Genomic DNA, 111,699 nt, shown 5'->3' with positions numbered 1-111,699 from the left:
GACGGCTCCCCTCTGCCGGTCACCCTCCAGGACCGGGCCGTTTTGGAGCCCGAAGCCTATGATCTGCGCTATGTGCGCGGCTTCCGCAGCGCGGTCGGCCGCACGGCCTCTGGCCTGGAGGTCAGTCTGACGCCCCATGCCGGCGTCGGCCTGGGCAGCGAGGGCGGATCGGCCGAGGCCGGCGCCACTTTGAAGATCGGCGAGGGGCTAGACCGCCTGGCGCCCGACGGCGACGCCCGGTTCGGCCAGCGTCCGCGCTGGTACCTGTATGCCGCCGGCTCGGGCCGCGCCGTCGGCTATAATTTCGCCCGCACTCGCGACGGCGACTACGCTCGATCCGGCTACACTCAGGACCGCGGATCCTTCCTGGGCGACGCCTCCGTGGGGGTGGCCTATCGCCGTGGCGCGGTCCAGACCTCGGTCGGTCTGGTCTATCGCGAAATCGACGCCGGCAAGGGGCTGCGCGGCATGAACGGGCTGGACACCGACGTGGATGAGGGGCTGATCGCCTTCCAGCTCTCGATCAAGCCTCGCCGCTGATCGCGTCCGGATCGGGGCCTCAAGGCGCTTCCGACACCGCGACCCCCTCCCGTCGAGGATCGGCCCCGCCGTCCCAGCGGCCGTCGCGCCACATCGCGCCATGCAGGCCCGAGGTCTCCGTGGCGTTGGGCCTCAGCCCCATGCCGGCCGCTCCCAGGGCTTGGGCGATGTCCGGCGGGATCTGCGCCGTATCAGCGCCGACCGAACCGCCCCGCACCACCAGATTCGGCAGGGCGATCGCCTCCTGGACCGGCAGGTTCCAGTCGATCATCCCGACCAGGGCCTTGGCCACATAGGCCAGGATGCTGGACCCGCCGGACGACCCGATCGCCCCGACCAGACGCCCCTGTCGATCCAGGATCAGAACGGGGGTCATGGACGAGCGCGGCCGCTTGCCCGCCGCTACGGCGTTGGCCGCCGGATGGCCGTCTTCGGACGGGGTGAAGGAAAAGTCGGTCAGCTGATTGTTCAGGAAGAAGCCCTCGACCACCCGCCCGTCGCCGAAGATGCTTTCGACCGTGGTGGTCATGCTGACCGCATTCCCGTCCGCATCGACGATGACCATGTGCGAAGTGCCTCCGGGCTCGGCCGTGGCGTCCGCGCTGCGCGGTGCAGAGCCGGGCGGCGCGCCCGCCGGAACCGGCCCGTCGATTTCCGGGACCAGGGCCGCGCGCTGGGTCACATAGGCCGGGTCCAGCAGCCCGGCGACCGGCACCCCGACGAAATCGGCGTCGCCGACATAGCGGTCGCGGTCCGCATACATCAGTCGTTGCAGGCGCCCGAAGGCCACCCAGGCTTCGGGGCTGTCGGCCCCCTTCTGGATGTCGGGCGTGTGTTCCGCCATGGCCAGAAACTGCAACAGGGCCACCCCGCTGGACGGCGGGGGCGGAACGCAAATCAGATAGATCCGATAGGGCCGGCACAGGGCGTCCCGGCGCAGCGGACGATAGGCGGCGATGTCCGCCTCGGTCAGGCCGCCCGGCCGCGGACCCTCGGCGACGGTGCGGGCGATCTCCTGGCCGATGCGTCCCCCGTAGAAGACGCCGGGCCCCTCGGTCGCCAGGGCTTGAACCGTCCGGGCGTAGGCCGGATTGCGCATCACGTCCCCGGTCCGGTAGCGGCGGCCGTCTGGGCCGGTGAACAGGGCGGTCGCCCAACGGGTCTTGGCCTGGGGCGATGACCCATTGATCATGCCCGCCAGGCGCGGACTGACCACAAAACCGTCGCGCGCCAGCCGTTCTGCGTCGTCGAACAGATCGCGCCAGGCCAGCCGTCCCTGATCCTGATGGGCCATGGCCAGCATGGCCACCGCCCCCGGCGCTCCGGCCGATCGGCCCGACAGTATGGCGTCGATGAAGGGCAGGGGCTCGCCGTCTTCATAGAACAGTTCGGGCGTGGCCGAGGCGGGGGCCGTCTCGCGCCCGTCATAGGCGGTGATCCGGCCGGTCTTGGCCTCATAGCTCATCAGAAAGGCCCCGCCCCCCAGGCCCGACGATTGGGGTTCCACCAGCCCCAGCACCGCCTGGACGGCGACCGCCGCATCCACCGCCGAGCCGCCCCGGCGCAGCACCGTCATCCCGGCCTCGACCGCCAGCGGGTTGGCGGCGGCGACGAACGGCCCCCGCGCGATCGACGGGGCCCCGGCCGGGTCCGACCGCGCCTCCAGCGAAGGCGCCGCGGCCGGGGTCTGGCATCCGGCCAAAAGCGTCGGAACGGAAACCGCCGCGACCAACAGGGACACGAGACGACGACGCAAAAACAACATTCAGGCGGTCCGACAGGGGGAGAGGTCCGGGCGACGTGGCCCGCCAGGGGACCACGCCGATCAACCCCGCTACAGAAACTGCATTCCCCCGCTTGCGTCCACCCCGTTCAGCGGCTAAAGACCCGCCCTCGCCGCAAGGCAGACGCACCCGTAGCTCAGCTGGATAGAGCACCAGACTACGAATCTGGGGGTCAGGAGTTCGAATCTCTTCGGGTGCGCCATTTCGGTTTAAAAAACCGAGAACTCCGCCAGCGGCGACGTAACCCCCAATTTCACTGGACGCTAAGGCCCTTAGAAGCTCGGCTCCCGAACCGATTGCTGATGACGTCGCGCGAGAGCGCTTAGGTGACGCCGCCAATGTCGCAGGGGGCGCTCTGATCTGTCATGTGCTGGTTTCCTGTCGAGATATTCGATAGCAAGACCGAAGTCTTTTTGATCAGAATGGGAGCGTTGCCGTCGAATGTCGTGCTTGCCACCCGTCGGCTTGACCCTGCTTCGCACGCCGCGCCTCGGCGATGCGCGAGGGTGGTTTATGGAGACCTATTCTGAAATCTGGGCGGAAGCCGCCGGCGTTCGCGTACGCTTCGTCCAGGATAACCAGTCCTTTTCGGCGGCTGAAGGCACGATCCGGGGGCTGCATTATCAGCGACCGCCGCACCCCCAGGCTAAGCTGGTGCGGTGTGTGCGCGGCTCCATCATGGACTATGCGGTGGATGTCCGGCGTGGATCGCCGACCTATGGCCGCCACGTGGCGGTGCGGTTGACCGCGGATGGGGGCGAGCAGCTGTTTGTGCCGGTCGGTTTCGCACACGGCTTCATCACGCTCGAGCCGGATGTAGAAGTCGCCTACAAGGTCAGCGACGTCTATGCGCCCGACTGTGACGGCGGTCTTGTCTGGAACGACCCCCAGATCGGCATAGATTGGCCCTTGCCGCCCTCGGGCGCCGTTCTTTCGGACAGGGACAGGGCCTTACCCGCCTTGGCGGATTTCCACAGTCCGTTCGAGTATGACGGTCGTCCGATGGAGCTCTTGCCTCCACTGTGATCCGGGAGAGACAATCGATGCGTATCCTGGTCACCGGCGGCGCCGGTTTTATCGGCTCGGCCCTGGTGCGGCGGCTGATCGCGCATACGGACCATGAGGTCCTGGTCTATGACAAGCTTACCTATGCGGGCGTACTGAGTTCTCTGGAGCCGGTGGCGTCCAGCAACCGCTATTCCTTCGTCCAAGCCGACATCTGCGACGCCGAGGCCGTGGCCAAGGCCATGCGGGACTTCAAGCCTGACGTCGTCGCCCATCTGGCGGCCGAGAGCCATGTGGATCGTTCGATCGACGGGCCGGGCGCCTTCATCCAGACCAATATGGTCGGGACTTTCGTCATGCTGAACCAGGCCCTGGGCTATTGGCGCGGCCTGGACGAGGCCGCCAAGGCGCGCTTCCGCTTCCACCACATCTCGACCGACGAGGTGTTCGGCTCGCTGGGCGACGAGGGCTTCTTCACCGAGACCACCCCCTATGATCCCCGCTCGCCCTATTCTGCGTCCAAGGCCGGGTCGGACCATCTGGTGCGGGCCTGGGGCCACACCTACGGCCTGCCGGTGCTGGTGACCAACTGCTCCAACAACTACGGCCCCTATCACTTCCCTGAGAAGCTGATCCCGCTGATCATCATCCGGGCCCTGAACGGCGAGCCCCTGCCGGTCTATGGCGACGGGTCGAACGTGCGCGACTGGCTGTTCGTCGACGATCACGCCCGCGCCCTCCAGGCCGTGTTCGAGACCGGCACGCCCGGCGAGACCTACAACGTCGGGGCCAATGCCGAGCGGAAGAATATCGAGGTGGTCACCGCCATCTGTTCGATCCTGGACCGCTTGCGGCCTAAGGCCGAGGGTCAATACGCCGACCAGATCACCTATGTGACCGACCGTCCGGGCCATGATCATCGCTACGCCATCGATGCGTCGAAGATCCGGTCCGACCTGGACTGGACTCCGTCTGTGACCTTCGAGGAAGGGATCGAGCGGACCGTGACCTGGTATCTGGAGAACCAGACCTGGTGGCAGGACATTCTCGACGCCCGCTATTCGACCCAGCGCCTCGGTGTCGCCAATGGCTGATCCGGTCCACATCCTGATCACGGGCGGGGCCGGTCAGGTGGGACTGGAGCTTCAGGCCGCCGCCTGGCCGGAGGGCGTCGTGCTGCACGCCCCGACGCGGGCCGAACTGGACTTGGGCGACGCCGCTTCGGTGCGGGCCGCCTTCGCCGCCACGCCTTTCGCGGCCGTGATCAACTCCGGCGCCCATACGGCCGTGGACAAGGCCGAGACAGAGGTCGCCGCCGCCTTCGCCGCCAACGCCATGGGACCGGCGGTTCTGGCCGACGCGACGCGCGAGGCGGGGATCCCGCTGATCCAGGTCTCGACCGACTATGTGTTCGACGGGTCCAAGGATGGTCTCTATGTCGAAACCGATCCGGTCGGGCCTCTGGGCGTCTATGGCGCCTCGAAACTGGCCGGTGAACTGGCGGTGCGGGCCGGCAATCCCCGCTCTGTCGTGTTGCGCACCGCCTGGGTGCTCAGCGTCCACCGCGCCAACTTCCTCAAGACCATGCTGCGCCTCGCCGCCGACCGACCGGCGCTGCGGGTGGTGGGCGACCAGCACGGCTGCCCGACATCGGCGCGCGACATCGCCGACGCCTTGAAGACCATCGTCCTGAGAATGATCGCTGACGCCGACGCCCCGACCGGCGTCTATCAGTTCGTCAACGTCGGCGAGACCACCTGGGCCGGACTGGCCCAAGAGATCTTCGCCCTCAGCGCCGCGGCCGGCGGCCCGTCCGCCACCGTCGACGCCATCCCTTCGTCCGAATACCCGACCCCGGCCCGGCGCCCGTCGAACTCGCGCCTGTCGACCGAGAAACTGACCCGTGACTACGGGATCGCGCCCCGCCCCTGGCAGGTCGCCGTCGCCGAGATCGTCCACGAACTGCACGCCGAAAGGACCGCGCCATGAAGGGCATCATCCTGGCCGGAGGAACCGGCACCCGCCTGCATCCGATGACCCTGGTCACCTCCAAACAGCTGATGCCGGTCTACGACAAGCCGATGATCTATTATCCGCTGTCGACCCTGATGCTGGCCGGCATCCGCGAGGTGCTGATCATCTCCACCCCGCGCGACACGCCTAGTTTCCAGGCCCTGCTGGGCGACGGCTCGCAGTGGGGCATGGAAATCCAGTACGCGGTCCAGCCCTCCCCCGACGGTCTGGCCCAAGCCTACATCATCGGCGCGGACTTCGTCGGCGACAGCCCCTCGGCCCTGATCCTGGGCGACAACATCTTCTACGGCCACGGCGTCACCGACCTGTTCACCAGCGCCATGAGCCGACCGGACGGCGCGACCGTCTTCGCCTATCATGTTAACGACCCGGAACGGTACGGCGTAGTCGAGTTTGACGAACGCATGCGCGCCCTGTCGATCGAGGAAAAGCCCAAGGCGCCCAAATCCAACTGGGCTGTTACAGGTCTTTATTTCTACGATAACGACGTGGTCGAGATCGCCCGCAGCCTGACGCCGTCAGCCCGGGGCGAGCTGGAGATCACCGACGTCAACCGCATCTATCTGGAGCGCGGGAAACTGTCTGTGGAGATCATGGGGCGGGGCTACGCCTGGCTGGATACGGGCACCCCGGACGCCATGCTCGACGCGGCCCAGTTCGTGCGCGTGCTGGAGCAGCGCCAGGGGTTCAAGATCGCCTGTCTTGAGGAAATCGCCTATCAGCAGGGTTTGATCGAGGCGGCTCAGCTTGAACGACTGGCCAATCGAATCGGCGCCGGCGCCTACGGGGAATATCTGCGCAGTCTGCTTAAGGTCAGGCCTTAGAGCCTGATCGGCGTCAGATTAGGCCGAGAGCCTGATTCTTCAGCCCGAATCCGGCCCGCGATGAAGTCGGATGCAAGGCGTCCTGAGAGTCAGACGTCGCGCCATTCCCTATAACCGCTTCACCAGCCGGCCGAGATTATCCCTGGGCGGCGCGCAGGCCGTCGGCGGAGGCTTGCTGGAGAGCGGGCCGTTTTTGGCCGCCGGAGGCGATGATGCGGTCGATCCGGGCTTTTTCGGCGCGGAAGGCGGCCAGGTCGGCGCCGGACAGTTCGGTGCCTTCCTGAGTTTTGACGCCGGCCGGATTGATCCGCTGACCGTTGCGCCAAATTTCGTAGTGAAGGTGCGGACCGGTGGAGGCGCCGGTCGAGCCGACATAGGCGACGATCTGGCCCTGGCTGACCCGCTGGCCGGCGCGGATGCCGGCGCCGTAGCGGGACAGGTGGCCGTAGCCGCTTTCCAGACCGTTGTTGTGGCGAATGCGCAGCCAGTTGCCGTAGCCGCCCCAGCGGCGCGCCTCGACCACCACGCCGTCGGCGGGGGCGACGACCGGCGTCCCGGTGCCGGCGGCGAAGTCGATGCCCTGGTGCATCTTGCGATAGCCGGAAATCGGATGGGTCCGGAAGCCGAAGCCCGACGACACGCGCCGGAAGTTCTGCAGCGGGGTGCGCATCATGGCCGAACGCAGGTTCTTGCCCGAGGCGTCGAAGAACTGCGCCTCTTTGGCGCCGGCCGGCTTGAAGCGATAGAAGGTCACGCCGCGCAGTTCGGCATAGACCAGATCGCCCACGGCGACGGTGCGGCCGGCCTCGGTCACGTCCCGGTCGAAGACCATGGTGAACTCGTCCGAGGCGCGGATGTCGCGTTGCATGTCGAACTTGGTGGCGAACAGTCGGCTGGCGGCGCGGACGATGGAGGCGGTGGCGCCCAGTTCGCGGGCGCTGGCGGACAGGGAGCGTTCGACGTCCCCCTTCAGCACTACGGTCTCGTGGGTGACCTTTTCCTCAAGCGAGCGCAGGCGCAGGGCGCCGTCGAAGCTGCGCGACACCGTCAGCTGGCTGGCCGGGCCGGTTCGCATGGTCAGGCCGATCAGGCGGGCGTCGCCTCGGCCGTCGCGCGGCTTGGCGATGGCGGTCTCGAAACGAAGGCCGGCGCGCAGATCGGACAGGTCGAAGGCGTTGGCGACGGTGGCGGCGACGGCGCTGGCCTCTTCCGGGGCGACGCCGGTGCGGCGCACGGCCTCTTCAAAGGTTTCGCCGCGACGGATCTGGACGGGAACGGCCTCCGGGGCGGTCATGCCGGCCGGAGCATTGGCGGCGGCGAAGGCCTGAACCTCCATGGCGGCCATCTGGGCCGAGGAGGGGACGGGAACTTCTTCAGCCTTGGCGGGTTGATAGACTCTGCCGGCCAGAAGCGCCACCGAGACCGCGGCGGCGGCGGTCAGAGCGTGCGGGGCGAGGCGCATCGGCTGTCGGCGAGGGTCGAACTGAGCCATCGGTCTCGTCGTGCTGCAACGCCAAAGGCGTCAAACCATAGTCACCAAACTGCGCCGCATTCCTGAAAATGCGAAGGCTAGGCCTATACCTCGCCTGTTCCACTTTGGGAAGGCGGTTGCTTACAAGGCGTTAAGAGACGGCTCAAGCCCGTAAGGGTGCGTAGTCGTCCTGCCCCCGTTCTATAGGTCGCCCTCTTATCGCCCCGCTTGGCTGCAACGGAAGATGAGAACGGACGTTGCGGATGCGCGTCTTCAAGGCGACGCTTGGGGCGTAAATCTTCATCGGGGGCAGCGATGGCGGTCTGGAAAATGGTTCTTTCGCTTTCCGGTCTGGACGCTTGACCGATACGACGACGCCATCCGACCGGTCGCGTCCGCCGTCCCGGCGGAACGATCCGCTGCGTCGGCTCGGCCGCGTCGCCGGCGTTGTGGTGCTGGTCGTCGCCCTCCTGCTGGCGGCGCTTTATCTGAATCGTCGAGCGGCGGCGCGCGAGGTCCTGGTGGGTTGGCTGGACCGGCGCGGGGTCCAGGCGGAGGTCGAGGTCGAGCGGATCGAGCTGGACGGCTTCGTCGGGCGTGTCCGCATCGGCGATCCCAAAAATCCGGACGTGACGGTCGAGCGGGTCGAGGTGGACTACGCCGTGGCCTGGCCCTGGTCGAAGACGGGGCTGGGAGTGACGCCCAGCCGCGTTCGACTGGTCAGGCCGGTGATGCGCGCCAGTTGGAAGGACGGGAAGCTGGCGTTCGGATCTCTGGACCCGGTGATCAAATCCTTCACGGGCGGCCCGCCGCGTCCGGATGCGCGCGCGCCCCTGATCATCGTCGAAGACGGCCGGGCGCTGTTGGAGACGGACTACGGCGCCGTGCGGATTCTGGGCGATGCGCGGGTGGACGACGGCAAGCTGACGCGGCTGAAGGCGGCGGTTCCGGCGACCGTGCTTCAAAGCGGCGAGGTTCAGGCCCAGGGGTTCGCCGCTGCGATCGATCTGACGACGACCGGCGACCGGGTGAAATTGAGGTTGCGGGGTGAGGCCGAGCGTTTCGTCGGCGCCGGCCTGAGCGGGCGTCGCGCCCTGCTGAGCCTGGACGGAGACCTGCCTTATCCGGATTTGAAGACGCGACGCGGCGATGGTCGCGCGCGCCTCCATGCGCGTTTGACGGGCGAGGTTCTCGGCCTGGGGGCGACCCAGGCGCGTGATACAGAGATCCAGGCCCGGTTCGACGGCCGAACCGCCGGATGGATCGAAGACTTCCAGCTGGACGGCGAGACCGGCCTGGCCTTGACGGCGGCGGCCGTGGACGGCCCCGGCCTGAAGGCGACGCAGGCGCGGGTCCGAGCCGAAGGCGGACGCCTTGAGGTCAAGCGCGCAGACGCCCTGGGCTGGGGGCTGGAGACGCCGCTGGTCCTGACCGCGGAGGCCGGCGCGGCGGGCGGGGTCGAGACGCGCGGTCTTTCGATCCGTTCCGGAGCCTTGACGTTGGGCGGGCGCGACGCGGCTTTCGAGGCGACCGGGCCGGTCAAGGCCGGTTTCGACCGTATCGGCTGGGGCGACCTGACGTTAAGGCGTGGGACCGCCGATCTGAGCCTGGACGTCGTCAAGGACGAGGCGGTCCGCATCGTCGCCCAGGGCGCGATCCGGTCGGCGGACGGCGCCTGGCCCCTGTTCGGGCCGGTTGGGCCCGACGACATCGCCGAACTGGCCGAGATGAAGCGGGCGTTGGGCGGTTTCGCCCTGAACGCCCCGGCGGTTCGCCTGGTCACAGGGTCGGCCGGGACGGAGGCCAGCGTCCTGCGACCGGTCACGGCCAAGCCCGCCAACGGCGGCGTGTTGACCCTGTCGCAGCCGGCGGGCCAGACCGCCTACGCCGCCGAGCCGGGACGGCTGGGCGGCGGCGCGCTGAGGCTGGTGGCGACGCGGGGACGGGGACTGCCGGAAATGGCGGTGGACGTGCCGCAGTGGCGGCTGACCGACGCCGGCTTCGAGGCTCAGCTGGACGGCCGTGCGCGACTGGATTTCGACGTGGCGCGCGGGATCGACGCCAGGACGCGGGGGCTTCTGGCCCTTGCGGACGGACGGATCACCTACACCACCCCCGAATGTGTGGACCTGACGGTCGAACGGCTGGAGCTGGACGAGAACGACGTCCATGAAGTCGCCGGCGCCCTCTGTCCCACGGACGCGCCCTTGCTCAGCGCCAAGGAGGGGGTCTGGCGCGTCGTCGGCGGCTTTGATCGCCTTTCGGCCCAGGCGCCCTTCCTGGGCATGCGGTTCGAAGGGGCCGCCGGTCGGGTGACGGTGGACGGCGCATCCTCCGGCGTGGGGCTGACGGCGACGGTGACCCAGGCGCGGGCGGTGGACGCCCTGACCCCGAAGCGGTTCGAACCGCTCGCCGCCGTCGGACAGGTGCGGCTGGCCGAGGAGGTGTGGCGCGGCGGTTTCGACCTGGAAGGGACCGGCAAGGCGGCGGGGGCCGCCATGGGGCGCTTGACCCTGACCCACGACGGCCGCAGCGGCGCCGGCGGCCTCCAGATTTCGGTTCCCCAGGTGACCTTCGTCGAGGGCGGCCTGCAACCAGCCATGCTGACGCCCCTGGTTGCAGACCTGGTGCAGTCGCCCGTGACCGGTTCGGTCGCCTTCGAGGGCCGGTTCGACTGGACCAAGACCGCCGAACCCACGTCGAGCGGGCGTCTGAGCGTGCCGGGGCTGGACTTCGTCAGCCCGGCCGGGGCGGTCAAGGGCGTCAAGGGCGACATCGTCTTCACCAGCCTGACGCCGCTGATCACCGCGCCGGATCAGAAGCTGACGGTGGACAGTCTGGCCGTGGGGACGGAGGCGACGGATCTGGACCTGACCTTCGCCGTCGACGCAGCCGGGATCAAGATCTCCGCAGGCTCGGTTCAAGCCGGCGGCGGCGTCGTCTCGGTGGAGCCGTTCGTCGTGCCGCTGGACGCCGCCCAGCCCTATGACGGGGTGGTGGTGCTGGACCGGGTCCAACTGGGCGATGTGGTGGCCGACACCGGTTTCGACGACAAGGTGGTGCTGGATGCGGTGGTCTCGGGCCGTCTGCCCTTCACCATGGACCCCAAGACAGGACTGACGATCCGCAACGGGAGCCTGGCGGCGGTTCAGCCCGGGCGGCTGTCGATCAAGCGCGAGGTTCTGACCGATGTGGACGCCGGCGGAGGCGGGGCGGAGGTGCCGCCGAACATGGTCGAGGATCTGGCCTATCAGGCGATGGAGAACCTGGCCTTCGACGTGCTTAGCGCCGATGTGAACAGTCTGGACGGCGGGCGGCTGTCGGTCCTGTTCCGTATTCGCGGCCGGCACGCGCCGCCCCAGCGTCAGGAACTGCGTCTGACCCTGGCGGAGCTGATCAGTCGCGAATTCCTCAAGCGGGAACTGCCCCTGCCGTCCGGCACCCAGATCGACCTGACGCTGGATACGACCCTGAACGCCAATCAGCTGTTCTCGGATCTGCTGGCGGTGAATCGCGCCCGCCAAGGGCAGCAGGAAGAGGCGGCGCCGTGAGCCCGGCCATTCAGAGACCGTTCACGCGCAGCCGTGCTATTGCATCTTCAAACCTGATCGAGCCGGAGTCTAAGCCATGATCACCAAGCGCCAGTTGGCCGGACTGGGCCTCGGAGCCGCCGCCGCCGCCGTCGTCGGCTGCGCCCCGACGGTCCGTCTGGAGGTTGCGCCCATCCAGATCTACGCCAAATTGGACGCAGACGTGCGTGTCCGGCTGGATCAAGAGTTGCAGCAACTGCTGCAACAGAACCCCAACCTCTTCTGATCGCCTCGCTTTTTCCTGAAAGGACAGGCTGACATGAGCTTTCGCAGATTTATCGCCGTCGGCGCCGTCGCCGCCGCCGTCTCCATGGCCGGCGCCGCCCTGGCTCAGACCAGCGCCCAAAAGGCCATGATCGATCAGGCCAAGGCCGCCGGGGTCGTGGGCGAACAGGCGGACGGCTATCTGGGCTTTCGCACCTCAAGCGCCGACGCCGATCTGCGCGCGGCCGTCGAAGCGACCAACGCCGGCCGCCGCGCCGCCTACGCCCGCAGCGCCGCCGAGGCGGGCGCCACCCCCGACGTGGCCGGGGCCCGGATGTTCCAGAGCCAGCTTCTGCCCCGGATTCCGGCCGGCCAATGGTATCGAAACGCCCAGGGCCAGTGGGTCCAGCGCTGAGGTCTTGAGCGGCCTGACGCCTCAGGCCGCCGCTCGCCGCGCCGAAAGCGCGGGCTTCAGCAGTCCCTCCGCCAGGGCGCGCACCACCGGCACGGCGACGGCGTCGCCCATCAGCTTCAGGGCCGCGCTCTGGCTGGGCGGCAACAGATAGTCGTCCGACACGCCCATCAGGCGCGCCGCCTCGCGGCCGGTCAGCCGCCGCACCCGGGCGCGTCCCTCGTCGCAGACGACGACATATTGGCGCGACGAACCGCCGGCGGGCGTTCTGAGGCAGCCCGCCAGGCCGTCGAACCGGATTTCGAGCCGCTGGACCTTGCGGCCGTTTTCTCGGCGAACCCGGCGATAGGCCGCGCCGACCGTGCGCCGGCCCGAGGCGATCGCCGCCTCCAGCCGGGCGCGGTGCAGCGGAGCGGCCAGGGCCAGGATCGCCTCGCCGTCGTCGAGCCAGACGGCGGTCTCGTCCGGTTCGAGCAGGGCGTCGAGATCAAGATTGCGGCGCGAGGGGACCGGCAGGCTCCACCAGGTCCAGGCGTCACGCGCCGCCTGCGGCAGACGGGCCTCAGCCGCGATCAGCCGGGACGAGTGGAAAGGCCCGTTCGGCGCGCGCGTCTGCGGCGCCGCCGCAGCAATCTCTTCGGCCATGGCGACGACGAACAGACGCGGGCGCGACTGGGGCAGCCAGTGGGCGGCGTCCATCTCCAAGGCCCCGATCCGCCAGCCGCCGGCCGCCATGGCCGTGCAGACGGCGGCGAAGTCCTCGCCCTGCGCTGCGCCCGAGGTCAACAGACCGATTACATTCTCCAGAACGATGATCCCGGGCGCGCGTCCCTCGCGCGACAAGCCCTCGATCAGACGCCAGAAACCCCAGAAGGCGCCGGACCGCCCCGCCGTCAGCCCGCCGCGCCCACCCGCCAGGCTGACGTCCTGGCAGGGGGACGAAGCCCAGGCCAGGTCCGGCGCGCCGGGCAGGTCCGCCGTCGTCAGGTCCCAGACGTCGCCCAGATGAAACGGGATCCGTGGATGATTGGCCGTGAAGGCGGCCGCCTTGGCCCGGTCCATGTCATTGGCGAAGACGGTCTCTATTCCCGAGACGCCGCCGGGATTCGCCCCGTTCAGGCCGAGGCCGGCCAAACCGCCGCCGGCGAAGAACTCGTATGCGGTCAGGCGAATCGACATTCCCGCACCATAACTCAGCCGCCGCCCTTGACCGAAGAGGATGTCGCCCACACTTGCTGGCCAATCGAGAGAGGTCTCCGCATGCGCCCGATCCCCGCCGCCCTGACGGCGATCATTCTGGTCCTGCCCCTGCTGGCGGGCTGCTATGATCGCAAGGATCAAGCGCCGGAGGCGGCGCCGCCGCCCGAGCCCGCCCCCGTGCTGGCGGGCGTCGATCTGGGCAAGCCGGTGCGCGCTCTCGGAACCGAACCCTTCTGGAGCGTCGAAATCACGCCGGACGGCCTGACCTATACCCGTGTAGATCAGCCGGCGCAGCATGCGCCGAACCGGGGCGCCACGGTGCAGGGCACGGTCGCCACCTACGCCACCTCTACCGATCTGAACGAAGCGCTAAACGTCGTCCTGATCGCCACCGAATGTTCGGACGGCATGAGCGATCGCACCTATCCGCTGACGGCCAAGGTCGAGATCGGCGACGACACCCTGACCGGCTGCGCCGCCTCGGTGGCGGCGTTGGAGGCGGCGCCGGCCCCCTGAAGCGTCCCAGCCGCAGGCGTCAGGCGGCGGGTCTCACCACCAGTCGGCTTCGCGCAGGGTGCGGGCGTAGCGGCGGCTGACCGGGACGTTCAGCCCGCCCTCCAAGGTCAGGGTGGCGCGGCCGTCGCCCCGGTCCACGGCGCGCACGGCCGAACGGGCCACCCACCAGCTGCGGTGGGTGCGGGCGCCCTCCAGCCCCTCCAACTCTTCGACCGCGTCGGACAGGCGCATCAGGATCAGGTCCGAGCCGCGATCGGTGTGAAGGCGCAGATAGTGGTCCTCGGCCTGAACGGCGTAGAGGGTCGCGCCCTTCAGCCTGGGCGGCAGGCGATCCAGAAAGCGCGCCGGACGGGTCGGCTGGCTGGGCGGCGCGGCGTGGGTCTGGACCGGCTGGGCGCGCCCCAGGAAGACGTTGACCGTCGTCACCGCCAAGGTGACGATCAGCACCGGGCCGAACAGCTGGGGCAGGGCGGCCAGCGGATAAAGGCGCTGGACGAAGAAGAGGCCCGTCGCGGCCCAGATGATCAGGCTCAGCGGGCCGGTGATCACCGCCGTCATCAGGCCGACCGTCAGCCACGGCCGGTCGTCCACCTCGATGAAGCGGGTGACCAAACCGCTGCACAGATGGCCCCAAAGACCGCCCAGGATCATCATCAGAACCCAATAGGCCAGCCGTTCCAGATAGGGCGCGCCGGCGCTGCCGAAGGCGCCGGTCGAGGCCAGGAAGACGCCGACCAGGACAGCCACGACAAGCCCGCGCAGAAAGGTTCGACGGCGGTCGGCGGCGGGTGACGTCATGAGGGCCTTCTGTCTTCCAAGGCCGATCTGAAACCATGATTTCCTTCAGGGCGGAAGGGGGCGGACGTTCGCGAAGTCGATGTGGTCGTTCGCGCAGAGGCGGGTGCGCGGCGATCGCAGCCCCGTCAGGAAGGGGGCGAGTTTTCCCGGAGCCTTCGTCCCATGTCCCGTCTCGCCCGTCATCTGCCGTCCGCCGCCGGTCTCTTCCTGCTGGGCGTTCCGATCCTCATCTATCTGACCCGAGACAATGGTCAGATCGCACGGCTGGATTTCCGTCCGCACGCGCCGAAGCTGGACCTCTTGGCCGCCGCGCCGACGGCGATCCAGGTCCATGTGGCGGCCGCCCTGACGGCCCTGGCGATCGGGATCGTGCTGCTGATCGGGGTGAAGGGCACGCGGCTGCACCGGACGCTGGGCTGGGCCTGGGTGGCGGCGATGGGAACGACGGCGATCAGCTCCTTCTTCATTCACGCCATCAATCCCGGCGGACCTGCGGGCCTGTCCTTGATCCATCTGCTCAGCGGTTGGACGGTGGTCGGCCTGCCCATGGCGGTCTACGCCGCCCGTCGCCATAGGGTGCAGGCCCATCGGCGGGCCATGACGTCGATGTTCGTCGGAGGACTGATCGTGGCGGGCCTTCTGACCTTCCTGCCCGGCCGGCTGATGTGGGCGGTCTTCTTCAGCTAGAAGGCGACAGCCCCGCCACGGCGCGAAAGCCGGCCGCCGCGAACCGGACCATATAGTCGCCGGCCGTCTGAAGATCCCCGGATCGGGCGCGACCGCCCGACAGTCGGTCCAGACGTCCGGTCTCGCCCAGGGTCAGGGTCAGGGCGCCCGACAGATTATGATAGCCCCAGTAGAGATCGACCTCGCTGGCCTCGGGCAGGACTTGGGCAATCAGTTCGATCAGCCGCCGGATGGCCGGGTCGAAATACCGGGCCATGGTTTCACCGCCGAAGGTCGGGTTGGCGTTGGTCTGGGCCACCAGGGCGGAATAGTGTTTCCAACCCGGCCCGCCCTTGAGCGACCATTCGAACGGCGGTCGCAGAAAGGCTTCCAGCAGCCCCTCCAGCGTCATGGGCCGACCGGTCTCCTCAGCCTGGGCGGCGTAACGGTTGATGGCGGCGACCCGTTCATTGTTCCAGACCTCGGCGCGACGCAGAAAGACCGCGTCGAACAGGTCTCGCTTGGCCCCGAAATAATAGTGGACCAGGGCGGTGTCGACGCCGGCCTCGCGCGCCACCTCGCGGATGGTGACGCCGTAGAAGCCGTGTTTGGAAAACAGATCCTCGGCCGCATCCAGGATCAGCTCGCGGGTTTCACCCGCCGCCTTGGCCTGGGCCTTGGGCGGACGGCCGCGCCGCGCAGGCGTCGCATCCGGCGCGGCCGTCTTGCGCCGGGCGGCGGCGACGGGACGGGGCGCGGCGGGGATCTGGCTCATGCGGCGACGCTAGAGCATGATCGTTTCGGACGGAACCGCTTTGCGGTTCCGACAGAAGCGTGAATCATGCTCTCGCTTTAATCTGGAGCCTGATTCACCGTTTCAGCGGAACCGCGAAGCGGTTCCTCCTCAACGGATCAGGCTCTAGGCCAGGGCCGGCGCCGGTGCAACGGCGCCACGCTGCACGGTCCGTGTGGGCGGATGACGACGTTGCGGCAGCCCCGGGGTTTGACAGACGGTCGAAACCGGGTCAGGTTCAAGAAAATCATTGAACGCTGAATAAAAGCGTCAACCAGGCTGGAAACGACAAAGGGGTTAAGGATCATGAATCGTCATGTGAAGTGCGCGCTGCTGGCCGGCGCGGCGTGGGGCGTGCTGGCGGGGGCCACGGTCGCCCAGGACGCGGAGGCGACCGCTCAGGCCGCGAATGCTCAGGACGCCGCCACCGTCGACGACATCGTCGTCACCGCGCGCCGCCGCGCGGAAAGCCTGCAGGATGTGCCTGTCGCCGTGACCGCCGTCACCGGCGAACAGCTTGAGGCGCGCGGCGCCCTGGACATCACCGAACTGGCGCGCTCGACGCCCAGCCTGACGCTGAACGCCGCGCGGGGCTCGAACTCGACCCTTATCTCCTTCATTCGCGGCGTGGGCCAGCAGGATCCGCTGTGGGGCTTCGATCCCGGCGTCGGCCTGTATATCGACGACGTCTATGTGGCCCGTCCGCAGGCCGCCGTTCTGGACATCTTCGACGTGGAGCGGGTCGAGGTGCTGCGCGGACCGCAAGGCACGCTTTATGGCCGCAACACCATCGGCGGCGCCATCAAATACGTGACCAGCCGCATCAATGCCGACGAGCCCGAGGGACGCCTGCGCGCCTCCTACGGCAGCTATAACCAGCGCGACGTGATCGCCAGCGCCCAACTGCCCTTCAGCGACGAGTTCAAGGTCTCGGCCGCCTTGGCCCGCTATCTACGCGACGGCTACGGCAAGAACCTGAACACCGGCAACGAACACTACAACAAGGACGTGACCGCCTTCCGCGCCAGCGCGGAGTGGAGCCCGACCGACAGCCTGTTCTTCCGTCTGGCCGGCGATCTGGTGAACGACGACTCCAACGCGCGCCACGGCCACCGCGAGTTCGCCCCGTCGCCCGCCGATGTCTATGACACCAACGCCGGCGCCGGCGACAAGAACCGCGTCCAGACGCGCGGCGTGTCGCTGACCGGCGAGTGGGAGATGAGCGACATGTTCACCTTCAAGTCGATCACCGCCTATCGTGAAGGCCTGACGCGCGGCAATATCGACTTCGACAACCTGCCCCAGCCCATCCTCGACATCCCCGCCGCCTATGACGACGACCAGTTCAGCCAGGAATTCCAGGTTCTGGTCAGCGCGGGCCGTCTGAACGGCGTCGCCGGCGTCTACTATATGGACGCCAACGCCTCTGGCGCGTTCGACACCGTCGTGGGTCTGGCCAATCTGACGACCCTGACCTCGGGTTCGGTGGCGACCAAGAGCTACGCCGTCTTCGCCGACTTCTCCTATGACGTCACCGACGCCCTGTCGGTCTCGGTCGGCGGTCGCTTCACCAAGGACGAGAAAGAAGGTACGGTCTTCCGTCAGCGTTACTTGGGTATCCGCAGCCCCTATTTCGGCAATACGACTGCCGTGCCGTTCTTGGGCGAGGCTCCCCGCACCAACTACACCCGCACGCGCGAGTTCGAGAAGTTCACGCCCCGCATCGCGGTCAACTACAAGTTCGGCCCCGACCTGACGGCCTATGCCTCGTGGGGCGAGGGCTTCAAATCGGGCGGCTTCGACATGCGCGGCGATGCGGTCCTGTATCCCGCCACCGTCAACGGCTATGCGCCGGAAACGGTCGAGACCTACGAGATCGGGCTGAAGGGTTCGCTGCTGGATCGTCGCCTGACCTTCGCCACCGCGATCTTCGATTCCAGCTACGAGAACCAGCAGATCACGACCCAGTATCCGGCCGGCGCGACGATCGCCTCGGTGGTGGACAATGTCGGCTCGTCCTCGATCCGCGGTTGGGAGTTCGAAGGCCGCTTGCGCGCCACCGACGCCCTGACGTTCAACGCCTCGCTGAGCTACATCGACGCCAAGTTCGACGAGTTCCTGGCCTACATCCCGACAGGCCCGCTGAACACGACCTGCCCCACAGTTGTCGGCTGTTTCGTCGATGTGTCGTCGCAGCGCGACTTCCAGAACACGCCGGAATGGACCGGATCGATCTCGGCCAACTACAACTGGGTCATGGAGAACGGCTCGTCGATCGCCTTCATCCCGTCGATCGCCTATCGCGGTGCCTACCAACAGTTCGAGACGCCCGCGCCGCTGCTCGATCAGGATGCCTACTGGATGTATGACGCCAGCATCGTCTGGACTTCGTCCGATGACCGCCTGACCTTCGGCGTCCACGGCAAGAACCTGGGCGACGAACGCTATCGCGTCGGCGGCTACACCTTCCCCGGCGCCCTGACCGGCGACTCGATCATCGGCTTCTACGGCCCGCCGCGCACCGTCACGGCGACCCTGGGTCTGAAGTTCTGATCCCCATTCATCACGCCTGACGACGAGGGGCGGCGGTCTCCGGGCCGCCGCCCCTTTTCGCTCCGCCAGGCCTATTTTGCACAGGGCGGACTTGCGGCTAGGCTCTCCGCAACGAACAACAAGACGCCGAGGGGAAACGCCGATGACGACGGAGACGCTGACGGTCCAGGATGCGCGGCCCGAGCGGCCTGAGCGGCCCGGCTACCGCTACTATGTGCTGGCGGTGCTGATCCTGATCTACATGCTGAACTTCCTGGACCGGCAGATCATCGGCATCCTGGCCGCGCCGCTGAAGGAAGAGTTCGGCATGTCCGACAGCCAGTTCGGTCTGTTGGGCGGCATCGCCTTCGCCTCGGTCTATTCGACCCTGGCCATTCCCCTGGCCTGGCTGGCCGACCGGTTCAGCCGGGTCTGGATCATGACCGGGGCGCTCGCCGTCTGGTCGGGCTTCACCGCCCTGTGCGGCATGGCCGGCTCGTTCGGCCAGCTGTTCCTGTGCCGGATGGGGGTGGGCGTGGGTGAAGCGGGCGGGGTGGCGCCGGCCTATTCGCTGATCGCCGACTATTTCCCGCCGCATCAGAGAGCGCGGGCCCTGGCCGCCTTCGCCTTCGGGATTCCGCTGGGCATGGCCGCGGGCACCCTGGTTGGGGGACTGCTGGCGGCGACCTACGGCTGGCGCACGGCCTTCATCGTCGTCGGCCTGTCGGGTCTGCTGGTCGCGCCCCTGCTGCGGCTGACGGTCAAGGATCCCAAGCGCGGCGGAACCGATGCAGTGAAGACCGAAGCCCAGGTCGCGGCTCTGGCCGCCGCGCCGGTCGGGACGGATCGGGCGGGCAAGATCGCGGCCCAGATCATGCTGGGCCTGGGCGCCGGTCTTCTGGTCCTGGGGGGGCTGGACTGGCTGCTGGGTCTGTCGCTCGGCAATCCGCTGGTGCTCGGCTTCGGCGGCCTGCTGGCTGGGGTGATCGGCGCCTCCTTGATGGTGGCGCGGCGCACCGCATCGGTGGTGATCAAGAAGCCCAGCTTCTGGCTGCTGGCCCTGGGCGCGGCCTCGTCGTCCGTCTGCGGCTACGGCGTCGCCGGCTGGTTGCCCCTCTTCTTCATGCGCAGTTTCGACCTGAGCCTGCGCCAGACCAGCTGGTACTATTCGGGCATCGCCCTGATCGGCGGCCTCCTGGGCATTTGGCTGGGCGGAATGATCGCCGACAAGCTGTCGAAGAAGGGCAAGGGCGCCTATCCCCTGACCCCGGCCGTGGCCTTTCTGATCTCGGCGCCCTGTTTCATCCTGGCGATGAACTCCCCCTGGCTGATCGGCCTCGTCCTGCCGGGCGGGGGCAGCCATGCGCAGCAGCTGATCCTGGCCTTCCTGATCTTCCTTCTGCCCACGGGGTTGAACCTGGCCTGGCTGGGGCCGATCACGGCGGCGGTCCAGCATCTGGTCCCGGCGGCCATGCGCTCCACCGCCTCGGCCCTGTTTCTGCTGATCAACAATCTGCTGGGGATCGCGGTCGGCTTCTACTATTTCGGCTGGATGAGCGACCTCCTGGCGCCCCGGTTCGGAGAGGAGAGCCTGAGGTGGGCCATCTACACCGGCATGAGCTTCTATGTGCTGGCGGCCATTCTGCTGTTTGGGGCCTCGCGGACGCTGAAGCGGGACTGGGTGGACTAAAGGGTCATAATCAGACGGTTGCACCTGCGAAGGCGCGGGGCCTATAAGCCCCGCAAACTCTTCCCAGCAAAGATTGCGGCGGTCTCCATGAACATCCACGAATATCAGGCCAAGCAGGTTCTCAAGGGCTTCGGCGCCCCCGTCGCCGCAGGCGTGCCCATCACCTCGGCCGATCAGGCCGAGGCCGCCGCCAAGCAACTGCCTGGCCCGCTCTATGTGGTGAAGTCGCAAATCCACGCCGGGGGCCGCGGCAAGGGCAAGTTCAAGGAACTGCCGGCCGACGCCAAGGGCGGCGTGCGTCTGGCCTTCTCGATCGAGGAAGTCGTCGCCCACGCCAAGGAGATGCTGGGCAACACCCTGGTCACCGCCCAGACGGGCGAGGCCGGCAAACAGGTCAACCGCCTCTATATCGAAGACGGCGCCGACATTGATCGTGAACTGTATTGCTCGCTGCTGGTTGATCGCGCCTATGGCCGCATCGCCTTCGTCGTCTCGACCGAGGGCGGCATGGACATCGAAACCGTCGCCCACGACACGCCCGAGAAGATCCAGAACATCGTCATCGACCCCGCCACGGGCGTGACCGAAGCCGACGTCGCCGCCATCAACGCCGCCTACGGCCTGACGGGCGCCGCAGCCGAAGACGGCAAGTCGCTGTTCCCCGCCCTGTACAAGGCCTTCGTCGAGAAGGACATGGACATGCTGGAGGTGAACCCGCTGATCGTCATGAAGGACGGCCATCTGCGCGTCCTGGACGCCAAGGTCAGCTTCGACGGCAACGCCCTGTTCCGCCACGAGGACATCCGCGCCCTGCGCGATGAGACGGAAGAAGACGCCAAGGAAATCGAAGCCTCCAAGTGGGACCTCGCCTATGTCTCGCTGGACGGCAACATCGGCTGCATGGTCAACGGCGCCGGCCTGGCCATGGCGACGATGGACATCATCAAGCTGTACGGCAAGGAGCCGGCCAACTTCTGCGACGTCGGCGGCGGCGCCGGCAAGGAGAAGGTCGCGGCGGCCTTCAAGATCATCACCGCCGACCCGAACGTCCAGGGCATCCTGGTCAACATCTTCGGCGGCATCATGAAGTGCGACGTCATCGCCGAGGGCGTGGTCGCGGCCGTGAAGGAAGTGGGCCTGAAGGTGCCGCTGGTCGTGCGTCTGGAAGGCACCAACGCCGAACTGGGCAAGAAAATCCTGAACGAGTCCGGCCTGACCATCCAGGCCGCCGACGACCTGGACGACGCCGCCCAGAAGATCGTCGCGGCGGTCGGCTAAACGTCAAGAGATCGTCTTTGATGCTCTGACGGCGGCGCTGCTTGCAGCGTCGCCGTTTCTCGTTGCGGAGGGCTGCGACGCCCCGCCATAGTCGTCGCCTATGGACGGAGGGAGCCTTGCCGGATTTCGAAGTGGTCGCGATGGCTTTGGCGCCCGCGCGTCATCTCGCGGCCTTCACCGACCATTATCGGGCTAAGCACCCGGCGCGGATCAGAATCTATTTCGACGGCGAGGATACACCTGACCCGGTCCAGGTCGGGCTCGATCCCAAGGATCTTATAGTCTGCGACGCGGCCTTCTGGGCGACGCGCGGTGGTCGGCCCCAGGCGGTCGAGGATCGCCAGAGGGTCGTCTATGCCGAGGCCTATTCCACCCTGGCCTCCGATTGGCTGCTGGTCGTGGACATCGACGAGATGATCCTGGGCGATGTCGACGTCTCCGCTGTGCTCGGCGCCGTGGCGGCCGAACGCGAGGCGGTCATCTTCCCCTCGCTCGAGGCGGTGTGGCGGGCCGGCGACGACCTGACGCGCGAGTATGGAGCCACGCTGGCGCGCAAACCCTATCACGGCCCTTTGTCGGACCAGTTCGCAGACCTGATCTATCCTGGACGCGGGCGCTTCTTCGTTCGTGGTCTTCTGGCGCATCACATGGGCAAGCACGCGGTGCGGCGTGGCCTGCCTGACGTCATGGTCTGCATCCATGAGTCCAAGCGCGGGGACCGGCCGTTGAAGGCGGCGCGGGCGCGCGATCCCGGGACGGGGCGCACGGCCTGGCTGCTGCATCACGACGCCATCGGCTTGGACGCCTGGCGGGCCAAGTGGGACCGGCGCGTCGCGGCGGGCGACACCGCCGAAATGGGGCGCCGTCGCCGCCGCCAGCAGGCGGCCTATGTTCAGGCGCGAGAAGCGGGTGAGGAAGCCGCCCTGTTCGCGGACCTCTACGCCCTGAAACCCTGGCAGCAGGCGATCTTGCGACGGCTCGGGTTGTTACTGAATATCTGACCGGGCTTGCCTGGTCTGTCCACGCGGCCTATGTGCTCCACATAACCCGTGTAAGCCGCCCCGCTCGCGAACATGACCCGCAACATCACCCTCGCCATAGATGACGCCCTGCTCGACAAGGTGCGTGTTCTGGCCGCTATGAAGCGGACCAGCGTCAATGAGATGGTGCGCGGTTTCCTGGCTCGACTGGTCGAGGAAGAAACGGAACACGACGAGGCGACCGAAGCCTTGCTGAAGCTGGCCCGCGAAAGCGAAGGCCGGATGGGCGACTGGCGCCCCGCCAGAGAAGATGCATATAGCGGCGAGCCTCGTTTTGATCGCTGGCGCTGACGTCTTCCTGGACACCAACATCCTGATCTACGCCGCGCTCGGTTCTGTCGATGAACCGGCGAAGTACGATCGTGCGCTTGAGCTTCTGACCCGACGCTTCGGCACCTCGGGTCAGGTTCTGGCCGAATTCTATGTCACCGCCCAACGCAAGGGTGCGCGCCCTCTGACTCCGGAGGAGGCGCAGGAGTGGGTGTTTCGGTTGTCCAAGAAGCCTTTCCAGCCCATCGACTACAGGGTGGTCCGTAGCGGTATCGAGAACGCCCAGCGTTACATGATTTCCTACTGGGACGGCGCCATCATCGCCGCCGCCGAACGGCTGGGCGCCAAGGTGCTCTATTCCGAAGACCTCAATCACGGTCAGACCTATGGGTCGGTCCGTGTCGAAAACCCCTTCCTTCCCGCCTAACCCAACAAGCGAGACCCCATGTCCATCCTCGTCAACAAAGACACCAAGATCATCGTCCAGGGCCTGACCGGCAAGACCGGCGGCTTCCACACCGAACAGGCCCTGGCCTATCACGGCACCCAGATGGTCGCCGGCGTCCACCCGACCAAGGGCGGCACGAACTGGACCGGTTCACACGGCGAAACCCTGCCGATCTACGCCTCGGTCGCCGAAGCCAAGGACGCCACGGGCGCCGACGCCTCGGTCATCTATGTCCCGCCGTCAGGCGCCGCCGCCGCCATCATCGAAGCCATCGACGCCGAAATCCCCTTCATCACCTGCATCACCGAGGGCATTCCGGTGATGGACATGGTCAAGGTCAAGCGCCGGCTGGAAGGCTCCAACTCGCGCCTCTTGGGCCCGAACTGCCCGGGCGTCCTGACGCCGGACGAGTGCAAGATCGGCATCATGCCGGGCAATATCTTCAAGAAGGGCTCGGTCGGCATCGTGTCGCGTTCGGGCACCCTGACCTATGAGGCCGTGTTCCAGACCACCAATGAGGGCCTGGGTCAGACCACGGCCGTGGGCATCGGCGGCGACCCGGTCAAGGGCACCGAGTTCATCGACGTGCTGGAGATGTTCCTGGCCGATCCCGAAACCACCTCGATCATCATGATCGGTGAAATCGGCGGCGGGGCGGAAGAAGACGCCGCCCAGTTCCTGATCGACGAGGCCAAGAAGGGCCGCAAGAAGCCGATGGCCGGCTTCATCGCCGGTCGCACGGCGCCCAAGGGCCGCACCATGGGCCACGCCGGCGCCGTCGTCTCGGGCGGCAAGGGCGATGCGGAATCCAAGATCGCGGCGATGGAGGCCGCCGGCATCCGCATGTCGCAATCGCCGGCCCGTCTGGGCAAGACCCTGGTGGAAGTGCTGAAGGGCTGAGACCCGTAAGCGGCGTAGGCATCGCCTCACGCATCAAAAATGCCGGTCTCGGCAGGATTGGACGCCCTCGGCTTCGGCCGGGGGCGTTTTTCTTTCGGCATGCGACCAATTTCTCACCGAATTGCCCCGTTTCGGTCATGACCCATAAGGAAAGCGGGCCTATATGACGGGCGCGCCCCTCACGGAGATGTGTCCGCGGGGGCCAGGGAATAGACGAGAACAATGGCGGACGATGCGGGTCGGCTGAACCAGGTCTTTGCCGAGACCTCCTTCCTCTACGGGTCCAACGCGGCCTATATCGAGGAGCTGCACGAGAAATGGGCCAATGATCCCGGCTCGGTCTCGGCGGAATGGAAGGCCTTCTTCGACCAGTTGCGCGACAACGCCGCCGCCGTGAAGGCCTCGGCCGAGGCCGGCGGCTGGGGCCGCGCCGCCGTCGCCGAGCCGACCGAGGCGACCGCCGTCTTCGACGGCCGCTGGCCGGCGCCTAAGCCTGATCCCAAGAAGCCCGGCGCCCCGGCGCCCGCAGCCTCCAAAGCCGCGCCGACGGAAGCCTCGCCCGAGGCGATCCGCGCCGCCGCCCACGATTCCATCCGCGCCCTGATGCTGATCCGCAGCTATCGCGTGCGCGGCCACCTCCAGGCCAATCTGGACCCCCTGGGCATCGAACAGCCGGTCGAAAATCCTGAATTGACGCCGGAATTCTACGGCTTCAGCGGCGCCGACCTGGATCGGCCGATCTTCCTGGACGGCGTCCTGGGCCTGCAGACCGGCACCATCCGCCAAGTGCTGGACATTCTGAAGCGCACCTACTGCGGCAATATCGGCATCCAGTACATGCATATCGCCGAGCCGGAGGAGAAGGCCTGGCTTCAGCAGCGGTTCGAGGGGCCGGACAAGTTCGAGCAGAACGCCTTCACCAAGGAAGGCAAGCTGGCCATCCTGAACAAGCTGATCGAGGCCGAGGGCTTCGAGCGCTTCCTGCACAAGCGTTTCCCCGGCACCAAGCGGTTCGGCCTGGACGGCGGCGAGGCCATGGTCCCGGCCCTGGAGCAGGTGATCAAGCGCGGCGGCAATCTGGGCGTCGACGAGGTGGTGCTGGGCATGGCCCACCGCGGCCGCCTGAACGTGCTGGCCGCCGTCATGGGCAAGCCCTACAAGGTCATCTTCCACGAGTTCCAGGGCGGCTCGGCCGTGCCCAGCGACATCGAAGGCTCGGGCGACGTCAAATATCACATGGGCGCCTCTTCGAACCGAGAGTTCGACGGCAACCACGTCCACCTGTCGTTGACCGCCAACCCGTCCCACCTCGAAATCGTCAACCCGGTCGTCCTGGGCAAGGCGCGCGCCAAACAGGCCTTCGACATCCGAGAGGCCAACGCCGGCAAGCCCGAGGCCGAATGGGCTCTGGACCGCTCCAAGGTCGTACCCCTGCTGATCCACGGCGACGCCGCCTTCGCCGGCCAGGGCGTGGTGGCCGAATGTTTCGCCCTGATGGGGCTGAAGGGTTACCGCACCGGCGGCACCCTGCATTTCGTCATCAACAACCAGATCGGCTTCACCACCAGCCCGCGGAACTCGCGCTCGTCGCCCTATCCGTCGGACGTCGCCCTGATGGTCCAGGCGCCGATCTTCCACGTGAACGGCGACGATCCGGAAGCGGTCGTCTTCGCCGCCAAGGTGGCGACGGAATATCGTCAGAAGTTCCACAAGGACGCGGTGGTGGACATGTTCTGCTATCGCCGGTTCGGCCACAACGAAGGCGACGATCCGACCTTCACCCAGCCGCTGATGTATTCGAAGATCCGCGCCCAGCCCTCGACGCGCGAACTCTATTCCCAGCGCCTGATCGCTGAAGGCGTGATCTCCCAGGCCGAGGTCGACGCCGAGATCGAGCGGTTCGAGAAATTCCTCGACGAACAGTTCGAGGCGGGCAAGACCTTCAAGGCGGACAAGGCCGACTGGCTGGACGGCCAGTGGAAGGGCATGGGCGCCGCCAAGGAAGAGCTGCGCGGCGATACGGCGGTGCCCCTGGCCAAGCTTCAGGACCTGGGCGCGCGCCTGACCACCATTCCGAACAGCGTCGACATGCACAAGACGCTGAAGCGGGTCATCGAGGCTCGCCGCGAAGCGGTCTCGACCGGCGAGGGCCTGGACTGGGCCACGGCCGAGAGCCTGGCCTTCGCCTCACTGGTGGACGAGGGCTTCCCCGTGCGCCTGTCCGGACAGGATTCGGTGCGCGGCACCTTCTCCCAGCGCCACTCGGGCATCATCGACCAGACGACCGAAGAGCGGTACATGCCGCTGAACAATCTGCGTGAAGGCCAGGCCAATTTCGAGGTCATCGACTCGGCCCTGTCGGAAGAGGCGGTGCTGGGCTTCGAGTACGGCTATTCGCTGGCCGACCCGAACACCCTGGTGCTGTGGGAAGGCCAGTTCGGCGACTTCGTGAACGGCGCCCAGGTGGTGATCGACCAGTTCATCACCTCCGGGGAACGCAAGTGGCTGCGGATGAGCGGCCTGACCATGCTGCTGCCGCACGGCTATGAAGGCCAGGGGCCGGAACACTCCTCCGCCCGCCTGGAGCGCTTCCTCCAGGCCTGCGCCGAGGACAATATCCAGGTCGCCAACTGCACGACCCCGGCCAACTATTTCCACATCCTGCGTCGCCAGATGCACCGGCCGTTCCGCAAGCCGCTGATCCTGATGACGCCCAAGTCGCTGCTGCGGCACAAGAAGGCGGTCTCGCCGCTGCGCGACCTGGCCGAGGGTTCGTCCTTCCACCGCGTGCTGCACGACGACGCCCAGACCCGCCCCGAGGTCGCCGGGATCAAGATCAAGGCGGACAAGGACATCCGCCGCGTGATCCTGTGCTCGGGCAAGGTCTATTACGACCTGCTGGACGTGCGCGAGAAGAAGATGAAGGAAGGCCAGGCGGTGGACGACGTCTACATTCTGCGTCTGGAACAGTTCTATCCGTGGCCGATCCAGTCGCTGCGCAAGGAACTGGCCCGCTTCCCGAAGGCCGAGCTGGTCTGGTGCCAGGAAGAGCCGAAGAACATGGGCGGCTGGACCTTCGTCGATCCGTGGCTGGAGCTGACGCTGGACAAGCTGGACGTCGCGGCCAAGCGCGCCCGCTATGTCGGCCGTCCCGGCTCGGCCTCCACGGCCGCCGGCCTGATGAGCCGCCACCTGAAGGAGCTCGAGGCCTTCACCAACGAAGCCTTCGCCTGATAAGCGTTTAAGACAGACCTAGAGACAGCTGGACCCGACATGGCCGACATCCTGACCCCCGCCCTCGGTGAATCCGTCACCGAAGCCACCATCGCGAAATGGACCAAGAAGGTCGGCGACGCGGTCAAGAAGGACGAACTGCTCGTCGAACTGGAGACCGACAAGGTCTCTCTGGAAGTCGTGGCTCCGGCCGACGGCGTCTTGGGCGCCATCAACGCCGCCGAGGGCGACACCGTGGCGCCCGGCACGGTCCTGGGTTCGGTGACCGAAGGCGGCGCGGCCGCCGCCCCGGCCGCTGCCCCCGCCAAGGCCGCCAAGGGCGAGGCCAAGGCGGCTGCAGCCGCCGCCGCTTCCAGCATCGACATCACCGTGCCGGTGATGGGCGAAAGCGTCGCCGAGGGCTCGATGGGCAAGTGGCTCAAGAAGAGCGGCGAGGCGGTCAAGAAGGATGAACTGCTGGTCGAGATCGAGACCGACAAGGTCGCGGTCGAGGTGTCGGCCCCGGCGGACGGCGTCCTGACCATCGCCGCCGACGAAGGCGCGACCGTCACGCCGGGCCAGAAGATCGGTTCGGTGTCGGGTTCCGGCGCTGCTGCGGCCGCGCCCGCCGCCGCCCCGGCGCCTGCGGCCGCTCCCGCCAACTCCGGTTCGGCCCAGGTGTCGAAGAACGAGACTCTGTCGCCGGCCGTCCAGCGCGTGGTCGCTGAAAACAACCTGGATCCCAAGGCGATTTCCGCCACCGGACCCAAGGGCAATATCACCAAGGGCGACGCCATCGCCGCGATCGGGGCCGCTGCGGCCGCTCCGGCGCCGGCCGCCGCACCTTCGGCCCCGCGCGCTCTGGCCCCGCGCGAGGAGCGGGTGAAGATGACGCGCCTGCGTCAGACCATCGCCCGTCGCCTGAAGGAATCCCAGAATACGGCCGCCCAGCTGACCACCTTCAACGAGGTGGACATGACCAACGTCATGGCCCTGCGCGCCCAATACAAAGAGGTGTTCGAAAAGCGCCACGGGGTGAAGCTGGGCTTCATGTCCTTCTTCACCAAGGCGGTGGTCGCCGCGCTTCAGGAAATCCCGGCCGTCAACGCCGAGATCGACGGCACGGACATCATCTACAAGAACCACTATGACATCGGCGTCGCCGTCGGCACCGACAAGGGTCTGGTGGTTCCGGTGCTGCGCGACGCCGACACCCTGAGCCTGGCCGGCATTGAAAAGGGCATCGGCGCCCTGGGCAAGGCCGCCCGCGACGGCGCCCTGACCATGGACCAGCTGCAGGGCGGCACCTTCACCATCACCAACGGCGGCACCTATGGGTCGCTGATGTCGACCCCGATCCTGAACGCGCCGCAGTCCGGCATCCTGGGCATGCACAACATCGTCCAGCGTCCGATGGCCATCAACGGCGAGGTCAAGATCCGGCCGATGATGTATCTGGCCCTCAGCTATGACCACCGCATCGTCGACGGCAAGGAGGCCGTGACCTTCCTGGTCCGGATCAAGGAGCTGCTGGAAGACCCGCAGCGGGCCCTGCTGGACCTGTAAGAAACTGAAAAGGCGGCGATTTCGCCGCCTTTTTTGTTGGGCCTGATGTCGGGCCGAGCCCGTAGTGTCGAATATCGACGTTTGTGTCTTGGCGACGTCAGAGGTGGAGTCATTGCGTGACTACGGGTTCTTCCGCACTGACAAACCGCCCAAAAGGCGCGCCCTATTCTCGCCATGGAATGGGCGGCGCGCGCGATAGGGGTGTTCTACGTCTTGGGCGGTCTGATGCTTCTGTATCAGGCCTGGCTCAACTGGCGTCTGCAAAGGGCCTTGTCGGACCTGGTCGCCATCCCCGTCGCCGAGCAGTTCGGCGATAGCGTGATTGTTCTGGCCGGTGTGCTGGTCATGCTTTCTGGCGCAGCCCTGGCGGCCCTCAGCGGCTGGGCTGTCGTCGCCTTCATGGCGGGATGGACGGTCCAGGCGCTGTACCTGCTCTGGACCGATCATGTCTCTCGTATCGGGGAGCCTGAGGCCGTCAGCGGACGCCGCCAGTCAGTCCACGCCTTTACCGGCTACACCGCCGCCACCGGGATCGTCCTTTGGCTCCCCACGGTCGGCGTGCTGGGCTGAATAGGGGCGGCCTGGACGTGGCTGCGACGACAGTTTGGCAAGGGCGGCAAGGTCCCGGCAGGGTCGCACACGATCATCGTTAAAGAAACCGAGCCCGATCCCACGCCAAGGGGAGGCGCGGACGACGCGGACCCAGGCGAAAACCAGGCCTAGCCGAACTCGGCCTCCAGATCGGCCAGGCGGGCGGCCTGGTCCTCGGCGATCAGGGCGTCCAGCAGGGGGTCGATGTCGCCCTCCAACACCTGGGGCAGGCTGTGCAGGGTCAGGCCGATGCGGTGGTCGGTCACCCGCCCTTGCGGGAAGTTGTAGGTGCGGATCCGTTCGGACCGGTCGCCAGACCCCACCTGGGACTTGCGCGAGTCGGCGCGGGCCAGATCCTTGGCCTGGCGCTGCATGTCGTACAGGCGGACCCGCAGGTTCTTCATCGCCTTGTCCCGGTTCACGTGCTGGGACTTTTCGGACGAGGTGACGACGATGCCGGTCGGCAGGTGGGTGATCCGCACGGCCGAGTCGGTCTTGTTGACGTGCTGACCCCCCGCGCCCGAGCTGCGGAAGGTGTCGATGCGGATGTCCTGGTCGCGGATCTCGATCTCGACATCCTCGACCTCGGGCAGGACGGCGACGGTGGCGGCCGAGGTGTGGATGCGGCCGCCGGCCTCGGTGGTCGGCACGCGCTGGACCCGGTGGACGCCGCTCTCGAACTTCAGTCGGCCGAAGACGCCTTCGCCGGTGACGGTGGCGACGATTTCCTTGTAGCCGCCGGCGTCGCCCTCGGAGACGCTGTCGACCTCGACCCGCCAGCCCCGGGTGGAGGCATAGCGCGAATACATGCGGAACAGGTCGCCGGCGAACAGGGCCGCCTCGTCTCCGCCGGTGCCGGCGCGGACCTCCAGCACGGCCGAGGCGTTTTCATCGGCGTCGCGCGGGGCCAGCAGCAGGGCCACGTCGCGCTCCAACTGCGGCAGCCGCTCGGTCAGGGCGCGCAGCTCCTCCTGGGCCATGGCGGCCATTTCGGGGTCGGACGCCATCGCCTCCAGATCGGCCATTTCGGCGCGCAGCCGGGCCAGGCCCTGGACCGCGTCGGCGACCGGCTTCAGCTCGGCGTGTTCCTTGGACAGACGGACGATCTCGGCTCCGTCGGTCGCCGCCCCCATCCGGGCCTCCACCTCGTGGAAACGGTCGAGCACCTGATCGAGACGGGCCTGGGGCAGACGCAAGGCGGAACCATCCTGGGACAATGAGAGGGGCCGTCCTTAGCCCGCCTGGGGGGGCGATGTCGATCATCGCAACGCCGCCCGGCGCCGGGTTCGTGAACTATGATAACGATGGCGTCAGCCGCGGTGGCGAACGTCATGGTCCGGGTTTAGCTGGCCGTGGAGTCGCCGACGCTGTGAGAAGGACGCCATGTTCGACCGCCTGCCCCATCGCGCTTCTGAAACCCCCTACCCCATCCGGTCGGCGGAACCGCCGGTCGATCATGACGTGGAGGAACTCTGCCGCCTCTACGACCGGCGCCTGGCGGAGCGAGGGGGCGATCTGTCGCCGAGCCGCAGGCGCGAACTGGATGCCCTGGCGGTTCGATACGGCCTGGCCGTCGACCGTACCGCCGCCATGGTCTGGCGCGATCTGCGCGCCGTCATCAGCCGGACGGTGGGGCGGGCGTCGGACCAACCGGTCGCCGAACCGGCCCCTGCGCCGACCCAGACCCCAGCCCCCGTCGAAACAGGCCCCCTGACGGTGCTGGTCGTTGAAGACGATCCAGACGCCGCAGCCGCCTTGACCGAGCTTCTGACCGAGGCCGGGCACAGGGTGGTCGGGCCGTTCCACAGCGCGGCGCCGGCTGAGGCGGCCGCGGCGCTGTACGCCATCGACGCCGCCCTGTTGGACGTCAATCTGTCGGACGGGGCGACGGGAAGGGGACTGGCGGAGCGATTGAAACGGCGCTGGGACATGCGGGTGGTGCTGACGTCGGGTGACGTCGAGGCGGTCCGCCGCGCCGATCCGGCCGAGACTGTCGTGTTCAAACCCTATACGGGGGCGCAGATTCTGGCGGCCCTGGCCGGTAGGCGACGCGAGGACTGACGGCGGGCGCTTGCGTCCGGCCGGTGGGCGGGCGATCAGATGGCATGCTGTCGAACCGATCCCGCTACGCCCTCCGCGCCATGGTGCATCTCGCCGGCCTGCCGGGCGGGGGACCCGCCACCATCGGTGAGATCGCCGAGGCCGCCGCCGCGCCGCGGAAGTTCCTGGAGGCGATATTGCTGGACCTGCGTCGGCGGCATCTGCTGGTGTCCAAACGCGGGCGAACCGGCGGCTACGCCTTGGCGGCGCCGGCCGACCGCATCAGCTTCGCCGACGTGATCCGGGCGCTGGAAGGGCCTTTGGCGCTCGCCCCCTGTGCCTCCCGCACCGCCTTCGGTCCTTGCGAAACCTGCCCCGATGTGGACACCTGCCCTTTGCGTTCGGTCTTGCAGGACGGTCGGGACGCAGTGGCCGCCGTATTCGAGACGCGAACCCTTCTGCAAGCCGCAGCGAAGTTTTCTCCTATTGACCCAGTAGGAGATAAAGCCCCAACCTCGTGACCCTCTGGAGGGGCCATGCAAGACTTCCTGCTGTTTCTGTGCGTCGGGTTCTTGGCCCAGGTCGTCGATGGCGCCCTGGGCATGGCCTATGGGGTGATCTCCTCCACGGTCCTGCTGTCGTTCGGCGTGCCGCCCGCGACGGCGTCGGCGAGCGTTCATGCCGCAGAAGTCTTCACCACGGCTGCGTCTGCGGGGTCGCACACGGTGAACAAGAATGTGAACTGGAAGCTGTTCGCCCCCCTGGCCCTGGGCGGGGTGGTCGGCGGCGGCCTGGGCGCCTTCGTCCTCACCAGCATCGACGGCGACCTGATCAAGCCCTGGGTCACCGCCTATCTGGCGATCATGGGCGCGGTGATCATCTGGCGCGCCACCCGCCAGACCCGCGCGCGGCTGTTTCCGTTGAGACTGGCCGGTCCCCTGGGGGTGGTCGGGGGCTTCTTCGACGCCATTGGCGGCGGCGGCTGGGGGCCGACGGTCACGACGACCCTGGTGGGCTCGGGTCAAGACCCGCGCGCCTCGATCGGCACTACCAATACGGCCGAGTTCTTCGTCACCTCCGCCATTTCCGCCACCTTCCTGGCGGCCCTGCTGACGGGCCACTGGGACCAGGCCGAGGGCGTCGCCACCCACGCCATGGCGGTGCTGGGCCTGATCCTGGGCGGGCTGATCGCTGCGCCCTTCGCCGGCGTCATCGCCCGAATCGCGCCGCGTCGGGTGCTGACCTATGGGGTCGGGGCGGTGGTGCTGCTTTCGGCGGGCTATCAGGCGCTGAGGCTGTTCAAGGTCATCTGAGGCGAAGCGGCGACGACGGCGGGCCGCCGTCGCCGAAAGGCGGCTTAATGCGCGCGGGCGCGGAAGCGGGTCAGAAAGGCCTTGATGTTTTCGCGAATGGACGCCTCGTTCGCCATCCGCAGACGTTCGACCCCCATGAAGGCCTGGCCCATGGTCGCCGTCCCGGTGGCGGCCACCGTTTCATCGAAGACGGTGCGGTCTGCTTGGGACACCGTGTAGCGGACCTGGCTCGTCACCGACATGTCGAAGCCCGCCAGGGGCTGCTTCAGGTCGATCAGAGAGGCCGCGACCATCATGGGCGGCCCTTCGCTTCCCATGTAGCCGGCGGCGGCTAGGGAATTCTCCAGCGCCGTCTTGAAGTCGGCGTTGGAAACTTGGGACGTCCACATCGGATTGGTGGCCTGACCGCCGGAAACGGTCACGGTCGTCACCGAGCGATAGCCCAGATCGCCTGAAGAGGCGGTCAGACCGGCGGTGGCCGGCAGGGTCATCATGGCGGGGTTGGACGGACTGGCGCAGGCGGCTACGCCTAAGAACCCGGCCGCGCAGCCGGCCATGGCGAGACGACGCAACATCATTGTTGGGTCGCCGCCTGGGCGCCTGCGGCGGGCGCGGCGGCGCGTGCGGCGGCTTCTTCGGCCGGGGTGCGCAGGGTGACGATCAGCGGATTGGGCTTCAGATCATTCATGGCGCCCGAGGTGGCGTCGATCGCCCCGCCGATCAGGCCCCCGATCAGGATGTTGCCCGCCATGGCCGTGCCGCCGGCGCCTGACACGCTGCTGGTGATGTCATGGGTCTGCGAAACATAGCCGTCCTTGGACACGGTGATGCGGAATGCATCCTTGCGCGGCATGCGGAAGGTGCAGGGCGTAGCCTGGCATTCGAAGCCGTTCGAGGTGCTGACCTGCGCGCCCGGCGGCGTGCTTTGGACGGTGAATTGTTGGCTCGAGCCGCGCGTCACGGTAGCGCAGGCCGGCAAAGACAGCGCCACGCCGACAAGCGCGAGCGCGCGCACGCCCATGTGCGCGGGATTACGGAATTTCATGAAGCCCCTCAATGGATTGCAGCCCGCCCTCCCCAGGCGGACTTACGGCCTAGGTTGCACTTGGGATCCGAGCCGTCAATGAAGCGGCGTCAAATTTATCCAAAATGACACAACTGGAGGGCGCGCGACCTATTCAGCCGCCTGAAGCTCCGCCGCCCGCGCCGCCTCCAGCTCGGCGGCCTTTTGTTCCACCAGCTCCACGATATGGTCGATCATGCCCTCATTGGCCTGTTTGTGGGCGATCTTGCCGTTCAGATAGACCATGCCCGCGCCCTTGCCGCCGCCGGTGAAGCCGATGTCGGTATAGAGGGCTTCGCCCGGGCCGTTCACGACGCAGCCGATGACCGACAGGCTCATCGGCGTCGAGATATGGGCCAGCTTCTCCTCCAGCAGGCCGACCGTCTCGATGACGTTGAAGCCCTGACGGGCGCAGGACGGGCAGGCGATGATGTTGACGCCTCGGTGACGCAGACCCAGCGACTTCAGGATGTCGAAGCCGACCTTGATCTCCTCGACTGGATCGGCGGCCAGAGAGACGCGGATGGTGTCGCCGATGCCCGCCCACAGCATGGAGCCCAGGCCGATGGACGACTTGATCGTCCCTGTACGCAGCGGCCCCGCCTCGGTCACGCCCAGGTGCAGGGGGCAGTCGATGGCGTCCGCCAGCTGCTGATAGGCGGCGACGGTCAGGAAGGGATCCGACGCCTTTACCGAGATCTTGAACTCGTGAAAGTCGTGGTCCTGCAGGATGCGGGCGTGGTTCAGGGCGCTTTCGACCATGGCGTCGGGGCAGGGCTCGCCGTACTTGTCCAGCAGCTCCTTTTCCAGGGAGCCGGCGTTGACGCCGATCCGCATCGAACAGCCGTGGTCCTTGGCGGCCTGGATGACGTCGCGGACCCGGTCGGGGCTGCCGATATTGCCCGGATTGATCCGCAGGCAGGCGGCGCCCGCCTCGGCCGCCTCAATGCCGCGCTTGTAGTGGAAATGGATGTCGGCGACCAAGGGAACCTTGGCCTCGCGAACGATGGTGCGAAACGCCTGGGTCGATTCGACGTCGGGGCAGGAGACGCGAACGATGTCGGCGCCGGCCTCTTCCAGCTGGCGGATCTGATCGATCGTCGCCGCCGCGTCGGACGTCGGCGTATTGGTCATAGACTGGACGCTGATCGGGGCGTCGCCGCCGACCAGGACGGAGCCGACGCGGATCTGACGGCTCTTGCGCCGTTCGATATGGCGCCAGGGACGGACGTGGCCGAGTTCTGAAGTGTGGTCGCTCATCTCCGGCCCATATAGGCGCTTTGCGGCTTTGCGACCACCGGCGTGACGATCAGTTCGCCGTCACGGCGGCGCCGACGCCGGGATTGGCGGCCGCGTCAACGGGCGGCGCGGCGTCCTGAGTGCGCAGAAACTGAGCCGAGCGTTCGGCCTGAAGCTGGGCCTGACGGCGCGCCTGCTCCTCCGCCACCTGCCGGGCCGCCTGTTCGGCGCGGCTGTTCAGCTGGGTCAACGGGGTCAGAAGGGCGGGCAGGACGCCGCTATGCTCGCCGTTCAGATAGACGTCGAAGGCGGCTGGATCAGACACGTCGATCGTGGCGCTGACGCCCATGGGGGCGCGCCAGGCCTCTCCCGGCGCCATCTGCCGGGCGAACAGGGCCTGACCCCCGCCCAGCCTAACCACCAGCGCGCCGGCCTTCTTGGCCTGAATGACCACCTGAGAGGCGGTGGCCGGGGCGCCGTAGACGGCGCCGCGCGGATTGAACGCCTTCTGAACCGGGGCGGCGTCCGCCGCCTGGGCCGCCGCGATCACCGCCGGATCGTTCGGATCGATCCCGGTCAGCTGGGCCTCAAGGCCGGGCGTGACATAGAGGGCGGGCGTCGTCTGGTCCGGCGGCGCAGCCCTGGGGGCGCCCAGCGCGATCGGGGCGGCCTGGCCGGGCACCTCGCCCAGCCGCCAGCTTTCCGGCACGGCGGCGATGTCGGACGGGCGGACCTCCTGGTGGATGTTGAGGCGCTGAAACACGTTCCAGCCGATCAGGGCGACGGCCACTATGGCGACGAGGCCGATGATCCGCGGCGAATAGCGTTTGACGTCCTCAAAGGCGATGCCGATCGGCGCCTTCAACGGGGCGGAGGTGTCCGGGCTTTCGCGCTTGAACCGCTCCACGGCCAGCTGTTCGTCCAGCCCCAGGGCCGCCGCATAGCCCCGCACATAGCCGATGGCGAAGACGCGCGAGGGCAGGGACGACCAGTCGTTCTGCTCCAGAGCGATCAGGAAGCGGGTATGGACCTTGGTTTCGGCGGAGAGATCGGCCAGGGACTTTCCCGACTGTTCGCGGGCGCGGCGCAGGCCGTCGCCCAGAGTCGCGGCCTCGGTGATGGAGGGCGCGAGGTCCTTCCAGTCCGGATGAGCCTTGAACTCTTCGGGGGCGTTCCCCGCATCCAGCGCCATGACGCCTGACCCCACACTCGGAACGACAGAGAGCCGCCCCGTACTCGCAACGGACCCGTCCGGTAGCATGTCTTCGCGACGGGACGCGCCTCTCCCCTTCGGCGGACCCCATGCGTTCTGTGGATAAACCATATCGTCAGCCCCATCAACGGCGTTTCCCGAATCGGGATGCGCGCGCCAATCCTCAGGCGGCGACGTTCAACTTCCGGGCCAGGGATTCGATCTCGTTGCGGATCGAACCGGTGGAGAGGTTCAGCAGATTGTTCAGGCCGCGCCGTGCGGCCGTCAGATCGGCCGACAGGATCATCCGTTTGACCGGCCCGACCCCGCCCGCAGGCGCCGACAGGCGGGTGAAGCCCAGGGTGATCAGGGCGAAGGCCTCCAGCGGCCGGCCCGCCAGCTCGCCGCAGATCGAGACCGGGGTGCCGGTGTCGGCGCACGCCTTCTGGATGGTCTGGAGCGCACGCAAGGTGGGCGGCGACAGAGGGTCGTAGCGGTCCGACACCAGGGGATTGGTCCGGTCGGCGGCGTACATGTACTGGAACAGGTCGTTGGTGCCGATCGAGACGAAGTCGGTCAGGGGCAGAAGCGCGTCCAAATGCCACAGCAGGGACGGGCATTCGACCATGGCGCCGACGCGCAACAGGGCGGGCAGGGCGCGGCCGCGCCGCCGAGCCCAGGCGCATTCGACGTCGACCAGTTCGCGCGCGGCCCGGAACTCGTCCACCGTCGCGATCATCGGGAACATGACGCGCAGTTCGCGGCCCGCCGCCGCCGTCAGCAGGGCCCGAAGTTGCATCCGCAGCAGGGACGGCCGGTCCAGGCCCAGGCGGATGGCGCGTCGGCCCAGGGCGGGGTTCTCCTCCCGCTCGGCCTCCAGATAGGGCAGGACCTTGTCGCCGCCGATGTCCAGGGTGCGGAAGGTGACGGGCCGGTCGCCGGCCGCGTCCAGCACCAGCTTGTAAAGGGCCGTCTGGGCGTCCAGCCGGGGCAGTTCGTCCGAGACCATGAACTGGAATTCGGTGCGGAACAGGCCGATGCCTTCCGCCCCCGTCTCGTTCAGATTCTCCAGATCCACCGCCAGGCCGGCGTTGGTCAGAAGGCTGATCCGCTGGCCGTCCAGGGTCACGGCTGGGGTGTCGCGCAGCTGGGCGAACTGGGCCCGGCGCTGGTCGCGCACGGCCATCCGCGACTGGACCGCCTCGATCATGTCGGGGCGAGGGCGCAGATAGGCCTCGCCGGTCTCGCCGTCGGCGATGACCATATCGCCTTCCGACAGCCGGTCGCGCAGTCCCATCAGACGACCGACGCAGGGAATCTGCAGCGCGCGGGCCACGATGGCGGCGTGGCTGGCCGCCGATCCCTCTTCGAGCAGCAGGCCCTTCAGCTTGTCGCGCGGATATTCCAGCAGATCAGCCGGACCCAGGTTGCGCGCCACCACTATGGCGTCGTCGGGCAGTTCGCGCTCGCCGGGCTTGTCGCCCGCCAGCACCCGCAGCAGCCGGTTGGCCAGGTCTTCGAAGTCGTGCAGCCGCTCGCGGATATAGGGGTCGCGCGCCTGGGCGAAGCGGGCGCGGTGTTCGTTCCTGACCCGGTCCACCGCCGCCTCTGCGGTCAGGCCGTTCCTCACCGCCTCTTCCAGCGACCGGTTCCAGCCCCGATCGTCGGCGAACATCCGATAGGTCTCCAGCACCTCGAACGACGGCCCGGCCAGGCCCTGACCCTTGTCCAGCATGGCGTCCAGACCGGTCTTCAGCGAGGCCAGCGCCAGCTTCAGCCGGGCCTCCTCCAGACCGGGGTCCTCCGCCAGCAGTTTTTCCGGCGGCAGGGGCGCTTCGTGCAGCACCACATGGCCGAACGCCAGGCCATCGCCGAACTTCTGGCCTTTCAGCCGTTCCGGCCGGTGCGGCGCCAGTTCGACGTCGCGCAGCTCCTCCTGGTCCAGCAGTTCGCCCGAGGAGACGGTTTCGGCCAGGACCATGGCTATGGTCTGGATGTCCTCGACCTCGTCCTCGTCATAGCGCCGCTCGGTGCGGTTCTGCACCACCAGCACGCCAATGGCGCGGCCGCCGCGCAGCAGCGGGGCGCCCAGGAAGGCGTGATAGGGGTCTTCGCCCGTTTCCGGACGATAGGAGAAGGCCGGATGCGACGGGGCGTCCGACAGACTGATCGGCTGGGCGGTCCGCGCCACTTCGCCGACCAGACCCTCGCCGGGGCGCAGCCGGGTGTTGTGGACGGCGCCGGGGTTCAGACCTTCGGTCGCGAAAAGCTCCAGCTCGCCCGAGGCGCGGCGCAGATAGATGGAGCAGACCTCGGCGACCATCGACCGGGCAATGATCTGCACCACCATGTTCAGACGGTCCTGAGCCGGGGTCGCGCCCGCGCCCGCCCCGCCCAGAGCCTCGCGGATCTGGCGCAGGAGGTTGCGTGGTCCCCTGGTCATCGCGCCGCCTGCCGGCATCATGGCTCCCGCGCCTCGGCGCCGCAGCGCCCGTTCAAATCACCTATACAGCGTCCAGGCCGTAAGCCGAATGGAGGGCGCGCACGGCCAGTTCGGCATAGGCGGCGTCGATCAGCACGCTGATCTTGATCTCCGAGGTCGAAATGGCCTGGAACTTGACCCCCTTGTCGGCCAGGGCCTTGAACATGGTCTGGGCCACGCCGGCGTGGCTGCGCATGCCGACCCCGACGACGGAGACCTTGGCCACGTCCTCGTCGACGCGGATCTCCTCGAAAGCCAGGTCGGCCTGGGCCGCCTTCATGATGTCGGCGGCGCGCACGGCGTCGCGGCGGCCGGTCGTGAAGGTCAGGTTCACCGTATTGGCGGTGCGGGCCTGGCTCTGGACGATCATGTCCACATTGACGTTGGCCTCGGCCAGACGGGTGAAGACGTCTGCGGGAGCGTCCACCCGGTCGGACAGGCCCAAAAGGGTGATGCGGGCCTCGTCACGGCTCATGGTCACGCCGGACACGATGCGTTTTTCCACGATCTCCTCCTCGTCGCAGATCAGGGTTCCGCCCTTGTCGGGCATTTGGCCGGACTCGTCCGGTTCGATGAAGCTCGACAGAACCCGCACAGGCACCTGTTTGGCCATGGCGAGTTCGACCGATCGGGTTTGCAGCACCTTGGCCCCCAAAGAGGCCATTTCCAGCATCTCCTCGAAGGAGACCTTGTTCAGACGCCGCGCGCGGCTCTCGATGCGGGGATCGGTCGTATAGACCCCGTCCACGTCGGTGTAGATGTCGCAGGGGCAGGACAGGGCGGCCGCCACGGCGACGGCCGAGGTGTCGGATCCGCCCCGGCCCAGGGTGGTGATCTTGCCGTCGGGGGTCACGCCCTGGAAGCCGGGCACGACGGCGATTTCGCCGGCGTCGACGGCGGCGCCCAGTTTTTCGCCGGGGATGTCGACGATCCGGGCGCGGCCGTGGGCGTCGTCGGTGACGATCGGCACCTGCCAGCCCATCCAGGACCGGGCGTTCAGACCCATGTTGCGCAGCGTCATGGCCAGGAGGCCGGACGTCACCTGTTCGCCCGAGGCCACCACCACATCATATTCGTCGTCGCTGAGCGGCAGGCCGGCGGCGGCCGGGCCGGCGCCGTCGGTCCAGGCGACCAGCTCGTTCGTCTTGCCGGCCATGGCCGAGACGACGACAGCCACCTTCTTGCCCGAGGCGGCCTCTGCGGCGACGATCCGCGCCGCGCGACGAATGCGTTCGAGGTCCCCCATGGAGGTGCCGCCGAACTTCATCACCAGTCGTGTGGTTTCGGGCCGCGTCATCGTGGCGTTCCGCCCCCTGCTTGCGTGAAAGGGCGCGAAGGTCCATCCCTCGCGTCATGACCGCTTCTAGCGACGCCGCACCGTCTCGCCTACCCCGCGAAGGGCATGGTTTTTCGCAAAATTCGCCCGAAGGCGCATTCGGCGCATCGATTGACCCGGCCGACGTCGCCCGCTTCTCGGCCCAGGCGGCCGAATGGTGGGATGCGCACGGGCCGTTCGCGCCTCTGCATCGGTTCAATCCGGCGCGGTTGAAGCTGATCCGCGAGCAGCTGTGCGCCCGGCTGGGCCGGGATTCGCGAGCGCGCCGCCCGTTCGAGGGTCTGGCCCTGCTGGACGTCGGCTGCGGCGGCGGGCTGATCGCCGAGCCGATGCGGCGGATGGGCTTCACCGTCACCGCCATCGACGCCTCGACCGAGAACATCGGCACAGCGCGCGCCCATGCCGAGATGGTCGGGCTGGACATCGCCTATCGCCCGGCGACCGTTGAACAGATGGAGGCGGAGAAGGCGGGGCCGTTCGACGTGGTCCTGACCATGGAGGTGATCGAGCATGTCGCCGATCCGGAAGGCTTCGTGCGCGCCTGTTCGCGCCTGGTCCGGCCGGGCGGGGTGATGATGGTCGCCACCCTGAACCGCACCCTGAAGTCCCTGGCGCTCGGCAAGGTGGCGGCGGAATATGTGCTGCGCTGGGTGCCGGCCGGGACGCACGACTGGCGCCAGTTCCTGAAGCCCCAGGAGATCCGGGCCATGCTGTCTCAGGAGGCTGTGACCGTCGAGGGGCCTTACGGCCTCAATTACGATCCGCTGACCGACCGCTGGAGCCAGAGCGACGACGCGGGGATCAACTATATGATGGTGGCGACGCGGAACGCATGACCGGCGTCGTCATCACGGGCGGACCCGGTTCGGGCAAGACCAGCCTGATCGAGGCGCTGGCTAACCTGGGTTACGGCGTCGAACCCGAGGCCGGTCGGGCGATTATACGCCGGCAACAATCGGTGAACGGTCCCGCCCTGCCTTGGCGAGACCGCACCCTGTTCGCGCAGCGCATGTTCGAGCATGACATCGAAGCGCATGACCGCAGTCGATTGGCCGACGGTGTGGTCTTTCACGATCGCGGTCTCCCTGACGTCATCGGCTATCTGACTCTGTGCGGTCTGCAAGTCCCTGATCATATGTCTGAGGCGGCGCGCACCCTGCGCTACCATCCGACCGTGTTCATCGCTCCGCCCTGGCCCGAAATCTTTGGACAGGACGCCGAACGACGTCAGGATTTCAACGAGGCGAAGCGCACCTACGAGGCCATGGCCATGGTTTATCCCCGCTATGGATATCGCCTCGTAGAAATGCCGAAGGCGACCGTCGCTGAGCGGGTCGCCTTCGTTCTCGATCAGATCGTCTGAGCCGCCGTCACACCTTGGCGGCGCGGCTCCGCGTCCAGGCGTACAGGCCGACCACGGCGACGGCGAAGCCGACGATCCCCGCCAGCATGGCCGGCCAGGTCGAACCCTCGGGCAGCATGGCGAACGGCGCGTCGTCGCGGGTGGCGACGATGACCCCGGCGGTGAAGACGCCGAACAGGCTTTCGCCCACGATCAGGCCCGAGGCCAGCAGCACGCCCATCCGCCGCGCCACATCGGCGTAACGGGTGCTGGACACGGCCTTGTCGTAGAGCCAGCCGCAGACGGCGCCGATGACCAACATGGTGGTGACGGCGGCCGGCAGATAGAAGCCGATGCCGACGGCCAGGGGCGGCAGCTTGATCTTCTTGCCGGTCGCCTTCTCCAGCACGGCGTCCAGGATGATGATGACCACGCCGATCACCGCGCCCAGGCCGATCAGGTCCCAGCGCAGGTCGCCGCCGATGACGCCGCGCGCCAGGGCCGAGATCAGGGTGGCCTGAGGCGCCGCCAGGGTCCTGGCCCCCTCGACGATGGCGGGCGGGCCGCCCTCGAAGCCGAAGGCCTGGTTCAGAAGGTTCAGGATCAACGGAATGACCAGGGCGCCGGCGCCGACGCCGACGATCAGGGCGACCTGCTGGCGCCAGGGCGTGGCCTCGACCAGCTGGCCGGTCTTCAGATCCTGGAGATTGTCATTGGCGATGACGGCGACGGCGAAGACCACGGCGGTCACGATCAGGGCGAAGGCGATGATGGACGGATCGGCGGGCACGCCCGCGATCGCCATCACGCCCAGCATCAGCAGGGAGGCGATCACGACGGCCAGTATGCCGACGCCCGAGACCGGGCTGTTCGAGGAGCCGATCAGGCCGGCCATGTATCCGCAGATGGCGGCCACGGCGAAACCGATCAGGACGACATACACCAGCCCGCCGATCACCAGCAGGGGCGTCGATCCGGCCAGGGCCGGGGCGGTCTGGGCGAACCAGGCCAGAAGGCCGGCGATGCCGATCAGACAGACGAGCGAGATACCGCCCACCAGCTTGATCGGCAGATCCTGTTCGGTCAGTTCCAGCGCCTCGCCGTGATTGCGGCGGGCGTTGGCGGCCAAGGCCGAGGTCAGGCCGCCGACCAGGGGACCGGCCAGCTTGATCAAGGTCCAGATGGCGGCCACGCCGATGACGCCGGCGCCCATGAAGCGGACTTCGCGGCTCCAGACCCGTCCGGCCAGCTCCTCGGCGCCCGTCCCGGCGGGCAGGGTGGAGGCGATGGAGGGGATGCCGTGCGCCGTCAGCCAGGCCACGGTTTCGGGGCTGGTCAGGATCGGCACGGCGATGGCCCAGGCCAGGATCAGGCCGAACAGCTGGGCCAGGCCGACCGTCAGGCCGATCAGGTGGCCGGCGCCCAGAAGGGCGAACTGCATGCCGAAGCCCATGCCGGTGGCCCCGCCGCCCAGGGCGGCCGGAAGCTTGAAGAACTTGGCGGCCTCGCCGGCGAAGACGCGGCCCGCGACCAGCAGGGCGTAGCCGGCCGAGACGACGGCGCCAGCGACCACGACCCAGAGGCCGGACTTGTTCTCGCGCACCGCGCTCTCGGTCTGTTCGGCCCCGCGCGAGCCGACCTTCAGCACCTCGGCGGCGGCGACGCCTTCGGGATAGGGCAGGCCGCCGCCCGTCACCAGGGCGCGGCGCAGCGGGATGGAGAAGGTCACCCCCAGGACGCCGCCCAGGATGCAGATGGCCACCGACTGCCAGAAGGGAAACTCCAGCCACCAGCCGATCATCACCAGGCCCGGCAGGACGAAGATGATCGAGCTCATGGCCCCGCCGACCGAGGCCACGGTCTGGACCGTCATATTCTCCCAGATGGTCGAGGTCTTGAAGGCCCGCAGCACGGCCATGGAGATGACCGCCGCCGGAATGGCCGAGGCGAAGGTCAGGCCGACCAGAAGGCCCAGATAGGTGTTGGCGGCGGTGAAGATCACCGCCAGCAGGCAGCCCAGCACAAGGGCGCGAAGGGTCAGTTCAAGCCGGCCCTTTCGGGTTTGGGGCGCAGCGACGGCGTCAGTCATGAAGATCGGTTCCCACGTTCGACCGGGACGTAAGCCCATTACGGTCGCTGCGGCAACTGGTCACGCTCAGCGGACTCCTCAGGCGGGGAGGGGCTGGCTCCAGCGAAGGCGCCGGCGCGCCCGCCGAACCAGGCCCGGGGCGGCCACCGTCACCCGATAGACCCCCGCCATGACCAGGGCCGTCAGGGCCCAGGACAGCAGGATGTCGGACAGGAAATGCCCACCGAAGGCCAGCCGGTTCATCGACAGGGCCAAGGCGTAGACGAGCCCCAGCGGCAGGACCGCCGGTCGCCACCGCGCCGGAGTGACCACCAGCAGGACGCCCACTATCCAGGCGGCGCTGGAGCCCTCGCCGGAGACGAAGGAGCAGTTGGACTGGCAGGCGTCGCTGATCACCCAGGCCGGGGTAAAGGCCGCGTCGCCGCCGAACTGGTCGATCTGGACCGGGCGAGCGCGCCCCCAAAGGCTCTTGAACAGCAGATTGACGACCAGCCCCGGTCCGAGGGCCAGGGCCGCGACGGCGAACATCGCCCGCCGCGCTGCGGCGCCGACGGAACGCCCGCGCAGGGCCCGCCAGATCAGGCGGCCGATCACCCCCAGCAGCAGGAGGGCCAGGACCAGGGTGGAACTCTTGCGCAAGGCCTTGAGCACGGGATCGCCCGCCAGGAAGAAGCCGGCCTCAGGTCGGTAGAAGAAGCGGCTCACGGCGATGTCCACGCCTGGAAAGACCAGAAAATAGGCGCTGATCGCCAGGACGGCCGCCGCAGCCAGAACAGCTGCGTCGTCGCGCGAGAGGCGAAGGCGAGCGCTCAAGTCCGTCCAGGACGAGAGGCGCAGACGCGGCGCGGGCGTGATGACGGACTGAGACACATTCCCCCCGGATTGGTCTGGAGACGCCAATGCCAGAGTGCGGTGTCGTTCCCGCGTCATTACGAACAATGTTTTCCAAACATCGGGGCGAGCACGGACGATCGACTTGGCCTAGGTTCCAAGACCGGCTAGGAGCGCCCCATGCCTGAACTTCCCGAGGTCGAAACCGTCCGGCGCGGCCTGACGCCGGTGCTGGCGGGCGCGCGTCTGTCGCGGGTGCGGATCAACCGGCCCGACCTGCGCTTTCCGTTCCCGGAAGGCTTCGTTGAGCGGCTGGAGGGGGCGACGGTCGAACGCGTGGACCGGCGAGCCAAATATCTGCTTCTGCCCCTGTCCACCGGCGAGACCTGGATCACCCATCTCGGCATGACCGGCCGTTTCACCCTGGACGGCGCCCAGCTGGGCGAGTTCGAGGAGGCGGCGCCCATCGCCGGCAAACATGAGCATTTCAGCGGCTGCGCCGTGCGCGACGGCGTCGCGACCCGCATCGGCTATGCCGACGCGCGCCGGTTCGGCTTCATGGGCCTGATCCCCACCGCCCAGGTCGAGACCCATCCCTGGTTCGCCGGCCTGGGGCCGGAGCCGCTGGGCAACGGCTTTTCCGGCGCCCATCTGGCCGAGGCCTTCGTGGGCAAGACGCAGAACGTCAAGATCTCCCTGCTGGACCAGAGGATCGTCGCCGGCCTGGGCAACATCTATGTCTGCGAGGCCCTGTACCGGGCCCGGATCTCGCCCCTGGTCGCGGCCGGATCGCTGTCGAAGGCGCGGCTGGAGACCCTGGCCTCGGTGGTTCGCGACGTGCTGAACGACGCCGTCGCCGCCGGGGGATCGACCCTGAAGGACTTCGCCAACGCCGAGGGCGGCCAGGGTTATTTCCAGCATCGGTTCGACGTTTACGGCCGCGAGGGCGAGCCCTGTCGGGGGGAGGGCTGCACGGATACGGTCGCCCGGATCGTCCAGGGCGGACGCTCCACCTTCTACTGCCCGTCCTGCCAGAAGCGCTGAGGCGGCCGGCCGTCATGACGAACGGCCCTCGATCCTCTATGACCGGCGTCAACAGAGGAGACCGCACATGGCCGATGCCTATTCCACCCTTCTGATCGAACGCTGCGCCGACGGTTACGCCGTCGTCACCCTGAACCGGCCCGAGGCGCTGAACGCCCTGAACTCGACCCTGTTCGGCGAACTGGCGGCCTTCCTGGATGCGGTCGAGACGGACGACAGCGTGCGCTGCCTGATCCTCACCGGCTCGGCCAAGGCCTTCGCCGCCGGCGCCGACATCAAGGAGATGGCGGACCAGTCCTACGCCGACATGTTCAAAGGCAACTTCTTCGCCCTGGGCCATGACCGGATCACCCGGTTCAGAAAGCCGATCATCGCGGCGGTGTCGGGCTATGCCCTGGGCGGCGGCTGCGAACTGGCGATGTTGTGCGACTTCATCATCGCCTCCGAGACCGCCAAGTTCGGCCAGCCCGAGATCAATCTGGGCGTGGCGCCCGGCATCGGCGGCTCCCAGCGGCTGACGCGCCTGGTCGGCAAGTCCAAGGCCATGGACATGATCCTGACCGCGCGGATGATGGATGCGGCGGAAGCCGAGCGCGCCGGCCTGGTCAGCCGCGTCGTCGCCCCCGAGGCCCTGCTGGACGAGGCCCGCGCGGCGGCCGCCAAGATCGCCTCGCAAAGTCCCCTGGCGGTGATGATGAACAAGGAGATGGTCAATGTCGCCCTGGAGACGACCTTGACCGAGGGCGTCCGTTTCGAACGTCGCCTGTTCCACTCCCTGTTCGCCTTCGACGACCAGAAGGAGGGCATGGCCGCCTTCGTCGAAAAGCGCAAAGCCGACTTCAAGGGGCGGTGATCCAAGGCCGCGACCGTCAACCGATCGCCGTGATCCGGCGTTAGGAGGGCGTCATGCGCCGCCTTCTGCTCTCGCTCCTTGCGATCCTGACCCTCGTCCTGCCGGGCCTCGCCTTGGCTCAAGCCCCAGCCCCAGCCCCAGCCCCAGCGTCTCTGGCCCCCGCCTTCCGCTCTGATCGGATCATCGTGGAGACGCGAGGCGCGGGGCCGGACGTGATCTTCATCCCCGGCCTGGGATCGACCGGGGCGGCCTGGCGGTCGACGGCGGACAGGCTGGAGGGCCGCTATCGGGTTCATCTGGTGACGATCCGCGGCTTTGGTCAGACGGACATCGGCGCCAACGCCCGCGGCGCCCTGGCCGCCCCGGCTGCGCTGGAGATCGAACGCTACATCCGCGAGCAGAGGCTGTCCCGGCCCGCTCTGATCGGCCATTCGCTGGGCGGTCAGATCGCGCTGCGCGTGGCGGCGGACATGCGTGGCCGAGTCGGGCGGGTGATGGTGGTCGATTCCGCCCCCTTCTTTCCGGCCCTGGTCGATTCCCGCGTCACGACGCGCGAGGTCGAGCCCTTGGCTCGCCTGGGCTATCAGGCCCTGATGCTGTTCGGCGACCAGGCGCTGAAGGGCCAGGTCTCGGCCCTGGGCGGGGACTTGGGTCTGGCGGGCGACATGGTGTTCGACGGCCTGGGTCTTCAAGGCGGCGACCGGCGCGTTCTGGCCCAGGGGCTGTACGAGGCCCTGACCGTAGACCTGCGGCCTCGGCTGCGCGACGTCACCGCCCCGGTGACGGTGGTCTATGGCTGGACGCGGGATACGAACAATCCGCGCAACCGGCTGGAGGGGCTTTACCGCTACGGCTTCTCCACCCTGCCGCGTCCGGCCCAGTTCGTCCGCATCGAAGGCGCCGACCACCAGGTGATGATCGACCAACCGGCCCGGTTCCAGGCGGCGGTGGAGCAGTTTCTGGGATAGGCAAAGATCTTCCCCCGCTTGCGGGGGAAGTGTCAGCTCGTCGAGCGCAGCGAGACGGCTGACGATGGGGGAAGTTCCGCTTCTGCAAGAGGCCGTGTAAAAACGTGCTGAGCGACGGCGGGGCGGAGGTTGAGACGAAGCGCAGGACGCCTCGTGCTCAGGCCCGGATCGCCTCCATCAACGGCCTGGTTCCCATCACCGCCATCACCCGCTTCATATTGTAGGCCAGGATGTGGAGGCTGATCTCGGTCTTCACGTTGGGCAACCGCTTCATCAGGAAGTGGGAGTGGCCCATCCAGGCCTTAATGGTGCCGAACGGGTGTTCGACCAGGCTTCGCCGTTCACGCATGGCTCTGGGCCTCAGGTCCATTCGGGTTTGAAGGGCATCGATCACCGCTTCATGCTCCCACCGCGTGACCTTTCGTTCGACCGCAGGCGTGCACTGAGCCTTGATGCTACAGCCTGTGCAACTGGCCCGATCCCAGTACCGATGCAGCGTCATGCCTCTTTCGACGACGGTCATGTGGTACGGAAGCAGGGAGCCGGCCGGGCAACGGTAGACGTCTTGATCTGGCAGATAGACGAAGTCCTGCTTGCCGAAGCGCCCATTCGCCTTTGCGCCTGACGTCAGCGTCTTTGGCACGAAGGGCGTCGCGCCCAGGGCCTCACAGGCCAGGATTTCTTCGCCGGAGAAGTAGCCCCGGTCCGCCAGCACATCGAGCCTCTCCACGCCCATGGCCTCCTTGGCCTGACCCGCCATGTTCGCCAGCTGTTGCTTGTCCGAGCCGGTCATCACCACCTCGTGGGCGACGATCAGGTGATGCTCGCCCTCGACGGCGGATTGGACGTTGTAGCCGACGATGCCACTCCCCCGGCCTGACGTCGCCATGGCGCGGGCGTCGGGATCGGTCAGGGACACCTGGCCGTCCGGCGACGCCTCGACCTCAGCCTCCATGACCTTCAGCATCGCCATCTGGGCGCGAAGGCGATCGATCTTCTCGACCAGCCTCACCGACCGTGCCTCCACGCCATCCCCCTCGTGCCGATCGGCCGTATCGAGGTCCTCGAGGTAGCTGGCGATGTGCTCGGCAACCTGCTCGATCCGCCGCTTCACCTTGTAGGCGGTGAAGTTCTTGTCGCGGGTGTTCACCGCCTTGAACTTCGAACCGTCGATGGCGACGAGGGCCGATCCGAACAGGCCCAACTGTCGGCACAGCACCACGAACTGCGCACAGGCCGCCTGGATCGCAGGGCCATTCTCGCGGCGGAAGTCGGCGATGGTCTTGTGGTCCGGCGCCAGCCGCCCCGTTAGCCACATCAGTTCGACGTTGCGCTGCGCCTCACGCTCCAGTCGCCGGCTCGACTGCACCTTGTTCAGGTAGCCGTAGACGTAGAGCTTCAGCAGCATGGCCGGGTGGTAAGCGGGCCGTCCCGTCGCTGCGGGCGTCATCCCCTCAAACCCCAGCCCCTTCAGATCCAGCTCGTCGACGAAGACATCGACCACCCGGACCGGATTATCCTCGGCCACATAGTCATCAAGACACTCGGGAAGCAGCGTCTGCTGCCGGCGATCTGCACCCTGAACGAAGCGGCTCATACCCACCTCCTGCTGACCTCAGAAGGCTAAGCTAATTCGCTCCATACCAAGACGTTTTTACACAGCCTCGCAAGAAAGAAGACTTCCCCCTCCGACCCTGGTTCGCTGCGCGAACGCCGGGCCACCTCCCCCGCAAGCGGGAGAGGGTCTTATTGGCCTTTGGCCTCGCGATAAATGTGATCGGTCACGGCGGGAAGATCGTTCAGCACGTCGCGGGCCGGAATCCGCAGGGTGCGTATGCCCTGCTCGAGCAGGAAGGCGTCGCGGCGGGCGTCCTGCGCCGCACGCCTTTCATGACTTTCGCCGTCGATCTCGACCGCCAATCGCGTGCCCGCGCAATAGAAGTCGAGCACATAGGGGGCGATTGGATGCTGACGGCGGAACTTCAGCCCGCCCAATTTCTCGCCCCGCAGCGCCTGCCATAGCTGTACCTCGGGCAGGCTCATGTCCCGCCGCAGATCGCGCGCCTTGTCGATGATGTCGGACGGACGACCTTCTTCGGGCTCCAGACCCTGCGCCAACGTCTCCAGCACCCCCTTGCCGTAGCGGTCCAGTTTCGACTGGCCGACGCCGGGCAGGGCGGCCAGGGCGGTCAGGTCGCCCGGTTCGGCCTGGGCGATCTCCAGCAGGGTCTTGTCCTGGAAGATGACATAGGGCGGGACGTGCTGTTCCGAAGCACGGTCGCGGCGCCAGGCGCGTAAGCGCTCGAAGCGGGCGCGGACGTCGGCGTCCATCGTCTCCAGGGCGGCGTTGCGGCCCTCGCCAGAGCGGTCGCGGCGGCCCGAACTGGAACTGGAGGCGCGCACCGGTGCGCGGCGCACCTCGATCCTGCGCTCGGCCTTGTACACGGCGCGCACCGCCTCGGGGTCGCCCAGGCCGACCAGGGGCTTGCCGTCGTTCGGATCCTCGACCAGCAGGCCCTCGAACAGCAGGTGGTCGATGATGTCGCGCCAGCCGTTGGGCGAGACGTCGGCGCCTATGCCCCAGGTGGACAGCTGCTGCTCCCACGGCTGTACATCCTTGGTGCGGCTGGTCAGGTGGTCGATCACCCGGCCCCGGCCGAAGCGGCCGCCCAGACGCTGGACCGCCGCCAGGGCCTTCTGGGCGGGGACGGTGGCGTCATAGGTCTGGGGCGGGTCGCCGCAGATGTCGCAGACGCCGCAAGGGGCCGCGTCGGTCTCGCCGAAATAGCGGCGCACGGCCTGGGCGCGGCAGACGGCGCCGTCCAGCATGGCGAACAGCTGGCGAGCCTTGCGCACCTGAACCTGTTTGACCTCCTCGGCCATCGGGCGGCCGTCCAGCCTGCGCAGGGTCCAGGCGATGTCGGACGGGCCGTACAGGGTGATGCCCTCGGCCGGTTCGCCGTCGCGCCCGCCCCGACCGATTTCCTGCCAGTAGGCTTCCAGGCTGCCGGGCGGATCGGCGTGGATGACGAAGCGGACGTCGGCCTTGTCCACCCCCATGCCGAAGGCGATGGTGGCCACCATGACGGCCCCGTCCTCGGCCAGGAACCGCTCCAGCCGCCGGTCGCGCTCCTTCGTATCCATGCCGGCGTGATAGGCGATGGCGTTGGTTCCGGCGTCGCGCAGGGCCTGGGCCACGCGTTCGCAGCCGTCGCGGCTGCCGCAATAGACCACGCCCGACTTGCCGCGCCGTTCGCGCACCAGTTCGATGACGCGGGCGTCGGTCCTGGCGCGCGAGGCGCTCTCCTTGCGTTCGGCCGATAGCTGCAGGTTCGGGCGGGCGAAACTGTCGACGAAGACCCGGGCGCCCTCCAGCCGCAGCGAGCGCAGGATGTCGTCGCGGGTGCGGGCGTCGGCGGTCGCGGTGACGGCGATGCGCGGGACGTTGGGGAACCGTTCGGCCAGCAGGCCCAGGTTGCGATAGTCGGGGCGGAAGTCGTGGCCCCACTGGCTGACGCAGTGGGCCTCGTCGATGGCGATCAGGCTGAGGGGCAGTTCGGCCAGCCGATCCATCATGGCGCCCGCTGCCAGACCTTCGGGCGAGACGTAGAGCAGGTCGAGGTCGCCTGAGCGGGCGGCGGCCCAGATGGCCGACCGTTCGTCCAGCGAGACACCGGAATCCAGCCGGGCTGCAGCGACCCCCTGCTGTTTCAGGGCCTCGACCTGGTCGGTCATCAGGGCGATCAGGGGCGAGACCACCAGGCCCAGGCCGGGGCGCAGGATGGCCGGGATCTGATAGCAGACGCTCTTGCCGCCGCCGGTGGGCAGGACGGCCAGGACGTCGCGCCCGGCCAGGACCTCGGCCACCACCTGGCTTTGCAGGCCGCGGAAGTCGCCATGGCCCCAGACGCGCGACAGCAGGGAGCGGGCGTCGGCCAGACCGGGGGTCGTGGCGGGGCGGGGCTGGGTCTGGAGGGCCGGCATCCGAAGGTTGTGCACTCTTTGTTCCGGCCTGCGAAGCCCCTTTGACCGCTTTCACGGCCGAGCGGCTGACGCGGCTGGGGACGGATCAGTGCGCGGGCGAGGGGGCGAACTGGCCGCCGACGCGATAGCGGTACAGATAGGAGGGCGCGATCGACTCCATGCTGGCCGGATGGACGACGCCCAACGCGGCCAGACCCTCGGCGTCCGGCGAGACCACATTGTCCTTCTGCAGCATGACGACCTGATCGCGGGTCAGGGGCGGGGTCAGACCGATCAGGCTGACGGTCTGGAGCAGCGAGCCCAGCAGCCGGGCGACCGGGAAGGGAATGGGGGCCAGCAGACGGTCGCGACCCGTCTCGCGTTTCACCAGCTCCAGCACTTCGCGGAACGTAAAGATATCCGGTCCGCCCAGTTCATAGGTGCGGCCGGCCGCGTCGCCGCGGGTCACGGCCCGGGCCACGGCCTCGGCCACATCGCCGACATAGACCGGCTGGAACCGGGTCTTGCCGCCGCCGATCAGCGGCAGGGCGGGCGCCAGGGTCGCCATGGCGGCGAACCGGTTCAGGAAGCCGTCGTCGGCGCCGAAGACCAGCGAAGGACGCAGGATGACGGCGTCAGGATAGACGGCGCGGATCTCGTTTTCCGCCTCGCCCTTGGTGCGGGCGTAGGCGGAGGGGCTGTCGGCGTCGGCGCCGATGGCCGAGATCTGGACGACACGTTCGACGCCGGCCGACTTGGCCGCCTGGGCGATGTTCTTGGCGGCCTCGACGTGGGCGCTCTTGAAGCCGCGCTTGCCGCCGCCGTCGTGCAGGACGCCGACCAGATTGACCACGGCGTTCGAGCCGCGCACGGCCGCCGCCACGTCCTCGGCGCTGGTGACGTCGCAGCGCATGAACTGGATCTGGCCCGGATCGCCGGCCGGCTGGACCTCGATGGCCAGAACCGGGTTGCGCACCGCCACGCGGATGCGCCAGCCGCGACGGGCCAGGGCGCGCACCGCCTGGGCTCCGATGAAGCCCGAACCTCCGAAGAGGGTCACGACGCCGGGGGCGAGGTCAGCCATGGGAGAAGCTCCAGTGAATTCCGTGTCGGCGGGATAGCCGATGGGGCGTCGCATCGCAACGCGGGCGACCCGGTCCGGGCGGATGAAACGAAAAACAGAGTCCGATTTGTCCGATTTGTCCGATCCGCGCCGTCGTCCGCTCCTGAAAAAGAGTGTCCGATGTGTCCGATGTGTCCGATGTGTCCGGTTCGCGCGGTCGTCCGCTCCTGAAAAAGAGTGTCCGATGTGTCCGATGTGTCCGGTTCGCGCGGTCGTGCGCTCCCAAAAAAGGTGTCCGAAGTGTCCGATGTGTCCGATCCGATCTCTTCGCCCGTCCGCCGCCTCCGCTCGTCCCCGTCGATCCGCGACTGTCGCACGGCGGGCGGCCCAGGGGCGTAGAAGGCGGGTTTGGAGTCCTAACCGGTTGGAAAGGCTGAGGGCGGCTTGGCGATCGAGCGGCGCTCGCCCATTTAAGGCCCATGCAGATTTTCACCATCGGATATGAGGGGGCGACCCAGGCGGAGGTGATCGGGCGGCTGAAGGGCGCCGGGGTCGATCTGCTGATCGCCGTCCGGGCGGTCGCCGCCTCGCGCCGCGCCGGCTTTTCCAAGACGGTCCTGGGCGAAAGCCTGAAGGCCGAGGGGATCGACTATCTGCATCTGCGGGGGCTGGGCACGCCCAAGGCCGGTCGCGACGCGGCCCGCAAGGGCCATGTCGCCGAGATGCGCGCGATTTTCGCCGACCATCTGGCCGAGCCCCAGGCCCAGCTGGAGTATGCGCGGCTGAAGGATCTGGCGGGTGAGAAGCGGGTGGCTCTTCTGTGTTTCGAAGCCGATCACGCGGGTTGCCACCGCGCGGTGTTGGCCGAGCGACTGGCGGAGGAAGCGGGCGCGAGCGTGGTCAATCTGTAGGGGCGGGGGGCGAGGAAGACCTTCCCCCGCTTGCGGGGGAAGCAGCAGGTCGTGGCGCGAAGCGCCACGCCTGACGATTGGGGGAGTTTTTCTTCTGAAATAAGACTCCCCTCTCCGACCCTGGTTCGCTTCGCGAACGCCGGGCCACCTCTCCCGCAAGCGGGAGAGGGTCTTTTGCTTTACGGCCGGCCCACCAGGTCGTCGACCGAGCCGCTGGTCACCGGGTGATACAGGGGCCGGGCCTCGGCGTAGATGCGGCGGGCGATGGGCCGGCCCCAGTCGCCCTCGTTCCACAGGGTCTGGAACAGGGGCAGGACGAATTTGCGCCGGCCCTGGCTGGTCAGGAACCGCTCGGCCGTGGCGACCGCGGGCTGATAGCGGTGGGCCAGGGCGATCTGGAGCCAGGCGAAGGTCAGTTCGCTGTTGCCCTCGTTCGCCAGGTTCAGGGTGCGCTCCATGTCCGCCAGCTGGGCGTCGGTGAGCCAGTCGCCGCTGCCGTTTCCAACCGGGGGGCGCCAGCCGAGGAAGCGCTGGCGCTGCTGAGTGTTCCACTCCTTCCAGGGGACGGCCGAGGCGGGGCCCTTGCCGACAAAGAAGGCCCATGCCGCGTCATCGACCGGCTTGAAGGCGTTCGAAACGGGCGCGACGGCGTTGGACGGCAGGCCGGGCTGATAGACCCAGGCGTCCAGCTGAAGCTGGGATTCCAGGGCCGCGTCGCCCTTCACCAGATGGGTGCGGATGTCGTCCAGGAACATGGCCGTGGTCATGGGGCGATAGGCGTTGCGGTCGAAATAGCCGCGCAGCCAGGCGTCGAACCGATCCCGGCCCACGGTGCGTTCGACCGTCCGCAGGAACAGGGCGCCCTTTTCATAGGCGATGTCGTTCATGCCGTCGTCGGGGTCGCGGCCCTTCAGGTCCAGATGCAGGCGGGTGTCGGGCGCGGGCAGGGACTTCAGCGTGTCCTGCAGGCTGCCCCAGCCCAGGACCTGTTCCTGCATGGCGCGGTCATGACCATAGACCGACTCCATGATCCGGTTCTCGAAATAGACGGTGAAGCCCTCGTTCAGCCAGAAGTCGTTCCAGGTGGCGTTGGTCACCAGATTGCCGGACCAGGAGTGGGCCAGTTCGTGCGCCACCAGCGAGACCAGCGACCGGTCCCCGGCGATGATGGTCGGGGTGGCGAAGGTCAGTTTGGGGTTCTCCATCCCGCCGAAGGGGAAGGAGGGCGGCAGGACCAGGAGGTCGTAGCGGCCCCAGCGATAGGGGCCGTAGAGCTTTTCGGCCGCGTCCACCATCTCGGCGGTCGGCTCCAGCTCATGGGCGGCGGCGCGCAGGCGGCTGGGCTCGGTCCAGACCCCGGTGCGTTCGTCGAAGGGGGCGAAGGCGATGTCGCCGACGCCGATGGCGATCAGATAGGGCGGGATCGGATTGTCCATCCGGAAGCGCCAGGTCTTCATGCCGTTGCCCGCCGGCTCGCCGTTCGGCGTCAGATGGTCGGCGCTCATGACCACGGTCAGGTCGGCGGGCGCGGTGATGCGGGCCGAATAGGTCTGGCGAATGCCGGGGCTGTCCTGGGTCGGCACCCAGGTGCGGGTCAGGATGGCCTGGCCCTGGCTGAACAGATAGGGCTTTTGACCGCCCGCCGTCTGGCTGGGCGACAGCCATTGCAGGGCCGCCGCATCGGGCCGGGTCGAATAGCGGACGGTGATCTTGCGCCGCTCGTTGGGGGCGAAGGCCGGGAAATAGACGGTCAGGGGCTGGCCCTTGATGGCGTCATTGTCGCCGACGACGTAGCGCAGCGGCTGGCCCGAGGCGTCGCGCACGTCCTGAATGTCCAGATTGCGGATGTCGAGCACGATCTCGTTCGCGCCGGGGACGGCCAATATGTCCAGGGTCGCCGTGCCTGACAGGGTCTTGGCGTTGAAGTCGGCGGTCAGGTCCAGGGCCACGTCCACGACGCGGGCGATCTCGGGCCGGGCGTAGGTGTGGCTGTCGACGGCGTCCGGGCCGGGGGCGGGCGCGACGGCCGGCGGCGCCAGGGCCGCGCTTCCGGTCGTGGTCGAACAGGCCGAAAGACCGAGGGCCGAGGCGAGGGCGAGGGCGGAGACGAGGCCGAGGGCTTTGCGCGTCATCGAGGCTTTCCGGGACAGATCATGAGCTTGGCCCGGAGAACGCGCGGAAACGGCGAAAAGATCAAGACTCGCTCCAGAGCATTCGGCAGCGCAGTGGGACCGGTCAACGCCCCTGCGCCCCCGAGAGACGGGTTCGTCACAACGGGCACGGCGAGGGTCACAACGGACACGACCAGGCCGTGCCGGTTCGGCAAGGGCTTGCCCGCCTGCGGCCGTGAAGCCGCAGATTGATCGACGGTCTGGACATGGAGCCGAAAGGCCGAGGCGCGTTCGGTCCCGTCGTGTTCTTCGTGGCCCTCGCCGTGCGCGTTGTGACGAAGGCCATCCAGGGCCGCGCCTTTTCAAGCCCGATGGCTTCAGCCTTGTGGTGCGGGCGGCTGGTGATGGGCCCGGAACAGCCGGCCTCGCTCGGCGAACAGGACCAGGGCCAGGGCCGTCAGGCCGAAGACGGTGAAGCCCAGGGACATGGGCACGGTGGTGCCGTTGAACTGCTGACCCACCGCAAAGCCCAGCAGGGAGCCGAAGACGGTGGAGATGAAGCCCTGGATCGAGGCGGCCGTGCCGGCGATATGGCCCATGGTCTCCATGGCCATGGCGCCGAAGTTCCCGGCGATCAGGCCGAAACAGAACATGGTCAGGGTCTGGAGGACGGCGAAGGTGATCAGGGTTTCATGGCCGCTGAGGGCCACCGCCGCATGGACCGCCGAAACCGTGGTGAAGCCGATCAGGGCGGTATGGGAGATCTTGCGCGAGCCCAGCCGCACCACCAGTCGGGCGTTGACCAGGGAGGCGACCGCTATGCCGCCCGCGATCAGGGCGAAGACGGCGGGGAAGGCGGCCTCGGCGTCGAAGACGTCGGCGAAGATCTGCTGCGAGGAGTTGATGAAGCCGAACAGGGCGCCGGTGATGGCCGTCATGGCCAGGGTGTAGCCCATGGCGGTGCGGTCGGTCAGGGCGGTGCGATAGGCCGAGGTCAGGCGTTTGACCTGGATCGGCAGACGATCCTCCGGCTTCAGGGTCTCGGGCAGGCGTAAGGATGCCCAGACGATCAGACCGACGCCGATCAGACCCAGGCCGGCGAAGATCCAGCGCCACGGCCCGACCAGCATGATCAGTTGCCCCAGGGACGGCGCCAGGATCGGCACGCCCAGGAAGACCAGGAAGCTGAACGACATGACACGCGCCATGGTGCGCCCCTCATAGCGGTCGCGCACGATGGAGACGGCCAGCACCCGGGTGCAGGCGCTGCCCAGCCCCTGGCCGATCCGCGCCAGGATCAGGGTCTCGAAGGTCGGGGCCAGGGTCGCCAGCAGGCTGAACATCACATAGACGCCGACGCCGAACAGCAGCACCGACTTGCGTCCGAACCGGTCTGCGACCGGACCATAGATCAGCTGCGCCGCGCCGAAGCCCAGAAGATAGGCGGTCACCACCCACTGACGGCTGTTTTCGTTCGCCACGCCCAGGTCGGCGCCTATGGCGGGCAGGGCGGGCAGCATGGAATCGATCGCCAGGGCGTTCAGCGCCATCATCAGGGCGATCAGACAGACGAACTCGACGAATCCGGGTTCTCTTCTGGCGGGGGCTGACGCGGCGGAAACGGACATCCGGGCCAGATGCCCCGCCGCGCCGCGAACCGCAACCAGTCGCCGGCTATAAATTGCTGCAATGCAGCGAAATCGAGGTTGAACGCCGGGCGCCTCGCCAATGTCATGAAGCTTCGCTAGAGGAAGTCATGACAGAACAGATGACAGCACAGGCGGCGCTGGACCGCCTCGAAACCCTCTACACCCAATCCGTGACCAACCTGCGCGACGCCGTGCGGGATTTCGTCAACACCGGCGCCCGGCCCGATCCGGTCCAACGCGCCGAAGGGGTGTTCGCCTATCCCGAACTTCGCATCCGCTGGGACGGGGATCGCCCCCAGGACCTGGAGCCGCGCGCCTACGCCCGGCTGGCCAAACAGGGCGTCTATTCCACCACCGTCACCCGGCCCGACCTGTTCCGCCCCTATCTGACCGAACAGCTGGGCCTGCTGGAACAGGAATACGGCGCGACCTTCGAGGTCGGGATCTCGAACCAGGAAATCCCCTTCCCCTATGTGACCGACGGGCTTGAGGTGGCGCTGGACCGGTCGATGACGGCGGCCCTGGCGCGCTGGTTCCCGACGACGGACCTGGCCCATATCGGCGACGAGATCGCCGACGGCTTGTTCGACATGGGCGGCGACTTCCCCCTGTCGCATTTCGACGGCCTGCGAACCGACTTCTCCCTGGCGCGGCTGAAACACTACACCGGAACCCCGGTGGACGACGTCCAGTCCTATGTCCTCTTCACCAACTACAATCGCTATGTCGACGAGTTCGTGCGCTGGGCCATCGAACAGCTGCAGACGCCGGGCACGCCCTATCAGACCCTGTCCTGCGCCGGCGGGGTGGTGATCACGCGCGACACCCCCAATCCCGAGACGGCGATCAACGACACGGCCTGGAAAAAGCACCAGATGCCGGCCTACCACCTGACGGCGCCCGGCCATCAGGGGGTGACCCTGGTCAATATCGGCGTCGGCCCGTCCAACGCCAAGACCATCACCGACCACCTCGCCGTCACCCGCCCGCACGTCTGGCTGATGATCGGCCACTGCGGCGGCCTGCGCGCCAGCCAGTCGATCGGCGACTATGTGCTGGCCCACGCCTATCTGCGCGACGACCATGTGCTGGACGCGGTCCTGCCGCCGGACATTCCGATCCCCTCGATCGCGGAGGTCCAGCGCGCCCTCTATGACGCCACCAAGTCGGTCAGCGGCATGCCGGGCGACGAGGTCAAGCTGCGGCTGCGCACCGGCACGGTGGTCACCACCGACGACCGGAACTGGGAGCTGCGCTATTCCAAGTCGGCGCTTCGCTTCAACCAGAGCCGCGCCGTCGCCATCGACATGGAAAGCGCCACCATCGCCGCGCAAGGCTACCGGTTCCGAGTGCCCTACGGCACCCTGCTGTGCGTCTCGGACAAGCCGCTGCACGGCGAGATCAAACTGCCGGGCCAGGCCAACCGCTTTTACGAAGGCTCGATCTCGGAGCATCTGCAGATCGGCATCCAGGCGGTCGGCCTGATGCGGGACGAGGGACCGAAACTCCACTCCCGCAAGCTCCGCGCCTTCGACGAGCCGCCGTTCCGTTAAGAGGGGCGCGATAGACCCTCTCCCGCTTGCGGGGGAGGTGGCCCGGCGTTCGCGCTGCGAATCAGGGTCGGAGGGGGAGGTTTCACTTGAAAAGAAGACTTCCCCCATCGTCAGCCGTCTCGCTGCGCTCGACGAGCTGACACTTCCCCCGCAAGCGGGGGAAGGTCTGTTCGCTGTCGCAGATTAAGAAAGCGCTTTACAATGCAAAGCGCATTGTGCATCCTGTGATCATCGGATTTCAGGAGGAGTTCGCCATGACGCGCGACACGCAGACGATCCAAGACGACATCGCCTATATGCGGGCTTTGGCTCACGAAGGTCGGCACGCGCCCCTGCTGGCGGGCCCCATACTGGTGGCTGCGGCCATCATCTTCGGAGGCGCCAGCCTGGGGCAGTGGGCGCTCAAGACGGATCTGATCGCGCTGAATCCCTGGGCGGCGCTCTGGCTTTGGATCGGTTCGGCCCTGGTCTTCGCGGCCGCCCTGGTCGTGCTGATCGGGCGGATGAAGGGACGCCCCGGCTATAATTCGTCGGGCAATCGGGCGGTGGGCGCGGCCTGGTCCGGCGTGGGCTTCGGCATCTTCGTCACCTGGTTGGCCCTCACCGCCCTGTCGGTGAAGAGTGGAAGCTGGGCCTGGATGGCGGTCATGCCGACGGTGGTTCTGACGGCCTATGGATCGGCCTGGATGGTCGCGGCGGCCATGACGCGCGTGCGGTGGATGAGCGTCACGGCCCTGATGTCCTACGTCGGCGCCGTCGCCGTCGCCTGGTTTGCGGACAGTCCGGCCATCTATCTGGTCTATGCCCTGGTCCTGGCCGCCGTCGCCCTGGTCCCCGGTCTGATCCTGATGCGGCAGGAACCGTCGGAGATCGTCTGATGGCGGACGACTTCGACATCAGCCGGATCGACGACGTCATCCACGGGCGGATCCGGCTGGGGATCATGGCCTATCTGTCCGGGGCCGAGACGGCCGATTTCAATACGCTGAAGACCCGGCTGCAGACGACCGACGGCAATCTGTCGGTCCATCTGAGGAAGCTGGAGGAGGCGGGGTTCGTCGCCGTGACCAAGAGCTTCATCGGCCGCAAGCCCCTGACCCAGGCCCGTCTGACCGAAGACGGCCGCGCCGCCTTCGTCGCCTATCTGGACGCCATGGCGGGGCTGCTTCCGGCGCGCTAGAAGCGGTGCATGAGCGACCGTCTCCACGCCTTCGAGGCCATCGACAACTTCCGCGACTATGGCGACTACGCCACGGCGGCCGGGCGACGCATCCGCCCCGGCCGCCTGCTGCGTTCGGGCCATCACGCCCGGGCCAGCGACGCCGATCTGGAGCGGCTGAAGGGGTTCGGCCTGGGGGCTGTGGTCGATCTGCGCCGACCGGGCGAAAGGCGCGACCAGCCCTCGCGACGGCATGACGGTTTCGACGCCCTGGTGATCGAGGGCGGGATCGACGACGGGGCCGAGGCGCCCCACATCACCTTCCTGAAAACGGCGGACCTGACGCCGGATTCGGGTCGGCGTTTCATGACCCAGACCTATCGCAGCCTGCCGTTCGACGCCGCCCACATCGACGTTTTCGGCCGCTATTTCCAAGCCCTGGGACAGATGGGGGGCGATCAGGACCGACCCGTGCTGATCCACTGCGCGGCGGGCAAGGACCGGACCGGCTTTCTCGCCGCCTTGACGCATCATCTGCTGGGCGTCCGCCACGACGACCTGATCGAGGACTATCTGCTGACCAATACGGCCGTCGATCTGGTCGGTCGCGCCCCCGCCATTGCGCGGCGTCTGCACGAGATGACCGGCCGTGTCGCCTCCGACGACGCGGTGGTGGCCTTCCTCGGGGTGGAGGCCGCTTATCTGGACGCCGCCTTCGCCGAGGTCGAGGCGCGATACGGATCCCTGGACGCCTATCTGGAACAGGCCCTGGGCGTCGACGCCGCCCTGCGCGCCCGCATCGAGGCGCGGCTGTCGGCGTGAACGGCGCCCTGACCCATGTGGTCGTCCGCGATCATCCGTGGACGGACCCCTTGGCTGTCGCGGCCGGGATCGGTGGGACGGACGGCGCCCTGGCCCTGCTGTCGGACGGCGGTCCCGGCGGCCGCTGGTCCCATGTGGCGACGGCGCCGGATCGGGTTCATGTGGGCGGGGTCGAAGCCGATCTGTTCGACCCCCTGCGCGATCCGGCCTGGAGCGCAGGGACGGTGGGACTGGCCGCCTATGACGCGGGCGCGCGACCGGCGACCGGCGAGCGGCCCCTGGTGTGGCCCGACCTGATCCTGGCCCGCTATCCGGCCATGCTGAGCTTCGACCATCATCAGCGGCGTGTTCGCGCCGTCGGCCGGGGGGCGACGGCGGCGCAGGCCGAGGCGGCGGCCGTTCAGGCGTCGAAATGGCGGGCGGCGGCGGTCACGCCTGCGACTCCCGACGCTCCGGCCGAGACCTTTGCGGCCGAGGCGCCGGACCAGGCCTATCGCGACTGCGTGGCCGAGGTGGTCGCCCGGATCGCGGCCGGTGAACTGTTTCAGGCCAATATCGCCCGCGCCTGGGGCGGCGCGCTGAAGCCAAAGGCCGATCCGTTCGACGTCTTCCTGCGGCTGCAACAGGGGCGGGCCTCGCCCTACGGCGCCTTCTGGCGGATCGGCGATCGGGCCCTGGTGTCCAATTCGCCTGAGCTCTTCCTGGCCTTGGACGGCGAGGCCCGGCGCATCGAGGCGCGGCCGATCAAGGGCACGCGCGCCCGGTCGGCCGACCCCCTCGAGGACGCGGCCCTGGCCGCCGCGCTTCAGGCCAGCGCCAAGGACCGGGCCGAAAACCTGATGATCGTCGATCTGATGCGCAACGACCTGGCCCGCGCCTCGCGCGTCGGCTCGGTCGCGGTCGAACGACTGTTCGCGATCGAGAGCCATCCGACCGTCCACCATCTGGTCTCGACCGTGGTCGGCCGGGCCGAGCCGGGGGTGACGCCGGCCGACCTGCTGGAGGCGACCTTCCCGCCGGGCTCGATCACCGGGGCGCCCAAACACCAGGCCATGAAGGTCATCGCCGAATATGAGCCGCCGCGCGGCGCCTGGTGCGGGTCGCTGTTCATTCTGGAAGACGGCGGGGGGCTGACCGCCTCGGTCCTGATCCGCACCGCCGCGTTCGAGCGCCGGGACGAGTGTTGGACCTTCCGCACCCTGGCCGGCGCCGGAATCGTCGCCGACAGCGACCCTCAGTCCGAACTTGCCGAGACCGAAACAAAGATCGCCGCCCTGAGACAGGCTCTGACGGGTCAGCAGTCCGTACAGGCGATCTGCGTCACCTCGCGCGGATTCAGATAGGCGCGGCGGGTGAAGCTGGCGGACGGCAGGAAGCGCTGGAACGGCGAGGCGTAGGTGTAGCGGGCCTCGGCGATGATGATCGACGACCCGACCGGCAGGAGATCAGCGGGAATGTCGGCGTCCGCGACGGTGAGTCGGCCGCTGAGGGCCCCACTCCCGCCCGAGGCCGCCCAGCTGCGGCTCCAGTTCACCGTATATTTGGTCGTCGTGTCCCGGCTGACGCTGCTGACCCTCTGTTCCAGCGAGGCCGGGGCGAAGGGCGCCATGATGGAGGGGCCCACCAAAAAGACGTTGTCGATGTCGGCCTTGGTGATGTCGCGGGACTGGGCGGTCAAATCCGCGACCGAAGCGGCCACATGGCTGGTGCGACGCACAGCCATATAGCCCTGACACAGATCGACCATGCCTGCATAGAACAGGATCATGACCGGGGCGATCAGGGCGAATTCGACCGCAGAGACCCCGGTCTCGTCGCGCGCCAGCCTGCGCATCAGGGACCGGCGCATCAGAAGGGCTCGTTGCGGAAGGCGGTGGTGGCGGAGATCATGATCTGTCCGGGCCCCGCGGCGCTCACGGACTGGGTCAGGGCGGGCACGATCATCGGCTGTTTGTACCAGACACGCGCGACGACCAGATTCTGGGCCGCGCCGGGGTCGTAGCCGGTCTTGGACAGGTCCAGGACGCCGTTCTCGTCCTTGGGCGGGTCGATATTGTCGGAGAATTTGGCGACGACCCGGACATCGACGGTGGCGCGGGCGGCGCAGTCGCTCTTGAACACGCTCATCTGATCGCAGAAGGCCTGTTTGAACCCAGCCTGATCCAGACCCTTGGCCTGGGCCTCGCCGGTTCGGATTTCGCGGCTGACGGTCAACAGGGCGTTTTCGGCGACGGCGTCGGTGATGAAGACCAGACCCAGCTGGAAGATCGAGAACAGCAGAAGAAAGAAGGGGGTGGCGACCAGGGCGAACTCCACCGCCGCCGCGCCTTCACGGTGACCGGCGGAGCCGCGACGGGGAGAACGATCCAGCGCCGCCATGGATCAGGGCGCCGAGGCCGGGCCGGTCGCGGCGGCGCCGGCGCGCAGGCTGGGGGCGCAGGAGGCGCCGCAGGTCATTTCCGTGGCCTGGGCCCCGCGCCAGACCCGAACCGATCCGGTCGATCCGCCGGTAACCACGATCTCGCGCTGGAACAGGGTGCGGCCCACGCCGTCGACCGCCACCACCTCGGTCACCCCATAGCCCTTTCCGACGATGAACAGGGTGTTGGCGTCCACCACGGTGACGTCGGCGATCTGAGGATTGGCGACGATGACCGAGGCGGCGGCGCCCCGCAGCTGGACGCGCGCGGAGCGGTCGATCTCGACATTGAGCGCGCCGTTCGGGCTCTGGGCCTGGGCGGGCAGGCCGGCCAGGGCGAGGACGGCGGTGATGACGGCGATGGAAAAGCGGGGCATCGGCGGCTCTGAAACAAGGGCGCGCATCAGCGCGGACGCGCGCATGATGGCCCAGGCTTCCTCAACAAAGGCTGAAGTTCGTCGATCCGGGATTTTCTGTGGTGAATCCGCAGGTAACTAAAAACCGTGACCTGCCCTTAACGCCTCTTGGTCATTCTAACCGTGCGTTTTGGGGGTCAAGCGGGCTACCGGCTCCCCCCGCCAAGTTGCTCGCTAGACATTTACACAAGGGAATTCACCATGACTAAGTTCATCTCGCGTTTCGCTAAGGACGAATCCGGCGCCACCGCCATCGAATACGGCCTGATCGCCGCTCTGATCGCCGTCGTGATCATCACCGTGCTCGGCACCGTCGGCACCAACCTGAACGCCCGTCTGAAGGAAGTCGCCACGGGTCTGGAGAAGAAGGGCGAATAAGACGCCCGACGTCTTGAAGCCTGGGAAGGGCCGGAGCGCACGCTCCGGCCCTTCTTCTTTGCGGCGCGGCAACCCGGCCTTAATCCGCCCGTGCCAGCATGGGGTCATGGACCTTCTGAGCCTTCCCTTCCTGGCCGTCTTTCCGATCCTGATGGTGGCCACGGGTCTGCACGACCTGACCACGATGCGGATTCCGAACTGGATCTCCCTGGCCCTGCTGGCCGCCTTCTTTCCGGCGGCCCTGCTCGTCGGCCTGACCCTGCCTGAGATCGCCGTCCATCTGGGCGTCGGCTTCGCCGCCCTGATCCTCGGCATGGGCCTGTTCGCCCTGAACTGGATCGGGGGCGGGGACGCCAAGGCCCTGGCTGCGGCCTGCCTGTGGTTGGGGTTCGGCGATCTGGGGCCGCTGCTGCTGTGGATCGCCCTGGCCGGCGGCGGCTTCTGCCTCCTGCTGATCCTCGCCCGCCAATACTATCCTCTGCTGTCTCCGCTCCCGCCGCGCCTTCCGTGGGTCGCCCGCCTGCTGGAGCCCAAGGGCGATATTCCCTATGGCGTCGCCATCGCCATCGGCGCCCTGCTGACCTTTCCCGAGGGCGACATGGTCGTTCGCGCCTTGGCGGTTTCTTGAGGTTGCGCAAGCGGGCGTCGCTTAGGAAGCGTTAACTCTCGGGCCTCATGATCGTTAACGGTAGGGGGCGAGGATCATGTCCGGCTCGCCGCGCCTGCCGGAGATCGTCTGGATGAAGCCCGCCCGCATCGTCGTCCTTTGCATCGCCGCCGTGTCCGCACTGGGCCTGGCTCTGGTCGTGCGCGCCATGGGGCAGGGCGAGCCCGCCGCGCCGGCCGCCGCCGCGCCTGTCGAGGCGCGCCCCATGGCCAAGATTTTGGTCGCTGCCCGCGATCTGGAGCCCGGCAAACGCCTGACCGACGGCGACCTGTCCTGGAAGGACTGGCCGGTCGATCAGTTGAACCCCGCCTTCATCAGCGACGGCTCCGTCCCGCTTCCCGCCGCCGCCGACAAGCCGGCCGAGGCCAAGCCCGCTGATGAAAAGGCCGTCGCCGACAAGACCGCCGGCGCGGTTCAGCGGGTCGGCGAGGCCGCCGGCCGCCTGGTCGGGACCGGAGTCAAGTCCGACTATGTCGGCTCGGTCGTGCGCGAACCCATTCTCGCCGGAGAGCCGATCGTGGCGCGCAAGATCGTGCGCGCGGGCGACAGCGGCTATCTGGCGGCCTATCTGGAGCCCGGCATGCGCGCCATGGCCATTGCGGTCACGGTGGAATCGGCCGCCGGCGGCTTCATCCTGCCCGGCGACCGGGTCGACGTCGTCCTGACCACCCAGAAAGAGAGCACAGGCTCGGTGGAGGGCGCCGGATCGGGCGGCAAATATTCGTCCGCCACCGTGATGCAGAACGTCAAGGTGCTGGCCATCGACCAGTCCACCCGCGTCGGCGACGACGCCCAGGCCGTGGTCGGGGCGACCGCCACCCTGGAGGTCCGCCCCCAGGACGCCGTGCTTCTGGCCCAGGCCAAGTCCGAGGGCGAACTGTCCCTGTCGCTGCGCTCCTACGCCGATACGGCGGGGCCGTCCGGCGCGACCGGAGCGCCCCAGGCGGCGGCCCTGACGCGCAACGTGCGGGTCTATCGCGGCGGGACGCCTGAAACCGTGGTGACGCCATGAGAGCCTCGATCCTGTCCAAGGCCGTCCTGATGGCGGTCGTCGCCGGCCTGGTCCTGGCGCCGGCGGCCGGAACGGCCCAGACGCGCGCCGCCGTGTCGATGGGGACGGCGCCGCGGCTGATCAACCTGCCGCGCGGCACCTCCTTCGCCGTGGATCTGCCGGCCGACGCCCGTGACGTGATCGTCTCCAATCCGCAGGTGGCCGAGGCCATGCTGCATTCGCCGCGCCGGATCACCGTGATCGGGATCGCGCCGGGTGAGACCGACGCCGTCTTCCTGGACGCCGCCGGCCGCACCATTCTGAGCCTGCGCGTCCGGGTCGATGCGGGCGTCAGCGCCCTGCAGGACACCCTCAGCCGCGTGGCCCCCGGCGGCGGCATCCACGCCGAGGCCGTCAACGACAGCGTCATACTGACCGGAACGGCGGACAGCCCGGCCCAGGCGGCCCAGGCGGCCCAGGTCGCCCGCGCCTTCGTTTCGGCCCCGGAAAAGGTGATCAATATGATCAGCGTCTCCGGCTCGGACCAGGTGACGCTGAAGGTGCGCGTGGTCGAGGTGCAGCGCAGCAGCCTGAAGCAACTGGGTTTCAACGCCGACATTCTGAAGGGCTCGGGCATCCACTCCTACGGCTTCAGTCGGCCGAACACCTACGGAGTGAACGGGGCGGCGGCCGGGGGCGGCGGGCTCTGTTACAATCAGACGGGCGGTCGGACGACGAACGGGACCAGCACGGTCTCCAGCGGCAGTCAGACGAGCGCCGGCTCGAACGCCAGCGCCTCCCAGACCTGGACGGGCGCCCCCTTCCCGACAACGGTTACGGTCACCGACGTCAACGGCAATCTGGTTCAGGTCCCTGGAACGGCCCTGGCCCAGGCGTCGACCGGCTCCTCGAGCGCGGCCTCGGTCTCGAACGCCATCCAGGATATCGCCTCCACCGCCTTCCGCACCATGACGGGCACGAACGCCACCGGCTGTCTGGAGGCGTTCGAGCGGGTCGGTCTGGCCCGGACCCTGGCCGAGCCCAATCTGACGTCGGTGAACGGCGAATCCGCAAACTTCCTGGCCGGGGGCGAGTTTCCCCTGCCGACCGGGCGGGATCGGGACGGCAACATCACCGTGACCTACAAGCCCTACGGCGTGGGCCTGGCCTTCCGGCCCATCGTCCTGTCGGGCGGCCGCATCTCGCTTCAGGTCAAGGTCGAGGTGTCCGAACTGACCGAACAGGGCGGGTTCACCATCGGCGCCGGCACGGCCTCGTCCATCACCCTGCCGGGCCTGACCGTCCGACGCAGCGAAAACACGGTCGAACTGCCGTCAGGCGGCGCGATGATGATCGCCGGCCTGTTGCAGGAAAGCACGAGGCAGGCGGTCGATTCCCTGCCCGGCATGACCAATCTGCCGGTGCTGGGCTCCCTGTTCCGCTCGCGCGACTATCTGAACGGCGAGACCGAGCTGGTCGTCATCGTCGAGCCCTATATCGTCAGTCCCACCTCGCCGGATCGGATGCAGACCCCTGCCGACGGCCTGCGGATCGCCACGGATTCTCAGACCATCCTGTTCGGACAGCTGAACCAGGTCTATGGCGCGCCCGCTCCCGGACCGGCCGGTTCAGGCGCCGCCTGGCAGGGCGCCGTCGGCTATGTGATCGAGTGAACTCATGACCCGTCTCTCGTTCTTGCCTCTCGCCCTGTTGGCCGGCGCGGCGCTCGGCCTCTCCGCCTGCGTCGGCGGCCCGGCCAGCCTGGGCGGTGAACCGCCCCTGACGCCGGCCTCCCGCTATGCGCTCCAGGTGGAGACCGGCCTGGACCGGATCGCCCTCGCCGTTCACGACGACGGCCTTTCGGCCAATCAGAACGCCGCCCTGGCCGCCCTGGTCGAACGGTTCGCCGCCGCCGGCGCCGGCTCTATCATGATCGAGGCGCCGGCCGGGGACGATCCGGTCGCGGCCCAGACCGCCTACGCCGTGCGCGACGCCCTGGCGCGCCTGGGCGTGGAGGGCGATCGGCTCCGCATCCTCAGCTATTACGGACCCAATCCGCGCGCGCCGGTCCTGGTCGGTTTCGAGACGGTCCAGGCGGCCGTGCCCCGCTGCGGAACGGCCTGGGGCAATCTGAGCCGGACCGGGGACAACAGGTCCTCGTCCAACTTCGGCTGCGCGGTCAACGCCAATCTGGCGGCCCAGATCGCCGACCCGCGCGACATTGCAGGGCCGCGCGCCATGACCCCCGCCTCGGCCGGGCGGCGCACGGTGGTGTTCGACAAATACGCCGCCGGCGAAAAGACCGCCGCACCCCAGGAGACGCTGGTGGAGAGCGCGCGCATTTCGACGGCGGTGGACTGAGCCTGATGAACCCCGCCGCGCCTCGCCCCTTCGACGCCCTGGACGACGGATTCGACGTCGATATGGACTTTTCCGAGCCGTCCGCCTTCCCGACCTCGGACGCCCGATCGGCCGCCTTCCTGAGCGCCGGCGCCCATCCGGCCCAGCCGGCGCCCTCCGGCGGAGGTTTTTCGCCCCAGGCCCCTGCGCCGTCCAGTTTCAATCCCGTCGGCGAGATGGTGGCCAGGGCGCAGTCGACGCTTGCGCCCGCGCCTGCGGCGACGCCCCATTCGGCGCCCGCTCTGGCGCCCATGATGTCGGCCGAGACCAGCCTGGCGCCCGTCGGCGCCATAGGCGAGGTGTCGGTGCCCCGCATCGCCATCCATGTTTTCGCCGAACGTCAGGACACCCTGGCCGCAGCCGAGCGCGCGGCCCAGGACCGGCGCCTGTCGCGCGCCACCACCCAGATCCGCATCGGCGGGGTCATGGGGGCGGTCGAGACCTATCGTCATGAGCCGACCCCGCCCCTGATCATCGTCGAATGCCTGAAGGACCCCCAGACCCTGCTGTGGGAGGTGGATCAGCTGGCCGAGGTCTGCGACGCGGGCACCAAGGTGGTGGTGATCGGGGCGACCAACGACATCCTTCTGTTCCGCGAACTGATGCGGCGCGGCGTCAGCGAATATCTGGTCGCCCCCCTTCAGCCCCTGCAGCTGATCGCGGCGATCGGCGGCCTGTTCAACGATCCGGCCCAGCCCTTCGTCGGCCGCTCCATCGCCTTCGTCGGCGCGCGGGGCGGGGCGGGCGCCTCGGCCGTGGCGCACAACACCGCCTATGCGATCTCTGAGCGGATCGGCGCCAACACCGTCATCGTCGACTACGACCTGCCGTTCGGCACGGCCGGGCTGGACTTCAACCAGGATCCGCTGAACGGGGTGGTCGACGCCTTGGGCCAGCCGGACCGTCTGGATGCGACCCTGCTGGACCGGATGATGGTCCGCTGCACCGACAAGCTGAGCCTGTTCGCGGCCCCGGCGACCCTGGACACCGACTGGGACATCTCCACCGAGGCGTTTGAAGAGGTCACGACGCGTATCCGCGCCACCGCCCCCTTCGTCATCCTGGACCTGCCGCATCTTTGGTCGCCGTGGATGCGCCGCACCCTGATCAGCGCCGACGAGGTGGTGGTGGTGGCGACCCCCGATCTGGCGGCCCTGCGCAACGCCAAGAACATGATCGACCTGGTCCGTCAGGGCCGGCCCAACGACGCTCCGCCGCGTCTGGTGCTGAACCAGGTCGGCGTGCCCGGCCGGCCGGAAATTCCGGCCAAGGATTTCGGCGCCGCCCTGGGCGTGCATCCCAGCCTGATCATCCCGTTCGACGCCAAGACCTTCGGGGCGGCGGCCAACAACGGCCAGATGATCCTGGACGCCGGCGCCAAGACCAAGGCGGCCGAAGCCTTCCAGACCCTGGCCCAGATCGTCTCGCGCCGAGAGCTGCCGGCTGCGGCTGCAGGCAAGCCCGTCAAGGCGGCGCGACCCGCCGAGGAGGACAGGGCGTCCAAATCCCTGTTCGGCTCTCTGTTCAAGAAACGCTGACGGATGTTCGGCAAACGCACAGGTCAACCCGGCGTCGTCGCGGCGCCCCTGCGCGAGGCGCCCTCTGCCGCGCCGCCCGCCGCCACGGGTTTCGACGCGCCCCTGCGTCAGCCGACGCCCGGCGTCCAGACCGAGGCCTTCGCCTTCGGCGGGGCTGACGAGCACGCCGAGGCCGGGCGCGGTTTCGGCGGGATGGACCCGGCCGCGGCCGCTCCGCCCAAGCCGGACCGCCTGGACGCCCTGGCCGCCCGGCCCCCCTCAGCCCCCGAGGCGGCGCCGCCGCCCCCTTCGGCAGCCAAGGCTGCGGGCCCCCGGCCGACCGCCGGTTTCGAACAGTTGAAGAAGGCTCAGGCGGTCGCCGAGATCGTCCGGGAACAGAGCGACTATTATCACGCCACGAAGACCACCATCTTCAATGCGTTGATGAACACCATCGACCTGGCCAATCTGGCTCAGCTCGACAACAAGACGGCGTCGGAAGAGATCCGCGACATCGTCGCCGAACTGGTGGCGATCAAGAACGTCTCCATGTCGGTGGCCGAGCAGGAGCATCTGGTCCAGGACATCGTCAACGACGTCCTGGGCTATGGGCCGCTGGAGCCGCTGCTGGCGCGCGACGACATCGCAGACATCATGGTCAACGGCGCCGGCCGGGTCTTTATCGAGGTGGGGGGCAAGGTCCAGCTGACCAATGTCCGCTTCCGCGACAACGCCCAGCTGATGAACATCTGCCAGCGGATCGTGTCTCAGGTCGGTCGCCGCGTGGATGAATCCAGCCCCATCTGCGACGCTCGCCTGCCCGACGGCTCGCGCGTCAACGTCATCGCTCCGCCCCTGGCGATCGACGGACCGACCCTGACGATCCGCAAGTTCAAGAAGGACAAGCTGACGATGAAGAATCTGGTGGAGTACGCCTCCATCAGTCCCGAGGGGGCGCGCGTCCTCGGCGTCATCGGCGCTTCACGCTGCAATCTGGTCATCTCGGGCGGCACCGGCTCGGGCAAGACGACGCTGCTGAACACCCTGACCGCCTTCATCGACCCGACCGAGCGGGTCATCACCTGCGAAGACGCCGCCGAACTGCAACTCCAGCAGCCGCACGTCGTGCGCCTGGAGACCCGGCCGCCCAATCTGGAGGGCCAGGGCCAGATCACCATGCGGGATCTGGTCAAGAACTGTCTGCGGATGCGGCCCGAGCGGATCATCGTCGGCGAGGTGCGCGGACCCGAGGCCTTCGACCTGCTCCAGGCCATGAACACCGGCCACGACGGCTCGATGGGCACGCTGCACGCCAACTCCCCGCGCGAAGCCATCAGCCGGATGGAGTCGATGATCACCATGGGCGGCTACGGCCTGCCGTCCAGGACCATCCGCGAGATGATCGTCGGCTCGGTCGACGTCATCATCCAGGCCGCGCGCCTGCGCGACGGCTCGCGCCGCATCACCCACATCACCGAGGTGGTCGGGCTGGAGGGCGACGTCATCGTCACCCAGGATCTGTTCGTCTACGACATCACCGGCGAGGACGAGAACGGCAAGATCATCGGCCGCCACCGCTCCACCGGCATCGCCCGTCCCCGCTTCTGGGACCGCGCCCGTTATTACGGGCTGGAGCGCGAGCTGGCCGACGCCCTGGACGCGGCGGAGTAGGGGCATGCTGCCGATTCTCGCCGCTGTTCTGGCCTTCATCACCATCGGCGGCCTGGGCTGGGTCTTCGTCGGCGGAGACGATTCCTCGAGCCAGGCGCTGAAGCGGGCCAACAAGCTGGGCGAGACCAAGCGAAACGCCGCCACGGCGCGCAGGGCGGCGGCCGCGGCCAGCACGCCCGAGGCCCGCCGCAAACAGATCGCCGAACAGTTGAAAGAGGCCGATCGCCGCGAGCGCAAGGCCCGCGCCACCATGTCGGTGCGGCTGAAACAGGCGGGCCTGAGCATAGGCGTGCGGACCTTCTACATCGTCAGCGCCGTCGCCGGCGGGATCGCGGCCCTGCTGGGCCTGGTGTTCGGGCTGCACGTCATTCTGGCGCTCGGTCTGGGCGTGGGGGTGGCGCTGGGCCTGCCGCGCTGGATCGTCAGCTTCCTGGCCAAGGGCCGGATGAAGAAATTCTCCCTGGAGTTCCCCAACGCCGTCGACGTCATCGTGCGGGGCATCAAGTCCGGCCTGCCGGTCCACGAATGTTTCAAGATCATCGCCCGCGAAAGCCCGGCGCCCCTGGGGCCCGAGTTCAAGCTGCTGGTCGAGGGCCTGGGGGTCGGCATGACGCTGGAACAGGGGCTGGAGCGGATGTACGAGCGCATGCCGTCGCCGGAGCTGCGCTTCTTCACCATCGTCATCGCCATCCAGCAGAAGACCGGCGGCAATCTGGCCGAGGCCCTGGGCAATCTGTCGGCGGTTCTGCGCGCCCGCCGGATGATGGCCGAAAAGGTCAAGGCCATGTCGTCCGAAGCCCTGGCTTCGGCCGGGATCATCGGCTCCCTGCCGCCGGCCGTCATGGCCATGGTGATGTTCACCAGTCCCGGCTACATGATGTCCCTGTTCACCGACATCCGCGGCAACGCCCTGTTGCTGCTGGCGGGGGTTCTGATGGGACTGGGCGTCTTCGTCATGAAGCGCATGATCTCGTTCAAGATCTGAGGCGGGGACATGGACGGTTTCATTCGCTTCATCACCGACCCGCAAAACCTGCTCAGCATAGGGGTGGGGGTGCTGGTCTTCGCCACCGTCCTGACCCTGCTGTCTTCCATGACCCGGGGCGTTCAGCTGGACAAGCGGATGAAGGCGGTTTCGGAGCGCCGCGACGACCTGAAGCGTCGCTCACGCGCTGCGATCCAGTCGGGCCAGGGCGCGCTGCGCCACAGCGATGACGAGGGCTTCAAGAAGATGCTCGTCGACCGGCTCAACCTGACCAAGCTGCTGGAAGACCCGAAGGTCGCCGACCAGATGGCCCAGGCCGGCTATCGCGGTCCGCGACCCTTGACCACCTTCTACTTCTTCCGCTTCGCCTCGCCCTTCCTGTTCCTGGCGGCGGCGGTCTTCTATCTGTTCGTGATCAAGATCGTCGACTGGCCGACGATGAACAAGATCAGCGCCTGTATGGGCGCCGTGGTCGCCGGCTTCTATGCGCCGAACCTCTATGTGAAGAATCGCATCGCCAAGCGCCGGGCCTCGATCATGCTGGCCTTTCCCGACGCCCTGGACCTGCTGCTGATCTGCGTCGAGGCCGGCATGTCGATCGAGGCGGCCATCGCCAAGGTCAGCCAGGAGATCGGCACTTCCTCGATCGAACTGGCCGAGGAACTGTCCCTGCTGTCGGCCGAGCTCAGCTATCTGCCGGACCGCCGCATGGCCTATGAGAACCTGGGCCGGCGCACCAACCATCCGGGCGTCAAGTCGGTGGCGGTCGCCATGACCCAGGCCGAGACCTACGGCACGCCCCTGTCCTCGGCCCTGCGCGTCATGGCCAAGGAGAATCGCGAACTGCGCCTGTCGGCGGCGGAGAAGAAGGCTGCGGCCCTGCCGGCCCAGCTGACCGTGCCGATGATCCTGTTCTTCCTGCCGGTCCTGTTCATCGTCATCCTGGGCCCGGCGATCCTGAACATCATGGACACCATGGCCAAGGGCTGAAGCGTCAGCCTTCTGCGGCGGCCTTCAATCCGTCGACGATGGCCTGGTGCGCCTCGCGCAGGGCGTTTCTGTGCTTGTCGTGGAACAGTTCGCCGCGCAGGCCCGCGAACTTGTGGCCCGACGAGACGATGCAGCGCCCCTTCTCCAGCTCCTCGATGTCGATGTAGCGCAGGGTGCGGAACAGAAAGCCCCGGTTCTCGGTCCAGACCAGCCGCACATAGGGCCGCCATTCCGCGACCCGGGCCGCCGCCCGCCGCTCGCCCTGGCCGGGAAAGGCCTCGGTGATCGCCAGCTGGCCGCCAAAGGCGATGGCGCCCTCCACATCGGTCTCGTGCGGATTCCAGCGGTTCCAGCCGGGCAGGTCCGAGACCAGCTCCCAGAGCCGGTCAGAGGTCGCCTGCACCCCGGCGCGTCGTTCGATCTTGGCGTCTTCCATGGCGCCGATCTGACACGGCTGGACGGCGGAAGGAAGACGTCTCAGTCGGGAACGACCATCTTCAGCCGCCGCCCGTCGTCCAGCCCCAACCGCGTCTTGACCTCGAACAGGTCGGCGCCGGCCGGAATGATCAGCAGCTTCTTGGGCTGGGCCGTATTGACCGCGACCACGGCGCCCTTGGGACAGATGTCGAAACAGTCGGCGCTGGTGACGGTCAGCGCCCCCTTGCGCCCCTTCTTGCCCTTCTTCAGGTGCAGATATTTCCGCAGGGCCTTCTTCAGGGTCAGGTCCCCGTCCGGCCCGAAACCGCCGTCCAGCTTCTTGGAGCATTTGCGGCAGACCAGGACCACATCCTTCCACTCGGTCTTTGCGCTCTTGAACTCTTCGACGGCCATGATTCGAGTGTCGCCGAGCGATGGTCGTTGCACAAGCGGAATGGGTTCGTCGTCTCCTCCCCGCCTAGCGGGGAGGTGGCGCGGCGCTTCTTCAGCGCCGTGACGGAGGGGCTGCTGACCCGGACTCGGTGCGGCGGACAGGCCCCTCCACCGCTTCGCGATCCCTCCCCGCAGAGCGGGGAGGAGACGGATATGACTACAACCGCTCGAACACCGTCTCGATCACCCGGCGATAGACGGCCGTCAGCGCCTCCAGCTCCGCTGTCGGCACCCGTTCGTCGATCTGGTGCATGGTCTGGCCGACCAGGCCTAGCTCCAGCACCGGGCACAGGGCGCGGATGAAGCGGGCGTCGGAGGTGCCGCCGGTGGTCGAGGCTTCGGGGCGGCGCCCCAGCTGGGCCTCGACGGCGTCCTGCACCGCCTCCACGAAGACCCCCGGCTCGGTCAGGAAGGCCTCGCCGGAACACAGGTGCTCCAGAGTGATCTGCAGCCCGGTCTCGGCCTGCATGGCCCCGGCCTCGCGGTTCAGCCAGTCGATCAAGGCATCGCCCGTATGGCTGGGGTTGAAGCGGATGTTCAGCCGCGCCCTGGCCTCGGCCGGAATGATGTTGGTCGCCGGATTGCCGATGTCGATGCTGGTGATCTCCAGGTTCGACGGCGGGAAGCTCTCATAGCCGTCGTCCAGGACATGGTCGTTCAGCCGGCTCATCAGCCGGGCGATCACCGGCGCCGGATTGGCCGCCCGTTCGGGATAGGCGACGTGGCCCTGTTTGCCCGTCACCGTGATCCAGGTGTTCAGCGAGCCGCGCCGCCCGACCTTGATCATGTCGCCCAGGTGCTGCGACGACGAGGGTTCGCCCACGATACAGGCGTCGATCACCTCGCCCTCGGCCGCCAGGGTCTCGACCACCCGTTTGGTGCCGTGCAGCGCCGGGCCTTCCTCGTCCCCGGTGATCAGGAAGGAGAGGGAGCCCTTCGGCTCACCTTCCGCCAGCACCTGGGACACGGCGGCGACCCAGGCGGCGATCCCGCCCTTCATGTCCACCGCGCCCCGGCCGTACAGCAGGCCGTCCCTGACCTCGGCGTTGAAGGGCTGGGCCGACCACTGCTCGGACGGCCCGGTCGGCACCACGTCCGTATGGCCGGCGAAGCACAGGTTGGGCGAGGCGGTTCCGCGCCGCGCATACAGGTTCTCGATCCGCGCATGGACCCCTTCGCCCCCCGGTCCCTCGAAGGCCAGGCGCCGGCAGTGGAAGCCCAGGGCCGTCAGATGGCGTTCCAGCACGTCCATGGCCCCCTCGTCGGCGGGGGTGACGGATGGAATACGGATCAGGTCGCGGGTCAGTTCGACAGGATCGATCACAGGAGTTGATGCGCGGCTCATGCGCCTATGCTTTAGGGACATCGCGCAACGGGGAGAAGGCCCATGCCCAAGATCGACATCGACAGCGCGCCCAGAGGCGACGGCACGACCTATCCGGACGCGTTCGCCGGCCCCTGTCTGTCGCGCCGCCGCTGGAAGCTGGGCGATGCGGCGGGCCTGACCCAGTTCGGCGTCAACCTGCTGCGCCTGCCCGACGGCGCCTGGTCCAGCCAGCGCCACTGGCACGAGGCCGAAGACGAGTTCGTGATGGTGGTCGAGGGCGAGGTCGTCCTGGTCGAGGAGGACGGCGAGACCGTGCTTGGCGCCGGCGACTGCGCCGGGTTCAAGGCCGGCGTCCCCAACGGCCACCGGATCGAGAACCGATCCGGTCGTGACGCGGTTCTGCTCGAGGTCGGCACGCGCAGCCCGACCGTCACCCCTTGCGACTACCCCGACATCGACATGGTCCTGCCCGCGGGCGCGGACCGCTATTTCCACCGCGACGGTTCGCCCTATCCGAAGTTCCCCAGACGCACGTGAGCACCGAAACCCTCGACACCGCCCCCGCCGCCCCGCCGGTTCCGCCGCCTCCGCCCGAGGGCCCCGACAGCCCCTGGGGCATCCGCGATTTCCGCCTCCTGTGGTTCGGGCGCGTGGTCGCGGTTCTGGCCATCCAGATCCAGTCCTCGGCCCTGTTGTGGCAGGTCTATGAGATCGCCCGGCGCGATCATCCGATCGAGGAGGCCAGCCTGTATCTGGGCCTGGTCGGCCTGTGTCAGTTCCTGCCGCTGCTGGCCTTCACCCTGCCGGCCGGGGCCATGGCCGACCGGCGGGACCGCAAGCGTACGGTCTGGATCTCCATCCTGGTCGAGGCGGCCTGCGCCGGGTCGTTCCTGGCTATGGCCCTGCACGGAAACCCGCCCCTGTGGGGGCTGCTGGCGGTCGCGGCCCTGTTCGGCGCCGCGCGCGCCTTCCTGGCGCCGGCCAGCCAGGCCTTCCTGCCGATGGTGGTGGGGCGCAAGGCCCTGCCGCCCGCCATCGCCGCCCAGTCCATCGCCTTCCAGACCGGGGCCATCGCCGGTCCGGCCCTGGGCGGGGTGATCGTGGGCGTCAATGTGCCCCTGGCCTATGCGGTGTCGCTGGGGATGTTCCTCTTGGCCGTCGCCGCCTTCATCCTGATCCGCACCAGCGGCAAGCCGGCGCCCCAAGCCAATCCGCTGTCGCCGATCGACGCGGTCAAGGAGGGGCTGGCCTATGTGTGGAAGACCAAGATCGTGCTCGGCGCCATTTCGCTGGACCTGGTCGTGGTCCTGCTGGCGGGGGTGGCGCTTCTGACGCCGATCTTCGCCCGCGACATCCTTCATGTCGGCCCCCAGGGCTTCGGCCTGCTGCGGGCGGCCTTCGGCGTCGGCGCCATGGGCATGGCCATCTATCTGAGCCGCTTCCCGATCCGACGGAACGGCGGGCGCTGGATGTTCTCGGCCGTGGCGGTGTTCGGCCTGTGCACCCTGACCTTCGGCCTGTCCAAGATCGTCTGGCTGTCCGGCCTGGCCCTGCTGATCGGCGGGGCGGCGGACATGATCAGCGTCAATGTGCGCCAGACCCTGATCCAGCTGGCCACGCCCGACCATATGCGCGGGCGGGTCTCGTCGGTCTCCATGCTGTTCATCGGCGCCTCGAACGAACTGGGCGAGGCCTATTCCGGCGTCATGGTCCGCATGTTGGGCGCGGTCGGGGCGGCGGTGTTCGGCGGCTTCGGAGCGCTGGCTGCGACCGGCGCCTGGTCGGCGATGTTCCCGGGACTGAGGAAGGCGGATCGGCTGACGTGAGGGGTTAGTGGCGAGTGACGAGTGACGAGTGGCCAGAGAGGCGGGGCTGGCTCGCCACTCGCCACTCGCCACTAACCACTCCCTTAATCACCACCCCCTGAAATGCTTCGACAGCTTCAGGCCCTGGTTTTGATAGTGGCTGCCGCTCTCGCCATACAGGCGCACAGGGCGCTCCGTCAGGGGTTCATAGACCAGGCGGGCGACGATCTGGCCGTGCTCGAGCAGGAACGGCGTATCGTGGGTGCGGACCTCCAGCACGCCCTTGGAGCCGGCGCCGTGCGCCTCATCCGTGCCGAAGCCAGGGTCGAAGAAGCCGGCGTAGTGGACGCGGAACTCGCCTACCGACGGGTCGATGGGGGTCATTTCGGCGGCCTGATCGACCGGAATTTCGACGTCGTCGGACGAGGCCAGGATGTAGAACTCGCCCGGATCCAGCAGCAGTTCGCCGCGACGCAAGGACAGGGGCTCCCAGAAGTCGCGCGGGTCGTGGCCGTCGATATGGTCCAGATCCACCACCCCGGCGTGGCGGCGCCCGCGGAAGCCGACGATGTCGCCGCCCTGCAGATCAACGCCGACCGAGCGGGTCTCCAGCTTGGGCGGATCGCCGGCCTTCAGCCTGAGTTGGTTCAGCCGGGTGCCGGGTCGCACCAGGATGGAGAAGGTCTGGGGCGCGACCTCCATATAGAGGGGGCCGTCATAGCCCTCGGCCACATCGTCGAAACTGGCGCCCTGGTCGGTCAGCAGGCGCACGAAGACGTCCACCCGGCCGGTCGAGGACTTGGGATTGGCCCGCGCGATCAGCCCCTTGGGCAGGTTCAGCCGCTCCTGAAGGCGCACGATATAGACGCAGCCCTTTTCCAGCACGACCCCGGCGTCGGTGATCACGATCCGGTGCATGGCCACGTCGGCGATCCGTTCCTCGACCTTGCGCCGGCCGGGCAGGAAGGAGGCGCGCACGCGCCAGGCCTGGTCCGACAGGCGCAGGTCCAGGCTGGCGGGCTGGACCTGGTCATGATCGAACGGGGTATCGGACGTGATGGCGCCGGCGGCGATCAGGGTCTCGATGGACTGGGCGGGCAGGATGCCGGGACGGGGCGCTTGGAAGAAACTCATGGCGTCAGTCTCACACGGTTTTCGCGACCTGTCGCCAAGTCGCGCTTGCGGCCCGCGCGCGGCGGGGCGAGCATATAGCCCATGCACGATGGTCCTGCCTATACCGCCGAAACGAACGGCATACTGATCCGGGTGCGGCCCAGCTATTTGGCGGGCCAGTCGGACCCGGACGAGGGCCGCTGGGTCTGGGCCTATCAGGTCGAGATCGTGAACCTGAGCGGGACGACGGTCCAGCTGATGGCGCGCCGCTGGACCATCACCGACGGCCACGGCCATGTCGAGGAGGTGCGCGGCCCGGGCGTGGTGGGCGAACAGCCGGTCATCGAACCGGGCGGCAGCTATGCCTATGCGTCCGGGTGCCCCCTGCCGACCGACAGCGGGTCCATGGTCGGGGCCTATTATATGACCGACGCCGAGGGGCGCAGTTTCGAGGTCGAGATCCCGGCCTTCTCGCTGGATACGCCCGGTGCGCGGCGGGTGTTGAACTAGGGTCTACGAGTCGACGGGGTATTTCCGCCGCAGCAGGCGCACTCTCGCTCGGCGAACGGGCGGCGTCAGGGAGATGGCAAGGCCGACCAGACTGGCGGCCATCCCGACAAAGCCGGAGACCATGAGGTCGTGCGTCACACCCAGCGCGACGGGAAATCCAAGCGCGGCCGGAAGTGCGGCTCCAACGACGATGACGCGGTCCGGTATGCTCATGACGCCACCCTGCCGTCGTCGGTTAAAGAACTCTCTAACATCCGCCTGTGGCTCTGCGCGCCCAGGGGGCGTTTTCTGATGGGGACGCCGCAAGCAAGCCGGATGGGGCTGCGTCAACCCGGATGAACCGCAGCCCCGCCCCCTAGAGTCTCGCCGGCCGCTTGCGCGAACCGGCGAGGGGGAGGTCGGCTCCATAAGGAGCATCTGTGACGCGGGCATGACCCGCTTCATTTTAGTGCGCTATGTTCGCGACGCGGTCGCTCACGACTTGAGCGCAGAGCGCCGCAGCCGCGCGGCGCTCAAGTCGCGCGAAGCGCGGTAGCGCCTCCAAACATGTCGCCCTTAGATGTAGCGCCGCAGGCTGCGGGCCAGGTCGGACGAGCCGTCCTTGCCGCGCTTGACCTGGGGCTGGTAGGCGACGCGGGCGTGTTCGACGCAATAGACGCCTTCCGAGGCGCGACGGCCGCAGAAGCTGAACTCGCGCGACGACGGATCCCCGATCGGCCATTTGCACATATGGGCGCCCAGGGTCATGACCGTAGCCGTGCCCGGCAGGTCCGGGATCGGGGCGGGCGCCGGAGCGGCCGGTTGAACCGCCTTGGGCTGGACCACTTCCAGGCGGCGCGGCGCGGCCGGCTGGGCGGCCGCCGTCGCGGCCGGGGCCGCAGGGCGCGGGCGGGCGGTGCGGAAGGTCGCGGCGGTGCGGGCCGGCTGGGACGGGGCGGCCCGGCCCGACAGGCCCAGACGGTGAACCTTGCCGATCACGGCGTTGCGGGTGACCCCGCCGCCCAGTTGTTTGGCGATCTGGCTCGCGGATTGGCCTTCCAGCCAGAGCTTCTTCAGCGCGCCTACGCGGTCGTCAGTCCAGCCTGCGGTCATGCCACCCTCCAGCGAGTTTGGATTCAATATCTAGGTTCAGGCTCCCCCTCTGGGGTCTTGACCTACCACTAATCGTAAACCAGCCGTTAACAGACGCAATATGTGCGAATCGCACTGTCCACAGAAACCAGATGTTGAATCGCTCGAGTGGCGAGTGGCGAGTGGCGAGTGGCGAGTGGCGAGTGGCGCCTGCTGCGTCCGCCGTCTCTGAGCCTTCCGGTCGGCGATGGTTCGCACTCTGAACGCCCGCGCCTTCTCGCCACTCGTCACTAACCACTCGCCACTCCCTTGCGCAGCAAGGGCGCAAAGCGCATCTGGCGGCTCATGACCGAGACCACGCCCGACCTGATCGCCACCCGCCCGTCCGGACTGCCGCAGCCGCGGCGCTATCCGGGGATCAACTGGATCGGGGTGCAGACCCTGTATCTGCGCGAGGTGCGGCGGTTCTGGAAGGTGGGGGCCCAGACGGTGGCGGCGCCGGTGGTGACGACCCTGCTCTATATGCTGGTCTTCGTGGTCGCGCTTCAGGACGCCCGGCCGCCGCTGCACGGCACGCCCTTCGCCCTGTTCGTGGCGCCCGGCCTGATCATGATGGCGATGCTGAACAACGCCTTCGCCAACGCCTCGTCCAGCCTGATCCAGGCCAAGATCATGGGCACGGCCACCGACTTCCTGACCCCGCCGCTCAGCCCGCTGGAGCTGACCCTGGGCTTTACCCTGGGCGCGGCGACGAGGGGCGCGGTGGTCGGTCTGGTCACGGCCCTGTGCGTCCTGCCGTTCGCGCCGCTTGGCGTCGCCAATGTGCTGGCCATCGTCTGGTTCGCCCTTTCGGCCAGCTTCATCATGGGGATGACCGGGGTGCTGGCGGGTCTGTGGAGCGAGAAGTTCGATCACCTGGCGGCGGTCCAGAACTTCATCGTCATGCCGATGACCTTCCTGTCGGGCACCTTCTATCTGGTCGAGAACCTGCCCGAACCCTTCCGCACGATCAGCCGCTACAACCCCTTCTTCTATCTGATCGACGGTTTCCGTTACGGCTTCATCGGCCATGCCGAGAGCAATCTGACGGTCGGCGTGATCGGATCGGCCGTGCTGATGGTTATCATGGGGACGATCTGCTGGCTGGTGTTCCGTTCGGGCTGGCGCCTGAAGAGCTAGCCCGCTAACTCTGGCGGATCACCCTGGGGAGGTCCGCCATGCTGTTCCGTTCGCTCGTCGCCGCTGCGGCGCTTCTTGTCGCCCTTCCGGCCGCCGCCCAGGATTCCGGGGCCGCGATCCAGACCGCCGCCGCCGCCTTCGTCAGGCCGACGAACGCCGAGCGCATGGCTGTCATCGTCGATCAGCTGACGGCCGCCGGCCTGCCGCATGAAATCCAGACCTTCGAGGGCGGCAATCAACGCACCGGTCCCATGGCCGGCTCGAACGTCGTCGTCACCCTGGGCGACGGCCCCAAGGACATCGTGCTGACCGCCCACTATGACGCGGTGAAACTGCGCGACGGCTCGATGTCGCAGGGGATCGTCGACAACGCCGGCTCGGTCCTGGCCATGATCGAGGCGATGAAGGCGCTGAAGGGCCAAACGACCGGCCACCGGCTGATCTTCGTCATGACCGACCAGGAGGAACTGGGCCTGATCGGCGCCAAGGCCTGGCTGGAGAGCCACGACAAGAGCCGCATCCACGCCGTGATCAACGCCGACGTCGCCGCATACGGCCGCACCGTCATGTACGGCGAGAACAACGGCGCCCAGTCCGGCTTTGTGCTCACCGCCTTGCGCAGCCAGTGCGCGGAGCAGGCCGTGAACTGCATCGCCTTCCCCGTCTATCCGCCCAGCGACGACCGGGTCTTCTCGGCGGCCGGCGTGCCGGTCGTCTCGCTGGGAACCCAGGACGCGATCGGCGCCCACCAGATGTGGCTGGCCTTCAACGGCGGAGAGGACAATGGCCTGAAGGAGGGCTTCGTCCCGCCGGTCTTCCAGCGCATCCATTCGACCGAGGACAAGCTGTCCTATCTGAACGGCGAGGACGTGGCCCGCTTCGGTCGCTTTATCGCCGACCTGACGCTGCGGCTGGATCGGGCGGCGCCCTGACGAAAGCCCATGGCGCCGGTGTTGACTAACACCGTCACTCATCCGACAACCCTTGTCCCTATGAAACCGGCTCCGTCGCGCCTCGCGTCGGGGCCGTATCGCTTTTGGAGGTCTTAGTCCCGTGTCCACGAACCATCTGATGGGTGTCTACAATCGCGCGCCGCTGGAAGTGGAACGCGGCCGAGGCGCTCGCCTGTGGTCGACCGACGGGACCGAATATCTCGATTGCGTCGCCGGCATCTCGACCAACGGCCTGGGCCACGCCCACCCCGAACTGGTCCAGGCGGTCAAGGATCAGGCCGAGAAGCTGTGGCACGTGTCCAACATCTTCCGCATCCCGGGCCAGGAGGCCCTGGCCGACGCCCTGTGCGAAAGCAGCTTCGCCGACGTGGTCTTCTTCACCAACTCGGGCACGGAAGCCGTCGAATGCGCCCTGAAGACGGCGCGCAAATATCACTCGGCCAAGGGCCATCCCGAGCGGATCGACATCTACGGCTTCGACGGCTCCTTCCACGGCCGCACCTACGGCGCCATCAACGCCGCCGCCAACCCCAGCTATACCGAGGGCTTCGGCCCCGCCATGCAGGGCTTTCACCAGCTGAAGTGGGGCGACCACGAGGCGATCAAGGCGGCGATCGCCAGCCCGACCACGGCGGCGATCATCGTCGAGCCGGTGCAGGGCGAGGGCGGCTGCCGCGCCATGCCGGAGCAGTGCCTGCGCGGCCTGCGCGACCTGTGCGACCAGCACGGCGTCCTGATCATCTTCGACGAGGTCCAGTGCGGCATGGGCCGGACCGGCAAGCTGTGGGCCCACGAATGGGCCGGCATGTCGCCCGACATCATGGCGGTGGCAAAGGCCCTGGGCGGCGGCTTCCCCATCGGCGCCTGTCTGGCCACGGCCGAGGCCGCCTCGGGCATGACGGTCGGGGTGCACGGCTCGACCTTCGGCGGCAATCCCCTGGCCATGGCCGTGGGCGGCAAGGCCCTGTCGCTGATCAACACGCCCGAGCTGTTGAACAACGTCAATGAGGTCGCGGGCTATCTGAAGCAGCAGCTGGCGGGTCTTCAGTCGCGCTTCCCCGAGGTGATCGTCGACGTCCGCGGCAAGGGGCTGCTGATCGGGGTCAAGCTGGTTCCGAACAATCGCGAGTTCATGGCCTTGGCGCGCGACACGCAACAGCTGCTGATCGCCGGCGGCGGCGACAACTGCGTGCGCCTGCTGCCGCCGCTGAACCTGACGCTCGACGAGGCCCGCGAACTGATCACCCGGTTCGAAGCCGCCTGCGAGGCCGCCCGCGAGAGGTGGGCCGCCTGATCGGTTTCATCACAACGGGCACGGCGAATGCACCACGGCCACGACGGGAGGGAGCCTGTTTCCCCGAAAGTGAACGAGGTCGGTCGCGCCGTTATGGACGCGGCCTTCGCCGTGCATCGGGAACTTGGGCCGGGCTTGCTGGAGTCGGTTTACGAGCATTGCCTCGCCAGCGATCTGATGCGTGCGGGTCTTGCCGTTGAACGGCAGGTCGCCATCCCCGTCCACTACCGCGAAGACCGATTGGATGTCGGTTTCCGGCTCGATCTACTGGTGGAGAGTCAGGTGATCGTCGAGGTGAAAGCGATCGACGCCCTGGCGTCGATCCATACTGCTCAGATACTCACCTATCTGAGGTTTAGTCAGATCAGATTGGGCTATCTGATCAACTTCAATACGCCCAGACTAAAGGACGGCTTTCGCCGTCTGGTTTTATGATCTCACCGGCCGCCTTCCGTCGTGTTCGTCGTGACGCCGTTGTGCTCTTTGTGATGAAACTTTTTTCGCCTCGACCGGATCACACATGACCCGCCACTTCCTCGACATCCATCAGTTGGACGCCGCCGACCTGCGCGCCATTCTGGACGACGCCCACGCCCGAAAGGCCGCCCGCAAGGGCTGGCCCCAGGGGCGTCCCGACGCCGACGCCCCGGCCAAGGACCGCGTCCTGGCGATGATTTTCGAGAAGAACTCGACCCGCACCCGGTTCAGCTTCGACGCGGCCATCCGCCAGCTGGGCGGCGCCTCCATCATCGCCACCGCCTCGGACATGCAGCTGGGCCGGGGGGAACCCGTCGAGGACACGGCCCGCGTCCTGTCGCGCATGGTCGATGCGGTGATGATCCGCGCCAATCGGCATGAGGACGTCGAACGCTTCGCCCGGGTTTCGACCGTGCCGGTGATCAACGGCCTGACCGACCGGTCGCACCCGTGCCAGATCCTGGCCGATCTGCAGACGATCGAGGAACATTGCGGCCCGATCGCGGGCAAGACCGTCGCCTGGGTCGGCGACGGCAACAATGTCTGCCACAGCTTCATGCATGCGGCGCCCAGGTTCGGCTTCCACCTGAACGTCGCCTGCCCGGCGGAATACCATCCCGACCTGCGCGATCTCGAAAAGGGCGGGGCCGCCGTGACCCTGACCAGCGATCCGCGCGAGGCGGTCAAGGGCGCCGACGTCGTGGTCACCGACACCTGGGTCTCGATGGGCGATCAGGACTATGAGGCGCGCCTGGCGGCCTTCGAGCCCTATACGGTGGATGAGGCCCTGATGGACCTGGCTGATCCGAATGCGGTCTTCCTGCACTGCCTGCCCGCTCACCGGGGCGAGGAAGTGACCGACGCCGTCATCGACGGCCCCCGCTCCCTGGTCTGGGACGAGGCGGAGAACCGCATCCACGCCCAGAAGGCGGTGCTGGCCTGGTGTTTCGCAGGCTGATGAAAAAGGGGCCGGGATGAAAACCTCGGCCCCGCTTCCTCTATCCTAGCTCAGGTTCACGTCCGACACGCCGCCGACGTCCGGCTGGGTCTTGGTCAGATTGGCCTTCATGACCTGGTAGCCGAAGCCCAGCGCGCCCTTGTCCGACACCCAGACCCGGCCGTCCTCGGCGTCGAAGCGGATAAGGGTCAGGTGGGGGTCGTCCTTGCCGTCCGGGTACCAGGCGGCCACGACCGGGTTCCAGTATTTGTCGATCCGGGCGCGGTCCTGGTCGATCGACAGGGCGCCGTGGATGCAGGCCTGAACCTTCTGGTCCTTGGCCTGGTAGCAGAACATGCCGGCCTGACCGCCCACGGCCACGTCACGGGCGAAATCGGTGTCGTCGCGACTGAAGAACCAGATGGTCCCGGTCTCGGGCTCGCCGAAGCCGGTCATCGGCTGATGGTGGTAGCCGGCCTGGTCCAGGCCCAGCATGCCGGTGTTGGAGTCCTTCAGACTGTCCCAGAATTCCTTCTCGGCCTGGGCAGGGGTCAGGGTGTCGGCCATGTCGTGCGTCTCCTTTTGGGGTCGCGGAGACAATGGTCGGGCTCGGATCGGGTTCCTGACGGGGGACGGCTCAGGGAATCCAGGGCGCGCGTTCGGCGCCGAACAGGGTCGCCAGATGAATCAGCAAGAGCAGGGCCAGGGCCGCAGCGCCCAGCATGATGAACCGCCAGGGCGTCATTCGCGGCCCCTTGAACGGATTGGGCGGCTGGGCGCCCCGCCAGCCGGCGAAGACCATGACCGCCAGGGCGGCGACCAGCAGGATCAGTGTGGCGTTCAGGTCCATCGGCTGCACCTGCCCAAGCCCGGTCGGTTGCGCAAGGGAAGTCTTGCCGAAGTCTTAATCTTAAGGCGACGTTAACCCTGATCGGCCCAGAAACACAGGGTGCGGCGAGATTTCCACAGGCTGGAGAGAGGCCGCAACATCTTGCGGTTAACCACACGTTTACACCCTCGATATTGGCGTTATAGCCTTGCCGCATGGGTCGGGAGCCGAATCAGTGAGCGCAGCCGCGCCTTGGAGTGTTAAGGGCATCGACCCGAAAGCCCGCGAGGTCGCCAAGGATCTCGCGCGCCGTTCAGGCATGACCCTGGGCGAGTGGCTGAACTCCATGATCATGGACGACGAGGAAGAGGGCTACGCCACGCTTCCGCGCCGCGGTCCTGTCGCCGACACCTATGACCGCCGCCATCGCGCCCGCCGTCTGGACGACGCCTATGAGCCGTCGGACGAGAAATGGCAGAGGGTCAGCGCCTCGATCGACGCCCTGGCCGCGCGGCTGGAGGCGGCCGAGCGCCGTTCGACCGTCGCCATCCAGGGGGTCGATCAGGCCGTCGCCGGCCTGGTGCGTCGCCTGGACGGTCATGACGCCCAGACCAAGGGGCAGGCCCGGCGCATTGACGACATCGCCGAGGAGCTGCGCGAAGGGCACCGCCGTCTGCGCGCCTTCGAACGGGACACCGGTCCTCAGGTTCAGGAGAGCTTCGGCAAGGTCGAACAGTCCATCGGCGCCCTGGCGGGGCGGCTGTACGACATCGAAGAGCGTCAACGCGCCGGCGTGGCGGATCTGCGTCAGCGGATGGAGGCGGTCGAAAAGGCCGCCGGACCCGGCGCCGGCTCGGATCTTCTGGCCCAGGTCGGGGCGCGTCTGGACCAGGCGCAAAGCCGCACCACCGAGGCCCTGAAGGCGCTGGAACGGTCCTTCGCCGATCTGGATCAGAGGCTGCGCGCCGCCGAGGGCCGGGTCGAGCCGGAAGGGGCCCGCGACGCCGCCCGGTTCGAGAAACTGGCCGAGACCCTGTCGCGTCAGATCGACAGCAACCGCGCCGAGATGATGCAGCGGCTCGACGCCGCCGAGACGGGTGCCCGGATCGACCGGATCGAACGGGCGGTTCAGGCCGTCAACGACCAGGTCCAGGCGTCCGAGCGCAAGGGCGCCCAGGGGTTGGAGGCCATGGGCCGCGAAGTCCTGAAGATCGCCCAGAACCTGAATGCGCGGATGCAGGCCGCCGAACGGGCGGGCGCCGATCAGGCCGAGGCCGTGACCCGCGCCGTCAGCCGCAAGGTGGACGAGGACCTGGCGCGCCATTCGGCCCAGGTCGATCAGACCTTCGCCCGCCACGTCGATCGGGTCGAACAGAGGCTGACCGCGACTGAGGACCGTCACGCCCTGGCGCTGGAGAAGCTGGGCGGGGAAATCACCCGCATCTCCGATCAGCTCAGCGACCGGATCGTCCAGTCCGAGCGCCGTTCGCAGCAGGCGCTGGACGACATCGCCCGGCGTCTGTCGGAAAGCGCCGAGAAGATCGAGCAGCGTTACGACCGCGCCTCGGGCGAACTGGCCGAGCGGATGCGGCTGAGCGAGGAGCGCACGGCCCGTCTGCTGGCGGAAGCCCGCGAGAGCATCAGCGCCCGTCAAGCCGGTTCCGCCGACCGCCCCGCCTTTGAAGACCGGGCCGCGCCGACCGCCGACATCGCGGTCGGGGCGGGGGGATGGGACATTCCGGAGGCCGAGCCCAGGCCCCGCGCCGTAGCGGCGCGGACGGCCCAGGCCGCCGTCTCCGCCCCGGTGGAGCCGGACTGGCGCGCGGCCGTCTTCCCCGACGATTCCTTCGACGACGGCGACGACTGGTCCAGCGATGCGGCGGCGACGCCCAAGGCGGCGCCCTTCCCCTCGTCCTTCGCCGCCGCCCCGGCGACGCCCGAACCCGAGCCTGAACCCGTCACGCCTGCGCCCGAGCCCGCGCCTGTGGTCGAGGCCGCGCCGGTCATTCAGCCGTTTGGCGGCTTCGGCGGGGCCGATGTCGAGGATGCGCTGGACGCCACGGCCCCGGCTGCGACCTCGGCCTTTGCGGCTCCGGCTTCGGCGGAGACCCCCGACCTGGAGGTATCCGCACGCGAGGATGATTTCGGCGGCGAGACGGAGTTCGTCGATCCCCGGCGTCTGCGCGCCTCCATGGGCGCCGCCGCGGCGGCGGGCCGGGCCTCCTCGACCCGCTCCACCATCAACGCCGCCCGCGCCGCCATGACCGTCCCGACCCCGGTCGAGGCGCCGCGCCAGGGTTTCGGCCTGGCGCCGAAACGCGGCGGCAAGTCCAAGCTGCAGGAACGTCTGGACAAACAGGCCGCCCGCGACGGTTCGACCGTCAAAAAGGCCTTTCTGGCCTCGGTGACGGCGGTGGCCCTGACGGGCGGCGCCTATGCTTCGCTCAGCCTGGCCGACGGTTCGGGCCTGCCTGACATCAACCTGCCCGGCCTGTCGGGACGCGACGCGGCGCCGGCGGCGGCCGAGCCGGCGGCCTCGCCTCTCGCCATGGCGGTGACGCCCGCCGACGCCGTTCCGACCGCCGAGGCGGGGGCGGAGGCCTATGACCGCGCCGTGGAACAGATCGAGAGCGGCGATCCGGAAGGCGTCGAAGCCTTGAAGAAGGCGGCCAACCTCGGCTACGCCCCGGCCCAGACCTATCTGGGACAGCTCTATCTGGCCGGGGCGGACGGAGTCGCGGCCGATCCGGTCGAGAGCCGCCGTTGGGGTCGTCGCGCGGCCGAGAACGGCGACCCGCGCGGCATGCACCTGTACGGCATGCAGCTGTATGAAGGCGACGGCGGAGCGGCCAATCAGGCGGAAGGCCTGATCTGGCTGGTGAAGGCGGCCGAACACGGCCTGCCGGACAGCCAGTATAATGTCGCCCGCATCTATGAGACGGGCGCCGACGGGGTGGCCAAGAATCTGACCGAGGCGCTGAAGTGGTACATGATCGCCGCGCGCGGCGGCGACAGCGAGGCTCAGGCGGCGGTGAACCGTCTGCGCCCGACCGCCAGCGCCACGGCCCAGCGCGCCGCCCGCACCGCCGCCGAGGCCTTTGTGTCGCAGCAGTCCGCCAAGGCGACGGGCTGAGGCCGGCTTTCGGATCAAAGCCCCAGACCAGGGTGGCGGCGCGCCGTCCCCGTCGCTAAAGACCAGCTGTCGCCGTTCGGCGCTTTCCGTTTCGCTCCAGCCGAAGGCGCGTCCTTTGGATATCTATCTGCCGATCGCCGAGGTTTCGGTGAACTGGCCGACCCTGGTGATCCTGGGGGCGGTGGTCGGCTTCGTCTCGGGCCTGTTCGGCATCGGCGGCGGCTTCCTGATGGCCCCGATCCTGGTCTTCCTCGGCATTCCCCCGACTGTGGCGGTCGCCAGCCAGGCCAGCCATGTCGTGGCCTCCTCCACCTCGGGCGTGATCCGCTACGCCGGCCAGGGGGCGGTCGATTTCCGCATGGGGTTGGTGATGGCGGGCGGCGGCGCCGTCGGCGCCTTGGCCGGGGTCGAGCTGTTTCGCTATCTGCGGCTGCTGGGTCAGGCGGACCTGGTGGTGGCCCTGTCCTATCTGGTCTTCCTGGGCGTCATCGGCGGGCTGATGCTGAACGAGAGCCTGACCGAAATCCTGCGCCGCCGCCGGGGTCTGCCTGCGCCCCGCAAGGAGCGCCGCCGGCCCCTGTGGCTGTACGGCCTGCCGCTGAAGATGAAATTCCCCAAGTCGGGCCTCTACATCAGCGCCCTCCCGCCGTTCGGCCTGGGCGTTTTCGCAGGGGTGCTGTCGGCGATCATGGGGGTGGGGGGCGGCTTCATCCTGGTGCCCGCCATGCTGTACGTCCTGCGGATGCGGGCCGGCGCCGTGGTCGGCACCAGCCTGTTCCAGATCATCATCACCACCGCCATCACCACCATTCTTCAGGCCGGGCGGAACCAGACGGTCGACATCGTCCTGTCCACCATCCTGCTGCTGGGCGGGGTCGTCGGGGCCCAGATCGGCGCCCGGTTCGCCGGTCGGTTCCGGGCGGAAGAACTGCGGGCGGCCCTGGGGCTGATCGTTCTTCTGGTGGGAATCCAGATGGGGCTGGAGCTGTTCGTCCGGCCCAGCGACATCTTCCTGATCGCGCCCGGGGTCGCCGACTGATGCAGGCGCTTCCACCCCCTCCGCCCGCGATCGAGGCTCCTCTCACGCTTCCGGCGCCCGACCGGTCCGAGGCCACGACCGGGGAGCTGCGCGTCGCGGCCGCCCTGACCGACGCGCGGGTGCGGGTCGATTCCAGCTTCCGCGGCGCCTCGATCGTGCTGTTCGGCGCCGTCTTCAATCCGACGCCGGAACCCGCCGATGTGGTGGTGGTGGTGCGCGGACCGGACGCGCCCGTGCGTCTGGTCAAGAAGACGCGCAACATGGGCGTCTGGCTGAACAGCCGCCCTGTCCTGTTCGAGGGGGCGCCCGGCTTCTACATGACCGCCTCGACCCGGCCCCTGTCCGAAATCGCCGAGTTCGGCCAGCTGCGGCGGCTGGGGGTGGGGGTCGATCACCTGAGGATCGACGCGCCGGAGGAGAGCCGCACCGTCACCCGCTACGGCGTGCGCGACGTGGTGGTCAGCCGTCTGGGCGACGACTATCTGGACTGGCGGCGCGCGGTGATCCGGCTGAAGGAGGCGGCGGCCCTTTACGACACCGATCCCAAGGGGGTCGAGTTCGTGGACCGTGGCCTGTTCCGGGCCGAGGTGAAACTGCCCACCGTCGCCCCGACCGGCAAATATTACGCCGAGGTCTGGCTGTTCCAGGACGGGGAGCCCCAGTCGGTTTCGAACCTGACCCTGACGGTGGAGAAGGTGGGTCTGGAGCGAGACATCTATGAGTTCGCCCATCGTCGGCCTTGGCTTTACGGCCTGGTCTGCGTCCTGCTGGCGGCCCTGACGGGCTACGGCGCCTCGCGCGTCTTCAGTCGCCGGAACTGAAGCCCAGTTCGGCCCGCAGGGTCTCGGCCGTCAGGCCGCCGGCGCGCAGTTCCGCCAGGGTCACGGACCGATCCCGCTTGGCGTAGCGCCGCCCGTCCGGCCCGGTCAGCAGGGGGTGGTGGCGATAGACGGGGGAGGGCCAGCCCATCAGGGTCTGGATCAGCCGCTGCACATGGGTGGCCTCGAACAGGTCCTGGCCTCGGATCACATGGTCGATCCCCTGCACGGCGTCGTCATGGGCCACGGCCAGATGATAGGCGACGCCCGCGTCCTTGCGGGCCAGCACCACATCGCCCCCCGCCTCGGGCCGCACCTGGATCACGCCGGTCTCGCCGCCCGGTCCCGTCCCTTCCTCGACGAAGGTCAGGCCCCTCCAGACGGCCTCCCCCAGCGCCTGGCGCGCCCGGTCCAGCGACAGCCGCCAGGCGAAGGGCCGGCCCTCGTCCAGAAACCTCGCCTCCTCCTCCGCCGCATGGGGGCCGGGGCGCACCGCCTCCATCGCCCCGTGGGGCGCATCGCCCAGGCCGTCCAGGATGTCCTTGCGCGTTCGGAAGCACCGGTACAGAAGCCCCTGACGCCGCAGATGGTCCAGAACGGCGGCGTAATCGTCCAGATGCGCCGACTGGCGCCGCACCGGCGTCTCCCAGTCCAGCCCCAGCCAGGCCAAGTCCTCCAGAATCCCGACCTCGAACTCCGGGCGGCAGCGGGTCGGGTCGATGTCCTCGATCCGCAGAACGAACCGCCCCCCGGCCCTCCGAGCCGCCGTCCAGGCGGTCAGGGCGGAAAAGGCGTGGCCCTTGTGCAGGCGGCCGGTGGGGGAGGGGGCGAAACGGGTGGCGAACATTTCCCTGATCCTAGCGGTTTCCGGACCCGAACGGCGCCCCGCCCTTTTCGAGAGCCCACATCGGTCCCAGAGCCTGATCCGTTGAGGAGGAACCGCTTCGCGGTTCCGCTGAAACGGTGAATCAGGCTCCGGATTAGAGCGAGAGCATGATTCACGCTTCTGCCGGAACCGCCTCGCGGTTCCGCCTGAAACGATCATGCTCTAAGCGTGGGCGATGCCCGTCGCCCCGACAGTCCAGGATATCGCCGCCGCTCGAGACGCTCTGGCCAAGGCCGATCCCGCCCTGGCGCGGGCCCATGCCCAGACGCCCGCCTTCGAATGGCGGCTGCGGCCTGGCGGCTATGAGGGTCTGTTCCGCATGATCGTGGAACAGCAGGTCTCGGTCGCCGCCGCCGCCTCCATCTGGGGGCGCACGGTCGAGGGGCTGGGCGGGGCCGTGACGCCGGAGGCGGTGCTGGCCCACGACGTCGAGGCGCTGCGCGCCTTCGGCCTGTCGGGGCAGAAGGCGCGCTACGGACGCGAGATCGCCCTAGCCCAGGTGGAGGGGCGGATCGACCTGGATCATATGCAGACCCTGTCGGACGAGGCCGCGATCGCCGCCCTGACCGCCATCCGGGGCGTCGGCAAATGGACGGCCGAGACCTATCTTATGTTCTGCGAGGGGCGGCTGAACGTCTTTCCCGGCGGGGACGTGGCCTTGCAGGAGGCCATGCGCTGGGCCGACCGGGCCGAGGTCCGGCCGAACGAGAAACAGGCCTATGCCCGGGCCGAGCGCTGGCGGCCGCATCGCGGGGTGGCGGCGCATCTGCTTTGGGGATGGTATGGCGGGGTGCGGCGCGGCGAGATCGCGCTGGAGGATCACACGTCATGACCCCGCTGGACCCCGCCCTGACCGAGCCGCTGCGCAACCCCCAGACCGTGCTGGCGGCCCTGGACTTCGCCGGGGTGGCGGTCTTCGCCGCCACGGGCGCCCTGGCGGCGGCGCGGGAAAAGCACGACGTCGTCACCTTCGCCTTCTTCGCCGCCATCACCGGCGTCGGGGGCGGGACCCTGCGCGACCTGCTGCTGGGCCTGCCGGTCTTCTGGGTCCAGGACTGGCGCTATATGGCCGTCTGCCTGTCGGCGGCGGTGGTGCTGTGGCTGATCGGCCAGAGGGACTGGCGGTTCCGCGCCCTTCTGTGGCTCGACGCCGTCGGCCTGGGCGCCTATGGGGTCATGGGGGCGGCCAAGGCCGAGGCGGCCGGGGCCCACCCGCTGATCTGCATCGTCATGGGCACCTTGACCGCCTGTTTCGGCGGGGTGGTGCGCGACACCCTGGCCGGCCAGCCGTCGATCCTGCTGCGGCGCGAGATCAATGTCACCGCCGCCATCCTGGCCGCGACCCTCTATATCGTCCTGAGGATGCCCGAGACGCCGATCTGGCCCGCCGCCATCGTCGCAGCGATCGCCGGCTTCATGCTGCGCGCGGGCGCCCTGCGCTGGGGATGGACCCTGCCGGGGTTCCCGGCGCGAAATTGACCCGGTTTCGTCGTCTGTTCGTCATGGCGACGTCTTCGAATCGGCGTTAGGCTATCGACCTCTGACTAGGGAAGGAGATCCGTCTTCAATCCTGTCGCCTCCATATCCTCCGCTGTGAGCGGGAGGGCCTGATGCAGGTTCTCCATCGACCGCCGTCGGGCTTTCCGGCCCTGGTGCTGAATGCGGATTTTCGGCCCCTGTCCTACTATCCGCTGTCGCTGTGGCCGTGGGAGGAGGCGGTCAAGGCGGTCTATCAGGACCGGGTGGACGTGGTGTCCCTGTACGAGAAGGTGGTGCGCTCTCCGTCGATGGAGATGCAACTGCCCAGCGTCATCGCGCTCAAGACCTATGTGGATCAGGATCGCAGCCCGGCCTTCACCCGGTTCAACGTCTTCCTGCGCGACGGCTTCGCCTGTCAGTATTGCGGCGCCTCCACCGAACTGACGTTCGACCATGTGATCCCTCGGTCCCAGGGCGGACGCACGACCTGGGAGAACATCGTCGCTGCCTGCGGCCCCTGCAACCTGACCAAGGGCGGGCGGACGCCGCGCCAGGCCCTGATGCCGATCCGGCGCGAACCCTACCGCCCCAACGCCTGGCAGCTTCAGGAGGCGGGACGGCGTTTCCCGCCCCATTATCTGCACCAGAGCTGGCTCGATTACCTGTACTGGGACATCGAGCTGGAGCCCTGAATTTCGTCGGATCGCGGCGTCAGGCGAACCGGCCGGAACGCCGGCGGTCCAGGCCGGCGGGCTCGGCGCAGGTCTTCCAAGACACGGCATGAACCTTGTCGCGCCCCAGGACGGCGGCCATCGGTTCTGAGCCGAACAGGTCCGCTATGGCCGGATCGCAGACGTCCAGTCCGCCGGTGAAGGCGCCGAAGGCCGGCAGGATCAGGCGCGATCCGTCGGTGATGAAACAGGGGCGGCGAACGCCGCGGCCATAGGCGACCACGCGGGCGGCGGGATGCAGGTGGCCGGCGACCTCGCCCTGGCGGTCGTCCGTCCCGGTGCGGGGCTCGGGCTCGTGGGTCAGGCGAAGCCCGCCCAGCCGCATCTCCGCCAGGACCACGCCGGGCAAACCGAGCGTGGAGGCGGTCAGGGCTTCACGGTCGTGATTGCCCTCCAGCCAGGTCCAGTCGCGCCCGGCCGCCAGCCGGTCCAGTCGGAGGCGGTCTTCCACCGCCATGCGTGGCACGGCTTTTCGGTCATGGAAGCTGTCGCCCAGCAGGATGACCCGGACCGGGTCCAGTTCGGCGATCTCGGCTTCCAGCCGGTCCAGGGTGGCGCGGCTGTCGTAGGGCGGCAGCATCTGGCCGCGCGCGGCGAAGGCCGAGCCCTTTTCCAGGTGCAGGTCCGCCGCGACCAGGGTGCGATGGGCGGGAAGCCACAAAGCCCCGGAACAGCGCAGCACGCAGGTCTCGCCCGCGATCTGGACCCGCAAGGACCCGCAGGGCTTGCGCGTGGGGGACAGGGTCTGGCGCAGGGCGGCGTTCACGGCGCCGCCTCGTCCATGACCTCGGCGATCAGCTGTTCGGCGCTTTCGTCCAGGATCATTTCGGCGGCGTCCCCGCCGACCCGCTCGCGCCCGATCTGGACCAGGACCGGCACGCAGAAGGGCGAGGGGCGGGTCAGGGGCTGATGACGGATGCGACCCTCGATCCGCGTCAGCATCTGGCCCAGCCGCGCCACGTCCAGCAGGCCCGAGGCGGCGTCGGCGCGGGCGGTCTTCAGCAGCAGATGGTCGGGCTGATGGCGGCGGAGCACGTCGTAGATCAGGTCGGTGGAGAAGGTCACCTGCCGGCCGGTCTTTTCGGCGCCCGGCTGGCGGCGCTCGATCAGGCCCGAGATCAGGGCGCAATTGCGGAAGGACCGCTTCATCATGAAGCTCTCCTCCAGCCAAGCCTCCAGATCGTCGCCCAGCATGTCCGGCTGGAACAGGGCGTCCAGGTCGATCCGGTCCATCGGCTTGATCGACCAGACGGCCAGGGAATAGTCGGTGACGACGAAGCCCAGCGGCCCGACGCCCAGCCGGTCCAGCCGTCGGGTCAGCAGCATGCACAGGGTGGTGTGGGCCAGATTGCCCTCAAACGGATAGGCCACCAGGAAATGCCGGCTGCCGCGCGGAAAGGTCTCCACCAGCATGGATTCGGCGTCAGGGATGGCGGAGCGCTCGGCCTGGAGCTCCAGCCATTCCTGCACGTCCGGCGGCAGGACGCGCCAGTGGTCGGGGTCCTGAACCATCGTCCGCACCCGATCGGCCAGTGAGGTGGACAGCGGAAACTTGGACCCGCCCCAGGAGGGGATCTTGGGCTCCTTGTCGTTGGCGTGGGTGACCAGGGCGTCGGTTCCGACGATGCCCTGAAAGGCCCAGACCTGGCCTGCGAACAGGAAGGTGTCGCCGGGCGTCAGCTGTTCGAAATACCATTCCTCGGCCTCGCCCACCTTGCGGCCGGGGACCAGCTGTCGCGCGGCGCCGCCCCGGCGCCCCGCGACCCGCACGTTCAGGGTTCCGGCCGAGACGATGGCGCCGACATTCATCCGGTGGCGCTGGGCGATATGTTGGTTGCGCACCTTCCAGCGGCCGTCCGGCGTCCTGACGATGCGGGCGAACCGGTCGTAGGTGCGCAGCGCATAGCCGCCGGTCGCGACGAAATCGACCACCTCTTCGAACTGTTCCCAGCTCAGGCCGCGATAGGGGCCGCAGCCGGTGATCTCGTCGTACAGGGCCTGCATGTCGAAGGCCTCGGAGCAGGCCACGCCCATCACATGCTGGGCCAGCGTATCCAACGTGCCGATATGGATCGGCTCCCAGTCGAAGGCGTTGTCGGCGACCGCCTCGCGCGCCGCCTGGCATTCCAGCATTTCGAACCGACTGGCGGGGACCAAGAGGGCGCGCGACGGTTCGTCCAGCCGGTGGTTGGCGCGGCCGATCCGTTGGACCAGACGGCTGGACCCCTTGGGCGCCGCCATCTGGATGACCAGATCGACGTCGCCCCAGTCGATGCCGAGATCCAGCGTCGAGGTGCAGACCACGGCCCGCAGGTCGCCCCGCGCCATGGCCGCCTCGACCTTGCGTCTTTGTTCGGCGGCCAGGGAGCCGTGGTGCAGACCGATGGGCAGGCTTGCATCATTGATTTCCCACAGCTGCTGAAAGACGAACTCCGACTGCCAGCGGGTGTTGACGAAGATCAGGGCCAGGTTGGCGCGCTGGATGGCGGCATAGACCTCGGGGATGGCGTGCCGGCCGGTGTGCCCCGCCCAGGGCACATGGCCCTCGGAGATCAGCACGTCGATGACGGCGGGAGCGCCGGGATCGCCCTTGACCAGGCGCACCAAATCTCCCCCCGATGGGGGGAGGGGACCAGGCGAAGCCTGGTGAGGGGGGCTTGCTTCGGACTCGGCGTCAAGGTCGGCCCCCTCCACCGCTTCGCCGTCCCCCTCCCCCAATGGGAGAGGATTGAAGCGCGGCGCCAGCCATCCCCGGATCAGGTCGGGGTTTTCGATCGTCGCGCTCAGACCCACCCGGCGCATCCCGGGGGCGAAGCTCTGCAATCGCCCCAAGCCCAGCGACAGCAGGTCCCCCCGCTTGCCGCTCCAGATGGCGTGGACCTCGTCCAGCACGACGCATCTCAGGTCGGCGAAATAGGACCGGGCGCCCTCCCAGGCGCAGAACAGGGCCAACTGTTCCGGCGTGGTCAGCAGGATGTCGGGCGGGAAGTCGCGCTGACGCTGGCGTTTCGACTGTTTGGTGTCGCCCGTCCGCGTCTCGACATGGATGTTCAGCCCGATCTCGCGGATCGGCGTCATCAGATTGCGTTCGACGTCGGTGGTCAGGGCCTTCAGCGGCGACAGATAGAGGGTGTGGACGCCCGAGCCCGGCCCTGTCTGCGGCTTGGGTCCGCGTTCCGCCAGCTCGACCAGACTGGGCAGAAACCCCGCCAAGGTCTTGCCGCCGCCGGTGGGCGCGACCAGCAGGGCGTGCGCCCCCGCCTGGCCCGCCGCGACCATTTCCAACTGATGACGGCGGGGCGACCAGCCGCGCCCGGCGAACCAGTCGGTGAACAGGGGCGGAAGCGTCGTCATCCGCTCCACGGCGACAGCAGGCGGCATCCGCTGTGTTCGAAATGGCGGACATTTCGGGTGACGAGGGTCAGGTCGTAGGCAAGGGCTGTCGCTGCGATCAGTTCGTCGATCAATCCGACTGTCACGCCCTGACGTCGATAAGCTTCGGCCAGGACCGCCCAGTTTTCGGAAACCGAAAGATCGACCCTCAGGATGCGATCCTTGAAATCTGTAATCATACCCTCGATGCGCGCCTCTATAAGAGCGCGCTTCCGACCAGGGTCGAGCTTTAGGGCGCCTCTTCGCATCTCTGCGATCGACAGGACGCTGAGGTGAAGTCGGTCATCGAACAAGTCTTCGGGGGAGCCGACGGAGTCGAGCCAATTCAGAAATCCCTCATCAGGCCGAGTTTTCAGCGTCTCGCTGATGGCGTTGGTGTCGAGCAGAAATTTCAAAAGGAAAAGTCGCGGCTGGGGCGAGGATCGCGCTCGATCTCCACGTCGTCGAGACGCGGCCCGGTCAGAAGCCATTCCTTGAAGGTCGGCTTACGTTCGCTCAGTCGACGAAAGTCCGCTTCTGTGATCAAGGTGACACGACTGTGGCCTGCAACGTCAACCGTCTGCGGACCTTCCGCCTCAACTTTTGCGGCCATGGCGGCCAGCCATTCGGTGGGATCAATCGGCTTGTTCACGGCGATCTCCTCGTTTGGACGACATATAGAGCCAGAAGGCCGGCGAAACCAGATGTTCCCGTTCCGTTTCGCGGTCGGCGTCGCTATGTTGAGGCCGTGTCCGACGAATCCGTCATCGCCGAATCCCGCCTGAGCGGCGCCGAGCCCTGGCTCGACCTGCCGCCGGCGCTTGCCACCCCGCCGGGCGCGGGCGCGGTGTGCGACGACCAGGGGGCGAGGAAGATCGGGCGGGGGGCGGCCGAGGGTTTCTTCACCGGCGGGCCGGTGCTGGTGGCCCATGCCTCGCTGACGGCGCGGCGGCTGGGGCTGACGCCGCCGTCTCGGTCCGGCGACCTGATGGATGTGCTGGAGCTTTACGCCTTCGTGCGGCCCGCTCAGTTCTGCGCGCCCTCGCCGACCGGCCTGGCCCTGGTCCTGGGGCTTGCGGAGCCGAAGTCGCCGGAGGCGCAGGCGGCGGTGTTGCGTGAAGCGGCGGCCGAGCTGCTGCGTGAGCTGGCGGCGCCCGCCTATCCCGAACGTGAAGCCGCCTATGTCCTGGCCCTGACCCTGCAACGGGCGGGCTGGGCCTGGGGCGAGCGGGTGGTTCAGGCCCTGGAGGCGGGCGGGGTGCGGGCGCGCCAACATCGGGGGTCGGGCCTGGACGTCTGGTCGCGTCTGACCGAGTGGGAGGACGAGGCGCCGCGCGGCGAGGCGGGGTCGGCGCCGGTCGACAGCGAGAGCGCCCGCATCCGGCTGGAGAAGCTGCTTCAGGCCTCGGGCCTGGACGAGACGCGGCCGACCCAGTCAGACTACGCCGCCGAGGCCGCCTTCGCCTTTTCGCCGCGCAATGAAGAGGGGCGGCCGCGGGTGCTGCTGGCCGAGGCGGGGACGGGCACGGGCAAGACCCTGGGCTATCTGGCGCCGGCCTCTCTCTGGGCCGAGCGGAACCAGGGGGCGGCCTGGATCTCGACCTATACGCGGGCCCTGCAACGCCAGATCGACCGGGAAAGCCATGCTCTGTGGCCCGATCCGGAGGAGCGCCGCCGGAAGACGGTGATCCGCAAGGGGCGCGAGAACTATCTGTGCGTTCTTAATCTTCAGGACATGGTCCAGGCGGCCCAACTGGGGAACGGCGACCTGATCGGCCTGGGGCTGGCGGGTCGGTGGGCGCTGCACACGCGCGACGGGGACATGACCGGGGGCGACTTCCCCGGCTGGCTGTCGGGCCTGTTCGCCGTCCCGCCCGCCCACGCGGCCGGCGCGGCCAATCTGGTCGACCGACGGGGCGAGTGCGTCCACGCCGCCTGCCCCCACTACCGCACCTGTTTCGTCGAAAAGACCATACGCGCCAGCCGTCGCGCCGACCTGGTCATCGCCAACCACGCCCTGGTCCTGACCCAGGCCGCCTTCGACGGGGCGCGCTCGGCTCGGGGGCAGCAACAGGACGGAGAGACGGCGGCGCTGAAGCGGATCGTCTTCGACGAGGGCCACCATCTGTTCGACGCGGCCGACAGCGCCTTCTCCGCCTGCCTCTCGGGTCAGGAGGCGGCCGAGCTGCGTCGCTGGATTCGCGGACCCGAGGGGCGGGGGCGGCGCGGACGCGGGCTGGAACAGAGGCTGGGCGATCTGGTCGGGGACAATGAGGTGGCGCTGAAGGCGCTTCAGGACGCGATCCGCGCGGCCGCCGCCCTGCCCGGCGAGGGGGTGTCCGGCCGGGTGGCGCCGGCCTCGGGCGAGGTCAATCCGATCGGGCCGATCGAGGCCTTTTTAGCCGCCGCCCTGGATCAGCTGCGCGCCCGCACGGCGGAAACCCCTTACGGCGGGGCCGAGTTCGGCATGGAGTGCGCGCTCAAGCCCGTGACCGAACCCGTGGCGGAGACGGCCCGCACCGCCGCCCAGGCCCTGGCGGCGGTCGAGGCCCCGCTTCTGGCCCTGGCCCGGCATCTGGAGGATGTCCTCGACGACGAGGCGGCCGAGCTGGACGGGTCGCAGCGGTCGCGGATCGAGGGGGCCTTGCGCGGGCTGGACCGGCGCGCCCGAATGACCCTGCCGGGGTGGCGTTCGATGCTGGCGGCGCTGGAGGACGGCGGAAGCGAGCCTGATCCGGACTTCGTGGACTGGCTGTCGGCCGAGACCGCCTTCGGCCGCATCCATGACGTGGCTCTGCGGCGTCACTGGATCGACCCCACCGTCCCCCTGGAGGCGGCGGTGATCGCCCCGTCGCACGGGGTGCTGGTCACCTCGGCGACCCTGTCGGACCCCTTGCAGGAGGATCCGTTCGATCTGGCGCGCCTCAGGACCGGCTCGGCCCGGCTGATCGAGCCGCCGCGCACCCTGAAGGTCGAGAGCCCGTTCGACTATGCGGCCAACAGCCGGGTCATCGTCGTCAACGACTTGGTCAAGGACGATCCGCGCCAGACGGCGGCGGCGATGCGCGAACTGTTCCTGGCGGCCGGGGGCGGGGGGCTGGGCCTGTTCACCGCCATCCGTCGGCTGAAGGCGGTCTATGAGCGGCTGGGGCCGGACCTCGCGAAAGCCGGAGCGCCGCTTTACGCCCAGCACGTCGATCCGCTGGAGGTGGGCGCCCTGGTCGACATGTTCCGGGTCGAGGAGAACGCCTGCCTGCTGGGCACGGACGCGGTGCGGGACGGGGTGGACGTGCCCGGCCGGTCCTTGCGAGTCCTCGCCTTTGATCGCGCGCCCTGGCCGCGCCCGGACCTGCTGCACAAGGCGCGGCGCGAACGGCTGGGCGGCCAGTTCGGGCAGGGCAGGGGCTATGACGACGCCCTGGCCCGCGCCCGCATCGCCCAGGCCTTCGGCCGGCTGATCCGCCGTGCGGACGACAAGGGGGTCTTCCTGATGCTGGACGCCGCCACCCCGACGCGGCTGTTCGCCAGCCTGCCGCCTGGGATAGAGGTGCAGCGCATGAGTCTGGCCGACGCCGTCGCCTTGACCCGTGATTTTCTTCAGACGCCGCAGACCGAGACCGATTGAGATGTCGAAGACCACGCCCGCCACCGTCGCCCTCGCCAAGGCGGGCGTCGCGTTCGAACTGTTTCCCTATTCCTATGATCCCGATGCGCCGCGCACGGGGCTTCAGGCGGCTGAAGCCCTGGGGCGGCCGCCGGAAGAAGTTTTCAAGACCCTGATGACCCTGGCGGACGGGGCGCCTGCCTGTGTCGTCATTCCCTCCGACGCCGAGGTCAGCATGAAGAAGCTGGCCGCCGCCCTCGGCACCAAATCGGCCCAGATGATGAAGCCCGCCGACGCCGAACGGCTGACGGGCTACAAGGTCGGCGGGGTCAGTCCCTTCGGTCAGCGCAAGGCCGTTCCGACCCTGTTCGACGAGACGGCGGCGCTGTTCGACCAGATCCTGATCAACGGCGGCCAAAGGGGGCTGCTGCTGGGCCTGGCGCCGGACGAGGCGGTGCGGGCGGCGGCCGCGCGGCTGGTCGATCTGACGGCCTGACGCCTTATGCGGCCGGGGTCGGTTGGGCTATAGCGGCCTTGAACCGGAGTTTGCATGACCCAGCCTTCGACCCCGCGACACAGCCGCGCCGGCCTTTACGGCCCCTTCATCCTGGTGCTGATCGCCCTGGCCGCCTGGACGGGGTGGTGGTTCTATCTGACCCGCCGGATCGACGCGGGGCTGGAGGCCCAGGCGGCGAAGCTGCGCCAGCAGGGGTGGGAGGTCCGCTACGCCGACAAGCGGATCGTCGGCTGGCCGTTCCGCGCCCATGTGCGCCTGACCCACGTCACCGTGGCCGCGCCTTCGGGCCTGGCCCTGGCGGCGCCGGAGCTGGAGGCCGAGGCCAACGCCTATCAGCCGACCAAATGGGTGGTCGCGGCGCCGGAGGGGCTGGTCCTGACCCGCGCCGGCAAGGGCAAGGTGGCGGTCCACGGCGACGCGATCCGCATGAGCGCCAGCGGCATTGATCAGCGCTGGCCCAATCTGGCGCTGGAGCTGGTCAATCCGATCTTCACAGCCCTGCCCCAGGGCGAGCCCTTCCCCATCGCCCGGGCGGCGCGGATCGAATTCTACACGCGGCCGCATCTGGAAGGCTCGACCGTCGCGACCGACGACATCGACGTCATGTTCCGACTGGTCGACGGCCAGGGACGGCGCGACGGGCCGGTCGAGGGCTTCGCCCAGGACGGGCAGCTGACGACCCAGCTGGAGGCCACGATCGGTCAGGCCAGTCTGTTGAAGGGGGGCGACGCCGCAGGGGTCTTTTCCGCCTGGACCAAGGGCGGCGGGACCTTTCGCAATCTGCGCGGGGATCTTCAAGCGGGCGAAAGCCGCGCCACCCTGAGCAGCGACGTCCTGAAGGCCGACGCCGACGGGCGGCTGACCGGCCAGGTGACGCTCCAGTCGCAAAGGCCGCTGCCGGCGCTTTCGGGCCTGGTGGCAAGCCGCAGCCGGCCCGGCGAACGTCTGGGCGCGGTCGGGGCCGCCGCTGCGGCGGGCGCCGCCCAGGCGGCCGGGGGCGAAGAGGTTCCGCTGACCCTGGTCTTCCGCGACGGCCGGACCTGGCTGGGGCCCTTCGCCCTGGCCCCTGCGCCCAAGCTGTTCTGATGGCGTTCCTGAACGAACCCCCGGCCGATGCGGCCCTGGACGCCCTGGACCGCGCGGTGGTCGAGGCGGTGCGGGCGCGCCTGGCCGCCGGCCCCAGGACGCGCCTGGACGCCTCGGCCCTGAGTCTGCGCGCGCTTCTGGCTGGGGCGCAGCCTGTCGATGCGAAGGTGCTGAAGGCCCTATGGGGGCGGATCGAGGCCGCCGTCGGGCCGGCCCTGATCACCAGCGGCGGCCTGGCCCAGGCGCTGGCGGCTGACCGGTACGGCCTGGGCGGGCGGCCTCTGCCGGCCGAAGAGGCGCTGAAGGCCGCCGAGGACGGGGCGCGGGCTCTGATCGACCTGTCGTCCGATCGTCCCTGGTGGGGCCGGCTCCTGGCCCGGCCGGAGCTGAAGATCGCCGCGGCCCTGCCGGACGACGCCCGCGCCCGTCCCCAGGCCTTTCTGGTGACGCGCGAGGGGTCCGGGCCGACCGGAGAGGATCGGACCTTCTGGGTCACCGACAGCGGCTGGTCCGACACGAAGATCGTCGAAGCCATGGGCGAGGCCGGGCTGGTCGCCGATCCTTTGGCTGCGGCAGGCGGCTTGAAGCTGTTCGCCCTGGCAGGCTATGTGCAGGCCGAGGACGGGCGGCTGACGAACGCCCCCGGCCGCCTGACCGGCGTCATCGGCGCCGCCCCCATCTTCTGAGATCAAGGTTTTCCATGACCGACGCGCCCCAGGGCCCCCAGCCCAAGCCCGGCATCCTCGACATCGCCCCCTATGTCGGGGGCAAGTCGTCCATCGCCGGCGTCGCCGAACCGATGAAGCTGTCCTCCAACGAGAACATGCTGGGCGCCGGCGAAAAGGCGCGCGCGGCCTATGAGGCGGCGGTTCGCAACATCCACATCTATCCCGACGGGCGGGCGACCAAGCTGCGGACGGCCGTGGCCCAGACCCACGGGCTGGAGCCCGAGCGGCTGATCTTCGGCAACGGCTCGGACGAGGTCTTCGCCCTGCTGAACCAGACCTATCTGACGGCGGGCGACAACATCGTCTGCGGCCAGTACGGCTTTCTGGCCTATCGGATCAGCGCCAAGGCCTGCGAGGCCGAGGTCAAGCTGGTGCCCGAGCCCAACTACAAGGCCGAGGTGGACGCGCTTCTGGCCCAGGTCGATGAGCGGACCAAGATCGTCTATGTCTCCAATCCGTCGAACCCGACCGGCAGCTACAACTCAGGCGAGGAGATCCGCCGTCTTCACGCGGCGTTGCCGGCCCACGTCATCCTGGTGATCGACGAGGCCTATGCCGAATATGTGACCGAGCCGGACTGGGAGACGGCCTTCCCCCTGGCGAAGGACGCCGAGAACATCGTCGTCACCCGCACCTTCTCCAAGATCCACGGCCTGGGCGGTTTGCGGATCGGCTTCGGCTATGCGCCGCTGAAGGTGGCCGAGGCGATCGACCGCATCCGGCTGCCGTTCAACGTCTCGGTTCCGGGGCTTGAGGCGGCGACGGCGGCCCTGGGCGACGAGGCGCACCAGCAGGCGTCGCGCGAGCTGATCGCCACGTGGAAGCCGCGCCTGACCCAGGCCCTGCGCGGCTTCGGCCTGGAGGTCCTGCCCAGCGCGGGCAACTTCGTCCTGGTGCTGTTCGAGACGGCCGAACGGGCGGCGGCGGCCAGCGATTATCTGAACGGCAAGGGGATCATCGTGCGGCCGGTCGGCGGCTACGGCCTGCCGCAGGGCCTGCGGATCACCATCGGCACCGAAGACCAGAACCGCGCCGTCATCGACGCGTTCAGCGAGTTCGCGGCGACCTGATCGGTCGCCGCATTCCGCTTCAGCCGCCGAAGCGACGGGCGAAGAAGACGCCCGTGCGGATCGTGTCGTCTTCCTAAGACAGGGGGCTGTCGGCCACGTCGCCCAGCCGGCGCTCATAGTTGATCAGGGCGCCGGCGCCCCATTTGTCGTTCAGCGGGACCAGCAGGAAAAGGCTGGCGCCGGCGCCTTGCAGGCCGCTGCCCGGCGAATAGGGGGCGATGCCGTTCCGGGCGGCCTCTTCGGGGCTGACGCCGTAATAGGCGTCGGCCAGTTTGGCGTCGCCGCCGCGCGCATAGACCGAGACATTCATCAGGCCGATCGGCGTCACGCGCTGGTGGCCGACCGAGGCGTAGTATTCCGTACCCTCGCTGACGTCCGACACGTCGCGGCTGACCCGGCCGCCGACCACGATGTTGCCCGGCAGGCGCTGAAAGGCGTAGGCGGCGACGTCGGCGCCGAAGTCCGGCCGATCCAGGTCCAGGCCCTCGATGTCTTCCGGCGAAAAGCGAGGGCGCAATTGCAGCCCGGCGCGGAAGCTGTCGGTCTTGATCGCATTCCAGCCCAGGCCGTCGATGGCGTTCAGATAGATGACGTCGCGATAGTTGGCTGAGACCCAGGGCACGACCCGCGTCTCAGAGCCGGTGTCGCCGCCGCTGTCCTTGCTGTAGAGGGCGCCGACGCCCAGATCGACGGTCCAGCCGTCGGGTGCGGGGCGGATCTGCTCATAGGGCTGGGACTGGGCCAGGGCGGCGCCCGCAGTCAGGGCGGCGGCGGTGAAGGCGGCGGCGGTCAGGGCCAGGCGGCGCAGGGACATGGGGGAGCTTCCTCGTACGGGATCGGTCACCCCATACGTTCGAGCGCGGCCTTTGGCTCCAACAGGGCGGCGGAAGCCGTCTCGATGCGACTTTCCAGCAACGCCATCATCTGTCCGCGTTTCAGTCCGGCGGGGATGGGCTCCAGGAACTCGAACACCACCGTCCCCGGATAGCGGCGGAAGCCGTGGGCGGGCCAGTGGACGCCGGAGTTGGTGGCGACGGGCCAGCAGGGGCCCTCCAGATCGCGATAGATGGCCGCGACGCCCGGTTTGTAATCGCCGGGGACGCCGGGTGCGTTGCGCGTGCCTTCGGGGAAGATGACGATCTGACGGCCCTCGGCCAGGCGGTCTTTGGCCTGGCGCGTCATGTCCTTCAACGCCTTGGCGTGACCGGCGCGATCCACGGCGATCATCTTGGCGCGCCAGGCGAACCAGCCGAAGAAGGGCAGGGGCATCAGCTCCTTCTTCATGACGAAACAGGCGTCGGGCAGGACCGCCAGCAGGGCGACGATGTCCAGCATCCCCTGGTGTTTGGAGGCGATCAGGGCGGCCCCGGTCGGGGCGTTCTCCAGCCCGCGCACCTCCACCTTGACCCCGGCGATCCAGCGCAGCCCGAACAGGGCGACCCGCGCCCAGAGCTTGCACACGCCTTGAACATAGCGGTGCGGCGCCAGCAGCACGGGCGACAGGCCGATGGCGATGATCGGCATCGACAGATAGAGCCAGGCGGTGAAAAGCAGGGAACGCAGGGTGTTCACTTAGGCGGGGGCCTTTTCGGTCGGGGCGGAAGCTTCGGGCTCTGAGGCTGAGGCTGGGGCTGGGGCTGGGGCTGGGGCGTCGCGGCTGAGCCGCCGAACGGCCTCGCGCCCCAGGGCGGCGAGGTATTTCATATATTCCAGGGTCATCCGCCGGGCCGTGACCGTCGCGCGCCACCAGTGCCGATTGTCCAGCGACGGGGTCGAGACGGCGTAGGGGGTCAGTTTCACCCCCGGCGCCTGGCCCCGGATCTCCACCAGGGAGCGGGGCATGTGATAGTCGGAGGTGACGACGATCAGATGGTCATAGCCCTTGGCCCGCGCCCAGGCGGCGATCTCCTGGGCGTTGCCCACCGTGTCCTCGGCCTCGAAGCCCAGATCGACGCAGCAGTTGAACAGGCGGCTTGAGCCAGGGGTCAGTTCACGCAGTTCGCGACGGCGGACCTCGCGGTTCACGCCCGAAATCAGCACCCGTTCGCCCTTGCCCTGCTCCAACAGGCGGATGGCGGCGTTGACCCGTTCGGACGAGGGGCCGGTCAGGGCCACAATGGCGTCGGCGGGGGCGGGCTCTTCCGCCGGGGTCAGTTCGCGCACCCGATGGGCGAAGGCGAACAGGCCGACCAGCCAGATCAGGGCGACGACGCCGATGACGACGAGCAGTCTCATGCCTTCCCCCTGCCTGAGCCCAGCACCTGCATGGCGGCGAATCTGGCCGCGACAAGCGCCACCGTAGCCGCCAGCAGCGGACATGGCGAGAGCAACAGCAGATCCCCCCAGGTCACGGGCAGGGCCTGGGTCAGGCCGCCCGATCCGCCCAGGAACCGCACAAAGGCCAGAAGCAGGGCCGCCAGCACGGCGCCGACGGCGCCGGCGCCGGCCGCGATCAGGGCGAACCGCCGTTGGAACAGCCAGGCGATGCGCCCGTCGGTCGCCCCGTTCAGGCTCAAGGTCTCGATCACGCCCCGTCCAGCGGCCAGGCCGGCGCGGGTGGCGTAGGCGATGGCGGCGGCGGCGGCGAAGGCGATCGCCAGAAAGGCCGCGCCCGCCAGAACGGTGATCAGGGCGGCCGACCGTTCGACCTCGCCTCGCCACAGGCTGTGGTCGTCCACCGTGGCGTCCAGACCGGCCTCGGCCAGGGCGCGGCTCAGGGTCACGGCGCTGGCCGGGGCGTCGGGGTCCAGCCGGACCGTCACCAGATGCGGCAGGGGCAGGTCGGGCAGGACGGCGTCGCCCAGCCAGGGCCGCAGCAGATCCTCGGCCGCCTTGCGGTCAAGGGCGGCGGCCTCTTCGACGCCGTTGACGCCCGCCAGGGTTTCGGCGGCGCGGGCGGCGGCGGTGTCGCCGCTTTCGCCGACACGGGGCCGCACCTGAACGGTCGCCTCGGCCCCCAGCTGACGCGCCCAGCCGTGGGCGGCGCGGTCGGCCGCCGAGGCGGCGACGGCGGCCAGACAGGCCAGGAAACACAGGACGGCGATGACCGTCATCAGCCAGGGCTCGCCCGCAGCGGCGGGGGGCAGCAGGCCGGGTCGACGTCGGGGAAGGCTCCGGGCCAGGATCGACGGCGTCATGCCGCCATCCTGCCGGCTTCGCTCAACCGGCCCTGGTCCAGCTTCAAAACCTTGGCTCCCGACCGTTCGGCCAGGGCCTGATCGTGGCTGGCGATCAGGACGGTGGCCCCCAGGCGGTTCAGCGACTGAAACAGGCGCAGCAGCTTGTCGGCCATGACGGCGTCCACGCTGCCGGTCGGTTCGTCCGCGACGATCAGGCCGGGACGGGTGATGACGGCGCGGGCGATGGCCAGCCTTTGTTTCTCGCCGCCGGACAGGGCGGGCGGTCGGGCGTCCATCCGGCGGCCCAGCCCGACCCATTTCAGCATCTCTTCGACATCGGCGGCGTACTCGGCCTCGCGCCCGCCCGCCAGCCGCAGCGGCAGGGCCGCATTGTCGAAGGCGGACAGATGGTCCAGCAGGCGGAAATCCTGAAACACCACCCCCATGCGGCGTCGAAAAGCGGGAATGTCGCGCCGGTCGATGTGTGAAACGTCGGTCCCGAACAGGCGCAGGCTCCCCTTGGTCGGCCGGTCCGCCAGGGTCAGAAGCCGCAGCAGCGACGACTTTCCGGCGCCGGACGGTCCGGTAAGGAAGTGGAAAGAGCCTCGCGTCAGAATGAGGTTAACGTCTCGCAGCACGTCGGGCGCGTCCGCATAGCCGAAACCCACGCCCGACAGGCGGGCGGTCTCGGCGACGGGGGCGGAATCGGCGGCGCTGGGGGGCGGGGACGGCATAGGGTTTGTTTTCAGGGACAGGGCGTGGACCGCGCCTTTACGGGAGGGGGCGACAGCCTCGCAGTCAGCCACATGATACTGACCTGCCCCGCCTGCGCCACCAGCTATTTCATTCCCGACGACGCCTTGGGGGCGAACGGCCGCAAGGTCCGCTGCAAATCCTGCGGCGAGGTGTGGCGGGCGAGCCCCGATGAACCGCTGGAGCTGAGCGTCGCGCCCGAACCGCGCGTCATCTCTGCGCCCGAGCCGGAAGCCGTCTCTGAGCCCGCCAGCCTGGCCGAAACCCCGGCGCCGGAACTGCCCAAGGCCTTCCGCGCCCGCGCCGAACAGCAGCGACGCCTGCGTCGGGCCGCCACCCACGGCGTGGTCTGGGCCGGTCTGGCCAGCGTCTTCGTGGGCCTGATCGTTTCAGCCTTCCTGTTCCGGATCGAGGTGGTCGACGCCTTTCCCCGCGCTGCGGCCGCCTATGCCGCAGTCGGCGCCCCGGTGAACCCCGTCGGCCTCGACTTCGAGGCCATGAGCGCCAAGGAGGTTCCTTCGCGGCCCGGCATGGTCCTGGTCTCCGGGGCCCTGCGCAACGTCCGTGACACCGAGATCGTGGCCCCGCCGGTGCGGGTGGCCCTGCTGGACGAACACGGCGCCGAGATCGGCTTCAAGCTGGTGACCATCGACGCTGCGCCGGTCCTGCCCGGCAAGGTGCAGGGCTTCGCCGTCCTGATCCCCGACCCCGGCGGACACGCCGCCGACATCGGCGTCAACTTCGTCACCGCCGAGACGCCGCACGCCGCGCCGGGCAAGGCGCACGGAGCGCCGAACGGCCACGCACCGGCTCCCCACGGGTCGCCCGAAAGCCATGGAGACGAAAGCCATGGGGCCGAGGCCCACGGCGAGGCCCATGCGCCGCCCGCCGCCGCCCACGCTCCGGCCGATCATGGGCCGGCCGCCGCCTCCGAAGGCCACGCGCCCGCCAACGCCCATGCGGAACTGGCGCCGGCCTCCAACGGCCTGCGTTCGGCGGTGGCGCCGGGGATGGGCGGCCGTCAGGGCGCTCCGGTCGAGGCCCGACCCCTCGCGACGGTGGACAGGGCTCATGGGGAGGCGGTATCCGCCTCTCATGGCTGATCCTTCCCCCACGCCGACCGTTCTCCTGGCCGAGGCCGACATCGCCCGCATCGTGGCGGACCTCGCCGCCCGCATCGCCCCCGTCACCGACGACGAGACGGTTGCGGCCGTCCTTCTGACCGGGGGGCTGTGGTTCGCCGCCGACCTGACCCGCGCCCTGTCCCGCATCGGCCGCAACGTTCGTTTCGACGCGCTTTGGCTCGCCTCCTATGGAGACGAGAAGACCAGCCGGGGCGCGATCGACGTCTATGCGCCGTTCCAGCGGCCGATCGCCGGGCGCAAGGTGCTGATCCTGGACGACGTCTTCGACACCGGCCTGTCCTTGGCCGAGGCGGCGCGGATCGCGCGCGAAGGCGGGGCGTCCGAAGTCCTGACCTGCGTCTTCGCCCGCAAGCCCTGGCCCGCCCCCCGCGCGCCCGAGCCGGACTTCGTCGGCTGGGAGGCGCCGAACCGGTTTCTGGTCGGCTACGGCCTGGACAACGCCGGCGGCCTGCGCGGCCTGCCGGACATCTGCGCGCTGGACTGACGATAAAAGCGGCCGGTTCGGCGTTGACTCTGAGACGCCCTTCCGTATATGTCGCCGCTCTTCGCCCCCGGGGGTCCTCCCGGAGGGCGTATTCTTTTTTGCGTTTGCGCTGAGGCTTCAACATGTACGCGGTGATCAAGACCGGCGGCAAGCAGTACCGGGTTCAACCGGGCGACACCATCGTCGTCGAAAAGCTCGACGGCGACGCCGGCGCTGAGCTGAAGTTCGACAGCGTCCTGATGCTGGGCGGCGACAACGGCGTGACCGTGGGCGCGCCCCTGGTCGACGGCGCCTTCGTCGGCGCAACCCTGATCGAGACCCGCAAGGGTGAGAAGATCAAGATCTTCAAGAAAATCCGTCGCCAGGGCTATCGCCGCACCAACGGCCATCGCCAGATGGAATCGGTCCTGCGCATCACCGGCATCGAAGGCGCCGGCCAGTCCGCCAAGTGGGACGGCAAGGTCGAGCTGATCACCAAGGCCGAGATCAATCTGCGGGCCCGCGGTCTCGCGACCCGCGGCGCGACCTCGTCGCTGGGTTCGACCGAGACGGTCGTGACCGAAGCCGACGGCGCCGACGTCAAGGCCGCCGTGGTCGAGAGCTCGGCTCCCGCCAAGAAGGCCCCGGCCAAGAAGAAGGCCGCGCCCAAGGCTGAAGCCGCCGGCGACGAAGCCTAAGACATTCACCGGCGCCCCGGCGCCAGACCAGTTAAGAGAGACGTCCTCAAGTAGGCCGACAGGCCGCTAGGACACTCAGGAAAGACGGAGCGGCAAGATGGCTCACAAGAAATCCGGCGGTTCGTCGCGCAACGGTCGCGACTCTGAGTCGAAGCGCCTCGGCGTGAAGAAGTTCGGCGGCGAGCGCGTGCTGGCCGGCAACATCATCGTGCGTCAGCGCGGCACCACCTTCCACCCGGGTGAGAACATCGGCATGGGCCGCGACCATACCCTGTTCGCCCTGACAAACGGTGCGGTGAAGTTCACCACCAAACGCGGCGGCCGTTGTTACGTGTCGATCCTTGCGGCGAATGACGACGCCGCCCAGGCGCTCGCCGCCGAGTAACGCAGTCTGGAACACTCCGGATCGCGTTGCTCACCGAAGCAGCCGATCCGGACCAGGGAACTATTCCGCGGGGAGTCTGGATCACCAGGCTCCCCGTTTGCGTTTCCCCGCCTCGAAGACCGCCCGAGCCCTCCAAGGAGGCGGTCCGAACGGAGGCGAACGCCATGTGCGTCATCGAAACCTCTCCCGTCGTGGAGACCCGGCGCCTGATCCTGCGCGCCCCTGCGCCGCAGGACGCGCCGCGCATCGCGGCCTTGGCCAATGATCTGGACATTGCGCGCATGACCAAGCGAATGCCGCACCCGTTCCGCATCGAGGATGCGGAAGACTTCGTCATTCAGGTCGCCTCCCAGGACCCGGCGCGGGCCAACACCTTCGTCATCGAGCATGAGGCGGAAGGGCCGATCGGGGTGATCGGCCTGTTCGAAGGCGAGGACCGGGTGCCCGAGACCGGCTATTGGATCGGCAGAGACTATTGGGGGCGCGGATTTGCGACCGAGGCGCTGGACGGCGCCCTTGTCTGGGCCGGACGGCGGTGGAAGCGGCGCGCCCTGGTCGCCGGCCATTTCGCCGACAATCCGGCGTCGGGCCGGGTGCTGGAGAAGGCGGGCTTTCTCTATACGGGAGAGACCCGCCGCGCCTGGAGCCGCGCGCGGGGCGCCGAGGCGGACACGCGGATGATGGTCTGGTTGGCCTGAGCCGCGCCTCTCGATCAGCCTGCCAGGCCGGGGCCGTAGACCACGGCCGCTCCGACCAGGCCGGCCAGCAGCATGGCGGTCGCCCCGGCGATGAAGGCGGCCGCCGTTCGGGCGCGGCGACGGCGCGCGCCGCCCGCCCGATACTGGCGAACCAGGATCATCGGACCCCGGGTGAAGGCTTCGGACCCGATGATATTATGCTGGGACATCAAGACCCTCCCCTGATCTTCGGCGACAGGCGGGGATAAGTCGGGGCCGGTCGCGGCCAGAAGATGGCGATCCCCGTTACCGGAATCGCAACTTCGTGAGCTTCATCCGTACGAAGACGGTTCTGCGGCTCAGCCGCAGAAGACCAGTCGCCCGTCGTAGGTGCGGTAGTAGCCGCCGACCGGGTCATAGGAGCGATAGGAGGCGCGGCACCAGGCGACGCGATAGGGATCGCGCGCCGCGCCGTAGCCGTAACCCCGTCCATAGTCCTGGCCGTAGCCGACGCCGCCGCCGGGATAGATCAGGTCAGGGCGACCGTAGGCGCCGGGATAGACGCCGGGGCGGCCATGGCCGTAATCCGGCGCCCAGCGGCGATCGCGCCAGGCCCGATCGCGGACCGGCCGCTGGTCGCGCCAGGCGGCGCCGCAGTCGCTGCGGCCGGCGTCCCAATAGCGGTCGCAGCGATAGTCGCCCGGCCGATCCGCCTGGCCGTTGAAGTCGTAGCGGCGGTGGGCGTCGCGGCGCCAAGCCCGGTCCTCATGACCATAGCCGTACTCATAGGTCCGGTAGGAGCCGTAGCT

The 111,699-nt window shown here is 68.3% G+C and carries 109 protein-coding genes, 1 tRNA gene and 1 pseudogene (2 of these 111 only partly in view); 68 read left to right on the top strand and 43 right to left on the bottom strand.

Features of this window, described 5'->3' with window-relative positions:
• A protein-coding gene (locus ACW178_RS01930) for a lipid A-modifier LpxR family protein (protein WP_224761120.1) crosses the window boundary here: on the top strand, positions 1-540 show its 3' portion. 291 nt of this gene lie to the left of the window's left edge; 540 of the gene's 831 nt are visible here — the last part of the coding sequence; the start codon falls outside the window, past its left edge; its stop codon occupies positions 538-540.
• A 19-nt stretch (positions 541-559) separates the two neighbouring features.
• Here ACW178_RS01930 and ACW178_RS01925 read toward each other — a convergent pair whose 3' ends face one another.
• The gene (locus ACW178_RS01925; protein ID WP_492024810.1) at positions 560-2,305 is read right to left on the bottom strand and encodes a gamma-glutamyltransferase family protein; all 1,746 of its coding nucleotides are present in this window, start codon (positions 2,303-2,305) and stop codon (positions 560-562) included.
• 144 nt (positions 2,306-2,449) lie between these two features.
• On the opposite strand from ACW178_RS01925, the gene ACW178_RS01920 reads away from it, so the two are divergent.
• The 5 genes from ACW178_RS01920 (at position 2,450) to rfbA (ending at position 6,187) form a co-directional block, all read left to right on the top strand.
• Positions 2,450-2,526 (top strand) — tRNA-Arg (locus ACW178_RS01920).
• Positions 2,527-2,837: 311 nt separating this feature from the next.
• Positions 2,838-3,350, top strand: a complete 513-nt coding sequence (rfbC, locus tag ACW178_RS01915) for a dTDP-4-dehydrorhamnose 3,5-epimerase (protein ID WP_492024809.1) — start codon at positions 2,838-2,840, stop codon at positions 3,348-3,350.
• 17 nt (positions 3,351-3,367) lie between these two features.
• A complete protein-coding gene (gene rfbB, locus ACW178_RS01910; RefSeq protein WP_492024808.1) occupies positions 3,368-4,423 on the top strand; it encodes a dTDP-glucose 4,6-dehydratase in 1,056 nt (351 codons plus the stop codon).
• Positions 4,416-5,318, top strand: a complete 903-nt coding sequence (gene rfbD, locus ACW178_RS01905; protein ID WP_492024807.1) for a dTDP-4-dehydrorhamnose reductase — start codon at positions 4,416-4,418, stop codon at positions 5,316-5,318. Before rfbB ends, rfbD begins: the two co-directional genes overlap by 8 nt.
• Positions 5,315-6,187, top strand: coding sequence for a glucose-1-phosphate thymidylyltransferase RfbA (gene rfbA / locus ACW178_RS01900; protein WP_492024806.1), 873 nt, complete (start codon positions 5,315-5,317; stop codon positions 6,185-6,187). Before rfbD ends, rfbA begins: the two co-directional genes overlap by 4 nt.
• A 136-nt stretch (positions 6,188-6,323) precedes the next feature.
• Here the strand turns inward: rfbA and ACW178_RS01895 are convergent, their stop codons facing one another.
• Entirely contained in the window at positions 6,324-7,679 is a 1,356-nt protein-coding gene (locus tag ACW178_RS01895; protein WP_191558434.1) for a M23 family metallopeptidase, read from the bottom strand.
• A gap of 338 nt (positions 7,680-8,017) precedes the next feature.
• Between ACW178_RS01895 and ACW178_RS01890 the strand changes: the two genes are divergently transcribed.
• From ACW178_RS01890 to ACW178_RS01880, 3 genes are all read left to right on the top strand, one after another.
• Positions 8,018-11,209: an intermembrane phospholipid transport protein YdbH family protein gene (locus ACW178_RS01890; RefSeq protein ID WP_492024805.1), complete on the top strand. Its 3,192-nt coding sequence runs from the start codon at positions 8,018-8,020 to the stop codon at positions 11,207-11,209.
• 76 nt (positions 11,210-11,285) lie between these two features.
• On the top strand, positions 11,286-11,474 hold the full coding sequence (locus ACW178_RS01885) for a YnbE family lipoprotein (RefSeq protein WP_182713859.1): 189 nt from the start codon (positions 11,286-11,288) through the stop codon (positions 11,472-11,474).
• A gap of 33 nt (positions 11,475-11,507) precedes the next feature.
• Positions 11,508-11,867 carry a DUF1318 domain-containing protein gene (locus tag ACW178_RS01880; protein ID WP_054764279.1) on the top strand — a complete coding sequence of 120 codons (360 nt, stop codon included), beginning with the start codon at positions 11,508-11,510 and terminating at the stop codon, positions 11,865-11,867.
• Positions 11,868-11,888: 21 nt separating this feature from the next.
• On the opposite strand, the gene ACW178_RS01875 is transcribed toward ACW178_RS01880, so the two are convergent.
• The gene (locus ACW178_RS01875; protein ID WP_182713860.1) at positions 11,889-13,043 is read right to left on the bottom strand and encodes a DNA cytosine methyltransferase; all 1,155 of its coding nucleotides are present in this window, start codon (positions 13,041-13,043) and stop codon (positions 11,889-11,891) included.
• An 81-nt stretch (positions 13,044-13,124) separates the two neighbouring features.
• On the opposite strand from ACW178_RS01875, the gene ACW178_RS01870 reads away from it, so the two are divergent.
• Positions 13,125-13,580 carry a COG3650 family protein gene (locus tag ACW178_RS01870; RefSeq protein ID WP_287105422.1) on the top strand — a complete coding sequence of 152 codons (456 nt, stop codon included), beginning with the start codon at positions 13,125-13,127 and terminating at the stop codon, positions 13,578-13,580.
• A gap of 33 nt (positions 13,581-13,613) precedes the next feature.
• On the opposite strand, the gene ACW178_RS01865 is transcribed toward ACW178_RS01870, so the two are convergent.
• Positions 13,614-14,378, bottom strand: coding sequence for a LytTR family DNA-binding domain-containing protein (locus ACW178_RS01865; protein ID WP_492024804.1), 765 nt, complete (start codon positions 14,376-14,378; stop codon positions 13,614-13,616).
• Positions 14,379-14,540: 162 nt separating this feature from the next.
• Between ACW178_RS01865 and ACW178_RS01860 the strand changes: the two genes are divergently transcribed.
• A complete protein-coding gene (locus ACW178_RS01860) occupies positions 14,541-15,065 on the top strand; it encodes a DUF2306 domain-containing protein (RefSeq protein WP_287105680.1) in 525 nt (174 codons plus the stop codon).
• Here ACW178_RS01860 and ACW178_RS01855 read toward each other — a convergent pair.
• Positions 15,058-15,819: a TetR/AcrR family transcriptional regulator gene (locus tag ACW178_RS01855; RefSeq protein ID WP_182713866.1), complete on the bottom strand. Its 762-nt coding sequence runs from the start codon at positions 15,817-15,819 to the stop codon at positions 15,058-15,060. The two genes, ACW178_RS01860 and ACW178_RS01855, sit on opposite strands and share 8 nt — an antisense overlap.
• A 324-nt stretch (positions 15,820-16,143) precedes the next feature.
• Here ACW178_RS01855 and ACW178_RS01850 point away from each other — a divergent pair, with 324 nt between their 5' ends.
• The 10 genes from ACW178_RS01850 (at position 16,144) to ACW178_RS01805 (ending at position 29,344) form a co-directional block, all read left to right on the top strand.
• The gene (locus ACW178_RS01850) at positions 16,144-18,390 is read left to right on the top strand and encodes a TonB-dependent receptor (protein WP_054764273.1); all 2,247 of its coding nucleotides are present in this window, start codon (positions 16,144-16,146) and stop codon (positions 18,388-18,390) included.
• Between the two features lie 142 nt (positions 18,391-18,532).
• Entirely contained in the window at positions 18,533-20,059 is a 1,527-nt protein-coding gene (locus tag ACW178_RS01845; RefSeq protein WP_287105682.1) for a spinster family MFS transporter, read from the top strand.
• A gap of 87 nt (positions 20,060-20,146) precedes the next feature.
• The gene (sucC, locus tag ACW178_RS01840) at positions 20,147-21,337 is read left to right on the top strand and encodes an ADP-forming succinate--CoA ligase subunit beta (RefSeq protein WP_152949167.1); all 1,191 of its coding nucleotides are present in this window, start codon (positions 20,147-20,149) and stop codon (positions 21,335-21,337) included.
• A gap of 116 nt (positions 21,338-21,453) precedes the next feature.
• Entirely contained in the window at positions 21,454-22,338 is an 885-nt protein-coding gene (locus ACW178_RS01835; RefSeq protein ID WP_287105684.1) for a hypothetical protein, read from the top strand.
• 72 nt (positions 22,339-22,410) lie between these two features.
• The gene (locus ACW178_RS01830; RefSeq protein ID WP_054764270.1) at positions 22,411-22,668 is read left to right on the top strand and encodes a ribbon-helix-helix protein, CopG family; all 258 of its coding nucleotides are present in this window, start codon (positions 22,411-22,413) and stop codon (positions 22,666-22,668) included.
• A complete protein-coding gene (locus tag ACW178_RS01825) occupies positions 22,652-23,074 on the top strand; it encodes a PIN domain-containing protein (protein WP_182713871.1) in 423 nt (140 codons plus the stop codon). The genes ACW178_RS01830 and ACW178_RS01825 overlap by 17 nt, the downstream gene beginning before the upstream one ends.
• An 18-nt stretch (positions 23,075-23,092) precedes the next feature.
• A complete protein-coding gene (gene sucD, locus ACW178_RS01820; protein WP_054764268.1) occupies positions 23,093-23,995 on the top strand; it encodes a succinate--CoA ligase subunit alpha in 903 nt (300 codons plus the stop codon).
• A gap of 222 nt (positions 23,996-24,217) precedes the next feature.
• A complete protein-coding gene (locus ACW178_RS01815; protein WP_191558440.1) occupies positions 24,218-27,229 on the top strand; it encodes a 2-oxoglutarate dehydrogenase E1 component in 3,012 nt (1,003 codons plus the stop codon).
• Between the two features lie 39 nt (positions 27,230-27,268).
• Positions 27,269-28,774, top strand: coding sequence for a 2-oxoglutarate dehydrogenase complex dihydrolipoyllysine-residue succinyltransferase (odhB, locus tag ACW178_RS01810; protein ID WP_191558441.1), 1,506 nt, complete (start codon positions 27,269-27,271; stop codon positions 28,772-28,774).
• A 225-nt stretch (positions 28,775-28,999) separates the two neighbouring features.
• Positions 29,000-29,344, top strand: coding sequence for a hypothetical protein (locus ACW178_RS01805; protein WP_224762183.1), 345 nt, complete (start codon positions 29,000-29,002; stop codon positions 29,342-29,344).
• 149 nt (positions 29,345-29,493) lie between these two features.
• Here the strand turns inward: ACW178_RS01805 and prfA are convergent, their stop codons facing one another.
• Positions 29,494-30,561: a peptide chain release factor 1 gene (gene prfA / locus ACW178_RS01800; protein WP_182713875.1), complete on the bottom strand. Its 1,068-nt coding sequence runs from the start codon at positions 30,559-30,561 to the stop codon at positions 29,494-29,496.
• A gap of 187 nt (positions 30,562-30,748) precedes the next feature.
• Between prfA and ACW178_RS01795 the strand changes: the two genes are divergently transcribed.
• Genes ACW178_RS01795 through ACW178_RS01785 form a run of 3 tightly spaced genes read left to right on the top strand, consistent with a single transcriptional unit; the run spans position 30,749 to position 32,718 of the window.
• On the top strand, positions 30,749-31,426 hold the full coding sequence (locus ACW178_RS01795) for a response regulator (protein WP_191558442.1): 678 nt from the start codon (positions 30,749-30,751) through the stop codon (positions 31,424-31,426).
• 44 nt (positions 31,427-31,470) lie between these two features.
• Positions 31,471-31,926, top strand: coding sequence for an RrF2 family transcriptional regulator (locus ACW178_RS01790; RefSeq protein ID WP_191554697.1), 456 nt, complete (start codon positions 31,471-31,473; stop codon positions 31,924-31,926).
• A gap of 15 nt (positions 31,927-31,941) precedes the next feature.
• Positions 31,942-32,718 carry a sulfite exporter TauE/SafE family protein gene (locus tag ACW178_RS01785; protein ID WP_191558443.1) on the top strand — a complete coding sequence of 259 codons (777 nt, stop codon included), beginning with the start codon at positions 31,942-31,944 and terminating at the stop codon, positions 32,716-32,718.
• A gap of 44 nt (positions 32,719-32,762) precedes the next feature.
• On the opposite strand, the gene ACW178_RS01780 is transcribed toward ACW178_RS01785, so the two are convergent.
• The 6 genes from ACW178_RS01780 to ACW178_RS01755 all read right to left on the bottom strand — a co-directional run bounded on the left by ACW178_RS01780 (position 32,763) and on the right by ACW178_RS01755 (position 39,991).
• Positions 32,763-33,296 carry a hypothetical protein gene (locus tag ACW178_RS01780; protein WP_191558444.1) on the bottom strand — a complete coding sequence of 178 codons (534 nt, stop codon included), beginning with the start codon at positions 33,294-33,296 and terminating at the stop codon, positions 32,763-32,765.
• Positions 33,293-33,763, bottom strand: coding sequence for a PEGA domain-containing protein (locus tag ACW178_RS01775; RefSeq protein WP_224762184.1), 471 nt, complete (start codon positions 33,761-33,763; stop codon positions 33,293-33,295). Before ACW178_RS01775 ends, ACW178_RS01780 begins: the two co-directional genes overlap by 4 nt.
• A gap of 129 nt (positions 33,764-33,892) precedes the next feature.
• Entirely contained in the window at positions 33,893-35,041 is a 1,149-nt protein-coding gene (gene ispG / locus ACW178_RS01770) for a flavodoxin-dependent (E)-4-hydroxy-3-methylbut-2-enyl-diphosphate synthase (RefSeq protein ID WP_191558445.1), read from the bottom strand.
• A 49-nt stretch (positions 35,042-35,090) separates the two neighbouring features.
• Positions 35,091-36,212 carry a helix-turn-helix domain-containing protein gene (locus ACW178_RS01765; protein ID WP_191558446.1) on the bottom strand — a complete coding sequence of 374 codons (1,122 nt, stop codon included), beginning with the start codon at positions 36,210-36,212 and terminating at the stop codon, positions 35,091-35,093.
• A 184-nt stretch (positions 36,213-36,396) separates the two neighbouring features.
• Positions 36,397-38,655: a phosphoenolpyruvate--protein phosphotransferase gene (gene ptsP / locus ACW178_RS01760; RefSeq protein WP_306414842.1), complete on the bottom strand. Its 2,259-nt coding sequence runs from the start codon at positions 38,653-38,655 to the stop codon at positions 36,397-36,399.
• A 61-nt stretch (positions 38,656-38,716) separates the two neighbouring features.
• Positions 38,717-39,991 (bottom strand): aspartate kinase, encoded by a 1,275-nt coding sequence (locus ACW178_RS01755; protein ID WP_182713883.1) that lies wholly within the window; start codon positions 39,989-39,991, stop codon positions 38,717-38,719.
• A 56-nt stretch (positions 39,992-40,047) separates the two neighbouring features.
• Here ACW178_RS01755 and ubiG point away from each other — a divergent pair, with 56 nt between their 5' ends.
• Positions 40,048-40,866, top strand: coding sequence for a bifunctional 2-polyprenyl-6-hydroxyphenol methylase/3-demethylubiquinol 3-O-methyltransferase UbiG (ubiG, locus tag ACW178_RS01750; RefSeq protein ID WP_191558447.1), 819 nt, complete (start codon positions 40,048-40,050; stop codon positions 40,864-40,866).
• Positions 40,863-41,393 (top strand): AAA family ATPase, encoded by a 531-nt coding sequence (locus ACW178_RS01745; protein WP_191558448.1) that lies wholly within the window; start codon positions 40,863-40,865, stop codon positions 41,391-41,393. The genes ubiG and ACW178_RS01745 overlap by 4 nt, the downstream gene beginning before the upstream one ends.
• Positions 41,394-41,400: 7 nt before the next feature.
• Here ACW178_RS01745 and ACW178_RS01740 read toward each other — a convergent pair whose 3' ends face one another.
• Both ACW178_RS01740 and ACW178_RS01735 read right to left on the bottom strand, forming a co-directional pair.
• On the bottom strand, positions 41,401-43,461 hold the full coding sequence (locus tag ACW178_RS01740) for an OPT family oligopeptide transporter (RefSeq protein ID WP_191558449.1): 2,061 nt from the start codon (positions 43,459-43,461) through the stop codon (positions 41,401-41,403).
• A 78-nt stretch (positions 43,462-43,539) separates the two neighbouring features.
• The gene (locus ACW178_RS01735) at positions 43,540-44,274 is read right to left on the bottom strand and encodes a phosphatase PAP2 family protein (protein ID WP_224762185.1); all 735 of its coding nucleotides are present in this window, start codon (positions 44,272-44,274) and stop codon (positions 43,540-43,542) included.
• Positions 44,275-44,472: 198 nt separating this feature from the next.
• Between ACW178_RS01735 and mutM the strand changes: the two genes are divergently transcribed.
• From mutM to ACW178_RS01720, 3 genes are all read left to right on the top strand, one after another.
• Entirely contained in the window at positions 44,473-45,336 is an 864-nt protein-coding gene (mutM, locus tag ACW178_RS01730) for a bifunctional DNA-formamidopyrimidine glycosylase/DNA-(apurinic or apyrimidinic site) lyase (RefSeq protein WP_492024803.1), read from the top strand.
• Positions 45,337-45,403: 67 nt separating this feature from the next.
• Positions 45,404-46,189 (top strand): enoyl-CoA hydratase, encoded by a 786-nt coding sequence (locus ACW178_RS01725; RefSeq protein WP_054764253.1) that lies wholly within the window; start codon positions 45,404-45,406, stop codon positions 46,187-46,189.
• Between the two features lie 53 nt (positions 46,190-46,242).
• Positions 46,243-47,157 (top strand): alpha/beta fold hydrolase, encoded by a 915-nt coding sequence (locus ACW178_RS01720; RefSeq protein ID WP_191554690.1) that lies wholly within the window; start codon positions 46,243-46,245, stop codon positions 47,155-47,157.
• 157 nt (positions 47,158-47,314) lie between these two features.
• Here ACW178_RS01720 and ACW178_RS01715 read toward each other — a convergent pair whose 3' ends face one another.
• The 4 genes and pseudogenes from ACW178_RS01715 to ACW178_RS01700 all read right to left on the bottom strand — a co-directional run bounded on the left by ACW178_RS01715 (position 47,315) and on the right by ACW178_RS01700 (position 52,204).
• Positions 47,315-48,754 carry an IS1182 family transposase gene (locus ACW178_RS01715; RefSeq protein ID WP_287105140.1) on the bottom strand — a complete coding sequence of 480 codons (1,440 nt, stop codon included), beginning with the start codon at positions 48,752-48,754 and terminating at the stop codon, positions 47,315-47,317.
• Positions 48,755-48,903: 149 nt separating this feature from the next.
• Positions 48,904-49,200, bottom strand: coding sequence for an endonuclease domain-containing protein (locus ACW178_RS01710; RefSeq protein ID WP_287106126.1), 297 nt, complete (start codon positions 49,198-49,200; stop codon positions 48,904-48,906).
• A 66-nt stretch (positions 49,201-49,266) separates the two neighbouring features.
• Positions 49,267-51,141, bottom strand: a pseudogene (gene recQ / locus ACW178_RS01705) (DNA helicase RecQ); the annotation flags it as partial.
• Positions 51,142-51,226: 85 nt separating this feature from the next.
• The gene (locus ACW178_RS01700; RefSeq protein WP_191558839.1) at positions 51,227-52,204 is read right to left on the bottom strand and encodes a complex I NDUFA9 subunit family protein; all 978 of its coding nucleotides are present in this window, start codon (positions 52,202-52,204) and stop codon (positions 51,227-51,229) included.
• A gap of 458 nt (positions 52,205-52,662) precedes the next feature.
• Here ACW178_RS01700 and ACW178_RS01695 point away from each other — a divergent pair, with 458 nt between their 5' ends.
• The gene (locus ACW178_RS01695; RefSeq protein ID WP_287106124.1) at positions 52,663-53,094 is read left to right on the top strand and encodes a DUF488 domain-containing protein; all 432 of its coding nucleotides are present in this window, start codon (positions 52,663-52,665) and stop codon (positions 53,092-53,094) included.
• A 179-nt stretch (positions 53,095-53,273) separates the two neighbouring features.
• On the opposite strand, the gene ACW178_RS01690 is transcribed toward ACW178_RS01695, so the two are convergent.
• On the bottom strand, positions 53,274-55,226 hold the full coding sequence (locus ACW178_RS01690; RefSeq protein WP_492024802.1) for a M1 family metallopeptidase: 1,953 nt from the start codon (positions 55,224-55,226) through the stop codon (positions 53,274-53,276).
• 356 nt (positions 55,227-55,582) lie between these two features.
• On the bottom strand, positions 55,583-56,833 hold the full coding sequence (locus ACW178_RS01685; protein ID WP_183216629.1) for a multidrug effflux MFS transporter: 1,251 nt from the start codon (positions 56,831-56,833) through the stop codon (positions 55,583-55,585).
• 128 nt (positions 56,834-56,961) lie between these two features.
• Here ACW178_RS01685 and ACW178_RS01680 point away from each other — a divergent pair, with 128 nt between their 5' ends.
• The 5 genes from ACW178_RS01680 (at position 56,962) to ACW178_RS01660 (ending at position 61,731) form a co-directional block, all read left to right on the top strand.
• Entirely contained in the window at positions 56,962-58,407 is a 1,446-nt protein-coding gene (locus ACW178_RS01680; RefSeq protein WP_492024801.1) for an AMP nucleosidase, read from the top strand.
• Positions 58,408-58,661: 254 nt separating this feature from the next.
• Positions 58,662-59,285 carry a hypothetical protein gene (locus ACW178_RS01675; protein ID WP_183216633.1) on the top strand — a complete coding sequence of 208 codons (624 nt, stop codon included), beginning with the start codon at positions 58,662-58,664 and terminating at the stop codon, positions 59,283-59,285.
• Entirely contained in the window at positions 59,285-59,587 is a 303-nt protein-coding gene (locus ACW178_RS01670; RefSeq protein WP_191558843.1) for a winged helix-turn-helix domain-containing protein, read from the top strand. Before ACW178_RS01675 ends, ACW178_RS01670 begins: the two co-directional genes overlap by 1 nt.
• A 9-nt stretch (positions 59,588-59,596) precedes the next feature.
• Positions 59,597-60,388: a tyrosine-protein phosphatase gene (locus tag ACW178_RS01665; protein ID WP_191558844.1), complete on the top strand. Its 792-nt coding sequence runs from the start codon at positions 59,597-59,599 to the stop codon at positions 60,386-60,388.
• Positions 60,385-61,731: an anthranilate synthase component I family protein gene (locus ACW178_RS01660; RefSeq protein ID WP_182713895.1), complete on the top strand. Its 1,347-nt coding sequence runs from the start codon at positions 60,385-60,387 to the stop codon at positions 61,729-61,731. The genes ACW178_RS01665 and ACW178_RS01660 overlap by 4 nt, the downstream gene beginning before the upstream one ends.
• Here the strand turns inward: ACW178_RS01660 and ACW178_RS01655 are convergent.
• The 3 genes from ACW178_RS01655 to ACW178_RS01645 are packed head-to-tail and all read right to left on the bottom strand — an operon-like array spanning position 61,683 to position 63,184.
• Complete coding sequence (locus ACW178_RS01655; protein WP_054764243.1) at positions 61,683-62,237, bottom strand: TadE/TadG family type IV pilus assembly protein; 555 nt, start codon at positions 62,235-62,237, stop codon at positions 61,683-61,685. The genes ACW178_RS01660 and ACW178_RS01655 overlap by 49 nt on opposite strands.
• Positions 62,237-62,767 (bottom strand): TadE/TadG family type IV pilus assembly protein, encoded by a 531-nt coding sequence (locus ACW178_RS01650; protein WP_054764242.1) that lies wholly within the window; start codon positions 62,765-62,767, stop codon positions 62,237-62,239. The genes ACW178_RS01655 and ACW178_RS01650 overlap by 1 nt, the downstream gene beginning before the upstream one ends.
• Before the next feature lie 3 nt (positions 62,768-62,770).
• On the bottom strand, positions 62,771-63,184 hold the full coding sequence (locus tag ACW178_RS01645) for a pilus assembly protein N-terminal domain-containing protein (protein WP_054766768.1): 414 nt from the start codon (positions 63,182-63,184) through the stop codon (positions 62,771-62,773).
• Positions 63,185-63,424: 240 nt separating this feature from the next.
• Here ACW178_RS01645 and ACW178_RS01640 point away from each other — a divergent pair, with 240 nt between their 5' ends.
• The 9 genes from ACW178_RS01640 (at position 63,425) to ACW178_RS01600 (ending at position 72,822) form a co-directional block, all read left to right on the top strand.
• Complete coding sequence (locus ACW178_RS01640) at positions 63,425-63,601, top strand: Flp family type IVb pilin (RefSeq protein WP_492024800.1); 177 nt, start codon at positions 63,425-63,427, stop codon at positions 63,599-63,601.
• Positions 63,602-63,707: 106 nt separating this feature from the next.
• Positions 63,708-64,229: an A24 family peptidase gene (locus ACW178_RS01635; protein ID WP_054764240.1), complete on the top strand. Its 522-nt coding sequence runs from the start codon at positions 63,708-63,710 to the stop codon at positions 64,227-64,229.
• A gap of 76 nt (positions 64,230-64,305) precedes the next feature.
• Positions 64,306-65,280, top strand: a complete 975-nt coding sequence (cpaB, locus tag ACW178_RS01630) for a Flp pilus assembly protein CpaB (protein ID WP_224761114.1) — start codon at positions 64,306-64,308, stop codon at positions 65,278-65,280.
• Positions 65,277-66,932 (top strand): type II and III secretion system protein family protein, encoded by a 1,656-nt coding sequence (locus ACW178_RS01625; RefSeq protein WP_191554679.1) that lies wholly within the window; start codon positions 65,277-65,279, stop codon positions 66,930-66,932. The genes cpaB and ACW178_RS01625 overlap by 4 nt, the downstream gene beginning before the upstream one ends.
• A gap of 4 nt (positions 66,933-66,936) precedes the next feature.
• Entirely contained in the window at positions 66,937-67,620 is a 684-nt protein-coding gene (locus ACW178_RS01620; RefSeq protein WP_492024799.1) for a CpaD family pilus assembly protein, read from the top strand.
• Positions 67,621-67,625: 5 nt separating this feature from the next.
• A complete protein-coding gene (locus ACW178_RS01615; RefSeq protein ID WP_224762255.1) occupies positions 67,626-69,197 on the top strand; it encodes a CpaE/TadZ family protein in 1,572 nt (523 codons plus the stop codon).
• Between the two features lie 192 nt (positions 69,198-69,389).
• A complete protein-coding gene (locus ACW178_RS01610; RefSeq protein ID WP_492025039.1) occupies positions 69,390-70,847 on the top strand; it encodes a TadA family conjugal transfer-associated ATPase in 1,458 nt (485 codons plus the stop codon).
• Positions 70,848-70,851: 4 nt separating this feature from the next.
• Complete coding sequence (locus ACW178_RS01605; RefSeq protein WP_054764236.1) at positions 70,852-71,832, top strand: type II secretion system F family protein; 981 nt, start codon at positions 70,852-70,854, stop codon at positions 71,830-71,832.
• Between the two features lie 9 nt (positions 71,833-71,841).
• Complete coding sequence (locus ACW178_RS01600; RefSeq protein ID WP_492024798.1) at positions 71,842-72,822, top strand: type II secretion system F family protein; 981 nt, start codon at positions 71,842-71,844, stop codon at positions 72,820-72,822.
• Between the two features lie 4 nt (positions 72,823-72,826).
• On the opposite strand, the gene ACW178_RS01595 is transcribed toward ACW178_RS01600, so the two are convergent.
• The 3 genes from ACW178_RS01595 to dapE form a co-directional block, all read right to left on the bottom strand.
• A complete protein-coding gene (locus tag ACW178_RS01595) occupies positions 72,827-73,258 on the bottom strand; it encodes an SRPBCC domain-containing protein (RefSeq protein WP_287104805.1) in 432 nt (143 codons plus the stop codon).
• A gap of 41 nt (positions 73,259-73,299) precedes the next feature.
• Positions 73,300-73,653 (bottom strand): hypothetical protein, encoded by a 354-nt coding sequence (locus ACW178_RS01590; protein ID WP_152949145.1) that lies wholly within the window; start codon positions 73,651-73,653, stop codon positions 73,300-73,302.
• Between the two features lie 196 nt (positions 73,654-73,849).
• A complete protein-coding gene (gene dapE / locus ACW178_RS01585; protein WP_287104806.1) occupies positions 73,850-75,037 on the bottom strand; it encodes a succinyl-diaminopimelate desuccinylase in 1,188 nt (395 codons plus the stop codon).
• 42 nt (positions 75,038-75,079) lie between these two features.
• On the opposite strand from dapE, the gene ACW178_RS01580 reads away from it, so the two are divergent.
• Positions 75,080-75,556 carry a cupin domain-containing protein gene (locus ACW178_RS01580; protein ID WP_287104807.1) on the top strand — a complete coding sequence of 159 codons (477 nt, stop codon included), beginning with the start codon at positions 75,080-75,082 and terminating at the stop codon, positions 75,554-75,556.
• The gene (locus ACW178_RS01575; protein ID WP_492024797.1) at positions 75,553-76,845 is read left to right on the top strand and encodes an MFS transporter; all 1,293 of its coding nucleotides are present in this window, start codon (positions 75,553-75,555) and stop codon (positions 76,843-76,845) included. Before ACW178_RS01580 ends, ACW178_RS01575 begins: the two co-directional genes overlap by 4 nt.
• Positions 76,846-76,932: 87 nt before the next feature.
• On the opposite strand, the gene ACW178_RS01570 is transcribed toward ACW178_RS01575, so the two are convergent.
• Entirely contained in the window at positions 76,933-77,958 is a 1,026-nt protein-coding gene (locus tag ACW178_RS01570) for a 2'-deoxycytidine 5'-triphosphate deaminase (protein WP_287104201.1), read from the bottom strand.
• A gap of 81 nt (positions 77,959-78,039) precedes the next feature.
• Here ACW178_RS01570 and apaG point away from each other — a divergent pair, with 81 nt between their 5' ends.
• Complete coding sequence (apaG, locus tag ACW178_RS01565) at positions 78,040-78,447, top strand: Co2+/Mg2+ efflux protein ApaG (protein WP_152949141.1); 408 nt, start codon at positions 78,040-78,042, stop codon at positions 78,445-78,447.
• Between the two features lie 3 nt (positions 78,448-78,450).
• On the opposite strand, the gene ACW178_RS01560 is transcribed toward apaG, so the two are convergent.
• Positions 78,451-78,660: a hypothetical protein gene (locus tag ACW178_RS01560; RefSeq protein WP_287104203.1), complete on the bottom strand. Its 210-nt coding sequence runs from the start codon at positions 78,658-78,660 to the stop codon at positions 78,451-78,453.
• A gap of 342 nt (positions 78,661-79,002) precedes the next feature.
• Positions 79,003-79,539 carry a cell cycle sigma 70 cofactor GcrA gene (gcrA, locus tag ACW178_RS01555; protein WP_054764228.1) on the bottom strand — a complete coding sequence of 179 codons (537 nt, stop codon included), beginning with the start codon at positions 79,537-79,539 and terminating at the stop codon, positions 79,003-79,005.
• A gap of 324 nt (positions 79,540-79,863) precedes the next feature.
• Here gcrA and ACW178_RS01550 point away from each other — a divergent pair, with 324 nt between their 5' ends.
• From ACW178_RS01550 to argF, 5 genes are all read left to right on the top strand, one after another.
• Positions 79,864-80,697, top strand: coding sequence for an ABC transporter permease (locus ACW178_RS01550; RefSeq protein ID WP_287104206.1), 834 nt, complete (start codon positions 79,864-79,866; stop codon positions 80,695-80,697).
• Between the two features lie 38 nt (positions 80,698-80,735).
• On the top strand, positions 80,736-81,629 hold the full coding sequence (locus tag ACW178_RS01545) for a M28 family metallopeptidase (protein WP_287104208.1): 894 nt from the start codon (positions 80,736-80,738) through the stop codon (positions 81,627-81,629).
• Between the two features lie 139 nt (positions 81,630-81,768).
• The gene (locus ACW178_RS01540; protein ID WP_492024796.1) at positions 81,769-82,944 is read left to right on the top strand and encodes an aspartate aminotransferase family protein; all 1,176 of its coding nucleotides are present in this window, start codon (positions 81,769-81,771) and stop codon (positions 82,942-82,944) included.
• 27 nt (positions 82,945-82,971) lie between these two features.
• Entirely contained in the window at positions 82,972-83,379 is a 408-nt protein-coding gene (locus tag ACW178_RS01535; RefSeq protein WP_182714625.1) for a GxxExxY protein, read from the top strand.
• An 85-nt stretch (positions 83,380-83,464) separates the two neighbouring features.
• Positions 83,465-84,379 carry an ornithine carbamoyltransferase gene (gene argF, locus ACW178_RS01530; RefSeq protein ID WP_287105424.1) on the top strand — a complete coding sequence of 305 codons (915 nt, stop codon included), beginning with the start codon at positions 83,465-83,467 and terminating at the stop codon, positions 84,377-84,379.
• A 45-nt stretch (positions 84,380-84,424) separates the two neighbouring features.
• Here argF and ACW178_RS01525 read toward each other — a convergent pair whose 3' ends face one another.
• Positions 84,425-84,925: a pyridoxamine 5'-phosphate oxidase family protein gene (locus ACW178_RS01525; RefSeq protein ID WP_287105426.1), complete on the bottom strand. Its 501-nt coding sequence runs from the start codon at positions 84,923-84,925 to the stop codon at positions 84,425-84,427.
• A gap of 70 nt (positions 84,926-84,995) precedes the next feature.
• Complete coding sequence (locus ACW178_RS01520) at positions 84,996-85,208, bottom strand: hypothetical protein (protein WP_152949135.1); 213 nt, start codon at positions 85,206-85,208, stop codon at positions 84,996-84,998.
• Between the two features lie 214 nt (positions 85,209-85,422).
• On the opposite strand from ACW178_RS01520, the gene ACW178_RS01515 reads away from it, so the two are divergent.
• The 3 genes from ACW178_RS01515 (at position 85,423) to ACW178_RS01505 (ending at position 90,180) form a co-directional block, all read left to right on the top strand.
• Positions 85,423-88,320 carry an SEL1-like repeat protein gene (locus tag ACW178_RS01515; RefSeq protein WP_492024795.1) on the top strand — a complete coding sequence of 966 codons (2,898 nt, stop codon included), beginning with the start codon at positions 85,423-85,425 and terminating at the stop codon, positions 88,318-88,320.
• A 115-nt stretch (positions 88,321-88,435) separates the two neighbouring features.
• Positions 88,436-89,359 (top strand): sulfite exporter TauE/SafE family protein, encoded by a 924-nt coding sequence (locus ACW178_RS01510; RefSeq protein WP_054764221.1) that lies wholly within the window; start codon positions 88,436-88,438, stop codon positions 89,357-89,359.
• Positions 89,359-90,180 (top strand): TIGR02186 family protein, encoded by an 822-nt coding sequence (locus tag ACW178_RS01505; protein WP_182714621.1) that lies wholly within the window; start codon positions 89,359-89,361, stop codon positions 90,178-90,180. Before ACW178_RS01510 ends, ACW178_RS01505 begins: the two co-directional genes overlap by 1 nt.
• On the opposite strand, the gene gluQRS is transcribed toward ACW178_RS01505, so the two are convergent.
• Positions 90,164-91,024 (bottom strand): tRNA glutamyl-Q(34) synthetase GluQRS, encoded by an 861-nt coding sequence (gene gluQRS / locus ACW178_RS01500; protein ID WP_191554669.1) that lies wholly within the window; start codon positions 91,022-91,024, stop codon positions 90,164-90,166. The genes ACW178_RS01505 and gluQRS overlap by 17 nt on opposite strands.
• A gap of 214 nt (positions 91,025-91,238) precedes the next feature.
• Between gluQRS and ACW178_RS01495 the strand changes: the two genes are divergently transcribed.
• The 3 genes from ACW178_RS01495 (at position 91,239) to ACW178_RS01485 (ending at position 93,234) form a co-directional block, all read left to right on the top strand.
• On the top strand, positions 91,239-91,895 hold the full coding sequence (locus ACW178_RS01495) for a DNA-3-methyladenine glycosylase family protein (protein ID WP_287105431.1): 657 nt from the start codon (positions 91,239-91,241) through the stop codon (positions 91,893-91,895).
• Positions 91,892-92,542 carry a trimeric intracellular cation channel family protein gene (locus tag ACW178_RS01490; protein WP_182714618.1) on the top strand — a complete coding sequence of 217 codons (651 nt, stop codon included), beginning with the start codon at positions 91,892-91,894 and terminating at the stop codon, positions 92,540-92,542. Before ACW178_RS01495 ends, ACW178_RS01490 begins: the two co-directional genes overlap by 4 nt.
• Positions 92,543-92,673: 131 nt before the next feature.
• Positions 92,674-93,234: an HNH endonuclease gene (locus tag ACW178_RS01485; protein ID WP_054764217.1), complete on the top strand. Its 561-nt coding sequence runs from the start codon at positions 92,674-92,676 to the stop codon at positions 93,232-93,234.
• Between the two features lie 19 nt (positions 93,235-93,253).
• Here the strand turns inward: ACW178_RS01485 and pdeM are convergent, their stop codons facing one another.
• The 4 genes from pdeM to ACW178_RS01465 are packed head-to-tail and all read right to left on the bottom strand — an operon-like array spanning position 93,254 to position 97,297.
• Positions 93,254-94,039 (bottom strand): ligase-associated DNA damage response endonuclease PdeM, encoded by a 786-nt coding sequence (pdeM, locus tag ACW178_RS01480; RefSeq protein ID WP_287103682.1) that lies wholly within the window; start codon positions 94,037-94,039, stop codon positions 93,254-93,256.
• Positions 94,036-96,654, bottom strand: a complete 2,619-nt coding sequence (locus tag ACW178_RS01475) for a ligase-associated DNA damage response DEXH box helicase (protein WP_287103684.1) — start codon at positions 96,652-96,654, stop codon at positions 94,036-94,038. The genes pdeM and ACW178_RS01475 overlap by 4 nt, the downstream gene beginning before the upstream one ends.
• The gene (locus ACW178_RS01470; protein WP_182714616.1) at positions 96,624-97,061 is read right to left on the bottom strand and encodes a type II toxin-antitoxin system VapC family toxin; all 438 of its coding nucleotides are present in this window, start codon (positions 97,059-97,061) and stop codon (positions 96,624-96,626) included. Before ACW178_RS01470 ends, ACW178_RS01475 begins: the two co-directional genes overlap by 31 nt.
• Complete coding sequence (locus tag ACW178_RS01465) at positions 97,058-97,297, bottom strand: hypothetical protein (protein WP_182714615.1); 240 nt, start codon at positions 97,295-97,297, stop codon at positions 97,058-97,060. The genes ACW178_RS01470 and ACW178_RS01465 overlap by 4 nt, the downstream gene beginning before the upstream one ends.
• Before the next feature lie 96 nt (positions 97,298-97,393).
• On the opposite strand from ACW178_RS01465, the gene ACW178_RS01460 reads away from it, so the two are divergent.
• From ACW178_RS01460 to hisC, 5 genes are read left to right on the top strand one after another with little or no spacing between them, the layout of a single operon-like run.
• A complete protein-coding gene (locus tag ACW178_RS01460; RefSeq protein ID WP_492024794.1) occupies positions 97,394-100,270 on the top strand; it encodes an ATP-dependent DNA helicase in 2,877 nt (958 codons plus the stop codon).
• Position 100,271: 1 nt separating this feature from the next.
• Positions 100,272-100,745, top strand: coding sequence for a Cys-tRNA(Pro) deacylase (gene ybaK, locus ACW178_RS01455; RefSeq protein ID WP_191559158.1), 474 nt, complete (start codon positions 100,272-100,274; stop codon positions 100,743-100,745).
• Between the two features lie 54 nt (positions 100,746-100,799).
• Entirely contained in the window at positions 100,800-101,852 is a 1,053-nt protein-coding gene (locus ACW178_RS01450; protein ID WP_191559157.1) for a DUF2125 domain-containing protein, read from the top strand.
• Complete coding sequence (locus ACW178_RS01445; RefSeq protein ID WP_191559156.1) at positions 101,852-102,538, top strand: hypothetical protein; 687 nt, start codon at positions 101,852-101,854, stop codon at positions 102,536-102,538. The genes ACW178_RS01450 and ACW178_RS01445 overlap by 1 nt, the downstream gene beginning before the upstream one ends.
• A 14-nt stretch (positions 102,539-102,552) precedes the next feature.
• Positions 102,553-103,650, top strand: a complete 1,098-nt coding sequence (gene hisC / locus ACW178_RS01440) for a histidinol-phosphate transaminase (protein WP_492024793.1) — start codon at positions 102,553-102,555, stop codon at positions 103,648-103,650.
• A gap of 73 nt (positions 103,651-103,723) precedes the next feature.
• On the opposite strand, the gene ACW178_RS01435 is transcribed toward hisC, so the two are convergent.
• Genes ACW178_RS01435 through ACW178_RS01415 form a run of 5 tightly spaced genes read right to left on the bottom strand, consistent with a single transcriptional unit; the run spans position 103,724 to position 107,503 of the window.
• The gene (locus ACW178_RS01435; RefSeq protein WP_492024792.1) at positions 103,724-104,464 is read right to left on the bottom strand and encodes a MipA/OmpV family protein; all 741 of its coding nucleotides are present in this window, start codon (positions 104,462-104,464) and stop codon (positions 103,724-103,726) included.
• 26 nt (positions 104,465-104,490) lie between these two features.
• Positions 104,491-105,222: a lysophospholipid acyltransferase family protein gene (locus ACW178_RS01430; RefSeq protein ID WP_492024791.1), complete on the bottom strand. Its 732-nt coding sequence runs from the start codon at positions 105,220-105,222 to the stop codon at positions 104,491-104,493.
• Positions 105,223-105,885: a YdcF family protein gene (locus ACW178_RS01425; protein ID WP_492024790.1), complete on the bottom strand. Its 663-nt coding sequence runs from the start codon at positions 105,883-105,885 to the stop codon at positions 105,223-105,225.
• On the bottom strand, positions 105,882-106,787 hold the full coding sequence (locus ACW178_RS01420) for a cell division protein FtsX (RefSeq protein ID WP_054764160.1): 906 nt from the start codon (positions 106,785-106,787) through the stop codon (positions 105,882-105,884). The genes ACW178_RS01425 and ACW178_RS01420 overlap by 4 nt, the downstream gene beginning before the upstream one ends.
• Complete coding sequence (locus ACW178_RS01415) at positions 106,784-107,503, bottom strand: cell division ATP-binding protein FtsE (RefSeq protein ID WP_191559044.1); 720 nt, start codon at positions 107,501-107,503, stop codon at positions 106,784-106,786. The genes ACW178_RS01420 and ACW178_RS01415 overlap by 4 nt, the downstream gene beginning before the upstream one ends.
• Positions 107,504-107,527: 24 nt before the next feature.
• Between ACW178_RS01415 and ACW178_RS01410 the strand changes: the two genes are divergently transcribed.
• The 5 genes from ACW178_RS01410 (at position 107,528) to ACW178_RS01390 (ending at position 110,911) form a co-directional block, all read left to right on the top strand.
• Positions 107,528-108,625: an MJ0042-type zinc finger domain-containing protein gene (locus ACW178_RS01410; protein WP_287104195.1), complete on the top strand. Its 1,098-nt coding sequence runs from the start codon at positions 107,528-107,530 to the stop codon at positions 108,623-108,625.
• A complete protein-coding gene (locus tag ACW178_RS01405; protein ID WP_152949122.1) occupies positions 108,618-109,151 on the top strand; it encodes a phosphoribosyltransferase in 534 nt (177 codons plus the stop codon). Before ACW178_RS01410 ends, ACW178_RS01405 begins: the two co-directional genes overlap by 8 nt.
• 122 nt (positions 109,152-109,273) lie before the next feature.
• Positions 109,274-109,828, top strand: a complete 555-nt coding sequence (gene rplU, locus ACW178_RS01400) for a 50S ribosomal protein L21 (RefSeq protein ID WP_152949121.1) — start codon at positions 109,274-109,276, stop codon at positions 109,826-109,828.
• Between the two features lie 97 nt (positions 109,829-109,925).
• A complete protein-coding gene (gene rpmA, locus ACW178_RS01395; RefSeq protein WP_054764155.1) occupies positions 109,926-110,213 on the top strand; it encodes a 50S ribosomal protein L27 in 288 nt (95 codons plus the stop codon).
• A gap of 164 nt (positions 110,214-110,377) precedes the next feature.
• Entirely contained in the window at positions 110,378-110,911 is a 534-nt protein-coding gene (locus ACW178_RS01390; RefSeq protein ID WP_054764154.1) for a GNAT family N-acetyltransferase, read from the top strand.
• A 14-nt stretch (positions 110,912-110,925) separates the two neighbouring features.
• On the opposite strand, the gene ACW178_RS01385 is transcribed toward ACW178_RS01390, so the two are convergent.
• The gene (locus ACW178_RS01385) at positions 110,926-111,120 is read right to left on the bottom strand and encodes a hypothetical protein (protein WP_182714603.1); all 195 of its coding nucleotides are present in this window, start codon (positions 111,118-111,120) and stop codon (positions 110,926-110,928) included.
• A 129-nt stretch (positions 111,121-111,249) separates the two neighbouring features.
• Positions 111,250-111,699 carry the 3' portion of a BA14K family protein gene (locus tag ACW178_RS01380; protein ID WP_191559045.1) on the bottom strand. The gene runs 93 nt beyond the window's last position, so the window shows 450 of its 543 coding nt (coding positions 94-543); its start codon lies beyond the right edge, outside the window; the stop codon is at positions 111,250-111,252.

The organism is Brevundimonas sp. AVps4, assembly GCF_058681525.1.
This window is presented reverse-complemented; position numbering and strand designations above follow the sequence as displayed.

Coding starts and splice junctions, on each gene's coding strand:
- hisC (WP_492024793.1), top strand. CDS start 102,553: ATGACCGACGCGCCCCAGGGCCCCCAGCCCAAGCCCGGCATCCTCGAC.
- ACW178_RS01635 (WP_054764240.1), top strand. CDS start 63,708: ATGGACCTTCTGAGCCTTCCCTTCCTGGCCGTCTTTCCGATCCTGATG.
- sucC (WP_152949167.1), top strand. CDS start 20,147: ATGAACATCCACGAATATCAGGCCAAGCAGGTTCTCAAGGGCTTCGGC.
- ACW178_RS01655 (WP_054764243.1), bottom strand. CDS start 62,237: ATGCGCCGGTCCCTGATGCGCAGGCTGGCGCGCGACGAGACCGGGGTC.
- apaG (WP_152949141.1), top strand. CDS start 78,040: ATGCACGATGGTCCTGCCTATACCGCCGAAACGAACGGCATACTGATC.
- ACW178_RS01815 (WP_191558440.1), top strand. CDS start 24,218: ATGGCGGACGATGCGGGTCGGCTGAACCAGGTCTTTGCCGAGACCTCC.
- ACW178_RS01490 (WP_182714618.1), top strand. CDS start 91,892: ATGACCCCGCTGGACCCCGCCCTGACCGAGCCGCTGCGCAACCCCCAG.
- argF (WP_287105424.1), top strand. CDS start 83,465: ATGACCCGCCACTTCCTCGACATCCATCAGTTGGACGCCGCCGACCTG.
- ACW178_RS01535 (WP_182714625.1), top strand. CDS start 82,972: ATGCACCACGGCCACGACGGGAGGGAGCCTGTTTCCCCGAAAGTGAAC.
- ACW178_RS01880 (WP_054764279.1), top strand. CDS start 11,508: ATGAGCTTTCGCAGATTTATCGCCGTCGGCGCCGTCGCCGCCGCCGTC.
- ACW178_RS01790 (WP_191554697.1), top strand. CDS start 31,471: ATGCTGTCGAACCGATCCCGCTACGCCCTCCGCGCCATGGTGCATCTC.
- ACW178_RS01865 (WP_492024804.1), bottom strand. CDS start 14,378: ATGACGTCACCCGCCGCCGACCGCCGTCGAACCTTTCTGCGCGGGCTT.
- ACW178_RS01560 (WP_287104203.1), bottom strand. CDS start 78,660: ATGAGCATACCGGACCGCGTCATCGTCGTTGGAGCCGCACTTCCGGCC.
- ACW178_RS01545 (WP_287104208.1), top strand. CDS start 80,736: ATGCTGTTCCGTTCGCTCGTCGCCGCTGCGGCGCTTCTTGTCGCCCTT.
- ACW178_RS01895 (WP_191558434.1), bottom strand. CDS start 7,679: ATGGCTCAGTTCGACCCTCGCCGACAGCCGATGCGCCTCGCCCCGCAC.
- ACW178_RS01765 (WP_191558446.1), bottom strand. CDS start 36,212: ATGGCGCTGGATGCGGGGAACGCCCCCGAAGAGTTCAAGGCTCATCCG.
- ACW178_RS01385 (WP_182714603.1), bottom strand. CDS start 111,120: ATGTCCCAGCATAATATCATCGGGTCCGAAGCCTTCACCCGGGGTCCG.
- ACW178_RS01665 (WP_191558844.1), top strand. CDS start 59,597: ATGAGCGACCGTCTCCACGCCTTCGAGGCCATCGACAACTTCCGCGAC.
- ACW178_RS01650 (WP_054764242.1), bottom strand. CDS start 62,767: ATGGCGGCGCTGGATCGTTCTCCCCGTCGCGGCTCCGCCGGTCACCGT.
- ACW178_RS01485 (WP_054764217.1), top strand. CDS start 92,674: ATGCAGGTTCTCCATCGACCGCCGTCGGGCTTTCCGGCCCTGGTGCTG.
- ACW178_RS01715 (WP_287105140.1), bottom strand. CDS start 48,754: ATGAGCCGCTTCGTTCAGGGTGCAGATCGCCGGCAGCAGACGCTGCTT.
- ACW178_RS01775 (WP_224762184.1), bottom strand. CDS start 33,763: ATGAAATTCCGTAATCCCGCGCACATGGGCGTGCGCGCGCTCGCGCTT.
- ACW178_RS01570 (WP_287104201.1), bottom strand. CDS start 77,958: ATGAGTTTCTTCCAAGCGCCCCGTCCCGGCATCCTGCCCGCCCAGTCC.
- ACW178_RS01740 (WP_191558449.1), bottom strand. CDS start 43,461: ATGACTGACGCCGTCGCTGCGCCCCAAACCCGAAAGGGCCGGCTTGAA.
- ptsP (WP_306414842.1), bottom strand. CDS start 38,655: ATGACCAGGGGACCACGCAACCTCCTGCGCCAGATCCGCGAGGCTCTG.
- ACW178_RS01795 (WP_191558442.1), top strand. CDS start 30,749: ATGTTCGACCGCCTGCCCCATCGCGCTTCTGAAACCCCCTACCCCATC.
- ACW178_RS01885 (WP_182713859.1), top strand. CDS start 11,286: ATGATCACCAAGCGCCAGTTGGCCGGACTGGGCCTCGGAGCCGCCGCC.
- odhB (WP_191558441.1), top strand. CDS start 27,269: ATGGCCGACATCCTGACCCCCGCCCTCGGTGAATCCGTCACCGAAGCC.
- ACW178_RS01875 (WP_182713860.1), bottom strand. CDS start 13,043: ATGTCGATTCGCCTGACCGCATACGAGTTCTTCGCCGGCGGCGGTTTG.
- sucD (WP_054764268.1), top strand. CDS start 23,093: ATGTCCATCCTCGTCAACAAAGACACCAAGATCATCGTCCAGGGCCTG.
- ispG (WP_191558445.1), bottom strand. CDS start 35,041: ATGAGCGACCACACTTCAGAACTCGGCCACGTCCGTCCCTGGCGCCAT.
- ACW178_RS01540 (WP_492024796.1), top strand. CDS start 81,769: ATGGGTGTCTACAATCGCGCGCCGCTGGAAGTGGAACGCGGCCGAGGC.
- ACW178_RS01520 (WP_152949135.1), bottom strand. CDS start 85,208: ATGGACCTGAACGCCACACTGATCCTGCTGGTCGCCGCCCTGGCGGTC.
- ACW178_RS01670 (WP_191558843.1), top strand. CDS start 59,285: ATGGCGGACGACTTCGACATCAGCCGGATCGACGACGTCATCCACGGG.
- ubiG (WP_191558447.1), top strand. CDS start 40,048: ATGACCGCTTCTAGCGACGCCGCACCGTCTCGCCTACCCCGCGAAGGG.
- ACW178_RS01690 (WP_492024802.1), bottom strand. CDS start 55,226: ATGACGCGCAAAGCCCTCGGCCTCGTCTCCGCCCTCGCCCTCGCCTCG.
- rfbD (WP_492024807.1), top strand. CDS start 4,416: ATGGCTGATCCGGTCCACATCCTGATCACGGGCGGGGCCGGTCAGGTG.
- ACW178_RS01745 (WP_191558448.1), top strand. CDS start 40,863: ATGACCGGCGTCGTCATCACGGGCGGACCCGGTTCGGGCAAGACCAGC.
- ACW178_RS01425 (WP_492024790.1), bottom strand. CDS start 105,885: ATGAGACTGCTCGTCGTCATCGGCGTCGTCGCCCTGATCTGGCTGGTC.
- ACW178_RS01780 (WP_191558444.1), bottom strand. CDS start 33,296: ATGATGTTGCGTCGTCTCGCCATGGCCGGCTGCGCGGCCGGGTTCTTA.
- ACW178_RS01415 (WP_191559044.1), bottom strand. CDS start 107,503: ATGCCGTCCCCGCCCCCCAGCGCCGCCGATTCCGCCCCCGTCGCCGAG.
- ACW178_RS01855 (WP_182713866.1), bottom strand. CDS start 15,819: ATGAGCCAGATCCCCGCCGCGCCCCGTCCCGTCGCCGCCGCCCGGCGC.
- ACW178_RS01620 (WP_492024799.1), top strand. CDS start 66,937: ATGACCCGTCTCTCGTTCTTGCCTCTCGCCCTGTTGGCCGGCGCGGCG.
- ACW178_RS01710 (WP_287106126.1), bottom strand. CDS start 49,200: ATGAGCCTGCCCGAGGTACAGCTATGGCAGGCGCTGCGGGGCGAGAAA.
- ACW178_RS01640 (WP_492024800.1), top strand. CDS start 63,425: ATGACTAAGTTCATCTCGCGTTTCGCTAAGGACGAATCCGGCGCCACC.
- ACW178_RS01925 (WP_492024810.1), bottom strand. CDS start 2,305: ATGTTGTTTTTGCGTCGTCGTCTCGTGTCCCTGTTGGTCGCGGCGGTT.
- ACW178_RS01435 (WP_492024792.1), bottom strand. CDS start 104,464: ATGTCCCTGCGCCGCCTGGCCCTGACCGCCGCCGCCTTCACCGCCGCC.
- ACW178_RS01475 (WP_287103684.1), bottom strand. CDS start 96,654: ATGCCGCCTGCTGTCGCCGTGGAGCGGATGACGACGCTTCCGCCCCTG.
- ACW178_RS01450 (WP_191559157.1), top strand. CDS start 100,800: ATGACCCAGCCTTCGACCCCGCGACACAGCCGCGCCGGCCTTTACGGC.
- ACW178_RS01405 (WP_152949122.1), top strand. CDS start 108,618: ATGGCTGATCCTTCCCCCACGCCGACCGTTCTCCTGGCCGAGGCCGAC.
- ACW178_RS01600 (WP_492024798.1), top strand. CDS start 71,842: ATGGACGGTTTCATTCGCTTCATCACCGACCCGCAAAACCTGCTCAGC.
- mutM (WP_492024803.1), top strand. CDS start 44,473: ATGCCTGAACTTCCCGAGGTCGAAACCGTCCGGCGCGGCCTGACGCCG.
- ACW178_RS01680 (WP_492024801.1), top strand. CDS start 56,962: ATGACAGAACAGATGACAGCACAGGCGGCGCTGGACCGCCTCGAAACC.
- dapE (WP_287104806.1), bottom strand. CDS start 75,037: ATGAGCCGCGCATCAACTCCTGTGATCGATCCTGTCGAACTGACCCGC.
- ACW178_RS01495 (WP_287105431.1), top strand. CDS start 91,239: ATGCCCGTCGCCCCGACAGTCCAGGATATCGCCGCCGCTCGAGACGCT.
- ACW178_RS01805 (WP_224762183.1), top strand. CDS start 29,000: ATGCTTCTGTATCAGGCCTGGCTCAACTGGCGTCTGCAAAGGGCCTTG.
- ACW178_RS01695 (WP_287106124.1), top strand. CDS start 52,663: ATGCAGATTTTCACCATCGGATATGAGGGGGCGACCCAGGCGGAGGTG.
- ACW178_RS01445 (WP_191559156.1), top strand. CDS start 101,852: ATGGCGTTCCTGAACGAACCCCCGGCCGATGCGGCCCTGGACGCCCTG.
- ACW178_RS01720 (WP_191554690.1), top strand. CDS start 46,243: ATGCGCCGCCTTCTGCTCTCGCTCCTTGCGATCCTGACCCTCGTCCTG.
- rfbB (WP_492024808.1), top strand. CDS start 3,368: ATGCGTATCCTGGTCACCGGCGGCGCCGGTTTTATCGGCTCGGCCCTG.
- rpmA (WP_054764155.1), top strand. CDS start 109,926: ATGGCTCACAAGAAATCCGGCGGTTCGTCGCGCAACGGTCGCGACTCT.
- ACW178_RS01860 (WP_287105680.1), top strand. CDS start 14,541: ATGTCCCGTCTCGCCCGTCATCTGCCGTCCGCCGCCGGTCTCTTCCTG.
- ACW178_RS01625 (WP_191554679.1), top strand. CDS start 65,277: ATGAGAGCCTCGATCCTGTCCAAGGCCGTCCTGATGGCGGTCGTCGCC.
- ACW178_RS01755 (WP_182713883.1), bottom strand. CDS start 39,991: ATGACGCGGCCCGAAACCACACGACTGGTGATGAAGTTCGGCGGCACC.
- ACW178_RS01580 (WP_287104807.1), top strand. CDS start 75,080: ATGCCCAAGATCGACATCGACAGCGCGCCCAGAGGCGACGGCACGACC.
- cpaB (WP_224761114.1), top strand. CDS start 64,306: ATGTCCGGCTCGCCGCGCCTGCCGGAGATCGTCTGGATGAAGCCCGCC.
- rfbA (WP_492024806.1), top strand. CDS start 5,315: ATGAAGGGCATCATCCTGGCCGGAGGAACCGGCACCCGCCTGCATCCG.
- ACW178_RS01615 (WP_224762255.1), top strand. CDS start 67,626: ATGAACCCCGCCGCGCCTCGCCCCTTCGACGCCCTGGACGACGGATTC.
- gluQRS (WP_191554669.1), bottom strand. CDS start 91,024: ATGTTCGCCACCCGTTTCGCCCCCTCCCCCACCGGCCGCCTGCACAAG.
- rfbC (WP_492024809.1), top strand. CDS start 2,838: ATGGAGACCTATTCTGAAATCTGGGCGGAAGCCGCCGGCGTTCGCGTA.
- ACW178_RS01725 (WP_054764253.1), top strand. CDS start 45,404: ATGGCCGATGCCTATTCCACCCTTCTGATCGAACGCTGCGCCGACGGT.
- ACW178_RS01685 (WP_183216629.1), bottom strand. CDS start 56,833: ATGTCCGTTTCCGCCGCGTCAGCCCCCGCCAGAAGAGAACCCGGATTC.
- ACW178_RS01595 (WP_287104805.1), bottom strand. CDS start 73,258: ATGGAAGACGCCAAGATCGAACGACGCGCCGGGGTGCAGGCGACCTCT.
- ACW178_RS01590 (WP_152949145.1), bottom strand. CDS start 73,653: ATGGCCGTCGAAGAGTTCAAGAGCGCAAAGACCGAGTGGAAGGATGTG.
- ACW178_RS01830 (WP_054764270.1), top strand. CDS start 22,411: ATGACCCGCAACATCACCCTCGCCATAGATGACGCCCTGCTCGACAAG.
- ACW178_RS01675 (WP_183216633.1), top strand. CDS start 58,662: ATGACGCGCGACACGCAGACGATCCAAGACGACATCGCCTATATGCGG.
- ACW178_RS01505 (WP_182714621.1), top strand. CDS start 89,359: ATGCAGGCGCTTCCACCCCCTCCGCCCGCGATCGAGGCTCCTCTCACG.
- ACW178_RS01700 (WP_191558839.1), bottom strand. CDS start 52,204: ATGGCTGACCTCGCCCCCGGCGTCGTGACCCTCTTCGGAGGTTCGGGC.
- ACW178_RS01850 (WP_054764273.1), top strand. CDS start 16,144: ATGAATCGTCATGTGAAGTGCGCGCTGCTGGCCGGCGCGGCGTGGGGC.
- ACW178_RS01845 (WP_287105682.1), top strand. CDS start 18,533: ATGACGACGGAGACGCTGACGGTCCAGGATGCGCGGCCCGAGCGGCCT.
- ybaK (WP_191559158.1), top strand. CDS start 100,272: ATGTCGAAGACCACGCCCGCCACCGTCGCCCTCGCCAAGGCGGGCGTC.
- gcrA (WP_054764228.1), bottom strand. CDS start 79,539: ATGACCGCAGGCTGGACTGACGACCGCGTAGGCGCGCTGAAGAAGCTC.
- ACW178_RS01610 (WP_492025039.1), top strand. CDS start 69,390: ATGGACCCGGCCGCGGCCGCTCCGCCCAAGCCGGACCGCCTGGACGCC.
- ACW178_RS01645 (WP_054766768.1), bottom strand. CDS start 63,184: ATGCCCCGCTTTTCCATCGCCGTCATCACCGCCGTCCTCGCCCTGGCC.
- ACW178_RS01605 (WP_054764236.1), top strand. CDS start 70,852: ATGCTGCCGATTCTCGCCGCTGTTCTGGCCTTCATCACCATCGGCGGC.
- ACW178_RS01420 (WP_054764160.1), bottom strand. CDS start 106,787: ATGACGCCGTCGATCCTGGCCCGGAGCCTTCCCCGACGTCGACCCGGC.
- rplU (WP_152949121.1), top strand. CDS start 109,274: ATGTACGCGGTGATCAAGACCGGCGGCAAGCAGTACCGGGTTCAACCG.
- ACW178_RS01390 (WP_054764154.1), top strand. CDS start 110,378: ATGTGCGTCATCGAAACCTCTCCCGTCGTGGAGACCCGGCGCCTGATC.
- ACW178_RS01550 (WP_287104206.1), top strand. CDS start 79,864: ATGACCGAGACCACGCCCGACCTGATCGCCACCCGCCCGTCCGGACTG.
- ACW178_RS01785 (WP_191558443.1), top strand. CDS start 31,942: ATGCAAGACTTCCTGCTGTTTCTGTGCGTCGGGTTCTTGGCCCAGGTC.
- ACW178_RS01870 (WP_287105422.1), top strand. CDS start 13,125: ATGCGCCCGATCCCCGCCGCCCTGACGGCGATCATTCTGGTCCTGCCC.
- ACW178_RS01525 (WP_287105426.1), bottom strand. CDS start 84,925: ATGGCCGACACCCTGACCCCTGCCCAGGCCGAGAAGGAATTCTGGGAC.